This is a genomic window from Robertkochia flava (assembly GCF_020166515.1).
Lineage (GTDB): Bacteria > Bacteroidota > Bacteroidia > Flavobacteriales > Flavobacteriaceae > Robertkochia > Robertkochia flava.
Genome location: NZ_JAINZT010000006.1, coordinates 1 through 115,343 on the forward strand (window position 1 = coordinate 1; position 115,343 = coordinate 115,343).

93 protein-coding genes (1 of these 93 running past the window's edge) are annotated in these 115,343 nt (G+C 44.9%); 54 read left to right on the forward strand and 39 right to left on the reverse strand.

All coding sequences use genetic code 11. The features are described 5' to 3' along the window. Positions 1-281: 281 nt before the first annotated feature. Positions 282-671 (forward strand): hypothetical protein, encoded by a 390-nt coding sequence (locus tag K7R11_RS09150; protein WP_224490242.1) that lies wholly within the window; start codon positions 282-284, stop codon positions 669-671. 62 nt (positions 672-733) lie between these two features. Here the strand turns inward: K7R11_RS09150 and leuB are convergent, their stop codons facing one another. Genes leuB through K7R11_RS09170 form a run of 4 tightly spaced genes read right to left on the reverse strand, consistent with a single transcriptional unit; the run spans position 734 to position 5,054 of the window. After that, positions 734-1,852 carry a 3-isopropylmalate dehydrogenase gene (gene leuB, locus K7R11_RS09155; protein WP_224490243.1) on the reverse strand — a complete coding sequence of 373 codons (1,119 nt, stop codon included), beginning with the start codon at positions 1,850-1,852 and terminating at the stop codon, positions 734-736. Positions 1,853-1,862: 10 nt separating this feature from the next. Continuing rightward, positions 1,863-2,453 (reverse strand): 3-isopropylmalate dehydratase small subunit, encoded by a 591-nt coding sequence (gene leuD / locus K7R11_RS09160; protein WP_224490244.1) that lies wholly within the window; start codon positions 2,451-2,453, stop codon positions 1,863-1,865. An 11-nt stretch (positions 2,454-2,464) separates the two neighbouring features. Then, complete coding sequence (gene leuC / locus K7R11_RS09165) at positions 2,465-3,874, reverse strand: 3-isopropylmalate dehydratase large subunit (RefSeq protein ID WP_224490245.1); 1,410 nt, start codon at positions 3,872-3,874, stop codon at positions 2,465-2,467. Positions 3,875-3,881: 7 nt separating this feature from the next. Further along, a complete protein-coding gene (locus K7R11_RS09170; RefSeq protein WP_224490246.1) occupies positions 3,882-5,054 on the reverse strand; it encodes a 2-isopropylmalate synthase in 1,173 nt (390 codons plus the stop codon). A gap of 154 nt (positions 5,055-5,208) precedes the next feature. Between K7R11_RS09170 and K7R11_RS09175 the strand changes: the two genes are divergently transcribed. Then, complete coding sequence (locus tag K7R11_RS09175) at positions 5,209-6,753, forward strand: hypothetical protein (RefSeq protein WP_224490247.1); 1,545 nt, start codon at positions 5,209-5,211, stop codon at positions 6,751-6,753. Position 6,754: 1 nt separating this feature from the next. Next, complete coding sequence (locus K7R11_RS09180; protein WP_224490248.1) at positions 6,755-7,645, forward strand: DMT family transporter; 891 nt, start codon at positions 6,755-6,757, stop codon at positions 7,643-7,645. 13 nt (positions 7,646-7,658) lie between these two features. On the opposite strand, the gene K7R11_RS09185 is transcribed toward K7R11_RS09180, so the two are convergent. From K7R11_RS09185 to panB, 3 genes are all read right to left on the reverse strand, one after another. After that, positions 7,659-8,150 (reverse strand): DUF4252 domain-containing protein, encoded by a 492-nt coding sequence (locus K7R11_RS09185; RefSeq protein WP_224490249.1) that lies wholly within the window; start codon positions 8,148-8,150, stop codon positions 7,659-7,661. Positions 8,151-9,249: 1,099 nt separating this feature from the next. Beyond that, positions 9,250-9,948, reverse strand: a complete 699-nt coding sequence (locus K7R11_RS09190; protein ID WP_224490250.1) for an RluA family pseudouridine synthase — start codon at positions 9,946-9,948, stop codon at positions 9,250-9,252. 3 nt (positions 9,949-9,951) lie between these two features. Continuing rightward, on the reverse strand, positions 9,952-10,770 hold the full coding sequence (gene panB / locus K7R11_RS09195) for a 3-methyl-2-oxobutanoate hydroxymethyltransferase (protein ID WP_224490251.1): 819 nt from the start codon (positions 10,768-10,770) through the stop codon (positions 9,952-9,954). A gap of 543 nt (positions 10,771-11,313) precedes the next feature. Between panB and K7R11_RS09200 the strand changes: the two genes are divergently transcribed. After that, the gene (locus K7R11_RS09200; RefSeq protein ID WP_224490252.1) at positions 11,314-11,778 is read left to right on the forward strand and encodes a Cif family virulence factor; all 465 of its coding nucleotides are present in this window, start codon (positions 11,314-11,316) and stop codon (positions 11,776-11,778) included. Positions 11,779-11,876: 98 nt separating this feature from the next. Next, the gene (locus tag K7R11_RS09205) at positions 11,877-12,224 is read left to right on the forward strand and encodes a four helix bundle protein (RefSeq protein ID WP_224490253.1); all 348 of its coding nucleotides are present in this window, start codon (positions 11,877-11,879) and stop codon (positions 12,222-12,224) included. 67 nt (positions 12,225-12,291) lie between these two features. On the opposite strand, the gene K7R11_RS09210 is transcribed toward K7R11_RS09205, so the two are convergent. Further along, complete coding sequence (locus K7R11_RS09210; protein ID WP_224490254.1) at positions 12,292-13,716, reverse strand: L-serine ammonia-lyase; 1,425 nt, start codon at positions 13,714-13,716, stop codon at positions 12,292-12,294. A gap of 1,419 nt (positions 13,717-15,135) precedes the next feature. Between K7R11_RS09210 and K7R11_RS09215 the strand changes: the two genes are divergently transcribed. The 3 genes from K7R11_RS09215 to K7R11_RS09225 are packed head-to-tail and all read left to right on the forward strand — an operon-like array spanning position 15,136 to position 18,507. After that, on the forward strand, positions 15,136-16,146 hold the full coding sequence (locus K7R11_RS09215; RefSeq protein WP_224490255.1) for a dipeptide epimerase: 1,011 nt from the start codon (positions 15,136-15,138) through the stop codon (positions 16,144-16,146). Beyond that, positions 16,146-17,201, forward strand: a complete 1,056-nt coding sequence (locus tag K7R11_RS09220; protein WP_224490256.1) for an aminotransferase class I/II-fold pyridoxal phosphate-dependent enzyme — start codon at positions 16,146-16,148, stop codon at positions 17,199-17,201. The genes K7R11_RS09215 and K7R11_RS09220 overlap by 1 nt, the downstream gene beginning before the upstream one ends. 10 nt (positions 17,202-17,211) lie before the next feature. Continuing rightward, complete coding sequence (locus K7R11_RS09225) at positions 17,212-18,507, forward strand: C40 family peptidase (protein WP_224490257.1); 1,296 nt, start codon at positions 17,212-17,214, stop codon at positions 18,505-18,507. Positions 18,508-19,182: 675 nt separating this feature from the next. On the opposite strand, the gene K7R11_RS09230 is transcribed toward K7R11_RS09225, so the two are convergent. Next, entirely contained in the window at positions 19,183-19,836 is a 654-nt protein-coding gene (locus K7R11_RS09230) for a UpxY family transcription antiterminator (protein WP_224490258.1), read from the reverse strand. A gap of 849 nt (positions 19,837-20,685) precedes the next feature. On the opposite strand from K7R11_RS09230, the gene K7R11_RS09235 reads away from it, so the two are divergent. Next, positions 20,686-21,468 carry a polysaccharide biosynthesis/export family protein gene (locus K7R11_RS09235; protein ID WP_224490259.1) on the forward strand — a complete coding sequence of 261 codons (783 nt, stop codon included), beginning with the start codon at positions 20,686-20,688 and terminating at the stop codon, positions 21,466-21,468. 9 nt (positions 21,469-21,477) lie between these two features. Then, a complete protein-coding gene (locus K7R11_RS09240) occupies positions 21,478-23,847 on the forward strand; it encodes a GumC family protein (RefSeq protein WP_224490260.1) in 2,370 nt (789 codons plus the stop codon). A gap of 1,075 nt (positions 23,848-24,922) precedes the next feature. Here the strand turns inward: K7R11_RS09240 and K7R11_RS09245 are convergent. Then, positions 24,923-25,657: a tyrosine-protein phosphatase gene (locus K7R11_RS09245; RefSeq protein ID WP_224490261.1), complete on the reverse strand. Its 735-nt coding sequence runs from the start codon at positions 25,655-25,657 to the stop codon at positions 24,923-24,925. Between the two features lie 112 nt (positions 25,658-25,769). Here K7R11_RS09245 and K7R11_RS09250 point away from each other — a divergent pair, with 112 nt between their 5' ends. Next, positions 25,770-27,095 carry a capsule assembly Wzi family protein gene (locus tag K7R11_RS09250; RefSeq protein ID WP_224490262.1) on the forward strand — a complete coding sequence of 442 codons (1,326 nt, stop codon included), beginning with the start codon at positions 25,770-25,772 and terminating at the stop codon, positions 27,093-27,095. A gap of 13 nt (positions 27,096-27,108) precedes the next feature. Here K7R11_RS09250 and K7R11_RS09255 read toward each other — a convergent pair whose 3' ends face one another. Beyond that, positions 27,109-27,468 carry a four helix bundle protein gene (locus tag K7R11_RS09255; RefSeq protein ID WP_224490263.1) on the reverse strand — a complete coding sequence of 120 codons (360 nt, stop codon included), beginning with the start codon at positions 27,466-27,468 and terminating at the stop codon, positions 27,109-27,111. An 870-nt stretch (positions 27,469-28,338) separates the two neighbouring features. Between K7R11_RS09255 and rfbB the strand changes: the two genes are divergently transcribed. The 20 genes from rfbB to K7R11_RS09355 all read left to right on the forward strand — a co-directional run bounded on the left by rfbB (position 28,339) and on the right by K7R11_RS09355 (position 48,831). Next, entirely contained in the window at positions 28,339-29,400 is a 1,062-nt protein-coding gene (rfbB, locus tag K7R11_RS09260) for a dTDP-glucose 4,6-dehydratase (RefSeq protein WP_224490264.1), read from the forward strand. Between the two features lie 102 nt (positions 29,401-29,502). Next, positions 29,503-30,372, forward strand: a complete 870-nt coding sequence (rfbA, locus tag K7R11_RS09265) for a glucose-1-phosphate thymidylyltransferase RfbA (RefSeq protein ID WP_224490265.1) — start codon at positions 29,503-29,505, stop codon at positions 30,370-30,372. Then, entirely contained in the window at positions 30,372-31,847 is a 1,476-nt protein-coding gene (locus K7R11_RS09270) for a lipopolysaccharide biosynthesis protein (RefSeq protein ID WP_224490266.1), read from the forward strand. The genes rfbA and K7R11_RS09270 overlap by 1 nt, the downstream gene beginning before the upstream one ends. Next, the gene (locus K7R11_RS09275) at positions 31,807-32,889 is read left to right on the forward strand and encodes a DegT/DnrJ/EryC1/StrS family aminotransferase (RefSeq protein ID WP_224490267.1); all 1,083 of its coding nucleotides are present in this window, start codon (positions 31,807-31,809) and stop codon (positions 32,887-32,889) included. Before K7R11_RS09270 ends, K7R11_RS09275 begins: the two co-directional genes overlap by 41 nt. 9 nt (positions 32,890-32,898) lie before the next feature. Then, positions 32,899-33,159, forward strand: a complete 261-nt coding sequence (locus K7R11_RS09280; protein WP_224490268.1) for a PglD-related sugar-binding protein — start codon at positions 32,899-32,901, stop codon at positions 33,157-33,159. An 87-nt stretch (positions 33,160-33,246) separates the two neighbouring features. Next, positions 33,247-33,531, forward strand: a complete 285-nt coding sequence (locus tag K7R11_RS09285; protein ID WP_224490269.1) for a DapH/DapD/GlmU-related protein — start codon at positions 33,247-33,249, stop codon at positions 33,529-33,531. 89 nt (positions 33,532-33,620) lie between these two features. Further along, entirely contained in the window at positions 33,621-34,604 is a 984-nt protein-coding gene (locus K7R11_RS09290) for a glycosyltransferase family 4 protein (RefSeq protein ID WP_224490270.1), read from the forward strand. Then, entirely contained in the window at positions 34,597-35,595 is a 999-nt protein-coding gene (locus K7R11_RS09295; protein WP_224490271.1) for a glycosyltransferase family 2 protein, read from the forward strand. The genes K7R11_RS09290 and K7R11_RS09295 overlap by 8 nt, the downstream gene beginning before the upstream one ends. After that, positions 35,592-36,524, forward strand: a complete 933-nt coding sequence (locus K7R11_RS09300) for an ATP-grasp fold amidoligase family protein (RefSeq protein WP_224490272.1) — start codon at positions 35,592-35,594, stop codon at positions 36,522-36,524. Before K7R11_RS09295 ends, K7R11_RS09300 begins: the two co-directional genes overlap by 4 nt. After that, on the forward strand, positions 36,511-37,671 hold the full coding sequence (locus tag K7R11_RS09305; RefSeq protein WP_224490273.1) for a glycosyltransferase: 1,161 nt from the start codon (positions 36,511-36,513) through the stop codon (positions 37,669-37,671). Before K7R11_RS09300 ends, K7R11_RS09305 begins: the two co-directional genes overlap by 14 nt. 172 nt (positions 37,672-37,843) lie before the next feature. Next, positions 37,844-38,977 (forward strand): CapA family protein, encoded by a 1,134-nt coding sequence (locus tag K7R11_RS09310; RefSeq protein ID WP_224490274.1) that lies wholly within the window; start codon positions 37,844-37,846, stop codon positions 38,975-38,977. 11 nt (positions 38,978-38,988) lie between these two features. Beyond that, positions 38,989-40,059, forward strand: a complete 1,071-nt coding sequence (locus tag K7R11_RS09315) for an EpsG family protein (RefSeq protein WP_224490275.1) — start codon at positions 38,989-38,991, stop codon at positions 40,057-40,059. A 3-nt stretch (positions 40,060-40,062) separates the two neighbouring features. Beyond that, on the forward strand, positions 40,063-40,935 hold the full coding sequence (locus K7R11_RS09320; protein WP_224490276.1) for a glycosyltransferase family 2 protein: 873 nt from the start codon (positions 40,063-40,065) through the stop codon (positions 40,933-40,935). A gap of 13 nt (positions 40,936-40,948) precedes the next feature. Continuing rightward, entirely contained in the window at positions 40,949-42,142 is a 1,194-nt protein-coding gene (locus tag K7R11_RS09325) for a glycosyltransferase (RefSeq protein WP_224490277.1), read from the forward strand. Between the two features lie 9 nt (positions 42,143-42,151). Further along, positions 42,152-42,775 (forward strand): acetyltransferase, encoded by a 624-nt coding sequence (locus tag K7R11_RS09330; RefSeq protein ID WP_224490278.1) that lies wholly within the window; start codon positions 42,152-42,154, stop codon positions 42,773-42,775. Positions 42,776-42,908: 133 nt separating this feature from the next. Beyond that, positions 42,909-44,054, forward strand: a complete 1,146-nt coding sequence (locus K7R11_RS09335) for a LegC family aminotransferase (protein ID WP_224490279.1) — start codon at positions 42,909-42,911, stop codon at positions 44,052-44,054. Next, entirely contained in the window at positions 44,055-45,266 is a 1,212-nt protein-coding gene (locus tag K7R11_RS09340) for a polysaccharide biosynthesis protein (RefSeq protein ID WP_224490280.1), read from the forward strand. Positions 45,267-45,271: 5 nt separating this feature from the next. Further along, on the forward strand, positions 45,272-45,979 hold the full coding sequence (locus K7R11_RS09345) for a sugar transferase (RefSeq protein ID WP_224490281.1): 708 nt from the start codon (positions 45,272-45,274) through the stop codon (positions 45,977-45,979). Between the two features lie 236 nt (positions 45,980-46,215). Next, entirely contained in the window at positions 46,216-47,325 is a 1,110-nt protein-coding gene (locus K7R11_RS09350) for an NAD-dependent epimerase (protein ID WP_224490282.1), read from the forward strand. Between the two features lie 222 nt (positions 47,326-47,547). After that, positions 47,548-48,831: a nucleotide sugar dehydrogenase gene (locus tag K7R11_RS09355; protein ID WP_224490283.1), complete on the forward strand. Its 1,284-nt coding sequence runs from the start codon at positions 47,548-47,550 to the stop codon at positions 48,829-48,831. A gap of 160 nt (positions 48,832-48,991) precedes the next feature. On the opposite strand, the gene K7R11_RS09360 is transcribed toward K7R11_RS09355, so the two are convergent. Beyond that, positions 48,992-49,273 (reverse strand): four helix bundle protein, encoded by a 282-nt coding sequence (locus K7R11_RS09360; RefSeq protein WP_224490284.1) that lies wholly within the window; start codon positions 49,271-49,273, stop codon positions 48,992-48,994. Positions 49,274-49,470: 197 nt separating this feature from the next. On the opposite strand from K7R11_RS09360, the gene K7R11_RS09365 reads away from it, so the two are divergent. Further along, entirely contained in the window at positions 49,471-50,466 is a 996-nt protein-coding gene (locus K7R11_RS09365) for an SDR family oxidoreductase (RefSeq protein ID WP_224490285.1), read from the forward strand. Positions 50,467-50,629: 163 nt separating this feature from the next. Here the strand turns inward: K7R11_RS09365 and K7R11_RS09370 are convergent, their stop codons facing one another. Then, entirely contained in the window at positions 50,630-50,992 is a 363-nt protein-coding gene (locus tag K7R11_RS09370) for a four helix bundle protein (protein ID WP_224490286.1), read from the reverse strand. Positions 50,993-51,200: 208 nt separating this feature from the next. Between K7R11_RS09370 and K7R11_RS09375 the strand changes: the two genes are divergently transcribed. After that, positions 51,201-52,424, forward strand: coding sequence for an MraY family glycosyltransferase (locus tag K7R11_RS09375; protein ID WP_224490287.1), 1,224 nt, complete (start codon positions 51,201-51,203; stop codon positions 52,422-52,424). A 339-nt stretch (positions 52,425-52,763) separates the two neighbouring features. On the opposite strand, the gene K7R11_RS09380 is transcribed toward K7R11_RS09375, so the two are convergent. The 7 genes from K7R11_RS09380 to K7R11_RS09410 all read right to left on the reverse strand — a co-directional run bounded on the left by K7R11_RS09380 (position 52,764) and on the right by K7R11_RS09410 (position 63,551). Beyond that, positions 52,764-53,942: a nuclease-related domain-containing protein gene (locus K7R11_RS09380; RefSeq protein WP_224490288.1), complete on the reverse strand. Its 1,179-nt coding sequence runs from the start codon at positions 53,940-53,942 to the stop codon at positions 52,764-52,766. 840 nt (positions 53,943-54,782) lie between these two features. Continuing rightward, on the reverse strand, positions 54,783-55,646 hold the full coding sequence (locus K7R11_RS09385) for a hypothetical protein (protein ID WP_224490289.1): 864 nt from the start codon (positions 55,644-55,646) through the stop codon (positions 54,783-54,785). A gap of 9 nt (positions 55,647-55,655) precedes the next feature. After that, positions 55,656-57,104, reverse strand: a complete 1,449-nt coding sequence (locus tag K7R11_RS09390) for an MBOAT family O-acyltransferase (protein ID WP_224490290.1) — start codon at positions 57,102-57,104, stop codon at positions 55,656-55,658. 331 nt (positions 57,105-57,435) lie between these two features. Continuing rightward, complete coding sequence (locus K7R11_RS09395) at positions 57,436-58,527, reverse strand: hypothetical protein (RefSeq protein WP_224490291.1); 1,092 nt, start codon at positions 58,525-58,527, stop codon at positions 57,436-57,438. A 391-nt stretch (positions 58,528-58,918) separates the two neighbouring features. Beyond that, a complete protein-coding gene (locus K7R11_RS09400) occupies positions 58,919-60,574 on the reverse strand; it encodes a hypothetical protein (protein WP_224490292.1) in 1,656 nt (551 codons plus the stop codon). Between the two features lie 1,004 nt (positions 60,575-61,578). Then, complete coding sequence (locus tag K7R11_RS09405; protein ID WP_224490293.1) at positions 61,579-62,214, reverse strand: hypothetical protein; 636 nt, start codon at positions 62,212-62,214, stop codon at positions 61,579-61,581. Positions 62,215-63,023: 809 nt separating this feature from the next. Continuing rightward, positions 63,024-63,551: an NADPH-dependent FMN reductase gene (locus K7R11_RS09410; RefSeq protein WP_224490294.1), complete on the reverse strand. Its 528-nt coding sequence runs from the start codon at positions 63,549-63,551 to the stop codon at positions 63,024-63,026. A gap of 859 nt (positions 63,552-64,410) precedes the next feature. Between K7R11_RS09410 and lpdA (K7R11_RS09415) the strand changes: the two genes are divergently transcribed. Beyond that, the gene (gene lpdA / locus K7R11_RS09415; protein ID WP_224490295.1) at positions 64,411-65,817 is read left to right on the forward strand and encodes a dihydrolipoyl dehydrogenase; all 1,407 of its coding nucleotides are present in this window, start codon (positions 64,411-64,413) and stop codon (positions 65,815-65,817) included. Positions 65,818-65,991: 174 nt separating this feature from the next. Here the strand turns inward: lpdA (K7R11_RS09415) and K7R11_RS09420 are convergent, their stop codons facing one another. Then, positions 65,992-66,402: an endonuclease domain-containing protein gene (locus K7R11_RS09420; protein WP_224490296.1), complete on the reverse strand. Its 411-nt coding sequence runs from the start codon at positions 66,400-66,402 to the stop codon at positions 65,992-65,994. A gap of 132 nt (positions 66,403-66,534) precedes the next feature. Then, positions 66,535-66,918: a four helix bundle protein gene (locus K7R11_RS09425; protein ID WP_224490297.1), complete on the reverse strand. Its 384-nt coding sequence runs from the start codon at positions 66,916-66,918 to the stop codon at positions 66,535-66,537. Positions 66,919-68,095: 1,177 nt separating this feature from the next. Here K7R11_RS09425 and lpdA (K7R11_RS09430) point away from each other — a divergent pair. After that, positions 68,096-69,487 carry a dihydrolipoyl dehydrogenase gene (gene lpdA, locus K7R11_RS09430; RefSeq protein ID WP_224490298.1) on the forward strand — a complete coding sequence of 464 codons (1,392 nt, stop codon included), beginning with the start codon at positions 68,096-68,098 and terminating at the stop codon, positions 69,485-69,487. A 1,232-nt stretch (positions 69,488-70,719) separates the two neighbouring features. On the opposite strand, the gene K7R11_RS09435 is transcribed toward lpdA (K7R11_RS09430), so the two are convergent. After that, a complete protein-coding gene (locus K7R11_RS09435; protein ID WP_224490299.1) occupies positions 70,720-71,220 on the reverse strand; it encodes a nicotinate-nucleotide adenylyltransferase in 501 nt (166 codons plus the stop codon). 274 nt (positions 71,221-71,494) lie between these two features. On the opposite strand from K7R11_RS09435, the gene K7R11_RS09440 reads away from it, so the two are divergent. The 3 genes from K7R11_RS09440 to menD all read left to right on the forward strand — a co-directional run bounded on the left by K7R11_RS09440 (position 71,495) and on the right by menD (position 74,837). Next, positions 71,495-71,917, forward strand: a complete 423-nt coding sequence (locus K7R11_RS09440) for a PaaI family thioesterase (RefSeq protein WP_224490300.1) — start codon at positions 71,495-71,497, stop codon at positions 71,915-71,917. Further along, entirely contained in the window at positions 71,914-72,966 is a 1,053-nt protein-coding gene (locus K7R11_RS09445; protein ID WP_224490301.1) for a chorismate-binding protein, read from the forward strand. Before K7R11_RS09440 ends, K7R11_RS09445 begins: the two co-directional genes overlap by 4 nt. Positions 72,967-73,052: 86 nt before the next feature. Then, complete coding sequence (menD, locus tag K7R11_RS09450; RefSeq protein ID WP_224490302.1) at positions 73,053-74,837, forward strand: 2-succinyl-5-enolpyruvyl-6-hydroxy-3-cyclohexene-1-carboxylate synthase; 1,785 nt, start codon at positions 73,053-73,055, stop codon at positions 74,835-74,837. Between the two features lie 76 nt (positions 74,838-74,913). Here the strand turns inward: menD and K7R11_RS09455 are convergent, their stop codons facing one another. Continuing rightward, positions 74,914-78,228 carry a S41 family peptidase gene (locus K7R11_RS09455; RefSeq protein ID WP_224490303.1) on the reverse strand — a complete coding sequence of 1,105 codons (3,315 nt, stop codon included), beginning with the start codon at positions 78,226-78,228 and terminating at the stop codon, positions 74,914-74,916. 40 nt (positions 78,229-78,268) lie between these two features. Between K7R11_RS09455 and K7R11_RS09460 the strand changes: the two genes are divergently transcribed. Next, the gene (locus K7R11_RS09460) at positions 78,269-78,442 is read left to right on the forward strand and encodes a hypothetical protein (RefSeq protein ID WP_224490304.1); all 174 of its coding nucleotides are present in this window, start codon (positions 78,269-78,271) and stop codon (positions 78,440-78,442) included. A gap of 384 nt (positions 78,443-78,826) precedes the next feature. Here the strand turns inward: K7R11_RS09460 and K7R11_RS09465 are convergent, their stop codons facing one another. Continuing rightward, complete coding sequence (locus K7R11_RS09465; protein WP_224490305.1) at positions 78,827-81,244, reverse strand: glucosidase family protein; 2,418 nt, start codon at positions 81,242-81,244, stop codon at positions 78,827-78,829. 151 nt (positions 81,245-81,395) lie between these two features. Between K7R11_RS09465 and K7R11_RS09470 the strand changes: the two genes are divergently transcribed. The 10 genes from K7R11_RS09470 (at position 81,396) to K7R11_RS09515 (ending at position 92,609) form a co-directional block, all read left to right on the forward strand. Next, positions 81,396-82,226, forward strand: coding sequence for a CvfB family protein (locus K7R11_RS09470; protein ID WP_224490306.1), 831 nt, complete (start codon positions 81,396-81,398; stop codon positions 82,224-82,226). A 58-nt stretch (positions 82,227-82,284) separates the two neighbouring features. Then, a complete protein-coding gene (locus tag K7R11_RS09475; RefSeq protein ID WP_224490826.1) occupies positions 82,285-83,136 on the forward strand; it encodes a 1,4-dihydroxy-2-naphthoyl-CoA synthase in 852 nt (283 codons plus the stop codon). A gap of 25 nt (positions 83,137-83,161) precedes the next feature. Continuing rightward, positions 83,162-83,779, forward strand: a complete 618-nt coding sequence (locus tag K7R11_RS09480) for an SPOR domain-containing protein (protein ID WP_224490307.1) — start codon at positions 83,162-83,164, stop codon at positions 83,777-83,779. Continuing rightward, the gene (gene menA, locus K7R11_RS09485) at positions 83,772-84,680 is read left to right on the forward strand and encodes a 1,4-dihydroxy-2-naphthoate octaprenyltransferase (RefSeq protein WP_224490308.1); all 909 of its coding nucleotides are present in this window, start codon (positions 83,772-83,774) and stop codon (positions 84,678-84,680) included. The genes K7R11_RS09480 and menA overlap by 8 nt, the downstream gene beginning before the upstream one ends. A gap of 32 nt (positions 84,681-84,712) precedes the next feature. Next, positions 84,713-85,456 carry a LytR/AlgR family response regulator transcription factor gene (locus K7R11_RS09490; protein WP_224490309.1) on the forward strand — a complete coding sequence of 248 codons (744 nt, stop codon included), beginning with the start codon at positions 84,713-84,715 and terminating at the stop codon, positions 85,454-85,456. A gap of 1,165 nt (positions 85,457-86,621) precedes the next feature. Continuing rightward, positions 86,622-88,589: a sensor histidine kinase gene (locus K7R11_RS09495; protein WP_224490310.1), complete on the forward strand. Its 1,968-nt coding sequence runs from the start codon at positions 86,622-86,624 to the stop codon at positions 88,587-88,589. Between the two features lie 40 nt (positions 88,590-88,629). Next, positions 88,630-89,307, forward strand: a complete 678-nt coding sequence (locus K7R11_RS09500; RefSeq protein WP_224490311.1) for a metal-dependent hydrolase — start codon at positions 88,630-88,632, stop codon at positions 89,305-89,307. Further along, complete coding sequence (locus K7R11_RS09505) at positions 89,308-90,372, forward strand: o-succinylbenzoate synthase (protein ID WP_224490312.1); 1,065 nt, start codon at positions 89,308-89,310, stop codon at positions 90,370-90,372. It abuts the gene before it with no gap. A gap of 166 nt (positions 90,373-90,538) precedes the next feature. Then, positions 90,539-91,462: a CPBP family intramembrane glutamic endopeptidase gene (locus K7R11_RS09510; protein ID WP_224490313.1), complete on the forward strand. Its 924-nt coding sequence runs from the start codon at positions 90,539-90,541 to the stop codon at positions 91,460-91,462. Positions 91,463-91,508: 46 nt separating this feature from the next. Next, positions 91,509-92,609 (forward strand): AMP-binding protein, encoded by a 1,101-nt coding sequence (locus tag K7R11_RS09515; protein ID WP_224490314.1) that lies wholly within the window; start codon positions 91,509-91,511, stop codon positions 92,607-92,609. A gap of 533 nt (positions 92,610-93,142) precedes the next feature. Here K7R11_RS09515 and K7R11_RS09520 read toward each other — a convergent pair. Further along, a complete protein-coding gene (locus K7R11_RS09520) occupies positions 93,143-93,565 on the reverse strand; it encodes a DoxX family protein (protein WP_224490315.1) in 423 nt (140 codons plus the stop codon). A 112-nt stretch (positions 93,566-93,677) separates the two neighbouring features. Here K7R11_RS09520 and K7R11_RS09525 point away from each other — a divergent pair, with 112 nt between their 5' ends. After that, positions 93,678-95,018 carry a M24 family metallopeptidase gene (locus K7R11_RS09525; RefSeq protein WP_224490316.1) on the forward strand — a complete coding sequence of 447 codons (1,341 nt, stop codon included), beginning with the start codon at positions 93,678-93,680 and terminating at the stop codon, positions 95,016-95,018. 131 nt (positions 95,019-95,149) lie between these two features. Then, positions 95,150-95,668: a GNAT family N-acetyltransferase gene (locus K7R11_RS09530; RefSeq protein WP_224490317.1), complete on the forward strand. Its 519-nt coding sequence runs from the start codon at positions 95,150-95,152 to the stop codon at positions 95,666-95,668. Between the two features lie 302 nt (positions 95,669-95,970). Here K7R11_RS09530 and K7R11_RS09535 read toward each other — a convergent pair whose 3' ends face one another. Then, a complete protein-coding gene (locus K7R11_RS09535) occupies positions 95,971-97,599 on the reverse strand; it encodes an acyl-CoA carboxylase subunit beta (protein ID WP_224490827.1) in 1,629 nt (542 codons plus the stop codon). 213 nt (positions 97,600-97,812) lie between these two features. On the opposite strand from K7R11_RS09535, the gene K7R11_RS09540 reads away from it, so the two are divergent. Further along, positions 97,813-97,995 (forward strand): CAL67264 family membrane protein, encoded by a 183-nt coding sequence (locus K7R11_RS09540; RefSeq protein ID WP_224490318.1) that lies wholly within the window; start codon positions 97,813-97,815, stop codon positions 97,993-97,995. Between the two features lie 30 nt (positions 97,996-98,025). Beyond that, positions 98,026-99,720: an energy-dependent translational throttle protein EttA gene (gene ettA / locus K7R11_RS09545; RefSeq protein ID WP_224490319.1), complete on the forward strand. Its 1,695-nt coding sequence runs from the start codon at positions 98,026-98,028 to the stop codon at positions 99,718-99,720. A gap of 299 nt (positions 99,721-100,019) precedes the next feature. Here the strand turns inward: ettA and K7R11_RS09550 are convergent, their stop codons facing one another. The 4 genes from K7R11_RS09550 to K7R11_RS09565 form a co-directional block, all read right to left on the reverse strand. Beyond that, entirely contained in the window at positions 100,020-100,772 is a 753-nt protein-coding gene (locus tag K7R11_RS09550) for an MBL fold metallo-hydrolase (protein WP_224490320.1), read from the reverse strand. Positions 100,773-100,876: 104 nt separating this feature from the next. Then, positions 100,877-101,029 (reverse strand): hypothetical protein, encoded by a 153-nt coding sequence (locus K7R11_RS09555; RefSeq protein ID WP_224490321.1) that lies wholly within the window; start codon positions 101,027-101,029, stop codon positions 100,877-100,879. A 110-nt stretch (positions 101,030-101,139) separates the two neighbouring features. Continuing rightward, on the reverse strand, positions 101,140-101,625 hold the full coding sequence (locus K7R11_RS09560) for a GNAT family N-acetyltransferase (protein ID WP_224490322.1): 486 nt from the start codon (positions 101,623-101,625) through the stop codon (positions 101,140-101,142). Continuing rightward, positions 101,625-102,641 (reverse strand): formimidoylglutamase, encoded by a 1,017-nt coding sequence (locus K7R11_RS09565; protein ID WP_224490323.1) that lies wholly within the window; start codon positions 102,639-102,641, stop codon positions 101,625-101,627. The genes K7R11_RS09560 and K7R11_RS09565 overlap by 1 nt, the downstream gene beginning before the upstream one ends. Positions 102,642-102,770: 129 nt before the next feature. Between K7R11_RS09565 and K7R11_RS09570 the strand changes: the two genes are divergently transcribed. Beyond that, positions 102,771-103,679: a hypothetical protein gene (locus K7R11_RS09570; protein WP_224490324.1), complete on the forward strand. Its 909-nt coding sequence runs from the start codon at positions 102,771-102,773 to the stop codon at positions 103,677-103,679. A 63-nt stretch (positions 103,680-103,742) separates the two neighbouring features. Here K7R11_RS09570 and K7R11_RS09575 read toward each other — a convergent pair whose 3' ends face one another. From K7R11_RS09575 to K7R11_RS09610, 8 genes are all read right to left on the reverse strand, one after another. Then, positions 103,743-105,083: a GntP family permease gene (locus K7R11_RS09575; RefSeq protein WP_224490325.1), complete on the reverse strand. Its 1,341-nt coding sequence runs from the start codon at positions 105,081-105,083 to the stop codon at positions 103,743-103,745. A gap of 8 nt (positions 105,084-105,091) precedes the next feature. After that, positions 105,092-106,987, reverse strand: a complete 1,896-nt coding sequence (gene gndA, locus K7R11_RS09580; RefSeq protein WP_224490326.1) for an NADP-dependent phosphogluconate dehydrogenase — start codon at positions 106,985-106,987, stop codon at positions 105,092-105,094. Positions 106,988-108,025: 1,038 nt separating this feature from the next. After that, positions 108,026-108,877: a pirin family protein gene (locus K7R11_RS09585; protein ID WP_224490327.1), complete on the reverse strand. Its 852-nt coding sequence runs from the start codon at positions 108,875-108,877 to the stop codon at positions 108,026-108,028. A gap of 791 nt (positions 108,878-109,668) precedes the next feature. Next, the gene (gene miaA / locus K7R11_RS09590) at positions 109,669-110,589 is read right to left on the reverse strand and encodes a tRNA (adenosine(37)-N6)-dimethylallyltransferase MiaA (RefSeq protein WP_224490328.1); all 921 of its coding nucleotides are present in this window, start codon (positions 110,587-110,589) and stop codon (positions 109,669-109,671) included. Next, positions 110,582-111,421: an ion transporter gene (locus K7R11_RS09595; protein ID WP_224490329.1), complete on the reverse strand. Its 840-nt coding sequence runs from the start codon at positions 111,419-111,421 to the stop codon at positions 110,582-110,584. The genes miaA and K7R11_RS09595 overlap by 8 nt, the downstream gene beginning before the upstream one ends. Further along, the gene (locus K7R11_RS09600; RefSeq protein ID WP_224490330.1) at positions 111,405-113,300 is read right to left on the reverse strand and encodes a DUF3857 domain-containing protein; all 1,896 of its coding nucleotides are present in this window, start codon (positions 113,298-113,300) and stop codon (positions 111,405-111,407) included. Before K7R11_RS09600 ends, K7R11_RS09595 begins: the two co-directional genes overlap by 17 nt. A gap of 144 nt (positions 113,301-113,444) precedes the next feature. After that, a complete protein-coding gene (locus K7R11_RS09605; protein WP_224490331.1) occupies positions 113,445-114,806 on the reverse strand; it encodes an exonuclease domain-containing protein in 1,362 nt (453 codons plus the stop codon). A gap of 10 nt (positions 114,807-114,816) precedes the next feature. Then, positions 114,817-115,343, reverse strand: partial view of a YggS family pyridoxal phosphate-dependent enzyme gene (locus K7R11_RS09610; protein ID WP_224490332.1) — the 3' portion only. The gene runs 145 nt beyond the window's last position; 527 of the gene's 672 nt are visible here — the last part of the coding sequence; its start codon lies beyond the right edge, outside the window — the gene reads right to left on this strand; it ends in the stop codon at positions 114,817-114,819.

Below are 115,343 nucleotides of genomic sequence, written 5' to 3' on the forward strand. Positions count from 1 at the left end.
CTTTCGAATTCACTGACCAATTGTTTTTTAAAATCCTCCGAATAATGACGGCTCTTACGGATCTTTCCAAGACTTGCTTTCATAGTTTTCCACGTTTAAGTGGTCAACCTATATCAGGGACGTACAATCATTCATCATTCATCATTCATCATTCACCATTTACCATTCACCATTCCCACATCCCCACATCCCTACATCCCCACATCCCTACATCCCTACATCCCTATATCCCCCGTATCCCCAATTTTCCTATATTTGATCTCAACTAAACAATTCCTACTATGAAAAAATACTGGAAGGTCCTCCTCATTGTTATCCTCCTCGGAGGTACTGCATATATGTGGAGTACAGACATGACCCGTTTCTCCTCAACTGAAGTGTTGGACGGGTATAACGAAAAAGAGGCTGAAGAACAGTTTGAACAGGTAAAGGAAAAATTTCCTGAGATGCCGGCAACGCAGACGTCTGCCGGGGTAAATCCGCCTCACGGGCAACCGGGACACCGCTGTGATATCCCTGTGGGCAGTTCTCTCGACGCTCCTGTGAGAAGTACTACGCCTGCTGCATCAGGACTGATGAATACCAATACATCCACCGCGACCCTGAATCCACCACACGGACAGCCAGGGCATCGTTGTGACCTTGCCGTGGGAGCACCCCTTCCGCAGTAATAAAAAGAAACCCCGGCAGAGCCGGGGTTCAAACAAACACTAAAAATGGATCAAAATTCAACTTAGATTATAGTTGATCTTCCAAACTCAACGTTCTCCCGGTTAAAGCAGATATTCTCTCCTGCATTTGACAGCAGTTCGGCAATCTGATCTCCTACCTCCCGGGTTCCGAACCGGGATTCCGGATTGAGATCCGGGGTAACGATGTTTCTTGCTATGGCGATCTCCACGGCGCAGTCCAGCGCATGAGCCTCTTCCTGAAGTCCGAGGTGCTCCAGCAGCATAACTGCAGACAGAATGGATGCAATAGGGTTAGCGATATTCAGGCCTTTTCCCTGCGGAAAAGAACCGTGTATGGGTTCAAACAAGGCGTACTTATCTCCAACAGAGGCGGAAGCCAGTAGTCCGATAGATCCACCGATCACACTCCCTTCATCAGAAATGATATCCCCGAACATATTCTCGGTGAGGATCACATCGAATTGGGACGGATTCAGGATCATCTGCATGGCAGCATTGTCTACAAAAAGAAAATCCAGGGCCACCTCCGGGTAGCTCGTGCCAACACGGGTAACCACCTTACGCCACAGGCGGGAGGTTTCCAGCACATTGGCCTTGTCGATCAGGGTGAGCTTGTTGTTTCGGTTTCTCGCCGCCTTAAAAGCGTGATGTGCGATGCGTTCGATCTCCATCTCTGAATACTCGCAGAGATCAGAGGCTACCGTACCTTCTTTGTTCAGTTTCTTCTCCCCGAAATAAATACCTCCGGTAAGCTCCCTGTAAATGGTAAAGTTGGTATTCTTAATGCGTTCCGGACGCAGGGGCGAACGGTCGATCAGGGTAGGATAGGCCTTCACTGGACGTATGTTGGTGTATAGTCCGAGGGACTTCCTCAGTTTGAGCAACCCTTGTTCCGGACGCACTTTGGCGCTCGGGTCATTGTCGTACTTCGGGTCTCCGATAGCGCCGAAAAGCACCGCGTCGCTCGCCTTGCAAATATCAAGGGTAGCCTCCGGCAACGGGTCGCCGGTCTGGTCTATGGCGACGGCTCCTACCGGAGCTTCGGTAAATTCAAAACTGTGGTCGAATATATCTGCAACCGTCTCCAGGCATTTAATGGCCTGGGCAGTGACTTCGGGGCCTATTCCGTCTCCGGGTAATACCGCGATCTTAAATTTCATAGTATCTCAATTAAAAGGTACGTTCTTGTTCGTAGGCTTCAATAGCCGCTTTCTTACTCAATAAATAATCGATATCGTCATAGCCGTTCACCAGGCACATTTTCTTATACGGGTCGATCTCAAAATCTTCCAGGTAACTGGTGCCGTCCAGGCTGATGTACTGTTCCTCAAGGTTCACCTCAATGGTGGTTTCCGGATCTTTCCGGCATTCCTGCATCAGCTTGTTCAGAAAGGATTCGCTGATCTGTACAGGCAGCAATCCGTTGTTCAGGGCATTGCCCTTAAAGATGTCGGCAAAATAGCTCGACACCACCACTTTGATCCCGTAATCGGCCAGGGCCCAGGCAGCGTGCTCCCGGGAGCTTCCGCACCCGAAATTGTTCCCGGCAAGAAGGATCTTCCCTTCATAATCCGGGTTGTTCAGGATAAAATCCCTGTTAGGGGTTCCATCCGGCTGGTACCGCCAGTCGCGAAAGAGGTTCTCTCCGAATCCCTGCTTATTGGTCGCCTTTAAAAAGCGGGCAGGAATGATCTGGTCGGTGTCAATGTTTTCTATGGGTAAGGGCAGAGCCCTGGATAATAATCTTCTGAATTTTTCCATTTTAAATGCGCTTACATGATCAGTGCTGCAGCATCCAGCACCTCTTCATCCTTAGTAATATCAGTGAGTTTTCCGTGAATGGCCGTTGCTGCTGCTACGAGCGGACTGGCCAGGATGGTTCTGGAGCCAGGGCCCTGACGGCCTTCAAAGTTCCTGTTGGAGGTCGATACACAGTACTCTCCGGCAGGGATCTTGTCCTCATTCATTCCGAGACAGGCCGAACAACCGCTCTGACGGATCTCGAACCCGGCCTCCTCAAAGATGTCCTGCAGGCCTTCTGCCACGATCTGTTTGGCGACCTGCTGAGATCCCGGAACAATTAATGCATTTACGTTGGCGGCCTTCCTTTTCCCTTTGATATAGGCGGCTGCAACCCGGAAATCTTCAATTCGCGAATTGGTACAACTTCCTATAAACACATAGTTAATGGTTTTGTCCAGCAGTTTTTCTCCTTTTTCAAAGCCCATGTAGGAAAGGGCCTTTTCGAAGGAATCGCTGTTTTGCTGAGGGATCTCATCAAAGATCCGGATCCCCATTCCGGGATTGGTACCATAGGTAACCATGGGGGCTATGGATTCGCCCTGGAATTCGTATTCCATATCAAATTCGGCCCCTTTGTCCGTTTTAAGGGTTTCCCAGTAGGCTACCTTCTTGTCGAATTCCTCTCCTTTCGGAGCGAACTCACGTCCCTTTACATATTCAAATGTGGTTTCATCCGGAGCGATCATTCCGCCACGGGCACCCATTTCGATACTCATATTACACACCGTCATCCGGCCTTCCATGCTCATACTTTCGAAAACCTCCCCGGCATATTCCACGAAGTACCCGGTTCCGGAGTTGGTCCCCAGCTGGGCAATGATATACAGGATCACATCCTTAGGCAGTACGCCCTTGCGCAGTTTACCATTTACGGTAATACGCATGGTTTTGGGTTTTGACAGCAATAAACACTGACTGGCAAATACCTGGGCCACTTGGCTGGTTCCTATTCCGAAGGCAATAGTTCCGAAAGCTCCGTGGGTAGAGGTATGGCTGTCGCCGCAAACCATGGTCATTCCGGGTTGGGTGATCCCCAGCTCCGGCGCCATTACGTGAACGATTCCCTGGTAGGGATGGCCAAGCCCGTATAAGGTTACCCCGTGTTTCTCGCAGTTCGAGGTTAGCATATCCACCTGCTTTTTAGACAGTTGGTCTTTGATGGGCAGGTGCTGGTTTTGTGTAGGTACGTTATGGTCGGCCGTAGCCACGATCTGGTCCTTACGGAAAAGAGGAATGTTCCTTTCTTCCAGTTCGGCAAAGGCTTGCGGACTCGTTACCTCATGAATGAGGTGCTTGTCTATATAAAGGATCTGGGGTCCGTTTTCAATAGTTTCCACCACATGGGCATCCCAGACCTTATCAAATAATGTCTTTTTCATAAATCGATCAGGCGCTGGCCTGTACGCGTATTTTACTTTGTTCTACAATTTGATGGATATCGTCATCATTCACTTCTTTCTTCTTATCCGCCACATGGAGAAACTGCTCGTATACAGCATCCAGTTGCAGTTTGGTAAGTTCATATCCTACCAGCTTGGCACGGTAGGCAAGGGCCGCTCTTCCGCTTCTAGCAGTAAGTACGATGGCAGAGGCATTTACCCCAACGGCTGCCGGATCGATGATCTCATAGGTCTCGCGATTCTTGATCACGCCATCCTGGTGGATCCCGGAGCTGTGGGCAAAGGCATTGCTGCCTACGATAGCTTTATTGGGTTGTACCGGCATTCCCATACTCTCAGAAACCATCTGGCTGGTAGAGTAGAGGAGTTTGGTGTTGATATCGGTAATCAGCCCCAGGTCGGGGTGTTGCTTCATGATCATGACCACTTCTTCCAGGGAAGTATTACCGGCACGTTCGCCAATCCCGTTAATGGTACATTCGATCTGCCGCGCTCCGTTAAGGGCCCCGGCAATAGAATTGGCAGTAGCCATACCCAGGTCGTTATGACAGTGACAGCTAAGGATCGCTTTTTCGATCCCCCTCACGTTTTCCCTGAGGTATTTGATCTTGTTACCGTATTCCTCCGGAAGGCAATACCCGGTGGTGTCCGGAATATTCAGAACGGTAGCCCCGGCTTTGATCGCTGCCTCGCAAACCCTGGCCAGGAACTCGTTGTCTGTTCTACCGGCATCTTCCGCATAGAACTCCACGTCTTCCACAAAGGATTTGGCATAGCTTACCGCAGCCACAGCCCGCTCGATGATCTCTTCCCGGGTGGCGTTAAACTTGTATTTGATATGTGAATCTGAGGTCCCGATCCCGGTGTGAATCCTGGGGTATCTTGCAGATTTGAGTGCCTCGGCAGCGACTTCAATATCCTTTTTCACCGCGCGGGTTAACCCGCATACCCTGGCATTCTCCACTACCTTACCGATCTCCTGTACCGATTTGAAATCTCCCGGACTGGATATCGGAAATCCGGCCTCAATGACATCCACCCCGAGCTCGTCGAGTCGCCTGGCGATCACAATTTTTTGGGCAGTATCCAGCTTACATCCAGGAACTTGCTCCCCGTCGCGAAGTGTGGTGTCGAAGATTTGGACTTTTTCGTTATTCATTTTATAATTTTACTTTAATTTCATTGCTTGTATCTCGAAAGTATCAGCTTTTGGATGTATCCTAAAGTTGGAAATGGAGATATTACAATGTTGAACAGGAAATTAAGCGCTGTAAACCCTTGTTAAATAAGGATTTGCGGGTTATTTTATTACAATGACAAGTAGCTCTAACGATAGTCTTTTCATCCTTATAAAGTCGCTTTCCAAGTCGGAAAAGCGACAGTTTAAACTCTATGTGAATCGCCTGGGGGTAAATGCCGATGCCAAGTTTCTGGCCTTATTTAACCTGCTGGATAAGATGTCAACCTATAACGAGAAGGAGATCCTCACCAGCGGGATCGTTAAAAAGCAACAGCTCTCCAATCTTAAGGCGCATCTTTACAAGCAGATCCTGGTGAGTTTACGCCTGAACCCGGTTAACCAGAACATTCGTATCCAGATCCGGGAGCAGCTCGATTTTGCGACCATCTTATATATGAAAGGGCTGTATAAGCAGAGCCTTAAGATTCTGGATAAGGCCAAGGCTATGGCTATCAGCAACCAGGAAAAGGTGATCGCCTACGAGATCGTGGAGTTGGAAAAGGTGATCGAAACCCAGTACATCACCCGTAGTATAAGCGGACGGGCAGATGAGCTGGCAGTACAGGCCAAGGAACTGAGTCAGCAGAACGTGATCACCAGTAAACTATCGAACCTCTCCCTGCAGCTTTATGGGATCATGCTCAAGTTTGGGTATGTGAAGAATGATGAGGAGTACAGGATGATCAGTGAATACTTTACCTCCCATTTGCCGGAATATGACCAGTCTAAGCTGGGGTTTCGCGAAAAACTATGGCTGTATAAGGCCTACCTCTGGTACAGTTTCCTAACCCAGGATTTTCTTTCCTGCTTTAAATACGCCAAGAAATGGGTGGATCTCTTCTATGAGAATCCTTCCATGATCTACCTGAACCCGGTATTCTTCCTGAAGGGGAACAACTACCTCCTGGAAACCATGTACTACGTGAAATCGCGTACCGGTTTTAAGGAAAGCCTGCAGCGACTGCAGGAAACCATTGAAGACAAGAAGTTTCCCGATAACGACAACCTCAAGGTGCTGGCCTTTATGTATATGAACAGCAACAAGCTCAACCTGCATTTCCTGGAGGGGAGTTTTGAGGAAGGACTCACCCTGGAAAAACCCATCATGGAGGGAATCAAAAAGTATGGGAACATGATCGACGAACACCACATCATGGTGTTCTACTACAAGCTGGCCTGTATGTATTTTGGGGCGGGAGACAATAAAAAATGTATCGATTACCTCAAAAAGATCATCGATAACAAGAACCTCACCATGCGGGAAGACCTCATGTGTTTTGCCCGCGTGCTTAACCTCGTGGCCCATTACGATGCAGGAATGGATTACCACCTCGAGATACAGCTTAGAAACACCTATAAGTTCCTGCTCAAAATGAACGACCTTCACGAGGTGCAAAAAGAAATGATCCGTTTTATGAGAAGCCTTGGAGATATTTACCCGAGCGAGCTGAAGGCGGAATTCAAAAAATTGCATAGCCGACTGAAGAAATTCGAGAATCATCCCTACGAGAAAAGGGCATTCCTTTACCTGGATATCATTTCCTGGCTGGAAAGCAAGATCGAGAATCGCCCCATCGGGGAGATCATCCGGGAAAAAGCTGCGGTACTGATCCGATAATATGCAGCAAACCGACACCAAAAACCTCTGGCCGTATCTCCAGCTTAATTTTGCCGTGCTTTGCATCAGCAGCAGCGGGGTTCTGGGCAGGTATATCCCGCTGGATCCGGAGCTCACCATCTGGTACAGGGCGCTTCTGGCTACCCTGGTGATCGGCGGATTCTCCTGGTTCCGGGGGTACGATTTTAGAATACCTAGCTCCAGGGACCGGGGTATTGTCCTGCTTGGCGGACTCTTTTTCGGGATTCACTGGGTCACCTATTTTTACGCCCTGCAATTGTCGTCTGTAGCCGTAGGAATGCTGTCTATTTATACCTACCCGGTAATGACCAGTTTACTGGAGCCGCTTATCCTGAAAACCCCGTTTAAAAAGGTGCATCTCTTCCTGGGACTTCTGGTGATTGGGGGGATCTGGTTCCTGGTTCCGGAATTCGATCTGGACAACCGCTATTTCCTGGCAGTGCTCTTCGGGTTGTGTTCGGCCTTCTTTTATGCGCTGCGCAATATCATCCTGAAACCCCAGGTGAAGAAATACAACGGATCGGTGCTGATGACCTGGCAACTGATCGTGATGTCGGTGGTGCTTTTGCCGGTGATCGGGAAGGCCTCGGTAACCACCTTTTCAGAGAATTTCCTGCCGCTCCTTGCCCTGGCTGTGATCACCACCTCGGTGGGGCATACGCTTTTATTGATGAGTTTCCGCTATTTTTCGGTTACTGCGGCCAGTATTATGAGCAGTGTTCAGCCGGTGTATGGTATCCTGCTGGGCATGCTTTTCCTGGGAGAGATTCCCGGGGCAAACACCCTGGTTGGCGGACTGGTGATCATTATTGCGGTGATCACGGAGGCCCTGGTGAGTGTAAGGGGCCGCAAGCAGGGAACTGCGACCTGACAAGTACTTCTGATTATTGTTCCCTGAGCAGGTGCTTGATATCGTCAATCTCCTCGGTGTCTGAAAGCTTCTGGATGACCTTAGGGTCAAAGTTTCCCTTGAAATACAACAGCAGACTGTTGTTGTACCCCTGGTCAAACCAGACCAGCTCGGTGATCCTGTTCCCGTTTTCCTTTACACTAAAAAGGCTTTTGGTAAGGTCTTCGCCGGTACGGCGATATACATCGGTATACCCGGTGGCGGTAATACGATCGATCTCCATGCCCACCCGGGTGTTGTAGGCAGGGTCTTTGGCGGGCAGGCTCATAAACCGCACGTCTTCCACATTATCCAGAAGGTGCCGCATTTCGGGGGTGCTGTTCTTCAGCACTTCCAGAACAAAATTCGGTACTTCAACGGCCGTTACCCCGGGATCATTCCGGTGCATATCGTAAAAATTGTTGATGTTCATCGCCCCGCAGGAGAGGAGAAGAAGGGCGAGGAGGAGGGACGCAAGCGTTTTCATATGGTTAGTGGTTAGTCGTTAGTCGTTAGTCGTTAGTCGGGAGTCGTTAGTCGGGAGTCGTTAGTGGTTAGTTGATAGTGGTTAGTCGGGAGTCGTTAGTGGGGAGTAGGGATCATGTTTGTGTTTGATATTCATAGTGTTAAGTTATGAAAAAGGAGGGTAAAATTTAAAACTGCTGATTGTAATCTCTTTTATGTAGCTGAATTGTATCATTTAGTTAACCTGTACCAGCCCCCTTCAGTCTGACTATGCCGCCTTCCGGGCACCCTGCCAGCTTGCATTGGGAAGGCAGGCTGTCTTGCGGAATCCAGATGACCGATGAATACAAAATATATAGTCTGCTTGCCTGCCTTGGTCAGGGCGCGGAGTGGCAAGACTGCGCCTTGATTCCGGGTGGGTTAACAGGAAATTCTGGGTTCTTATGGAATTAAAGTTTATGACATTTCTCTTGTCCCCGCCCTAAAGGGAGGAGAAATGTCAAATATATGCTATGATATTATGATACTATTTTCCAATTAAAGGACCTCTTCTTTCCTTTTGAGGGTAAAGTGGCACAGGTACAGTCGGAGCGGAAGGGATATTTAATGTAATTATGCTGACAGTTTAGGCTGTTTATCATAGTTGGGTAGTCCTTATGATAACTATTTATCTACAATTTATAATTCACAATCTATAATTCACAATCTATAATTCATAATCCATAATTCCGTACCTCGTACCCCTGCCTGCCGGCAGGCAGGCTCGTACCCTGTATTAGGTTACTACAGTTCAATTGGCGAATGGGCAAATAGGTAAATGGGTAAATGGGTAAAGGGGTAAAGGGGTAAACCTGCCTGCCGACAGGATTTCCTCCCGAGAGGGATGGCAGGGTCGTTAAGTTGTTAAGCTAGTAGTAATTCAACCATCTATAATCCATAATCCATAATTCCGTACCTCGTACCCTCGTACCCTCGTACCCTGTAATAGGTATCTACAGCTCAATTGGCGAATAGGCAAATGGGTGAATAGGCAAATGGGTGAATGGGTAAAGGGGTAAAGTTGTTAGGCTTATGGGAATTCAACCATCTATAATCTATAATTCACAATCTATAATCTATAATCACCTACAGGCTTTCCAAACCGCATCATCGCCTGGCGTGGGGGCGGTTATGACCAATTTGGTGTTCTTTACAGGATGGATGAGTTCCAGTTGCCTGGCGTGGAGGTGGATGCTCGCATCCTTATTGCTTCTCGGGGCGCCGTATTTCAGGTCACCTTTTATCGGGCTGCCGATGGCAGAAAGCTGGGAGCGGATCTGGTGGTGCCTTCCGGTTTCCAGGTCGATCTCCAGGCAGGTATAGCGATCCAGGGATTTCATAACGCGGTAGGAGAGGATGGCCTTTTTGCTGTCGGGTACCTCTTTGAGATGGGCGTAGGACTTGTTTTGTTTGGGATTCCTTTTGAGCCAGTGCACCAGCCGGTCTTCCGTCTTGGGCGGAGCGGGTTGCACCACGGCCCAGTAGGTCTTCAGGGTTTGTTTTTCCTTAAAAAGCTTGTTGAGTCTTGGCAGGGCCTTGGAGGTTTTGGCAAACAACACCACCCCGCTGGTAGGACGGTCCAGGCGGTGTACCACCCCGAGGTAGACGTTCCCGGGTTTGTTGTATTTGGCCTTGATGTATTCCTTGACCACCTCAGACAATGGGGTGTCTCCGGTTTTATCGCCCTGTACGATATCCCCCGGTCTTTTATTCACGACGATCAGGTGGTTGTCCTCATAGAGCACCTCCAGGTTTTTTGCCGTTGAGACCTGTTTATTCACAGCTTAGTACGATTCTTCTTCGTTAGGGAAGTCCTTCGACTTTACGTCTTTCACATATTGTCCGATGGCACCGGTCATTTCCTCATAAAGGTGCATATACCTTCTCAGGAATCGGGGATTGAACTCGTGGGTCATCCCCAGCAGATCGTGGAGTACGAGTACCTGTCCGTCGACCCCCGGTCCGGCTCCGATGCCGATCACGGGAATACTGACGCTTTCTGCCACCTCTTTGGCCAGGTGTGCAGGGATCTTTTCAAGGACGATGGCAAAACACCCGGAACGCTCCAGCATTTTGGCATCGGCCTTAAGTTTTTCGGCCTCTTCATCCTCTTTGGCGCGAACTGTATAGGTTCCGAATTTATAAATGGATTGGGGGGTAAGCCCCAGGTGCCCCATTACCGGAATTCCGGCGTGCAGGATACGTTTTATGGAGTCTTTGATCTCTTTTCCGCCCTCGAGTTTTACTGCATGGGCGCCGCTTTCCTTCATGATACGGATCGCAGAACGAAGTGCTTCCTTGGGATCGCTCTGGTAGCTTCCAAAGGGAAGGTCAACCACCACCAGGGCGCGATCGATCCCGCGCACCACAGCAGAGGCGTGATAGATCATCTGGTCCAGGGTAATTGGCAGGGTGGTTTCGTGTCCGGCCATCACATTACTGGCAGAATCCCCCACCAGGATCACATCGACCCCGGCTCCGTCCACGATGCGGGCCATGGTGTAATCATAGGCCGTAAGCATGGAGATCTTTTCCCCGTTATTTTTCATGTCCTGGATGGACTTTACAGTAACGCGCTTGTATTCTTTTTTGGCAACAGACATGCAGTGAATTTTTTGAAGGTATAAAAGTAGGATTTTCCCGTTAATTAAACGAATGGGGGGAATTGAAAAAGAAAGCTGATGTATGATGAATTATAGATTATAGATGATAAATTATAGATGGTTACAGTCGCTACTAGATTCTGGACTTAACACCCCTCCCTGCTGGCAGGTAAATTTGCTCCTTCGCTCCTTTGCTCCTTCGCCATTTGCAGATACTGTGCTGTAGGGAAAAAAAAGTATCGGGGATGAAATTATAAGCCAGGTTGTCTTTGCGAGTCAGGGCTTTGACCTGACGTGGCAATCTCCTTAATAAGGGTACGTGACAAAGGATTATAGATTATGGATGATAGATTATAGATGAACGTAATTGCAAAAAGCTTCGCGACTTTACACCCCTTCCTGCCGGCAGGTAAATATGCTCCTTAAATTTTAGAAAGATATTACTGAACACTGTTCACTGATCACCGGGAACTGAGAACCGAGAACTGGGAACCGAGAACTTCAACCAAAATAATTCTTACTTTTAAAACAAAACCAACATCAATGAAATACACACTCCTTACTACCACCTTCTTGCTTTTTTGTGGATTTACACAAGCCCAGGACACCCCCGAGGAAATGGTGAAGCAAACCATCATCGAATTCTTCGAAGCCTTTCATAAAAAGGACACGGCTGTCCTTCGTACCATGGCCATGGATGCCACCCCCATGGAGACCATAGGGAAGGACCAGGAAGGGAATACCGTCCTCCGAAAAAGCACTTATAATGATTTTCTAAACCGAATGGCCGGGATGCCCGAAGACATGCAGTTCCGGGAAGAGCTTACCGACTATATGATCCGCGTGGATGGCGACATGGCCAACGCCTGGACACCCTATCGCTTCTGGATCGACGGGGAACTCAGTCACTGCGGCGTGAATAATTTCCAGCTTATCAAACAAGGTGATGGCTGGAAGATCTTTTTTGTGGTGGATACCAGACGTAAAGGCGATTGCTTTCACGAATGATAAATTATCAATTATAGATTATCGATAATTAATCTAATCCAGGTTTTAATAATATAGTATATTTTCTATATTTTTATAAGGTATAACTAAAATGTACTATGAATTTAATCAAGGAAAAGAGTTATGCTTTTGCTCTCGAGATTGTCAAGTACTATAAGTATTTGACCAATGATAAGAAGGAATATGTAATGAGTAAGCAACTCTTGAAGAGCGGCACGGCTATCGGAGCAAACTACAGGGAAGCCGAGCATGCAGAATCAAAGGCAGACTTTATTCATAAATTATCGATAGCCCAAAAGGAGAGTAATGAAACCATGTATTGGATAGATCTTTTGAATAAATCCGGTTACCTGAATGATGAGGATTCGGAGATATTAAGAAAGGAGATCAAGTCCATTGCCAAGATCATTACCCGCATAATTCTAACCACAAAGGCGAAAAGCTAGATTATTGTATGCAAGCAATCAATCAATAATCTATAATTGATAATCTATAATCATTTATCAGACTGCCCTAGCAGTCTGATAAATACACTCCAACCGCAAGTCCGCCTTCGGAGGTTTCTTTGTATTTCGAGTTCATGTCCTTGGCGGTTTCCCACATGGTGTTCACGACCTTATCCAGAGGGACTTTGGCGTGAGAAGGGTCTGATTCCATGGCGAGTTCTGCGGCATTGATGGCCTTGATGGCTCCCATGGAATTCCGTTCGATACACGGTATTTGCACGAGTCCGCCGATGGGATCACAGGTGAGCCCCAGGTGGTGTTCCATGGCGATCTCAGAAGCCATGAGTACCTGCTCCGGGGTACCGCCCATAAGCTCGGTAAGGGCTCCGGCAGCCATGGCAGAAGATACGCCGATCTCGGCCTGGCATCCGCCCATGGCGGCAGAGATGGTGGCTCCTTTTTTAAAGATGCTTCCGATCTCGCTGGCTACGAGGAGGAATTTTTTGATGTGTTCAAAATCGGCCTCGTGATTCTCGATCACCAGGTAATACATAAGTACGGAGGGGATCACCCCTGCACTACCGTTGGTAGGTGCGGTAACCACTCGTCCCAGGGAGGCATTCACCTCGTTTACGCTCAGCGCAAAACAGGATACCCACTTGAGGATCTGGCGGAATTTCACTTCCGTCTTTCGGATGGCTGCGATCCAGTCATGCGGATTGCTGTAGATCACGTCTCCCTTTAACCGCTGGTGCATCTCGTAAGCCCGTCGCTTCACATTGAGTCCGCCGGGCAGAATACCTTCGGTATGACATCCGGTGTACATGGATTCCAGCATGGTGTTCCAGATGCGCTGCAGTTCCTTGTCGATCTCCTCATCGCTGCGCAGCGACCGCTCGTTGGTAAGCACGAGATCTGAAATGTTCAGGCCGGTTTCCTTGCAGGCGGCCAGCAGCTCATTCCCGTTCTGAACCGGATGAGGAAAGGTTTTAAAGATCTGCAGGTTCTCCTTGGCGTGTTCCCGCTCTTCCTTTACCACGAATCCGCCCCCTATGGAATAGTAGGTCTCCGAAGTGGATTCCCCGTTGGGGAAGAACCCTTCAAAGGTGAGTCCGTTAGCGTGAAAGGGGAGGAAGTCCCTGTGAAAAACGATGTCTTCCTTTTCGCAGAAGGGAAGTTCCAGTTCCCCGTTAAGCTGTACGCGTTTGTTTTCCTTGATATCCGCGATCAGGGTTTCGATGTTTTCTACCGGGAAATACTCCGGGTCGCAACCTGAAAGCCCGAGAAGGATGGCCGTATCGGTGGCGTGTCCTTTTCCGGTAAGGGAAAGGGAGCCATACACATGGGCTCTGATCTTAACCAGCTTATCAAAACTGCCTTCTTCCTTAAGTTCACCGATCCAGCGCTCTGCTGCTCTCCACGGCCCGAGGGTATGGGAGCTGCTGGGTCCGATGCCAATCTTCAACATGTCGAAAACACTGATACACTCCATAGTGCGAAAACGTTTTAGGGTGGCCGCAAATATAGTTTTTTGTTGTTATAAATTGGGAATGGGAAAGGTTATTTTAAGGTATGTAGGTACGTAGGTATGTAGGTATGTAGGTACGGGGGTACGGGGGTACGGGGGTACGGGGGTACGGGGGTACGGAGGTACGGGGGTAGTTCATTATGAATTATGAATGATGAATTTTGAATCAATACGTCTTTGCGAGTTGGCCGTCAGGCCAACGTGGCAATCTCCTCAATGAGGGTACGTAGGTACGGGGGTACGAGATAAGGGATTATAGATTATAAATTATAGATGAATGCAAATGCAGCAAACTTCGCGACTTTACATTTTAGCTCCTTTGCTCCCCTGCCTAACGGCAGGTAAATTCGCTCCTTTGCTCCTTTGCCATTGACAGATAATGGGGTGCAGTGCTAAATAGATTTTCGGGAATAAAATTATAAACCCGGTTGTCTTTGCGAGTCAGGGCTTCGCACTGACGTGGCAATCTCCTTATACCAGGCACTAAGTGTCTTCGCAAGGGATCCCGATACTTTGGGAGACCGTGGCGATCTCTTTAATAAAAGTACGGCTACATATCACTTCTAAGAGGCTGCAGTTAACCTTCAAACACCCCATCCGCCCTGCGGGTACCTTCGCTTCTGAGGGAAAGGGGAATTTCTCTTAATTTTAAGCAGCTGATGAGTTAAATTGTATTATGATCCGGCATTTCTCCACCCTTTAGGGAGGGGAGAAGAGAAATGCTCTGATCTTGCCTGCCTGAAAGAGTACGAAAGCGCTAGGTAGGGGATTATAGATTATCAATTATAAATTATAGATGAATGCAAGTTCAATAGGCTTCGTGACTTTACATTTTAGCTCCCATCCCTACGGGCAGGTAAATTCGCTCCTTCCCCCATTAACAGATAATGAGGTGCAGTGCTAAATAGATTTTCGGGAATAAAATTATAAGCCCGGTCGTCTTTGCGAGTCAGTGCTTCGCACTGACGTGGCAATCTCCTTATACCAGGCACTAAGTGTCTTCGCAAGGGATCCCGATACTTTGGGAGACCGTGGCGATCTTTTTAATAAAAGTACGGCTACATATCACTTCTAAGAGGCTGCATAGAACACTCAAACACCCCATCCGCCCTGCAGGCACCCTCTCCTGAGAGGGGAAGCGGTATTTCTTTTAATTGTAAGCAGCTGATTAGTTAAATCCTATTATGATCCGGCATTTCTCCACCCTTTAGGGAGGGGAAAAGAGAAATGCCATGAAATAGATGGCGTCTAAGCCCGTCCCTCGTCCCTCATCACTCGTCCCTCAAAAAAACAGCATAAACCAGCATTTATTCGAAATAAAAACAGCAAAAACCTTCGGAGTCTTTTTCAAAAATTTATATCTTCATCCCATAAATAACCACTATGCAACTCACCTTAAAAAAATATGTGCTGGAGCTGGAATTCACCTTTTCCATCTCTCGTGAATCCCATGATTTTCAGGATTCCCTTATCGTCACTTTAACGCAGGATGGAAAGACAGGGTACGGGGAGGCCACCTCCAATCCGTATTACAACATAACCGTTGAATCCATGATGGAGGAGATCGAGGCTGTTCGCGCGGAGATCGAAGCCTGGGATATGAAGGATCCCGCAGCATTTCATGCGTTTCTAACCGAAAAGGGACTCAGTAATTTTGCCATCTGCGCCCTGGACCTAGCAGCCAATGACCTTTGGGGGAAACTGATGGGGAAACCCCTCTATGAACTCTGGGGGACCACGACCGATTCCTATCCCAGGTCCAACTACACCATCGGGATTGATACGGTGCCCAAAATGGTGGAAAAGATGCAGAAAAAGCCCTGGCCTTTATACAAGATCAAACTTGGGACCGACCGGGATGTGGAGATCGTTACCGAACTCCGCAAACATACGGATGCGGTATTCCGGATCGATGCCAATTGCGCATGGACAGCCGAGCAGGCACTTGAGTACGCTCCTAAGCTAAAAGAGCTGGGAGTGGAATTCCTCGAGCAGCCCCTGAAGGCGGACGACCTGGAAGGTTATAAAAAGCTGATGGAAGGATCGGTGCTTCCTGTGATCGCTGATGAGAGCTGTATTGTGGAAGCCGATGTGGAAAAATGTGCCGGGTATTTTCACGGCATCAATATAAAACTTACTAAGTGCGGCGGACTCACCCCGGCCCTGCGAATGATCGCCAAAGCCCGGGAGTTGGACCTGCAGGTCATGGTGGGCTGTATGACGGAATCTACCGTGGGTATTTCGGCTATTGCCCAGCTCATCCCCCAGCTGGATTATGTGGATATGGACGGAGCGCTTTTACTTAAAAAAGATATCGCCACCGGTGTGCATATTAATCCGGATGCCTCCGTGGTATTCCCGGAAGAACCCGGTAGCGGCGTAAACCTGTTGTAATGGCCCTGGAGATCGATCATTTTCCCGGAAGGATGATCCGGAACGGGGAGGGGAAGTATCTCTATTTCGGGGGTACGGCCTATCTCGGGCTGCAGACCCATCCTGAATTCCTCGAACGCTTTCAGAAGAACCTGGAAGTGCATGGTACTACCTATGCTGCTTCCCGTCACGCCAATGTGCAGCTGCATCCCTTTGGTGCAGGCGAGCAATGGCTGGCCGGGATCGCAGGGGCAGAGAACGCCTTGTATGTGTCCTCCGGATTTGCAGCCTGTCAGCTGGCCCGGAAATATTTCGGGAGCCAGGGTGATCCCTTATTTTTTGCACCCCATACCCATGCGGCTTTGCTGGTACCAGGAGATAGGATTCACCGGGACCTGGAAGAGCTGCGCAATGCTATTTTGGAAACCCTGGAAACCCAGCCGGATTTAACCCCGGTGCTGTTCTTTGATACCGTAGATTTTGCGGGCACCAAACCCCTGCAATTTGAATGGCTGAGCTCCCTGCCCCTGGAAAAAATGATCCTGGTGGCCGATGATTCTCATGCCATCGGTATCACCGGAGAACAGGGGGGAGGTAGTTATCGCACCTTGTCGGATATGCAGCCGAAGAAGCTGCTGGTATGTGGTTCCATGGGAAAAGGATTTGGTATCGGGGGTGGCTTTTTGCTGGGATCCCGGGAAGACATTAAGAAAATAAGCCAGGACCCCTGGTTTGGGGGGAGCGGACCCGGTACGGCAGCCGGATTGGAAACCCTGGTGCAGTCGGAAGAACTGCTGGAAGAACGCAGGGAATTGCTGGAGCGAAATACCGAACTGTTTGTAAAGGAGTGTGAGTACCTCGACCGCTTCGCCTGGAGTGAAGGATATCCCTGCTTTTCGATTTCAGACGATGCCCTGCCCGGTTACCTGAAAGAACGCGGGGTCGTGATCACCAATTTCCATTATCCCAATGCCGATTCGCCCCTGATGTGCCGCATCGTGATCTCTGCATTTCACGAGGAAAATGATATATTGCAGCTCACACAAACCCTTAATGAATACTTTAAAAAATATTAAAGCCCCGGAGATGTTTAAAAACACAAATTCCAATTTCCAATTTCCAAATTTTCAGATTCTGTTTAATTTATTGTCCATACTTCGTACCCCTGCCTGGCGACAGGATTTCCTCCCGAGAGGGATGGCAGGTTCGTACCTCCGTACCTCCTTACCTTCACTGGTGCTCGTACTGGCTTTAGCTTCCTGTTCTCAGAAAAATACATCTGATAAGGAAGTCGAGGCGCTACTTAGCGATCTGCAGCAGACCTATGCTCCGGATAAGCGCATCGCCCGTTTTCACCTGGAGCTGGAGAAACAAGAGACCGACTGGGTATTGAAAGGACAAAGCGACCAGAAATCGGCCATGGCCATACTGCAGGATTCTCTTGCGGCCATGGGCCTTGAGGTAACCGACAGCGTGCAGCACCTGCCGGCCCCGGAACTGGGGGCAGACACCCTGGGGGTGGTGCGGCTTTCTGTTGCCAATATCCGGTCGAATCCCGGGCATTCCCAGGAACTGGCCACCCAGGCCACTATGGGAACCGTGGTGAAGGTGCTCATGAAGAAAGGGGGGTGGCACCTGGTGCAAACTCCGGACAAATACATTGCCTGGGCAGATGACGGGGCTCTGGAGATCATGAATAAGGAAGCACTCGAAGCCTGGAAGGCCATGTCTAAGGTGGTCTATACCGAGCCTTACGGGCGATCATTAACCTCCACAGAGGCCGATGCGGCCATCGTATCCGACCTGGTGGTAGGAGATATCCTGGCCCTGAACGGAGAGGAAGGCGATTACTACCGGGTAGGCTATCCCGACGGCAGGGAGGCGTTTATCCCGAAATCGGCTGCACGACCCTACTCAGACTGGATGGAAACCATGGCCACCTCAGAAACTTCCCTGGTAGATACGGCAGAAACCCTGATGGGACTTCCGTACCTGTGGGGAGGAACCTCCGCCAAGGGGGTGGATTGCAGCGGATTTACAAAGACGGTGTATTTCCTGAACGGGATCGTACTGCCGCGGGACGCCTCCCAACAGGTGCACAGCGGCATGCTGGTGGATGAGGAAGGAGACTTTTCTAAACTGCAGCCCGGGGATCTGCTTTTCTTCGGAAGCCTGAGGGAAGACGGCAGTGAAAAAGTAACCCACGTAGGCATGTGGATCGGCAATAACGAATTCATCCACTCCTCCGGCGATGTCCACATTTCCAGCATGGACCCCGAAGCCGACAACTACGACGAATTCAATAAGAATCGGTATTTCAGGGCGAAGAGGGTTTTAGGACATTTGACGCCTGATGTCCGTGAGGTAGCAGAGGTGTATTGATTGATGTTTGAAAGGTACGCGGGTACGGAGGTACGGACCTGCCATCCCTCTCGGGAGGAAATCCTGCCGGCAGGCAGGGGTACGAAGTAGAGGATTATAGATTATCGATGATAAATTATAGATGAATACAAGTACAATGATCTTCGTTCCTTCATCATTGACAGATGCTAAGGTGCAGGGCTAAAAGGAGTGTCGGGGGATGAAATTATAAGCCGGGTTGTCTTTGCGAGTTGGCCTCTAGGCCGACGTGGCAATCTCCTTATTATGGGTACGTAGGTACAGAGGTACGTAGGTACAAAGAATTTAAAAGGAAATGCTGTCTTCGCGAAACCTGTATCGCAGGTTGTGGCGATCTGCTTATTAAGGGTACGAAGTTACGAGGATAAAGGTGATGGTAAATATTATCTGCACGTCATTGCGAGGCGGGTGCAACCCGACGTGGCAATCTGCTTAATCTAGCAAATAGGCGAATAGGCGAATAGGCGAATAGGCAAATAGGTGAATAGGCTGGTAGGCGAAGAACGCAAGGAAGGCAAAGTCGTGAATTGGTGAAGATCAAAACCTTTGATACATTACTTAGTTCACGGTTTACGATTCACCATTCACCATTCATAATCCATAATCTACCATCCATAATCCATAATCGATAATCTACCATCCATAATCTATAATCATCTACCCCTGAACCTCTGACGGATGCAGCACCACCAGGCAATTCAATTTTGGCAGGCGGATCTTTATTTTATTATTTCGGGTTTCTTCAACGATGGCCTCCTGGCCTTTAAAGGCTCCGGAGTTGATCTTTACCTCCTGTCCGGGGCTCAGGTCCAGTAAGCGGGCTTCGTCGTATACCTTTCCGTCCAGCCATTCCCTTAGTAAAAGGATCTCCTCTTTGCGAACCACTGCGGGTTTACCCAGCCAGAAAAGAAAGCGCACCACGCCGGGGACCTCAAAAACAGCATTCCTCCGGTTTTCTTCCATCTTCACAAATACATAGGAGTTGAACAACGGACGCTTTACCTTTTTTTTACGGTCACTCCATTGCCGCACTTCGGTCACGATCGGGCAATACACCTCAATACCGGCTTCCTCCAGCTGACTGGCTACCTTTTTCTCCCATCTCGGGCGGGTACAGAGCACCATCCATTGCATAGGTTGTGAAATTTTGTATTGGGTGCAAAGATAATAATTCCTTATACTGTTTACTGTTACCTGGTCTTCCTCTTTACCCACCTTGGATTTCCCTGAAGGGAGGAGAAGGCCTTCAACATTTCTGTTGTTTCCTCCCAAAAGGGAAGGCAGCCGTAACCAATAACTTTTGTCGGCCAATTGGTAAACAGGTTGGTTAGTGAATAGGGTCATTGAGCGAAGGAGCGAAGAAGCAAAGTAGTAAAGCAGTAAAGTCGTAAAGTTGTGAAGATAAAGCAACCCATGTATCCATCTATAATTTATCATCTATAATTTATAATCCACAATCCATAATCCCATATCCCGCACCATTTGTCGGCGAAAATTTAAACAGGTAGATAAGTAAAAAGGGTTAAGTCGAGAAGTCGTAAAGTTGAAGAAACCCATGTATCCATCTATAATTTATCATCCATAATTTATAATCCATAATCCATAATCCCTCACCTAGTACCCGCATTAAGGAGATTGCCACGCTGGCCCGAAGGCCAACTCGCAATGATGTCCTGTTAATCGATACCATCGCTTTAACCTTCGTAACTTCGTACCCGGAGAAACTCAGAAACCATCACTTCCATCACTTCCATCACTTCCATCACTTCCATCACTTTCATCACTCACATCACTTCCATCACTTTCATCACTTTCATATTTTCTATCCTTTTAACAACTAACAATTCAAAATTCAAAATTCACAATTCACAATTCCTACCTGTGGTAGGCAGGCCACAACTCCTACCTGCGTTAGGCATGGACAACTCATAACTAATAACTAACAACTAATAACTACCTTCCCTTCATCCCCAAAAACCGACATTTCACCGATTTAACGTTTCTGTCAGATGCTCTTGTAACCGTCTGATAATGAGAGTTAAAACCTCGCACCCCTGCCTGCATACAGGCAGGTTCGTACTATCGTGTCCTCATTAATTACGCCTGCCCGCATTCCAATCTCCCGGTCATTAATTATATTTGTGCCCAAATTCGAATTAAATGCACCAATTTTACCGTCTGCAGAACTTGCTGGTTCTCGGGGTTTTACTGCTTGCAGTAAGTTCCTGTGTCACCAAGAAGGATCTTCTTTATGTCCAAAACATTGAAAACACAACTTTAGGGGATGTCGCAGATTCTTACGCATCGGCTATTCAGCCCGGCGATCTGCTTCAGATCACGGTAACTGCCCAGGATATGAAGGCAGTACAACCTTTCAATCCGTTCATGAACCCGAACGGGGGTGGAAACATGATGGGCGGTAATGGAAACCGGGGCGGTATGACCTACCAGGTGGATGAGTACGGGGATATCGATTTCCCGATGTTGGGCACGGTTGCTGTTGCCGGTTACAAAAGGGCAGCGCTAACCGATCTGCTGGAAGAAAAAATTGGGGAGTATGTGGTAGAACCTACGGTGCTTGTCAGGGTGACGAACAACCAGGTAACGGTACTTGGGGAAGTAGGTAATCCCGGGAGCCATATCTTCGAGGGAGAACGTATAACGTTGTTTCAGGCGCTTGGAGCTGCGGGAGATCTAACGCCCAGCAGCAAAAGAGAGAATATCCGGATCATCCGGGAGCAGAACGGCAAGCGGGAAACCTTTACCGTGGATCTGACCAAGGCCGATTTCATTAATTCCCCGAATTACTTTCTAAAGCAGAACGACATTGTATATGTAGAGCCCAACAGGTTCAAGATCAACCAGACCAACCGTTCCATATTCGGATTCCTGACCGGGGTATCAGGATTCCTGATCGGACTGGGATTATTATTTACCAATTAACAGACTACTATGCAGGATTTTCAGGTAACAGAAGCAGAAGAACAGGAGGTTTCCATCAAGGAAATGGTGGGCAGATATCTGAGGTACTGGCCGTGGATGGTATTAGGAGTGGTTTTAGCCGTTACAACGGCGTTCATATATCTCAGGTACACGGTTCCTACCTACAGTACTTCGGCGAGGATCATTATTTCAGACAGCAATAACGGCGGAGCGTCCAGTGAAGTGGCGGCCTTACAGAACCTCGGAGTGCTCAATAACCTGAATACCTCCAGTATAGAGAATGAGGTGGAGATCCTCCAGTCGGAACGACTTCTCAAGCCTGTGGTAGAGAACCTGGGTCTTAATGTGGAGTATTATCGGGAAGGCCGTATCAAAAGACTTGAGGTATATGGGGAACAACCCTTTAAGGTAAAGGTATTAAGCTATAATACTGCTGTCGGTCTGCCTGCTTCCGATCTTACTTTTACCCTGCTCGATGCTGAGACAGTAAGTATAGCAGATGATAAAGGGATTCATGATTATGCGCTCGGAGAGGTGATCGACCTGGAGTTTGCAGAGATCATGGTGGTTCCAAATTTTGATGAAGAGGTGCTTCCGGAATCGCGGAAGAGTGATTTCCAGGTACATTTTTTTACCATAGATGAGGTAGCCATGCGTTTGGCGCAAGAGGTAAAGGTGATGCCTTCAAAAAAGGGGAGTACAGTGATGGAGATCTCTCTGGTGCACCCCATTACTAAAAAAGCGGAGGCTATTGTCAATGAACTTATCGAACAATACAACAAGGATGCGATCGCCGATAACAACCTGATCGCAAAGAACACCTCTGATTTCATTGAAAGTCGACTGAAGATCATCGCCGGCGAACTGGATTCTGTAGAAACAGATAAAGTAGACTTTAAAGTAAGTAACAGACTGGTGGATGTGGAAGGTCAGGCTTCCGGGATCTCGGCCGCCTCCCAGGAAGTCATGAAGGCGCAGCTGGATCTCAATACCCGGATTTCTGTGATTCATAGCCTGGTGAGTTACCTCGGGGAGCGTGATAATGCGAAACTGCTTCCGGTGAACCTCGGAGAGAGTGGTTCCAGCGCTCTGGTAGAACAATACAATACCCTGGTCATGGAGCGCAATGAACTGAGAAAGCATACCACGGAAAAGAACCCGGTGTTAAAGACCATGGATGCCCAGATCGATGAATTACGCGGTACGGTTTTGGAAAGTCTTCGCACCGAGATCAAAACCCTGGAGATCGCCTTACAGGACCTCAAAAGCAGGGAGCGACTGGTAGATGCGAAGATGGCTGCGGCTCCGGTAAAGGAAAAGCAGTTCAGGGATATAGAACGTCAGCAGAGTATAAAAGAAGCATTGTATTTATTCCTGCTGGAGAAAAGAGAGGAAGCTTCCATTTCCATGGCGATCAATGAACCCAAGGCTAAGGTGGTGAACTATGCCCGCAGCAGTATAAAACCGGTTTCGCCCAAAAAAGAGCAGATCCTTGGCGGGGCCTTTGTATTAGGGCTCATTTTCCCTCTCCTTATCGTGTATGTCCGCGAGTTACTGAACGATAAGATCCAAACCCGAAAGGATATCGAAAGCAGGGTGGCTAATGTCCCGATTGTTGGAGAATTGCCAAGTGTGGACGATAAGGAGGAGCAATTTATCGCGAATGACGGACGATCGATCCTGGCGGAATCCTTCCGTATTCTCAGGACCAACCTGCAATACATGTTTATTGACCGGGAAGAAGGTGCGGGAGCAAAGACCATCCTGGTAACCTCCACCACCAAGGGGGAAGGAAAGTCCCTTACCGCAGCCAACCTGGCGATCTCCCTGGCAGGTACCGGAAAGAAGGTGGTGCTGATCGGGGCCGACCTCAGGAATCCGCAGCTAGGACGTTATTTTGAACACGATCGCAATCAGACCGGACTGTCGAATTATCTGTTTAAGGAGAGTATTGACCTCAGGGATATTGTAAGCGCTTCAGAAGTTAACGGACTCGACCTGATCACCTCAGGAAGTATCCCGCCCAACCCGGCAGAGCTCCTTTTAAGCAAGCGCACCGGGGAACTTTTCGATACGCTGAAACAGGAGTACGACTATATCGTGATCGATACCGCACCCTTATTACTGGTAACCGATACCTTCCTGATCAACAAATACGCAGATGTTGTATTGTACGTGATGCGCTCGGGGTATACCGAGATCAGGTTTACCGATTTCATCAAAGATACCCTGAAGACCAAAAAGCTTGAAAAAGTAGCCCTCGTACTCAATGACGTTAGTATGGCCGATTTCGGGTATGGTAATAAGTACGGGTATAGCTATTATGGTCGGGAAAGAGAGACGTTTTTTGGGAAGATTAAAAAACGATTGTCGGCTTAAAATATATTTTGCATTGATTTTAAAAAACTCCCAAATGGGAGTTTTTTGTTTTTGCCTTTTCATTAATTTTTCGCCTTACTTTTTTGCATTGCCCAACCCCGTTAGGGCTCACGAACTTGTCTAGAACGATAACCAGGAGTGAGTAAAAAAGTAACAAAAAAGTCTAGTCCTGGTTCTTCGGCCATCCGCCATTGTCTCGTTAGCTAAGCCAGCTGAACTCACCACGCCTACTGCGTGGCTCAGACAGCACCTGGCTAATTACGCTAACTTCACCAAGCGGGTCCCTGCCTACCTGGCGGTAAGGCAGGCAGGCTGGCCTGCCAGAACCTGCGGACGGTATTAACTTATATAAAAATGGTAAGAGCTGTTAATTATGGTTATCGAGTAATTATTAAAAACTTCAGTTTCCTCTCTTTTCCCCAACCCTAAAGGGAGGAGAGGAAGCTTAGCTTTCATAAACTATGATGCTTCTCTTTTTGGTGCAGGTGTAGGATGCCTTAAAAAGGGCTTTACTAATCATTAATTTTAATTGAAAATTCAAGTCATAAATAATCCCTTTCTTTCTCCCGCCCTTTAGGGAGGGGAAATGGAGAAGGAAAGGGATTGAATATAGTTCTCACGGAAAAAATAACCTGGTTAGTTGAGCTATAGGAAAGGCAGATTTTAAAATTGGGTGCTACATTAAAAAAACCGTCATAGCCTATGGCAGGCGAGCCTGCCTGCCTCCGATAGGTAGTCAGGGATTCACTTTTTGAAAAACCACATGAACCAAGAAAAATTTCAAGATTTTCCTCATTTCCCCTCCCTAAAGGGCGGAGGAAAAGCTTGAAATTTTAACTATGCCGTTTAAAATTTAATTCGGTCAGGCAAGTTGCGTAGAATGCATATTATCTCAATTTAGGTGTTTATTCTATAGGAATTCTGTTGATCAGAAAATATGCTGAATGTTTTTATGATAAGGCGCCCGGGAATGGTAGCATAACCTTAGAATCCTAATGTCGAAATAATCGCATTCTTTCTCTCGCCCTTTAGGGTGGGGAAAAAGAGAAAGAATGTGATTAAAGGAGATTTGAATTTACCCAAAAAGCTCATTAGTTCTCCCAATCACCACCTCAAGCTGTTTGGCAAATTTATTATTTACCTTAAAATCAAGCAACCGTTGTAAATGTCGTTCATGATGTGCATCCGTCCCCATAACATCCGCGAACCCTTTCTCTACCAAAAACTCCGCCTTTTGCTGTATACTTTTCCCGTAATACCCCGTTAAAGACAAGGCATTAACCTGCAACAAACACCCCCGGTCTTTCAGGCGTTTGTATTGTTCCGGTTTGGAGAGGTAGCTATACCGCTCGGGGTGGGCGAGTACAGGGGTATACCCGGCATTGGTCATTTCAAACAAGAGCTGTTTCAGGTTCAGGGGGGCGGCCAGGAATCCGGTTTCGATCAGCACCATATCGTTGTATAAAGGAAGAAGTTCTCCGGTCTTTAACAGGTGTTCGAACTGTCCGTCGGTCATATGCTCGGCAGCGGCTTCCAGGTGCAGCTCATAGCCCTTAACTTTAGTTTCCTGCTGTAAATCGTTTAAGGCGGTACCGATCTTTGAAGCATTCAAATTGAAATGGTCTTCCATGATATGGGGGGTGCAGATCACCTTTTGATACCCCAGTTCCAAATAGTTTTCCGTCATTTTCAAAGACATTTCCATGTCTGTTGCCCCGTCATCCAGGCCGGGAAGGAGGTGGCAGTGGATGTCTACGGCATTGTGCGTCAGATCTTTATAGTATATTTTCGAAGAAAACAGGGATAGCATGTAATAAATTATGTGGATTTATATATCTTGGAGCGCAAAATTTTGCCCGGATTTTACCGTTTACTGCTGTGAAAGTAAACATTATTACTGAATTAAAAACAGAACTTAACCTATGAAACATTTATGGGGTGTTATGGCCACCTGCCTCGTGGCCTGCACACTACTCAATGCACAATCCACCCAATGGTCTGGCAGCCTGGAAGGCTTCGGGATGTACGGCAGTGACGATACCCTGCCCTTCTGGGCCTATGCCAATACCTTTGGCCGGGTAGAACAGGGAAGCAATTACTATGCACTGGGAACGGTAAAGGCCAAACGGGAGTTTGCCCGCTGGGGATTTCTCGAGGTTGGGGCCGGGATACTGGCCAATAACGGGGGCGATCCCAATGTGAGAGCCGACCATTACTACGCCAAATACGAGAACTACTGGTTCGGCATCGTAGCCGGAAAGGAGCAGCCCGACCTGGAGTATAACGGACTCTCGGCGGCCGATCCTTCATACATGTTCTCCAACAATGCGCGTCCGCTGCCGGGGGTAAAGATCTATACGCCTCGTCCGTTGCTGTTAGGTAATAACGAGGTCTGGCAGCTGGAAGCCGACTGGGGGGAGTATATCCTGGATGACGACAGAACCATAGGCAATGCCCGGGTGCACACCAAGCAGGTGAACCTGATCTACAACCACGATGAGCGCAACCAGCTGCAGGCCGGATTCCAGCACGTGGCCCTGTGGGACGGCGCCTGGCCGTTTAAGGGCACCTTCTTTGACGGAATGGCCGACTATGCCACCATCTGGGCCGGGGCCATGGACCGCGAACAGAGTAAGAATACGGCCAATGGGGTGATGGGCGACTGGAACCAGATGGCCACCTACCGCTTCAAATACAAAAGAACGAACAGGAACTTCGATATTGAACTCTTCTGGGACCATATGGCCGAACTTGGCCCAGGCCTGCGTATGGCCAACTTTCCGGACGGCCGCTGGGGGTTCTATGTCCAGAACAAAAGGGATGTTCCCCTCTGGGATAATTTTCTTTACGAATTCTATTATACCCGCAACCAGAGCGACCGGGAAGGGGAGAACGAGAACTACTTTAATCACGGGGTATACACCTCGGGGTGGACCTACCACAACCGGGTGATCGGGGTGCCTTTCTTTATTGAGGGGGAAAATGGTATCATCTCCAACCGTTTTATCGTCCACCATTTCGGGTTGCAAGGCGTTATCGGAACGGTGCCTTATAAAGGAAAATTGAGCTACAGAAGAAACTACGGTCTCAAGGATCAGTCTTATACAGGCTCCAAGGTTATCGTATCCGGACTGCTGGAGGTGTTTATAGACAACAAGGTTCTGCCCTTTACCTTGTTTGCTGCAGGAGATTACAGCCAGGAGAACAGGAATGCGGCTTTGGGAGTATCGGTGCGTAAGGAGTTTTAGCAGTGCATAGTTATTAGTTATTAGTGTTTAGTTTTTTCTTGGAAGACCTGATGATGCTGGTAATTATTTTTAGCAACTCAGTAGCTTTGAATATTAGACACGTTGAATGTTCCTGGTCTACCTTACCCGAATCTCTGCAAAGTTCCAGCCAATAAATAGTTTCATTGCATTCTTTTTGGGCTATAGCGAGCTTATGTATGAAATCTGCACGTGATTCGGCATATTGAGCCTCCCTGTATAATGCACAGATCGCTGTTCCGGATTTTAGCAATTGCTTACTAAGGATATATTCACGTTTCAATTGTAACGTATCACAGCAACCGACGATCAATATGGAAAATTCGTAGCTTTTAATTTTAAGAGGTTCTTTCATTTTTATGTTATAGTATATTTTCTATAAAAATAACTAATAACTAAACACTAATCACTAAAAACTTTAAGACGACCGCTAACCGCTAACCGAAAACCGCAAACCGCAAACCGATAACCGATAACCGAAAACCGAAAACCGCAAACCGATAACCGATAACCGAAAACCGAAAACCGAAAACTGAAAACCGATAACCGCAAACCGCAAACCGATAACCGAAAACCGAAAACCGCAAACCTCAAAACCAAATAAGGAAACCCGTAACCTCTCCCGAAATCAACAGTTTTCCCTTGTTAAAGTTGATAACTTCATTTTGTTTAGCTTAGGCCACCGTAAATATTCTATTATATTTGCCGATTCGAAAACGACCCTTTTGCCCGGTCATCAAGAGTTGATTTTAGCGGTTTTATCCCGATCACTCCCAGCCCAGGCAAACCCGTATTCAACATAAAGATGAGTGGCTTATCGGCTATAGTACTTCAATCTATAATCCATAATCCATCATCTATAATTATAAAGGGTTTTGAACCCTGACACAAGGTCCCAAGTCTTGTTTTTAGTGCACAGTTGCAAACAGAAGCTTAATAGCAGATAAGTTAACTAACAACTAACAACTAATCACTAAAAACTAACAACTATAATTGGGAGTGAGTGCGGCGAAGCCGTGCCACGCAGGATGTGTGGCAAATGATGTAAGTGATACAAATGATGCAAATGCTGTAGGAATAGCTGGTAAACTGTATAATTATTAATTTCACTTACATCACTTACATCACTTACATCACTTACATCACTTACATCACTTACATCACTTACATCACTTACATCACTTACATCACTTACATCACTTACATCACTTACATCACTTAAAGAATGTCAGACAACTCAAGAACCATTTTAATTACCGGAGGAGCCGGTTTCATAGGAAGCCATGTTGTACGCTTGTTCGTTAATGCCTATCCTGAATACCAGATCTTTAATCTTGATGCCCTCACCTATGCGGGGAATCTGGAAAACCTTAAGGATATTGAAGGGAAGCCTAATTATACTTTTTTTCACGGTGATATTACCGATATAGAATTCATTAATACTTTCTTTCGGGAGCATCGATTTGAAGGAATTATTCATTTGGCGGCCGAATCCCATGTAGACCGATCGATCACCGATCCGCTGGCCTTTGCCAGAACCAATATTCTGGGTACCATGAATCTCCTAAATGCATTCAAGGAGCTTTGGCAAAATAATTGGGAAGGAAAGCGTTTCTACCATATCAGTACAGATGAAGTTTATGGTACCCTGGGAGAAGACGGGCTCTTTACAGAGACCACCCCTTACGACCCAAATTCACCTTATTCAGCTTCCAAGGCCAGTAGTGATCATTTTGTAAGGGCCTATGGGGAAACGTATGGGATGCCGGTGGTGATCTCTAATTGCTCGAACAATTATGGGCCCAACCATTTTCCTGAAAAGTTGATCCCACTTTTTATCAATAACATTATAGAAGATAAACCGTTACCCGTATACGGAGACGGAAATTATACCCGCGACTGGTTATACGTGATCGATCATGCCCGGGCGATCGACCTGGTGTTCCATGATGGAGGCAATGGGGAGACCTACAATATCGGTGGCTTTAACGAATGGAAGAATATCGACCTGGTAAAATTGCTTTGCAGGTTGATGGATAAAAAACTTGGTAGGGAAGAAGGTGTATCAGAAAAACTGATCACCTATGTTAAAGACCGTCCGGGTCATGACCTGCGCTATGCCATAGACGCCTCCAAGATCAATAAAGAGCTAGGTTGGAAACCTTCTGTGACCTTTGAGGAAGGTCTCGCCAAAACCATCGACTGGTATTTTGACAATCAGGAATGGCTCAAAAATGTAACCTCCGGGGCTTACCAAGACTATTATAAATTACAGTACCAGGACTAGTTTCAGCGTAATCAATCCAACTATCCGCGTAATCCAAATCATATCCGCGAAATCTATCAAAAAATCCGTGCAATCCGCATTAATCCTTAAATCCGTGTTTACATGAAGGGAATCATCCTCGCCGGAGGTTCCGGCACTCGTTTGCATCCTTTGACACAAGTTGTATCAAAGCAATTACTACCGGTTTATGATAAGCCGATGATCTATTATCCGTTATCGGTGTTGATGCTGGCAGGTATTAGAGAGATACTAATTATTTCAACCCCTCAGGATCTACCTAATTTTGAGCGGTTGTTAGGGGATGGCAGTCGGTTTGGGATTAGCTTGAGTTATGCAGAGCAACCATCTCCCGACGGGCTTGCACAGGCTTTTATTATTGGAGAAGAATTTATTGGTGGTGACGATGTATGTCTTGTTTTAGGGGATAATATATTCTACGGGGCCGGTTTGCAAAAGCTTTTGGTAAATGCTGTTAATACGGTACAGCAAGAAAACCAAGCGGTAGTGTTCGGAAACTATGTTAATGATCCAGAGCGTTATGGTGTAGCTCAGTTTGATGAAAATAAAAAGGTGATCTCTATTGAAGAGAAACCCCAAATTCCAAAATCAAATTACGCGGTTGTTGGTTTGTATTTCTATCCCAATAGCGTTGTGGAGATCGCTAAGCAGGTTGAGCCAAGTGAACGTGGAGAATTAGAGATCACCTCTGTGAATCAGACTTATCTTGAAAGACAAGATCTGAAAATGGAAGTCTTAAGTAGAGGATTCGCCTGGCTGGATACAGGAACCCATGAAGCGCTTACAGAGGCCACTGAGTTTGTTAAGGCAGTTGAAAAACGGACTGGTCTTAAAATTGCTTGTTTGGAGGAGATAGCTCTAAACTATAGGTGGATCGAAAAAGATTTTTTGATAGAATCTGTTAGAGATCTTAAGGGTGATTATTTTGAGTATTTGAAAAAGATCACAGGCTAATGTCTTTAAAGAAGAAAGCACTTTCCGGTGTTTTTTGGACTACCTTGCAGCAGTTTGGTACTCAGGGAGTAGGTTTCATTGTATCAGTGATCCTGGCAAGATTACTTATGCCATCAGAGTTTGGTCTTATTGCAATGTTAGGCATTTTTATGGGGCTTGGTACTGCATTGGTGAATGGAGGAATGACACAATCCTTAATAAGGACTCAAAATCCCGATGAGGATGATTTTTCTACAGTATTTTATTTTAACCTGGCAGGAAGCCTTATTATTTATGGGATTATTTTTTTTACGGCACCTTTAATTGCAGCGTTCTATGACCAGGAGCTTTTAACAAATCTTGTGAGGGTATATGCTGTGACCATTATAATAAACGCTTTTGGTGCAGTCCAGTTAACCCGTTTAACCAAAATAATGGACTTTAAAACACAGCTTAAAGTATCCTTGCCTTCCACAATTTTGAGTGGTATTACCGGTATATCTATGGCATATTTTGGTTTTGGTGTATGGAGTCTGGTGGGTGCGGCAATTGTACAAGCAACAGCAGGTACAATTCAATTATGGTATTGGTCTAAATGGACACCTTTATGGCGTTTTAGTAAGGCAAAGTTTGGGCTTCATTTTCACTATGGGGTTCAATTGATGTTATCCGGCTTATTGGATATTTTATTTACAAATGTCTATACTATTGTCATAGGGAAATTTTTCGCTCCTGCCCAGGTTGGGTTTTATAACCGGGCTAATACCTTGCAGATGCTGCCTGTAGGGAATGTGAGTTCAATAGTTACTAAGGTTTCATTTCCCTTATTTTCGTCAATTCAGGACGAAGATAAACGTCTAAAAAGCGTTTATAAAAGAATTATGAAATTAGTGATCTTTTTAATCACACCAATACTAATTATAATGGCGGTAACAGCCGAACCGTTATTCCGCTTTCTTTTTACCGAAAAATGGTTGCCTGCAGTGCCCTATTTTCAGATTTTATGTGTCAATGGGATTCTATTTCCTATTCATTCATATAATTTACAGATACTGAAAGTTAAAGGGAGGAGTGATCTGTTTTTAAGACTGGAGGTTATTAAAAAAGTTATTATAGCTGTAGTGCTAGTAATATCCTTTCAATTTGGAATTTATGGACTGTTATACGGAAGTGTGATTTCTTCAATTTTATGCTTTTTTATCAATACGCATTATAGCGGGAAGTTTCTAAGTTATTCGGCTTGGGAGCAAACCAAGGACTTACTTCCTATAATCACTTTGAGTTTAGTGATGGGCGCTATAGTTTATTTGTTGGATGAATTTTTCCTGGTTGATTTATCTGGAGATGTAGTGCGTCTGTTTGTAAGTGGAATATTTGGAGTATTGATCTATACCATTTTAGGGTATTTGTTGAGATTTGAATCTTTATTTGAAATTATAAATATTGTAAAGAATAATGATACCGGTAACAAAGCCATTTTTGCCACCAGAAGGTGACTATCTTAAGTTGATACAAGGCATATGGAAGCGTCAGTGGCTTACCAATATGGGACCTTTGGCCAGTGAGCTGGAAATGAAGCTGAAAGATTATTTGGGAATTGACCATCTGCTTTTTGTGACCAATGGTACTGTGGCATTGCAAATGGCGATAAAGGCGCTTGAAATAACAGGTGAGATTATTACTACTCCATTTTCTTTTGTGGCAACTACGTCTAGTATTGTTTGGGAAGGTTGTACCCCGGTTTTTGTGGATATTGATGCCCAAACTTTAAATATCGACGCCTCAAAAATTGAAGAGGCCATTACAGAAAATACCCAGGCGATTCTTGCGACCCATGTTTATGGAAACCCCTGTGATGTGATAGCCATTGAAAGGATCGCAAAAAGGCACAATCTAAAAGTGATCTACGATGGGGCGCATGCCTTTGGGGTAAAAGTAAATGGAAGATCAATATTTGAATATGGTGATGTTTCTACCTGTTCCCTACATGCAACCAAGTTATATCATTCCATTGAAGGCGGATTGATTGTAACCAAATGCCCTGATCTATTAAAGAAGATGGCATCCATCCGTAATTTTGGTATCTCAGGTTTCGATTCCTTCAATGAACTGGGTATTAACGGCAAAAATTCTGAGTTTCATGCCGCTATGGGATTAGTGAATCTTGAATATGTAAATGATATTCAGGAACGCCGAAATGCTATTACTAATAGATATAAGGAGCAATTAGGCAATTTTAAAGCCTATATGCCATTATGGCATAAGGATGCTTCTCAAAATTATGCATATTTCCCATTGGTATTGGAAAGTGAAGATCTGTTATTGAAGATCAAATCCGGCTTAGACGGCAACGAAATTTTTACGCGCCGTTACTTTTACCCTTCTTTGGCCAATGCCTTGCCTTATCTAGAACCTAAGGAATATAAAATTACAGATGATGTGTCCAGGCGTGTACTTTGTTTGCCTTTATATCATGATCTGACTTTAGAGGAAGTGGACCTGATATGTCGTTTAATGTTAAGAATTCAAAATAATTAATAAAAAGATATGCTAGATATTGGAGCGAAGGGTTTTGCTAAAGAGCTGATAGAGATATTGTTACAATATTCTAATCAGGGTGAGATATTTTTTTATGATGATGTAAATGAATATGAAAAGCCCTATTTATTTGACAAATTTAGAATCCTAACTACTCTTGATGAAGCAGAAGATCTGTTTAAAAAAGGTGATAAAAGATTTGTCTTAGGAGTAGGTAATCCCAATATAAGAAAGTTGCTTGCTGATAAATTCACCGAAATCGGGGGTTAATTAACTAATATTATAAGTAACCATGCCGTTATTGGGAGATATGATAATCAAATCAGCGACGGTTCAATAATTACCCCTGGAGTCATATTGACAAATGATATAAAATTAGGCAAAGGCTGCCTTATCAATTTAAATGTTACGATAGGGCATGATTGTATTCTTTCCGACTATGTGGAGCTTTGTCCGAACGTTAATATATCGGGGCATTGTAAAATAGGTGCTAATGTTTTTATTGGGACATCTGCAACTGTAATTCCTGGTGTTAAAATTGGGGATAATGCGATTATTGCTGCAGGCTCTGTAGTAACGAAAGATGTTCCTGGTAACTGTATGGTAGCTGGAATTCCTGCTGTAATCAAAAAACAATGGTAGAACTGATGGCAAGATCAGTGAAGTTTTTTATTGTGGCGATTACATACTTGTAATGAAGGGCTTAAACAAAGATAAATTTTAACTATTTAATGAAACCATCTATTCTTATAATAGCTGATTTTCCTGGATGGGCTTACTTTGAGATTCAACAATTTTTAAAAAAGAATCTTTCATATAAATATGATATCTATTGTGATTTTTTGGTTTTTAATACCAAGGTTAAATCAAAGAATCCATTAAGAAGATTTAAAAACTATTTAGGTAAGAGGAAATATTCGGAGCTGAAAAAGGATTATAAATATGATATAGTTCTTGAATTGGGCTTTTATTTTGAAAAGCATATGAAGATTAATTGGGAGTCAAGGTATAGAATAAAAGGTATTTATACAGATGGATTCCCACCATCAAATTCAAATTTTCAAGGAAAACCAGAAGAATTTATTAATGAATTTTGTGCTAATACAGATCTTTTGGTTTGTGGGTCTAGGCAAATAAAAGATTTTTATTCACAAATTTTTCCTAGAGTGTTTTATGCCAATGGCTTAATAGATGATAATTTCTTTATTCGAAGGAAAGCATATAATAGAAAGAAGTTTGTAATTGGTTGGACCGGAAACCCGCAAAGAGAATTTAAAGGATATTATTCTCATGTTTTAAAGGTTGCAGAAATATTGAAACTACAACATTCTGATATTGAATTAAAGTCTAGGTTTTCAGGGCCAATGGAAACTTTACCAGATTTTTATGAAGATGTAGATGTGGTTTTAATAGCATCTGATGCTGATGCCGGGCCTTCAATGTTTGGAGAGGCTTCATTGATGGGTGTTCCAAGTGTATCTACCAATATAGGCTGGCCTAGCCAGGTTATAAAAAATGGTGTGAATGGTTTTATAGTTGAGAAAGAGGTGGATGAGATGGTAGAAAAAATAGAACTTTTATACAACAATAGGAGCTTATTAGAAGATATGTCTAATCGAATTAGAACAGATTATCAAATTGAATTTAACACGGAGGATATGGTTTCTAGGTGGGATAATATTTTTAAGACTGTTTTAGAAATAGGAAATGAATAAAATCAAGCTATCAGTAACTTTAGCTGCTTTTAACGTCCAAGACTTTATTCAAGAAAGTATAGGTAGTATTTTAAATCAAACATTTAAGGATTTTGAACTTATCTGTATTGATGATGCTTCAGACGACTTAACATCTCAGGTTTTAAAAGAATATGCTGAAGATGATAACAGGATTAAACTTATTCTTAAAAAGGAAAATCAAGGCTTGGCTGTTGCAAGAAACGAGTCTCTTGAGTTAGCAACAGGAAAATACATCTTGTTTTTAGACGGCGATGATATATACGATAATACACTTTTTGAAAAAGCTGTTCATTTAGCGGAAAGGGAGAGAAGTGATATGGTTCTTTGGGATTATGTTACTTTTTACAAAAAAGAAGAAATATTCAATTTAAAAACTATTCCTTCTGATCTCCTAAAATTAGATGCCAGTAACAAAGTTGCTCTTTTAAATCGGCCAGCGTTTACCTGGGTTAAACTTCTACGAACAGAAAAATTAAGAGAGCTTAAAATTGATTTTCCAAAAGGATTAACCAGACAAGATATTCCTGTGCATTGGCGTTTGATAACTGAATTAGAAAAAATCTCAATTTTGCCAGAGCGATTATCCTTTTACCGTCAACAACCTGGAGCCACTACTGCAAAAAAGGACTCCAAATTATTTGATCTGGTTTATATAATGGATATTGTTGAGGGGAAATTAAAAGATCAAGGAAATTTCTCTAAGTATAAGCGTGAATTTTATACCCAGCAATTGAATTTTTTTCATGGCATGTTTGATAATATAAAGGATGACTACAAACAAAAAGCGTTAGTACTAATTAAAGAGCGGTTGAGTACTGACCATTTAAAATTTTTGAAATCCACAAAATTAGTTCGACCACAAACTAAATATTTCTTAGAATCTATAAGTGGAAAACCGTTTGCTAGTTTACAATACGCTTCTTGGAAATTTGCCAGGAAAATTTATCGGACCATAAATTCGAATTTATGAGAGCCTATTTGGTAGATCTTAAAAATAATATTCCCTTTTTATATTATTTGTGGAATTTACAACAATGGAAAAAGGGAATTAAAAGTTTAAATAATTTCACAGATGAAGATTGTATTCTAAAGCTGTATTCATCTTTCAGCGGTAAAACTCCCAATCTTAGTAAGCCCGTTACTTTTAGTGAAAAACTACAATGGCTAAAATTAAATTATCACAATCCTATGATGACAGTATGTGCCGATAAATATGAGGTGCGTAGTTATTTATCTGACAAGGGATATGAGGATATTTTAGGAGAAATAATAGGGGTCTATGACAAAGTAGAAGAAATACAATTGGACTCATTGCCAGAAAAATTTGTTATCAAGGCAACCCATGGGAGCGGATGGAATTTAATATGTACAGATAAGTCTAAAATTAATTGGTTTTGGTGGCGAAAAATCTTCAAGATTTGGTTAAAGAATAATATTTTTTGGCCAGGGAGAGAGTGGCCATATAAAAATATGAAACCCAGGTTAATTGCTGAAAAATATTTAACTGATAAAAGTGGCCAATTAATGGATTATAAATTTTTCTGTTTTAATGGTAAAGCACATTTTATCCAGGCCAATAAAGGAAGGGGGTCTATAGATCATGCACAGAATTTCTATGATTTGGAATGGAATATTCAACCTTTTGGAAAAGATTTAAAGCCTAGACCGGATATTGAAATAGAAGCCCCGGAAAATTTAGTTCGAATGATTCAAATTGCTGAAGATCTGGCTGGGGATTTCCCTTTTGTAAGAGTAGATTTTTATGAGGTAGAGGATAAAATTATTTTTGGGGAAATGACGTTTTATCCTAAAAGTGGGTTGCCTGATTTTAATCCTATCGAATATGATACTATACTAGGTGAAAAATTAAAACTTCCAAAATTACATGGGGATGCTTAAAGTGTTGCATGTATCCGGTACTATGAACCGTGGTGGTGCTGAGGTTATGATAATGGATGTTTTCAAACAGTTAAGTGAAGATATTAAGTTTGATTTTCTAATAAATTACAATAAAAGTACAGGAATATTAGAAGGTGATTTTGATAATGATATTAAAGCACTAGGAGGAAATATTTATCAGATTCCGACGCAATGGGAAATAGGGCCATTAAAATATTTTTCAGAATTTAAAAAGGTAATTGACAAAGCCAAGCCTGATATTGTTCATATTCATATGAATAGTAAGTCTGGTATTATAGCCTGGGCCGCGAAAAAAGCTGGAATTAAGTGCGTTATTACACATGCCCATGCAGATATTAAGTTTAGAGGTAACTTTGCTTACCGATTTATATCTAATATTGAGATGAAGTTTCAAAAGATCCTAATACAAAAGTATTCTGATCAATTTTGGGGATGTTCCGAACAAGCAAATGATAGTTTATTTGGCATAAGTAAAGATAAAAACAAATCTTCAAGGATTATCAAAAACGCTATCGATTCACAATCATTTTTGGAAGTCGATCAAGGTGAAGTGAAAAAATTGAAGTTGTCCTATGACCTAAGTGAAGAAACCTTAGTTCTTGGAAATGTTGGTAGGATAGTGCCTCATAAAAATTTATTATTCATCATTGAAATACTAAATGAACTAAATAAGAGGAATGTCAATTTTAAATTTGTATATGCCGGAAGAGCAGATGATAAGGATTATCTAGAAAGTGTCAATAATAAAATTAAGGACATCGGCATAGATGATAAGGTAATCTACCTGGGATTGAGGAATGATATCCCTGTAGTGATGAATAGTTTTGATATTTTTTTAGGACCTGCGCTAAGGGAAGGTTTTGGACTTGTAGCTGTCGAGGCTCAGGCAGCCGGTGTCCCAGCTCTATTATATAAAGGTTTTCCTCAAGATGTAGATATGAACATAGGTCTTGTGAATTTCATTGATTCCTTTAATGTTCATAAATGGGTGGATTTAATTTTGTTAAACAAAAGCAGAAAGAGCGATGATAAAGATTCGATAATTAAAAGCATCAAGGAGAACGGTTTTGATAGTTTTTCAAATTCGCAAATTATTGAATCTTATTATAAAAAATGTGTTAAATAGGATTTGTTCATTGAGGTATTGACTCTTAAGTAGGCCAGAATCTATTTAACGCTATATATCAATTATTAAGTGCAAATTTTATTCCATATCAGTCTTTTAACCAACCTGATTTTTTTGCTAGGAGATGCACTAATTATAGAATAGCAAAGATTTAGGCTTAGTAACAATAACCATGAAGTGTGAAATTGTAATTTGTGGGGATATCTGTCCAACTAAGGATACATTAAGATATTTTGAGGCTGGACGCCCGGAACCACTTTTTAATGACTTACTCTCTGTTTTTGAAAATGCTGATCTGGTGCTGGGTAATCTAGAGTTTGTGTTAACTGATAACCCCAAACCAATTGTAAAAGCAGGTCCAATTCTTCATGGTTCTACAAAATGTATTGATGTTTTAAAGAGTTCAGGGTTTAATTTATTGAGTTTAGCAAACAATCATATTAAAGATTGTGGAGAAGAGGGTGTAAAATCCACTCTTGAAGCTTGCCGTGAAGTCAATATTGATACACTTGGGGCAGGAGCTAATTTAGAGGAAGCGAAGAAACCTTATTTGAAAGAAATAAATGGTTTTAAAATTGGCATTTTGTCCTTCGCAGAACAAGAGTTTAATTGTGCTTCTGAAAATGAATATGGGGCTAATTTCTTCGATCCTTATGAGGATTTAGATCTTATCGAAGATGTTAAAAGGGAAGTAGATTACCTTGTTATATTGTATCATGGAGGTGTAGAGTATTATGAATATCCCAGTCCTCAACTTCAAAAAAAGTGCAGGAGATTTGTAGATAAGGGGGCCGATTTTGTAACATGTCAACACAGTCATTGTATCGGAACTATAGAAAATTATCAAGATAAAAGTATACTTTATGGCCAGGGTAATACTGTTTTTGGTTTTCGGGAAGGTGATGATTCGTGGAATCAGGGTTTAGTTGTTAAACTAAACCTTGTAAGGGATGAAATAGGTATAACTAATAACATCAATCTGATTCCAATCCAGGCTGCAAATAAAGGAATACGACTTATAGATAAGGATAATTCAAAAAAACTTCTCAAAGCTTTATTTCTACGTTCCTCTACATTGTCTGATAAGGAATTTATCCAAACATCATGGGAGCATTTCTGTGGAAAGAAAAAACACCTCTACATACCATGGTTGTTTGGATTTAACCGGTATTTAATTCATTTAAATCGAATTTCACAAAATTCTATAGTAAATCTTCTTTTTGGTAAAAAACAAAAGGCAGTTTCTCATAACATCATTCGATGTGAGGCTCATAACGAGGTAATTCAAGAACTGTTAAAGGACTAGTAAACGATTCGATGCTACTACCGTATTATGTATTATTATTAGTTGTTGTTTGGGTTTTAAATAGCTCATTATCAAAAAAAAAGAGTTTAAGCTTTTTTTCTTTTCCTTTTATTTTTTCAGGTATTCTATTAGTTCTTTTTGCGGGATTGAGGTCGAGTGAAGTTGGTACCGATACAAATAACTACGTAGGGATATACAATAATTTCAGCTATTACACTGATTCTATTTTTGAAATAGAAAGTACTATTGAAATTGGGTATTGGATTTTGCAGAAAGTGGCTTTATTCTTTTCTTCAGAGTACTATGCATTACTAATCGCGATTGCCTTTCTCTCGGTATTCCCAATGTTGTATGTACTTAAAAAGTTTTCGAAGAATGTTACATTATCCGTATTCATTTACATTACTATTGCCAGTTACCTGGTATTTTTTAATGCAGGTAGGCAAGGTATTGCGATTGGAATTTCTTCTCTTTCGTTGATTTTCCTTCTAAAAAGAAATATGATTGCATATTTTATGTGTATCGCTTTTGCATCATTGTTTCATAACACAGCTTTAATCATGCTTCCTTTTTACTTCATTTTAAACAGGGAAGTGAAATTGAAAAATATCTTGATTTATCTATTCTTAGGGGGGGGAAGTATCTCTTTTCTTGGTTATTTATTGTCAGTTTTTAGCACAGATGTTGAGGCAAGGTACGCTGTTTACGAAAATAGAGGGGCCACCGGCGGGTATCTTTTGGCATTATTTTTCAATTTGACTACGGTTATATTATTCAATTTCAGAAAAAGAATTACAAAAGAGAACCTGAATCGTTATGACATTTATTTAAATTATAGTTTGTTTGTTTCCATAATTTATTTGTTGGTTGTTTTTACGGGAATCGATGTGAATTTTATGAGATTGTCAAATTATTTTATGCTGGGCTACATATTGATTTGGCCTTTAGTTTTTGAAGATGTTAAATACTTTAAAAATCACGCAATAAAATTAATGTTTGTGTTAGTACATCTGTTGTTTTATGGAATTTATCTATACAAAATGTCTAATCTTGTCCCCTACAGCTTAAATCCTAATTTATAAAATATGGCCATTTCCATAGCAATACCATTTTACGACGCTGAAGAATTCTTACTTGACGCTATTCGGTCAGTATTTGCTCAAACTTTTCAGGATTGGGAGTTGATCTTAATAGACGATGGATCTACAGATGGATCTTTAGAGTTAGCAAGATCTATAAAGGATCCCAGAGTAAAAGTAATTTCTGACGGAGAAAATAAGCGCCTGGCAGCCAGATTAAATGAAGTGGCCAAAATTGCTAAATACGATATTATAGCAAGAATGGATGCTGACGATCTGATGTTACCTAAAAGAATAGAAACTCAATTTGAAATTCTCAAAAATAACCCTGAGTTGGATATTGTTACCACTGGAGTTTTTTCAGTAGCGAATAACTTATCTCTAAAAGGCGCAAGAGGAGAGAGTTTTGAAAATCCTTCATTCAGAGATATTATAACAAAAAAAGTGAATGTCATTCATGCAGCAATGCTTGTGAAAAAATCCTGGTATCAACGTAACTGTTATGATGAAAGTTTAAAAATTGCACAGGATTATGATTTATGGGTAAGAAGTGCGTTGAAAGAGGATTTTAAAATTAAATCAATAAAGGATTCATTGTATATCTATCGGGAAGAAGGTAATGTTTCTTTAGATAAATTATTGCGTGCCTATAAGAACGAAAGGAAAATGTTGTTTAGATACATTTCTCCATTGTCATTGTTTTTAATTTTTAAATCTTATTTAAAAACGATTTATGTCATTTACAAAAATAAAAGAGGAGGATTGCATGAGTTATTAAAAAGGCGAAATAAGACTGAAATAGATCTTAAACAAAGAGAGCTATATTCTGAGGCTTTAAAAGAGATCAAACTTACCAGGATTCCCGGCCTGGATAATTAAAAAATACATTTTAGTGAAGCATACTGACTCAGCAAGTTTCAAGTTATTACATGTCTTTTCTTCTCCGATGTCTCCTTATTATTTTATGGAAGGGCAATTGCAGTATATGATGTCGAGAGGAGTAGAAGCACATATTGTAATACCAAAGGATACGTTCTACTTACCAAAAATTAAGGAAAGAGATGAGAATGTTAAGATTCATCATATTCCTTTGGAAAGAAAGATATATCCATTTAGGGATTTTCAGAGCCTGATCAGTTTAATTTTAATTATTGTAAAAATTAAACCCGATATTATTCACTTACATACACCCAAGGCTTCTTTTTTAGGAGCATTAGCAAGCAGATTGTTATTTAGAAAAAACATCATTTATCACATGCATGGTCTTATTTCATCAAGAGGAAACAAGATCGATAAAGGTTTAATGTTTTATCTTGAAAAGTTAACGTGTAAATTATCTCATAAGGTACTTGCTGTTAGTCCAAGTCTTCAAAGGTTAGCAATTGAGAATTCCATTTGTAGTGCATCTAAAATTAAGGTGATTGGCAAAGGTTCAATAAATGGTATTGATACTAATGAACGATTTAATCCAGAGAATGTAGTTTCTACCCAATTTTCATATTTACGTGATTCAGGAAAATTTGTAATAGGGTTTATTGGCCGTTTGAATGAGGATAAAGGAATCACGGACTTTTTGGATGTCGTTTCCTCTCTATCTACATCTAATAATATTTTAGGAGTTATAGTAGGTCCTAACGAAATGGGGGGGGAATATGAAAACCTCGTAAAATCTTATAAAACCTTGTCTTCTGATAATCTGTTATTGCTGGATGAAATTACACATCCCGAAAAGATTTTAAAAAGTTTTGATGTTCTATTATTTCCATCCAGAAGGGAAGGTTTTGGGTTGGTAGCAGCAGAAGCAAGTTCTATGGAGGTTCCTGTTGTTGCATACAAAATTACAGGAATCATGGATGTTATCGAAGACGGCGTAACAGGTAAGCTTGTAGATTATATGGATACGGTAGGATTAGTTAACGCTATTCAGAGCTATATCGATAAACCTGAAGAAAAAGTTTTACATGGAGCACAGGGACGTATAAGAATTCAAAAACTTTATACTAGGGAACAGTTGTGGCATGAGCTATTTGCAATGTACAATACTCTTATAACAGATATTAATTCAGCCCATGTTGTAAGTTCTTAAAATAAAGTAATGAAGAAACTAGTTGATGATTTAAAAAATATAATTATAGGGTATAGCGGCCATGCTTATGGAGTGATCGAAGCAGCAATGCATACCCGAAACTGTTTTACCGGGTATTGCGACCTGAATGAAGCAAAAGCCAATCCATACGCTTTAAACTTTGAAGGACTCGAAACTAAAGAAGTACTTGATGCGAATAATTGGTTTATTGGGATTGGAGACAACCTCAAAAGGGAAAAACTGTATTACCAATTTAAAGATTGTGGTCAGCTTATAAATGTTCTTTCGCGAAGTGCTCATATTTCCTCCAGTGCAACTTTAAGTAAGGGAATCTTCGTTGGACCTAACACTATAGTTCATTCGCTAGCAAAAATAGGGATTGGGGTTATCATTAATTCAGGTTCAATCGTAGAGCACGAATGCACAATAGGAGCCTTTTCTCATATTGCTCCTGGTGCTGTATTGCTCGGTGATGTTACTATTGGTAAACGTTGCCTGATAGGTGCTAATGCTGCTATAAAACCCGGTGTTTCTATCTGTGATGATGTGATTATTGGGATGGGAGCGGTTGTTACACAAGATATTAATAAGCCAGGAGTATATATCGGATCTCCGGCGATTCTTAAACCATAAAAAGGTGTAAGTTGTCATACTTCGCTAAAGCTTCGTATGATAAAAGTTAGTGGTGCCTGCCTGCCATTACCTCAAGGTAGGCAGGACTTGTTAGTTATGTCTCACCACATTCACAATTCACAATTGAAATAATATGATTCCCTTATCAATCCCTGAACTCAACGGCAACGAATGGACCTATGTCAAGGAATGCCTGGACACCGGATGGATCTCTTCTGCCGGGGCTTATGTAACCAAATTCGAAGATATGGTTGCGGAGTACTGTTGTGCCAAATACGGCATCGCCTGTATGAACGGTACAGTTGGCCTGCATGTCGCCCAGATCGTTTCCGGGGTTACTGCAGACGACCATGTGATCGCACCTAATATTACCTTTATTGCTACCCTGAATGCTATTAAGTATACCGGGGCCCAGCCAATCCTGATCGATGTGGATCCGGGGAGTTGGCAGATGGATCTGGAGCTGCTCGAAGAATTTCTCGCAGAGGGATGCGAGATGCGGGAAGAGGGAGGCGAGACTTTTACCTTTAATAAGAAGACCGGGAAGCGAATTAAAGCGATCATGCCGGTGCACGTGCTGGGGAATATGGGTGATATGGATCGCCTTATAACCATAGCAGAAAAGTACCATCTGGATATCATCGAAGATACCACGGAGGCCCTTGGGTCAACCTTTAAAGGGCAGCATGCCGGGACCTTTGGCAAGCTGGGGGTATTTTCCTTTAACGGGAACAAGATCATCTCCACCGGGGGTGGTGGAGTCATTGTTACCGATGATGAGGAACTGGCCAAACGCGCCAAACACCTTACCACCCAGGCTAAGACTTCTGCCATGGAATATATTCATGACGAGATCGGTTATAACTACCGCCTGGTGAATGTGCTGGCTGCTATCGGAGTGGCCCAAATGGAACAATTTCCCGAGATCCTGAAAAAGAAACACACCATGGATGCCTTTTACAGGGAGCAACTTAAGGGCGTCGGAGATATTCAATTCCAGGAAGTCACGTCTGGGGTTGAAGCTAACGGCTGGCTGTTTACCTTTAAAACGTCTCGCATGCGGGAGCTGTTGGATTATTTGAATGCCAATGGGGTGCAATCGCGTCCGTTCTGGATGCCTATGAATCAGCTGTCCATGTTTACTGAAGAGATCTATATCACCAAAGAAGACCATTCGAATTCGGTGTACGAGCAGTGCATCTCCATCCCCAGCTCGGCAGGGATCACCCAACAACAACTGGAAACCGTAGTACAAACCATAAAGCAATTTTACGAGTAAATGAATCTGATCGATGTACCCCAGTTTATAAAAACTTATATCACCCATAGGGAGGAGAGCCTTTTTCTTCCTGACCAGGATATATACAAGAATTCCCTTAGCGAACGCATCAAAGGTCGTTCGGTCCTGGTGATCGGTGGTGCCGGAACCATTGGTTCTTCCTACATCCGTGCCATTCTGAAATTTGAACCGGCCAGCCTGTACGTGGTGGATACCAACGAGAACGGACTTACCGAACTGACGCGTCAGCTGCGCAGCGATGCCAATACCATTGTTCCTGAAGATTACAAGACCTATCCCATGAACTTCGGGGATCCTGTTTTTGAAAAAATGTTCCGGGATCACGGTTCCTTCGACATCGTTGCCAATTTTGCGGCCCACAAGCATGTGCGTTCCGAAAAGGATAAGTACTCCATCGAGGCCATGCTCGATAACAATGTATTTAAGGCCAAGCAATTCCTCGATCTGTTATTGGAATTCCCACCTAAACATTTCTTCTGCGTTTCTACCGACAAGGCGGCCAACCCGGTGAATGTGATGGGGGCCTCCAAGAAACTGATGGAAGAGGTGATCATGGCCTATAGCGAACGCATCCCGATCACCACGGCCCGTTTTGCCAATGTGGCCTTTTCAAATGGTTCGCTCCTCGCCGGGTATATCGAGCGGTTGTTTAAGAAACAACCGATATCCTGTCCTTCAGACGTCAAGCGTTTCTTCGTTTCTCCAGACGAAAGCGGGGAGATCTGCCTGCTGGCCTGTATGCTGGGCGAGAGCGGGGAGATCTTCTTCCCCAAGCTGGAAGAAGAGGAGATGGTGTATTTTAAGGACATCACCCTGGATTTCTTTAAAGCTTCGAACCTGGAGATCCGGGAATGTAAGAATGAAGAGGAAGCCAAAGCCCTGGCCCGAAATCTTAAAGAAACTGAGCCTTATCCGGTGTATTTCTTTGATACTGATACCTCGGGAGAAAAGCTCTATGAGGAGTTCTTTACCGATACCGATTTGGTAGATAAGGATACCTATGCAAGTATGGGGGTGATCAAGAACGCCAGGAAACTCCCCATGGAGACCATAGATACTACCCTGAACGAACTGCAGGCGCTGCTCACCTCCGGAGCCTATGACAAGGCGGCTATCGTGAACACCCTGAAAAAATATTTGCCCGATTTTGAACATATCGAGACCGGAAAAAGTCTTGACCAGAAAATGTAATGCCTATGTATGCTGTATTTAAAAGATGCTGCGATATCGCAGTTTCCGGGATCCTGTTGCTGATCCTTTCGCCCTTATTGATCCCCATCATGATCGGGCTCAAACTCACCGGAGAGGGGTATATCTGGTACTTCCAGGAACGGGTAGGATTTAAGAACAGAAAATTTCATATCTATAAGTTCGCGACCATGCTGAAGGACAGCCCTAACATGGCCGGCGGGATCATTACTACCAAAAAGGACCCCCGGATCACCCCCATGGGCGGATTTTTGCGCAAGAGCAAGATCAACGAATTGCCCCAGCTCATCAATATCTTTAAAGGGGATATGAGCGTGGTGGGTCCGCGGCCGGTAATGGCCAAAAGCTTTGCGGCCTACCCGGAAGCGGTACAGGAGGTGATCTACAACGTGCCCCCCGGGCTTACCGGGATCGGTTCCATCATCTTCCGCGATGAGGAAGAGCTGATCACCAAAGTAAAGGAGAACGGAGGCGATGTATGGGATTTCTATACCAATCAGATCTATCCCTATAAAGGACAGGTAGAGCAATGGTACCAGTCCAATCGCGGCTTCCTCACCGATCTGAAGATCATCTTTATTACTGCCTGGGTGATCGTTTTTCCAAATAGCCAGTTAGTGTATCGCGCTTTTAAGGGGCTTCCCGAGCGTGGGCTTGTTCTGGATAAGAAAGAGGAAGCGGTGGAAGTGATGTAAGTGATGTAAGTGATGCAAGTGATGCAAGTGATAGAAGTGATGTAAGAAGTAAAAAGGGATAAGAGAGAAGTGATGTAGGTGATGGAAGTGATACTGGATGTAAGTGATAGTAATGATGTTGGTGATACAAGTGACTAAAATTTCACTCACAACTCACAACTCACAACTCACCACTCACCACTCACAATTCCTACCTTTTGTAGGCACGTACTACATACAATGAATAGAAGAACATAATGAAAAGAATATTAGTTACCGGGGCTGCCGGATTTATTGGTTTTCATCTCTCGAAGAAACTTATACAACTGGGATATGAGGTGGTTGGTCTGGATAATATCAATGATTATTACGATGTCGATCTTAAATATGGCAGATTGAATGAACTGGGTATTGGAAGGGATTCTGCTGGTACATGGAATACCATTTCGACTTCTGATTCCCATGAAAATTTCAGGTTTATACGGATGAACCTGGAAGACAGGGAAGCATTTCCTGAACTTTTCAACGCGGAGAAATTTGATGTTGTTGTCAATTTAGCTGCCCAGGCCGGAGTGCGCTATAGCCTGGAAAACCCTGAGTCGTACATCGATAGTAATTTAGTAGGCTTTTTAAATATCCTCGAATGCTGCAGGCATCATGATATTGAGCATTTACTCTATGCCAGCAGCAGCAGTGTCTATGGAGAAAACAAAAAGGTGCCCTTTTCTGAGGAAGACCGGGTAGACCACCCTGTGAGTTTGTATGCCGCCACCAAGCGCAGTAATGAATTGATGGCACATACCTATTGTCATCTTTACGGCATGAAAGCCACCGGACTTCGATTTTTTACCGTGTATGGTCCCTGGGGACGACCGGATATGGCTCCCATGCTGTTTGCATCGGCCATCCTGAAAGGAGAAGCCATAAAAGTATTCAATGAAGGGAATATGCGGAGGGATTTTACCTTTATTGACGACATCATCCAGGGTATGGTCCTGCTTCTGGAAAATAAAAAGAAAGCAGATGTCAACTATTCCATTATAAATATTGGCAAGGGTTCCCCGGAATCCCTTTCAGAATTTATCGCATTGATCGAAAAATCATTGGGAATAAAGGCTGAGAAGAATCTGATGCCCATGCAACCGGGGGATGTGCCACAGACTTGGGCAGATACCTCTGCCCTCCAATCCCAGGGATATTCCGGTATAACCAAACTTGAAGAAGGCATCCCTGTTTTTGTGAAATGGTACCTGGAGTGGAATAAAGAACAGGGGAAACGGTTAAGTAGTCATATAAGTAATGGAAGTGACGTTAATGATGAAAGTGATGTAAGCAGGGATAGGTTATACGGGAGAAGTGATAGGTGATGGAAGTGATGGAAGTGATGGAAGCGATACTGGATGTAAGTGATAGTAATGATGTTGGTGATACAAGTGACTAAAATTTCACTCACCACTCACCACTCACCACTCACCACTCACAATTTATCTTTCTGTAAATCGACTATTAATGCGGTAAGTCGTTATTTATTAACGGGTTGCGTCAAAATAAAATAACTTTCTATTCTAAATAATTATTACCAACTACAAATGAATCATAAGATCTGTGTTATCGGCCTTGGATATGTGGGCCTTCCCCTGGCAAGACTTTTCGCAACCAAATATGCCACTGTTGGCTTTGATATCAATACCAAAAGGGTGGAGGAGCTTCGGAAGGGGCACGACCATACCCTGGAAGTGGAAGACGAACTACTACAGGAAGTGCTGGTGAACCAAAGTCCTGAAGCCGGAACGCCCGGACTTTATTGTACAGACCACCTGGAGGATATTAAAGGCTGCAACGTTTACGTGGTAACCGTACCCACTCCGGTGGATAAACACCACCGTCCGATATTAACTCCACTTTATAAGAGTAGTGAAACCGTAGGTAAGGTCCTCAAAAAGGGAGATATCGTGGTCTATGAAAGTACGGTATATCCCGGCGTTACCGAGGATGAATGTGTACCCGTGCTGGAAAAGGTGAGCGGACTCAAATTCAACGAAGATTTCTTCGTGGGCTATTCCCCCGAGCGGATCAACCCGGGCGACAAGGAACACACCGTAGAAAAAATATTGAAGGTAACCTCAGGTTCTACCCCGGAAATCGGCAAGATCGTGGACGACCTGTATAAAAGCGTGATCACCGCCGGGACCCACCTGGCGCCCACCATCAAGGTGGCAGAAGCCGCCAAGGTGATCGAGAACAGTCAGCGGGACATCAACATCGCCTTCGTGAACGAACTGGCCAAGATCTTTAACCTGATGAATATCGACACCCATGCCGTACTGGAAGCTGCAGGTACCAAATGGAATTTCCTTCCTTTTAAACCGGGACTCGTTGGGGGGCACTGTATCGGGGTAGACCCATATTACCTGGCGCAAAAAGCCCAGGAAGTGGGCTATCACCCGGAGATCCTCCTGGCCGGACGCCGCCTGAACGACTCCATGGGGAAATTCGTGGCCAGCGAGGTGGTCAAGCAAATGCTGAAACGCGATATCCATGTAAATCATGCCAAAGTACTCGTCCTGGGAATTACCTTTAAGGAAAACTGCCCTGATGTTCGAAACACCCGCGCCATAGATGTGGTTCGCGAACTGCAGGAATACGATATGGAAACCGTTGTATACGACCCCTGGGCCAAAGGGGAGGAGGTTAAACACGAATACGGACTGGAGATCGTAAGCGAACTCCCCGATGATCACTTTGATGCCATCGTTCTTACCGTAGCCCATAAGGAATTCATGAACCTCGACATGAGCAAGCTTAAGAACGGGAATACTCTGGTGTATGATGTGAAGGGGGTTTTAGGGGGTGCTGCTGATGCAAGACTTTAAGAAGTTGATGGAGTTGATGGAGTTGATGGAGTTGATGAAGTAGATGAGGTTTGTGAAGTTGATGGGGTTGATAGCGTTTTAAACTATATTATTTAACTCTGGAGGAAAGATATTTTTTTAGGTTATACAGCATTGACCGGATGAGTTTTATGTCATGTTCCTACATCTCACTTGTATCTCCTAACTTCAGACCGTTAACCAGGATCAGCTGAGTTTCGAGTTCGTTTAAAGAACCGTTTGCAATATTTATATAGCGAATGTATTCTTTAAATGAATCACGTCCCGCTCCTTCAGCAATGTTGGAAGGAATTGAAATAACAGCCCGGTTAATCTGATTACCGAGGGTGTACCTTTCTTCCGAGGGAAATTGGCGAGTAATAGCATAGGTTTTATAAACCAGTTCAATGCTCTTTTTCCAAACTTCAAGATCGGAGTGTTTCATGATGTCGTGGGTTAAAGATACTACGAGTATAGAAAAAATTCTATACAAAATAATGATAAAGTTGTTGGAGTTAATAAGGTTGATGGAGAATAAGGTTGATGGAGTTGATGAAGTTTTAATTTTGTTACTTTCATAAACCCCATAAACCCCATAAACCCCATAAACCCCATAAACCGTGCAAATTGAAATTCTTAAAAATGAACATAGATAAATTCAAATCATTAAAGTCTAAGAAAGTATTAGTAACCGGTGGTGCAGGTTTTATCGGCTCTAACCTCTGCGAAGTGCTATTGGAGATCGGGGCGAAGGTGACCTGCCTGGATAATTTTGCGACGGGGCATCGACATAATATTGAACCGTTTTTAGAGAATAAGAATTTTACCCTGATCGAAGGGGATATCCGCGACCTGGAAACCTGCAGAAAGGCCTGTGAAGGGCAGGATTTTGTGCTGCACCAGGCTGCATTAGGTTCGGTACCCAGGTCACTGAAAGATCCTATCACCTCAAATGAAGTGAATGTGAGCGGATTTCTGAACATGCTGGTTGCCGCCCGGGATACCGGGGTGAAGCGGTTTGTGTATGCAGCAAGTTCGTCTACCTATGGGGATTCGGAAGCCCTGCCTAAGGTGGAGGAGAAGATCGGGAAACCTTTGTCTCCCTACGCCATTACCAAATATGTGAACGAGCTTTATGCCGATAATTTCCATAAGAGCTACGGTTTAAACACGATTGGCCTGCGGTATTTTAACGTCTTCGGGCGTCGGCAGGATCCTAACGGGGCCTATGCCGCAGTGATCCCGCTTTTTGTAAAACAACTGAGAAATCACGAGTCGCCCGTGATCAATGGCGACGGCACCTTTTCCCGCGATTTCACCTATATCGACAATGTCCTGCAGATGAACCTGCTGAGCATCACCACTGATAATGAGGAAGCACTCAACCAGGTGTACAATACCGCCGTAGGCGACCGTACCACCCTGTTACAACTCGTAGATCTGCTCCGTGAGCACCTGGCTTCATATGATCCTGCAATTGCAGATGTAAAATCTGTTCATGGTCCGAACCGTAAGGGCGATATCCCGCATTCCCTGGCCTCTGTAGATAAAGCCAGAACACTATTAGGCTATGAGCCCACCCATGCCATTGCCGACGGGATAAAAGAGGCGGTGGGGTGGTATGTAAAGCACCTTTAATGATGGAAGTTTATCAAGTGATGGAAGTGATGTGAATGATGTAAGTGATACAAATGATGGAAGTGATGTAAGTGATGTAGGTGATGTAAGTGATTTAGGTGATGATAGTGATGTAAATGATGTTAACTATTTCCTGATGGGTCTCTTTACTAAGAGTATGATTTTAAATCTTTTGCGCCTTTCGATTTCTCTTAGCGGTCAATATGGTTTTGCTGATAAGTTTCATTAACACGGTAGCTTCTTCCTTTAACTGTTTTTGAAATTCCTCATCATAGTCATTTGATCGCTGAAGTATATCAAGCCAATAGATTGTTTCATTGCATTCCTTCTGAGAAATACACATTTTGTGAATAAAATCAGCCCTTGACTCTGCATAGGCTGCTTCCCTGTAATTTGCTCCAATGGCAGTGCCGGATTTCAATAATTGCTTACTGATGATGTATTCTTTTTGCTCAGTCGCTAACCCCTTACAAAATTTTACAATGTTTAAGGAGAACTCGAAACTTTTTATTTCTAGGTGATTCATAGTACCAGTATTTGTTATTTTTAAATATATAGAAAATTTACGACATATAACATGAATACAGAATTCTATTATCGATATCATTATTGAATATCATCACTTACATCATTTCCATCACTTGCATCAGTAACAACAACTCTTTCATTACGGCTTCCCGTAACCTTGATTAACAGAAAATTAACTACCTTCGCCTTTAGAATTTAGTATTCCCATGCTGTACCTCTATTTATGCTTAAGCTTCCTTGGTGGCTTCTCTTTAGCCTACCTGCTTATCCCGAAGATCATCGGGATCGTGCAGTATAAAAAACTGTTTGATGATCCGAACGACCGGTCGTCTCATAAAGAGGTAACACCCACCCTCGGTGGGGTTGCGTTTTTCCTGGTACTTATCTTCGGACTCTTTTTTATTCGTCAATGGGATAACGCAGATGTGGCCTTTCACTTTGTTCCGGCCCTGACCATCCTGTTTATCATGGGACTCAAGGACGATCTGCTGGCCATCGCGCCTACGACCAAACTTTTAGGCCAGATCGCCGCTATAGCGCTCATGCTCTATCACCCTACCTTTGAGCTTCAAAGCCTCAACGGATTCCTGGGGATATACGAGATTCCGCTGGCGTTGAAATACGCTTTTTCAGGATTTACGATGATCGTGATCATCAATGCCTTTAACCTGATCGACGGGATCGACGGACTGGCAGGGATGCTGGGATCGGTGATCCTTTCTGTGTTTGCCGCTTTATTTCATTTTGCTGGATATCCCTTTTATTCCCTGCTCAGCGTATGCCTTGCAGGAGGATTGGCCGCTTTCCTGATCTTTAACCTATCGCATACCCGCAAGATCTTTATGGGGGATACCGGATCGATGATCGTCGGATTTATCATGGCTATATTTACTGTTAAACTCCTGGCCCTGCGCAGTACTAACGAACTGGAACTGCCGTTCAAGCCCGAGGTATTGCCCATTATCGCCCTGAGCATTCTTATCGTCCCCCTTTTCGATACCGGACGCGTTTTCGTGATGCGGATCATGAATGGAAAATCGCCTTTTGATCCCGACCGGAACCATCTCCATCATATCCTGATCGACAAGCTCCACCTGAGTCACCGTCGCGCCAGTTTTATCATGGCTCTGTTCTCTTTCTGTTTTGTAGGGATCATGATGTTCCTCGGAGCCACCTTTGACAATTACCTCATCATGGGAGGGATCTTTCTGTTGTCGGTCGGCGTTCTGTTATTTACCACCTACCGCCTCTCCCGCGGATTTGACAGCCTGAAAAAACGGATGTTTATCCGCAAGCGGTTCAAGGCCGTTCAAAAAGCGAATAACCGGAAAGAGCCCCCGCTTATTGTTTTTCCTAAATCGGTGCCCGGGTATCGTGTATCAAAACCACAATCCAAATCCCGAAAGAAAGAGGAAGAGGTTCCTTCTTGATATGGGCTTTTCGTCTACTCAATAGAGCTTCTCATGAGTTTTTTCTTCATTTTGCCTTAAAGCAACGACAAAGCTCTCATGAGTAACTCTAATACAATTAAGAATAATCGAATAAACGAAGCAAAAAATCAAATTCTGCCCATTCGGCGATTTACTAGTTCCCAATGCCTAAATAAAATGAACTCACCATGTTCAAGGTTTAGCTCTGACAGCTCTCTTTTATTCAAAGATGTTTTTTTGGTGTAGTGAAATTGTGAGGTCTTCGCTCCCTATGCTTTGGGGGATGGTGAAGAATAAAAATACATTAATGCCACCTCTCAACATTTTTGTGGCTGTTTATTACCACCAAGAACTGCTTGAGGAAGAATACAGGTCATTGATGGTTTTTACTTGAGAAATATTTGATTGAAAGTCATTTTCAGTAGAAGAATTATCGGATTTTCTATCATTGGATTTAATCAAATAATCGGAGATTTGTTTCACTTCATGATCATCCAGTACTTTATCGAATATGGTAATGAAGCGATTTACTTCCTTCAGAGTCTTTATATGAACATGTTTGAATTTACCCAATGGCTTATGATTGACCATAATCACGATATTATGGACGGGTATTTCTTTACGTCCCCAATGATGTGAGTCAAGATAAAAGTCACTGTATCTGGAGTTCCCATTTAGTTGTACCCAAAGGGCAAAACCAGTTCTTTTCACTTGTTGTACCGGAGAACGCAAATCTAGATTTTCTATTGACTTTTTGCTCCAATTTTTGGTTTCAATATTGAAAACTCCAGCATTAGTTATAAGAATGTGATCTGCCTGAATACTATAAATATGGTCCACTTCTTTTCTGTTGTACAAAGGAGGATTAAACTGCTTATAATAATCGTTGATCAAAGTATTGTTCCCGGTAAGTGTTCTAAGTTTATGAACTACTTTATTTTCTCCTACAGCTCCAGCTATTACTGGTTTTAACTCCTCTATGACTTGCCTAATGTGATCTAGCTTTCGGATTTTTAATTCTTTTTGTTCGTCAATGAAGGACTCCATATTTAATTTAAAATCCTCAACCTTCTGTTGTATTCTTTTTAGTTTCTTCGAAGTATCTGCGGTTGCTATTTGAATCCGGTAATCAATGTTTTGCTCAAAGTTAGTAATTCGGGTTTCCAGGATCTTTTCCCAATACCAATTGATAAGCCCTGTCAGTGCGCTTTTATTTTGTTTAGACTTTGCAACATCGTGCTTATTTTTTAGTCGATGAAGCTTGGTAAGAAGTTCAAGAGTCTTTTGGCGCGTAACCTCATTTAGCTCGGATTGTATAATCTCTTTTTCAGATATGAGTTTAGCGAGTAATCTTTCATATTTTTCTGTGGCCTGATCTTCGGATGACTGTATTTCAAACTTATATGATTTCATAAAGTTATTTAGGTCGCCGACAGAGTTGAATTGGGTAATACCTCTTTGTTCTAATTGGGATTTGAGTTGTTTTATGGATTCTATTTTACCGTGTACAGTGGTCATTACTTTGCGCAGAATCAGGGATTAAATATGGCATTAACACTCGTAATATCCCGGATTGATTTTTATGCATCCTTTTCATATGGGAATATTACCTCGTTTAGTGGGAATTTATTGTAAAGATATAAAAACCTATATACTGGAGTGTTGAGTGTAACGTTTATGTCTATATTTTCTGTTTTTTAATTCCAATCCGGGTATCGGGTGAATAAGACAAAGGAGCAAAGGCGCAAAGAGGCCAAGGAGCCTGTTTAGAGAAGGGGTAAAGGAGGTAGAGAGGTAAAGGGGTAAAGAGGTAAGGAGGTAAATTCACTACTTCGCTTTTCTCCAATCTCTATTCTCCACTTCCTAAAAGATTGCTTCGCCCTTCGGGTTCGCAAAGACGAGCTAATAATGTAAATCCTTTCTTTAATTCCTTAATCCTAACTCCAACTCCAACTCCAACTCCAACTCCATCTTATCACTAACCTGAAAAGATTGCTTCGCCCTTCGGGTTCGCAAAGACAAGAAGATAATGTATATCTTTTTCACAAATTCCTCACTCAACGCTCCAACTCCAACTCCAACTCCAACTCCAACTCCAACTTACCACTAACCTGAAAAGATTGCTTCGCCCACGGGCTCGCAAAGACAACAGGTTAATATGAATTCTTTTCTTTAGTTTCCCACTAACCACCTACCGTGCTTCGCACTGGCAGGATTTCCTCCCGCCAGGGATGGCAAGCTAACCACCTACCGTGCTTCGCACTGGCAGGATTTCCTCCCGCCAGGGATGGCAAGCTAACCACCTACCGTGCTTCGCACTGGCAGGCAAGCTAACCACTAACCACTAACCACTATTTCTTAAATCTTCAGTCTTGATTTAATGGTGCGTGTAAACTTGGCTGCCCCGTAGAGGTTGAGGTGGGAGTTGCCGATCCAGTCGTTTTCCGGGTCGAGGCCGAATTCAAAATCGGCAGAATTAAAATTGTGGATTTCGATGGGTATCCCGTTATCGAGCACCACTGGGATAGGTCCGACCGGGGTTGAATTTCGCTGTTCTGCCTTGGAAGGCATTTCCAGGACGATAAGCTGGATATCGTAATCAATGCAGAGCTGAGCAATGGCCTGTACCCATGGGGAGGTTTTAAAATTTTCAACTGCCAGGGGAACAGGTTTTTCCGGTGTTTTGGTGGCATCGGGGATTTTCTTTTCCAGCCGTAATTGTCCTTTTACCAATTGGGCGTCCCGGTGGCGGGAGCTGATGACCTTTTTGATGAGTTCCCGGAACAGCCATTTGAATTTGATGAACGGAAGGTCGCGCACCCCATAGGTTTTCCCTTTCATAGTGAAATCGACCACCGGGTGGATCTCATCCCATTTGAAATCGTGGCGAAAGGAGTCGAGGGCGAGGATGACCTTCTCCGGCTTCTTTTCGTATTGCTCCACATATTCCTTGAGCTGTATGTAATTGGTGCGTACTGAGGCCCCACCAATAGCCAGGTTGTAGGAGTTGCAGGATCCTGTGGAGAGCAGCTCTGCATCGATACCGTCGAGAGCAAAACTATTGCCCAGTACCAGGCAATCGTAATCGGGGTTATTGAAGGTGATGCTCTTTACCCTTTTGTTGAAATTCCAGTCGTACTTGATAAAAACCAGAACCGTGAGGAAATTGAGCACCAGAAAAGCTGCCAAAAATCCGATAATCTGGAGAAGATATTTTTTCATAAACTCTTATTAAAACTGAAAATAGATAAAGTCGGCCGTAGCCCCTTCAAAGATCAGGGTAAGGCTGAATATGCTAAGGTTTACCGCCCAGACCTTTGCCGGGGAAGGGGTTTCGAGCTGTAGCCCGTATTCCTTGTCGCGGTGCATCCATTCCATAAAAAGCATGATCGCGATAAAGGTGAACAGGAATAATACCTGGTAATTGTCCATAAAAATATTGAAACGCAAACCGCTGTTTCCGGCACTGAAAAGACGGCCCAGATAGGAAAACGCATGACCCAGGTTCTCAGCCCGGAAAAAGATCCAGGCCAGGACGGTAAGGGCGAAGGTAATTCCCATAAACAGAACCTCCCTGAGGGAGGGGAATAATTTGTCTTTGGCCACCACCTCAATATGGTTCCTGTTGGCATTGGAAAGCATCAATGGCAGGAAGTAGATGGCATTTAGTGCCCCCCAGACGATAAAGGTCCAGTTGGCGCCATGCCAGAAACCGCTGACGATAAAAATGATGAAGACATTGCGGATATTCATCCATTTTCCACCCCGGCTGCCACCCAGCGGGATGTAGAGGTAATCTCTGAACCAGGTGGAAAGAGAGATGTGCCACCGGCGCCAGAACTCGGCTATATCCCTGGAAAAATAGGGGTAGGCAAAATTCTTCATCAGGTCGAACCCGAACAGCCTTGCCGTTCCTATGGCTATATCGGAGTAGCCGGAAAAATCCCCATAGATCTGGAAGGTGAAGAACAAGGCTCCCAGGAGCAGTGAAAATGAGGAATACTGGTCTGAGTTTTCGAAGATCATGTTGGCATAGACCGCGCAGTTGTCGGCAATGACCATCTTTTTAAACAGTCCCCAGATGATCTGCTGGGAACCATCCATGGCCTTGGCGTAGTCGAAATGCCTTTTCTTATAGAATTGCGGCAGGAGGTTCTTTGCCCGTTCGATCGGGCCGGCCACCAATTGTGGAAAAAAGCTGACAAAGGCGCTGAAGGCTATGAAGTCTTTGGTGGGTTTTAGCTGTCCCCGGTACACATCAATGGTGTAGCTCAGGGTCTGGAAGGTATAGAAACTGATCCCAACCGGAAGGATGATCTGCAGGGAACTGGCTCTGATCTCGCTGCCGAAGAGGGAAAAGGCCTGCACAAAATTATCCAGAAAGAAATTATAGTATTTAAAAAAGCCCAGGATCCCCAGGTTAATAGCCACACTGGCAAAGAGCAGCCCTTTGCGTACCCTGAAATTGAACTGTTTTTTAAGGAGCAGTCCGATGGTAAAATCGGCCAGCGAACTGATCAGGATAAGGGAAAGAAAACGCCAGTCCCAGTACCCGTAAAAGAAATAACTCGCTGCGGTGAGAAAAAGATTCTGGTATTGGAGATTTCTGTTAAGAAGAAACCAATAGATAAAAAATACCACCGGAAGGAATACGGCGAAGTCTACCGAATTGAATAACATAGACGCTGGGTTATAGGGTTAGAGGAAAATTAGAATATTCCCCGATGGAGAAAAACTTTATTCGTTTAACTATTAAAAATCAGCGATTTAGGATGGTTTCAAAAGACAGGCCGCACAGCGGTTGCTCAAAGGATTGAACCCTGTTCAGCTTATGGTTTCCAACAGATATCTTAAGGCGTTATCTAACCTGGAAAAAGAGGGGGACACCGGTTTAAGAATTACAAGTGATTTTACTTTCGGCAGGAAATAAAGTCAGTCCTTAGAGATAAAAATCATTTCCTTCTCCTGTTACCGTGATGGAAAAGGGATCTATTACAACATCGCCTTTATATTAAAACTGCCGTACCGGAATTACCGGTTGCAATGAGGTTTTACTGTACATATCGTCTGTTTGACAAATGTCAAATGAGGTGACAAAACATTCATATACGGTATTGTCTTTTGAAAGAACAATCTTTGACCTGAGCTCATCATTCAGGTTAGACCAGGTGATGCCATATACCACTTCAGGAATTTTTTTGTAGAACAGTGAAGTTTCAAAGGAGGTCCAATACTGATCTCCTGTACTGTAACCATCGGCAATTTCAGGATCGTTATTATGAGCGAGGTTGATGCATAAGATCGCATTTTCGACCCCAGAGGCCAGGTACCAGTCGCTGAATCCGTTATATTCCAGGTCGTAGCAAACCCTGGCGGCATAGACCCCTTCTCCATAGGCTTTTACGATCTTTTCGGTATTTATTTCCCCGTCCCGTGACATATCATCATAGAAAACCCTTTCAAAATTAGCGCCTTCCGGCATCCACGGATATGGGGTTTCCAGTGCTTCTGTGGCCGCAATAAGACCGTGGACCTCCCCTGAGATATACCGGTCATCACCCGGCTGAAAGATATAAAAGACATATCCGCCCTGGTAGAACTCCCCGATCTGAGGGGTATGACATCCCTGCTCATTGACTTCCCGACCGGCGGGCGTGTCCGGACACTGATCTGTGGCATCGTTCACCCCATCGTCATCGCTGTCGAGCTGGGAGGCAGCACACCCCTGGTTGTTCACCTCTTCTCCTGGGGGCGTATCCGGACACGTATCTGCAGCGTCGGATATTCCATCCTGATCACTGTCTTTCTGGGAGGGAGCGCATCCGTTCTCGTCCGCTTCTTCAGCTCCGGGTGTTTCCGGGCATTGATCCTGATCGTTACTTATACCATCTCCGTCATCATCAGGAGGGGTATCGCTGCCACCGGAATCATTAGTGTCATCGTTTGTATTATCATTGGAATCCCCCGCATCATCAGCATTGTTATCATTTTGTCCCGGAAGAGCTCTGGGGTCATTCAGGTTTTGATCCATTTCCAGTTCACTGCCACAGGCGGACACCTCAAGTAACAGGAGTAGTATCATCATGCATTTTAATCCTTTCATAGTACCGTTGTTTAGCATTTGGGTGCCGGAATGGGCAAGGGTTAAAATAATTAAAAATCAACACCGAGTGTGTTAAATATCAGCGATTTACATGATTAAGGGCTAAGCGGGTATTTTTGCCGGGTGAACTGTTCCCTTAAAGGATGGAGCTGGAGCTGAGATAAGGAAAGAAAGCAGGGAATGGCCTGTCATTTTTCCTGCGAATCCCTTTATGTAAGCACTGAAATCTGAAAAAGATTCTCATTGATCAAAGGATACCCGGATGCGGGTATCAAGCAGTATGTCCTAACGTTTGACCTCAGATACTTTAATAGGTTGGCGAGGCTTAGCTTTAGCCCTTTTTCCGGCCCCGGGCTGATATGAATTATTACAGCAGCCCGGTGGTGGGAGACTAATTGCATTCAAGTTTGTATTCAGCCTGTATGTCCTTATTCCAATCGGGCGGGATAGCGGAAAGCTGGTCCGGGTTTACCCGGATGCAATACAGATGGGGATTGTCCCTGAGGTCTGTTTTAGATAAGGCGGGATTGTTGGACACATCAAGTGTCTCCAGTGCTCCGGTATCGAGATAGAGTTCTTCCAGCAGGGGTAGTCCGGACAGATCGATCTGGGTGAATCCTCCGTTAAACCCTGCTCTGAGTATTATGATCCGGGGGGTGTTCTCAAAGGTAAGGGAATTGATATACCCGGTATGTGCGCTGAATACTTTTAACTGCGTATTGTTTCTGAGCTGTATATTTTGCAGGTTAGAGGTGAAGAAGATAATTTCTTCCAGCAACGCATTATCGGCAATGAGAAGGCTGTGTGTTGTAGAAGCCGCAAAAGTGAATTCATCCCCCTTAATACCTGTTAATAAAGGGTTTCCGGCAATCTCATCGGGAAGCTGACAATTTATGATAAGTGTTTTCAGTTTATTTAAGCCGCTGATTTTATACCCATTAGCTACCTTAATCTCATGGAGACTCAGGTGTTCCAGATTTTGCTGGTTTATTAAATCCAGGTCGTCAAGCCATATTCCGTCGAGACTCAGCTGCTTCAGGGAAAGGAAGTCTTCTATGCCTGTGAGACTTTTAATCCCGTACTCGTTTCCGTTACCAAAGCTTGTTCTATTCCCCCTTAAAGTAAGTCCCTCCAGGGATGCTATATTCTCTGTTAACACATAATCATCCGGAACATCATCGTAGCCCATGTCAATCAGACTTTGCTCGAATCCGTCGTCCGGGACATAGGTCCTGGCTTCTTCCACGCAACCCTGCGGGTTAACTTCGGACCCTGCCGGGGTGTCAGCACACTGGTCTTCGGCATCGTTCACCCCGTCTCCGTCACTGTCTTTCTGGGAATCGGAACACCCGCTCTCATCCACCGCCTCTCCGGAAGGGGTGTTTTCGCATTGGTCGGCATCATCATAGATACCATCTCCATCCGTGTCGGTTTGTGAGGCACTGCACCCCTGTTCATTCACGGTTTCTCCTGAGGGGGTGTCCGGGCATTGGTCTTCTGTATCACTGATTCCGTCTGCGTCACTGTCTTTCTGGGAATCGGAGCACCCGCTCTCATCCGCTGCCTCTCCTGAAGGGGTGTTTTCGCATTGGTCGGTATCGTCATAGATGCCATCTCCATCGGTGTCGGTTTGTGAAGTACTGCATCCCTGTTCATTCACGGTTTCTCCTGAGGGGGTCTCCGGACACTGGTCGGTTTCATTCAGGACGCCGTCCCCGTCATCGTCACTGGAGTTGTCGTTACCGGAATCATCGTCACCGGAATCATCGTCACCGGAATCATCGTCACCGGAATCATCGTCACCGGAGTCGTCATCACTGGAGTCGTCATCACCGGAGTCGTCGTCACTGGAGTCGTCATCACTGGAGTCGTCGTCACTGGAGTCGTCATCACTGGAGTCGTCATCGTCGGAATTGCCATCATTCTGTCCGGACACGTTGCGGGGGTCATCGAGATTCTGGTCCATTTCCACATCGCTGCCGCAGGCGGTAATCAGAAGGATCAATAGCAGAAGGAGGTGTCGAAGTACCCAGGTATAGTTTTTCATCTTTATCGGTATTGGTCTTTTGAAGGATGTTGTGGGTGTAAATTATTGAATTTCAGATTTATAGGGTTTCACAAATTCGTCATTAATGAATTGATAATCTTAGGGTTAAAGGGTTGATTTAAGCAATTTAACCTGTTGGTTTGGGTACGCCTGCCGTCCTACTGGGAGGAATTATGAATGATGAATTATGAATTATGAATGGTGAATTAGCGGGATGGGTAACCTGACGCTTTTCGTCATTGCGAGGCAGGTGGTGAAGTAATATTTTTAAGGGATGTAGGGATATGGGGAGGTAGGTGGAGGTGTTTGTGAATGGTGAATTATGAATGGTGAATGGTGAATGATGAATTATGAATGGTGAGTTGTGAATGATGAATTATGGATGATGAATTATGAATGATGAATTCACGGGATGGGTAACCTGACGGATGTCGTCATTGCGAGCCAGGTGGTGAAGTAATCTTTTTAAGGGATGTAGGGATGTAGGGATGTGGGGATATAGGGAGGAAGTTGGATGTGTTTATGAATGGTGAGTTGTGAATGATGAATGATGAATGATGAATTTGGGGAAGGGTGGCCTAAAGGGTGTCGTCATTGCGAGGGAGGGCTTTACCCTGACGTGGCAATCTTTTAAAAAAGACCAATTCTTTATACTTCTTTTATTTTGGCAATGGATACTTAGAATATCCTATCCGCCCTGCGGGTACGTTTCTCTTAGAGGGGAAGAGGATTTATCTATTGAGAAGTGGTCTGGTACCTGGTTGTCGTAAAGGGGTAAATTTACCTGCCGGTAGGCAGGGGAGCTAAGGAGCAGAGAAGCGAGGGAGTAAAGGAGTGAAGGAATGAAGGGGTAAAGGGGTAAAGGAGTGAATATACCTGCCCATAGGGCAGGGCAGAAAAAGGAGGGCGGCGCAACCCTGAGTACCTTCAGTCAGGGTCGCGATGCCTATCCTATTTGAAACTCCTTCATCTATAATTTATCATCTATAATCTATAATCCCTCTTTACCCGTTATTTCCAGGGCAGCCACTTTCGTTAACGGACTGGTTAGGGGGCGTGTTGGGACAGCGGTCGTCTGCATCGCTTACCCCATCGTTATCACTGTCTTTCTGGGAATCGGCACATCCGTTTTCGTCGGTAGCACTGTCTTCGGGAGTATCAGGGCAAAGGTCGATCTCATCGGGAACCCCGTCATTATCTGTATCGCCTTCCTGTTCGCTGGCTCCGAAACTCTGTGCATTCTGCTCGGCCGTGCTGGTGGTTTGCTCCCCGTTCGGATTGCCGGAAGGGTTATTCCCACTGTTCTCATTTTGCTGCGCATTGCCCGGATCGTTTTGACCGGGATTACCGGTATTTCCGGAATTGTTATTGTCATTTCCGGATCCGTTACTGTTATTGTTGTTCCGCGGATTATCGTCGTCGTCTGAGGTATCCTCATCTGATTCTTCCGTGGTATTGCTGAGCGTGCTCACCCCGACAGGTTCGGCGTTCTCCTCTTCTTCCTGCCCTGTTTGGGTTTCATCCTCCACCTGGTCGGTCAGGGTCTCATTGTTGAAGTTCACATTCTGGTCATCGTCATTGCTACAGGCCGACAGCGTTATCCATGCGAATACCATCAGCCAACATCTACTACTTCTCATAATTTCTAAGTTAATTGGGTTAGATCAATACAAGTAGCAGGATTTTAAAAAGGTACAAAATGAGCCTGCTTACACTGTTAAGTCTGTCCTATTTGTTTGTTAATTAACGTTTTAGGGAGGTGGGGAGATGGTGAGGCAGGGAGGTAAGGAGGTAAGGAGGTAAGGAGGTAAGGAGGTAAGGAGGTTGAGAGTAGAGAATAGGGAGTAGGGAATGGAAAATGGTGAGTTGTGAATGATGAATTATGAATGGTGAATTCGCGGGATGGGTAACCTGACGCTTTTCGTCATTGCGAGCCAGGTGGCGAAGCAATCTTTTTTAGGGATGTGGGGATGTGGGGATATGGGGAGGTAGGTGGAGGTGTTTGTGAATGATGAATTATGAATGGTGAATTATGAATGGTGAATTCACGGGATGGGTAACCTGACGCTTTTCGTCATTGCGAGCCAGTTGGCGAAGCAATCTTTTTAAGGGAAGTAGGGAAGTAGGGATGTGGGGAGGTAGGTGGATGTGTTTATGAATGGTGAGATGTGAATGATGAATTATGAATGGTGAATTCGCGGGATGGGTAACCTGACGCTTTTCGTCATTGCGAAGGACCGAAAATTTAAAATACAGTAAGTGGCTGTTTTTAGTGAAGGAGTAAAGGGGTAAAGGGGTAAAGTGGTAAAGGGGTAAAGGAATGAAGTGGTAAACCTGCCTGATATCCATCGATAATTTATCATCTATAATCTATCATTTCAGTTTCCGATAGATTCCCGTACCCATGTACCCCCGTACCTACGTACCTTCATACCCTCGTACCCTGCAATCACCCCATAAACTCTTCCAGTTTTTCACCGTGTTCCTTTTTAAGGGCTTCATCAAGGATCACCTTCTGATCTGTATCAAAGGTCTGATTGAAGGAGGGGAGGGAAAAGGTTTGTTCAATGTTACCACCGAATCGGGTAAGGGCGGTCTCTGCGTAGTTCCGGGAGCTCTGCGCCCCTCCGCGTCCGGGGGAAGTGCTCATCAGAAATACCTTTTTTCCCAGCATGAATTCCCGGTCGAATCGCGAGAGCCAGTCGATCAGGTTCTTGAAATAGGCGGAGGGGCCGCCGTTGTGCTCGTTCACCGAAAGGATGATGCGATCGGCAGAGCGGATCTCCTGGTGGAATTCCTTCAGGGAGTTCTTGAATCCGTCGTTCTTTTCGGCATCGGCACTGTACATGGGAAAAGGCATCCCCGACATATCGTACAGCTGGATGTCCTGATCCTCCAGCAGGGAGACCGTGTATTTAACGAGTTGGAAATTGATGGAGGTGGAGGAATTGCTCCCGGCGAAGGCGAGGATTTTCATGTGGTTAATTTTTTATTGTTCTAATATAACGATGCTATTGGAGTTAGGCAAGAAGAAGGGAGTTGTGAATGGTGAAAAGGGAATTATCAATTATAGATTATAGATGATGAATTAGGGAGATGGGTAACCTAAATGCTGCCGTCATTGCGAGCCCGGGGGCGAAGCGATCTTTTTAAGGGATGTAGGGATGTAGGGAGGTAGGGATGTAGAGAGTAGAGAGTGGAGAGTAGTGAAGGAGTAAAGGGATTATAGATTATAAATTATAGATGATTGAATCCCTTTATGCTTAACAACTTTTCTCCTTTGCCTATTCACCTATTTGCCTATTTGCCAATTTACCTCTAAGCTCACCTGCTTTCATTGCGTGCCTGGGGGCGTAACAATCTTTTTAAGGGATGTAGGGAGAAGAGAATAGAGAATAGTGAAGAAGTTAAGTGATTATGGATTATAGATGGATGAATCGCAATATACTTAACAACCCTGCCTGCCGGCAGGCAGGTTTACCACTTCACCTATTCACCTATTCACCTATTTGCCAATATACCTATTCGCTTACCCGCCTCGCAATAACGTCCGGTGGTTCTTTACCACTAACCTGAACTTCGTACCTCTGTACCCACGTACCCACATACCCACATACCCACATACCCCCTAACAGAAGTTATATTCATCATAGTGTTACATATTTTTTAATTTCCATCTATAATCTATAATCTATAATCTATAATCTATCATCTATAATCCATAATCCATAATCCATAATCCATAATCAATCCCCCTATTCCCGACTCCCTATTAACTACTAACTAATTTTTGTACTTTTGATGCTCGTAAAACAAAAACGATCTAATATCCATATATGAAAACCTACGATGTAGCCGTAATCGGCTCCGGACCCGGAGGGTATGTGGCAGCCATTCGCTGCGCCCAGCTGGGAATGAAGACTGCAATCATTGAGAAATACGATACCCTTGGAGGAACCTGCCTGAATGTGGGCTGTATCCCTTCAAAGGCCCTGTTGGATTCTTCCCACCACTATGAGGATGCGGTAAAGCATTTTGAAGAGCACGGGATCGAAATTCCCGGGGAGGTGAAGGTAAACCTGGAAAAAATGATCGCCCGTAAAAACGGGGTAGTGGATCAGACCACCAAAGGGATCAACTTCCTGATGGATAAGAATAAGATTGATGTGTATCACGGACTCGGATCGTTTGCCGATGCCACCCATATCGATATCGCTAAAAATGACGGGGAGAAAGAACAGATCGAAGCGAAAAAGACGATCATCGCCACGGGATCAAAACCTTCCAGTCTTCCCTTTATCGAACTCGATAAGGAACGTGTGATCACCTCTACCGAAGCCCTTTCCCTGAAAGAGGTTCCCGAACACATGATCGTGATCGGAGGCGGGGTAATCGGACTGGAACTCGGACAGGTGTACAGTCGCCTTGGAGCCAAGGTTTCTGTAGTGGAATATATGGACCGCATTATTCCAACCATGGATGCAGCGCTTTCCAAGGAACTCACCAAGGTGTTTAAGAAGGCCGGGATCAAGTTCTATACCTCTCACAAGGTGAAAGAAGTTACCCGAGACGGGAAGAAGGTGACCGTAAAAGCAGACGATAAAAAGGGAAAAGAAGTGGTACTCGAAGGCGATTATGTGCTGGTTTCAGTAGGTCGCCGTCCGTATACCGACGGACTCAACCTGGAAGCTGCAGGGGTGAAGATGAACGACCGCGGACAGGTGGAAGTGAACGATCACCTGCAAACCAACGTTTCCAACATCTACGCTATCGGAGATGTGATCAAAGGGGCTATGCTGGCCCATAAGGCTGAGGAAGAAGGGGTAATGGTTGCTGAGATCATGGCAGGTCAGAAACCGCATATCGACTACAACCTGATTCCGGGAGTGGTATATACCTGGCCGGAAGTGGCTTCTGTTGGGAAAACCGAAGAAGAACTGAAGGATGCAGGAGTAAAATATAAAAGCGGACAATTCCCGATGCGTGCCCTTGGACGTTCAAGAGCGTCTATGGATACAGACGGATTCGTGAAGATCCTTGCCGACGCCGAAACCGATGAGGTGCTTGGAGTTCATATGATCGGAGCGCGTACTGCCGACCTGATCGCGGAGGCTGTAACCGCAATGGAGTTCCGCGCCAGTGCCGAGGATATCTCCAGAATGAGTCATGCCCACCCCACCTATGCGGAGGCAGTGAAAGAAGCTGCATTGGCCGCCACGGAGGATCGTGCACTGCATATCTAATGACCTGAGATCCTGTTTAGAGGATGATAATATGAAAAGCCGCTTCCATTATGGAGGCGGTTTTTTTTGGGGGGTACAGAGGTTACAAGGGTTACAGAGGTTACAAGGGTTACGGAAGATGGATAAAGACGATGGTGAAATTATGCACTTCATGGTTTTCCTCTTTTCCCCGCCCTAAAGGGAGGAGGAAAAACCAGGTTTTATCAATGTAATTAGGATAGCCTTTACTTTCTCTGCATTATTCAGGACCATGCGATTTGTAAACCTAATGACTTTAAGGTCATAGGATTCAAGATAGGTAGTTCTTTCCCGGTCAGCAAGAATCTGTTCATTTGAACTATGGTATGGCCCGTCAACTTCAATTACCATTTTTAAACTATGGGAATAAAAGTCCAAAATGTAAATACCCAAAGGATGCTGGCATCTGAAGTTATAGGAATCAAAAGGTGGACTGTCCAGGATCGCTTTTAAGCATTTTTCAGCCTTAGTTAGATTTTTTCTTAGTTGCTGAGCTTTGAGAAATGTTTCTGGTTTAGCTCCCTTCGACATACTCAGATCGTGATAAGGTTGTTCTGTTTTTTTCATTTACTGAGGTTCTTGGAAAATCCATTTCCACCCTTTAGGGAGGGGAAATGAAATGGATTTTCTTTAGTATGCTTTTAATTAATTTAGAGTTGGATTATTTCTCTTCCCGCTTCACCCATCTCGTATGTACCTTCACGAAATATCATTAAACCTCGTCTTCTCAATGGTCCGTTTAACCAGGAATATCTGAAGCCTCAGGGGTTTGATCTGGTTGTCGATGATTTTACGCGGTGTTTGTAGTCCGAGGTCGGAAAGGATGCCGAGCTGTGCTTTTAAGGCATAGAGATACGAATTGGCCTGGTCGAGGTAGTAAATGAACTCTGCTTCTGAGGTGGCCTTTTTACTGCCTTTTGCCAGGGAGGCCGGGACTTCAACAACGGTTTTCTTTATTAAGGCGCATAAATGGAATTCTTCTGGGGAAGGAAGGATGGAGAGCAGTCTGTAAACCGATTGTACCAGCTCGATGCTGGGTTTCCAGACGGGGAGGTCCCTGTGATTTTTGTAATTGTGGATCATAAAGGGAGGGATTTGTTGTTAGATTGTTCTAATAAATATAGTAAATATTCTATATACAGAGTTGGTTTTGTAATAATTTTTTGATGTAAGTAGCTGATTAAGTGGGTTTTTGGTCTTTCGGTTGGCTTTTGCAAGCGGGGTAATGAACCGGTATCCCGAAAACGACTGACCATTTTTACTGCAGTGCATTCGGATGGGAGGTAGGGGATTTTTGATGATAGATGATAGATTATAAATTATAGATGGTTGAATCGCTATTAGCTTAACAATTTTTCTACTATGCCTATTCACTTATTCACCTATTTACCCATTTACCTATTTACCCATTTACCTATTAGCTCCCCTGCTGTAATTGCGAGCCCGGGGGCGAAGCCATCTTTTTAAGGGATGTAGGGATGTAGGGATGTGGGGAGGTAGGGAGTAGGGAGAAGAGAATAGAGAGTAGTGAAGGAGTTAAGGGATTATGGATTATAAATTATAGATGGTTGAATCGCAATATGCTTAACAACCCTGCCTGCCGGCAGGTTTATTACTTTGCCTATTCACCTATTCACCTATTCACCTATTCGCCCATTTACCTATTTGCCAATTTACCTATTAGGCCCCCCGCTTTCATTGAGAGCCCTGGGACGAAGCAATCTTTTTAAGGGATGTAGGGATGTGGGGAGGTAGGGAGTAGGGAGAAGAAAATAGAGAATAGAGAGTAGTGAAGGAGTTAAGGGATTATGGAGTATAAATTATAGATGGTTGAATCGCAATATGCTTAACAACTTTATTACTTTGCCTATTTGCCTATTCGCCTATTTACCCATTTACCTATTTACCCATTTACCTATTTGCTCACCTGCTTCCTGGGATGAAACAATATCTTAAAGAGCGTAGAGAATGGAGAGTAGTTCAGGGGGAAATGGAAAACAGATAAATTTCCTTAATACTACTGAGAATACTGTATTGTATTAGTTGTTAGTTTCTATTTGTTGGTAATTTCTTTTTATCCAACTCAAACTCAAACTCAAACTCAAACTCCCGACCTACCGTGCTGCGCACAGGCAGGCAAGCTCCCGACTCACCACTAACAACTAACAACTAACAATTAACAACCAAAACTCCCTTAGCATCTTCCCCAAATAATCACTAAATTCGTACCCGCAAAAAACTGACAATTAAATTTTACGATATGAGTAAATATGACGTAATCGTTTTAGGAAGCGGACCCGGAGGCTATGTAACCGCTATCAGGGCTTCGCAACTCGGATTCAAGACCGCCGTGGTAGAGAAGGAAAGCCTCGGGGGCGTATGTTTAAACTGGGGGTGTATACCTACCAAAGCATTACTGAAATCGGCCCAGGTATTTGAGTACCTGAAGCACGCCGACGATTACGGACTCACCGTAAAAAGTTATGACAAGGACTTTGACAAGGTGGTGAAACGCAGCCGTGGGGTTGCCGATGGAATGAGCAAGGGGGTTCAGTTCCTGATGAAAAAGAATAAGATCGATGTTTTGGAAGGATTCGGGAAACTGAAGCCAGGAAAGAAGCTCGATGTAAAAGGTGCAGACGGAAAAACCACCGAATACAGCGCAGACCATATTATTATTGCCACCGGAGCACGTTCCCGTGAGCTTCCCAGCCTTCCGCAGGACGGGAAAAAGGTGATCGGGTACCGCGAGGCCATGACCCTTCCCAAGCAACCTAAAAAGATGATCGTTGTAGGTAGCGGGGCTATCGGGATGGAGTTCGCTTACTTCTACAACTCCATGGGTACAGAGGTAACCGTGGTGGAATTCATGCCTAATGTGGTTCCAGTGGAAGATGAAGAAATTTCAAAACAACTGGAGCGCAGCTTTAAGAAATCTGGTATCAAGGTGATGACCTCTGCAGAGGTAACCAAGGTGGATACCTCCGGTTCGGGCGTTAAAGCTACCGTTAAGACCAAAAAAGGAGAAGAGATTATTGAGGCCGATATCGTGCTTAGTGCAGTGGGGATCAAAACCAATATTGAGGGAATCGGACTGGAAGACGTAGGTATTGCTACCGACAGGGATAAGATCCTGGTAAACGATTTCTATCAGACCAACATTCCCGGATACTACGCCATTGGTGACGTTACTCCCGGACAGGCCCTGGCCCACGTAGCATCGGCTGAAGGGATCCTTTGTGTGGAGAAGATCAAAGGCATGCACGTAGAGCCTATCGATTATAACAACATCCCTGGATGTACCTATTGTATGCCGGAAATTGCCTCTGTAGGATATACCGAAAAGGCGGCTAAGGAAGCCGGATATGATATTAAAGTAGGGAAATTCCCATTCTCAGCCAGTGGTAAGGCCAAGGCCGGAGGAAATGCTGACGGGTTCGTAAAGGTGATCTTCGATGCCAAATACGGCGAGTGGCTCGGTTGCCATATGATCGGAGCCGGGGTTACCGATATGATCGCTGAAGCTGTTGTAGCCAGAAAACTGGAAACCACAGGACACGAGATCCTGAAGGCAGTACACCCACACCCAACCATGAGTGAGGCCGTAATGGAAGCCGTTGCTGCCGCTTACGATGAGGTGATCCACTTGTAGTCCGGTAAGCCTGTAAATACTAAAGTATCAGCAAGGATAATCCGCTGGATAAACCCTCCGCATATAAAATAAATAGAATCCACTTCTTCCTTTTGGGAGGGGTGGTTTTTTTCTTTAGGGTACGGGGGTACGAGGTAGGGGATTATAGATTATTGATTATAGATTATAGATGGTTGAATCGCTTTAGACTTAATAACTTTACCTATTTACCTACCTGACTGCCGTCATTGCGAGGAGGCCTTCGGGCGACGTGGCAATCTCTTGAACAAGTGTAGGAGTTAAGGGATTATTGATGATAGATTATAGATGGATGCCGGGGCTGCTTCATCTTTACAACTTCACAACTTCACAATTTCACAACTTTACGTCTTTACGCCTTTGCCTATTCACCTATTTGCCTATTTACCCACATTCGGGGAAAGGGATTATAGATGGTTGAATCGCTTTAGACTTAATAACTTTACCCATTTACCTATTTACCTAATTACCTATTTACCTATTTACCTATTCACCTATTCGCTCACCTGCTGCCATTGCGGGCCCGGGGCGAAGGAATCTGTTAGTTTGGTGACGGGTTACGGGGTTACGGAGTTACGAGGTAGGGGATTATAGATTATTGATTATAGATTATAGATGGTTGAATCGCTTTAGACTTAATAACTTCACCTATTTACCTACCTGACTGCCGTCATTGCGAGGAGGCCTTCGGGCGACGTGGCAATCTCTTGAACAAGTGTAGGAGTTAAGGGATTATTGATGATAGATTATATATGGATGCCGGGGCTGCTTCATCTTTACAACTTCACGACTTTACGTCTTTACGCCTTTGCCTATTCACCTATTTGCCTATTTACCCACATTCGGGGAAAGGGATTATAGATGCTTGAATCGCTTTAGACTTAATAACTTTACCCATTTACCCATTTACCCATTTACCTATTCACCTATTCACCTATTAGCCACCTGCTGCCATTGCGGGCCCGGGGCGAAGGAATCTGTTAGTTTAGTGACGGGTTACGGGTTACGAAGGTACGAGGTAGGGGATTATGGATTATTGATGATAGATTATAGATGGTTGAATCGTTTTAGACTTAATAACTTTACCTATTTACCTATTTACCCATTTACCTATCCACCTATTCGCTCACCTGTTACCATAAAAAAACCCGGGAGGTTATCCCGGGATCTTTGTTTACAAGGTGGTTGTTCATAAACCCTTGTTCAACGTAAACTTACATAAAATTACCGTCCTGGTCAACTTTTACTTTCACAACCTGGTCGCCGTTCATCAGGGTGATCTTATACCCCTTATGATTCATGCCCTTCTTGTCGTGGTAGGTCACCTTGAAGGCATTTTCGGTCATCACCCAGTTGGGAAAGCGCTCTACAACAGCGTCTCTAACCGCGTCTGGTAATCTCGTGTTCTCGAATTTTTCAATGGTACGTACGATGTTTCCGTCTTTGTCATATGCGGCAACGATCTTGCCGTCCGGAATGTAAAAGGAAACCGTATAAGTATCGTATGAATCATCGTATATATCGGAATGCTTTATGTCGTAATTGGCAACTTTCTGCTCCAGCATCTTTACCGGAACTGCGGCCTGCTGATTGTCTACAGACTGCAGATATTTATAGTTTACAGGCGTTACGACCACTTCAGATAACTCTATATCCTGTGCCATCAAAGGGACGGTCACTCCCAGCATCATTAAACCTAGCAATAACTTTTTCATCGTTGTATATTTAATTGGTTAACAGTCTTTTAAATTATTAAAATCATTCCGATGAAATCCTGACCGCCGTCATTATTCGATTGATTATGTGAAAGTTGGATGATTCGTTGCAGGATTGTTATGATAGTATTTGTAAGGTTATTTTGTATACCGTTTGAAAGATAGGCTTTACACATTTTTGGCAGATGCGTTTGCGCTTTTCCCGGAAAGATTTCGGGATGGGAAAACATCCTTTTACTTTGATTTGTATTTTTACAGCTAAATCTCCTGTACAATGGCAGACAAAGAAAAGATGCTTGCGCGATGTAACGCGATTACCAAAAACACCCTGATGGAAACCCTGAATATTACCTATACCGATATTGGGGAGGATTATCTGACCGCCAGGATGCCGGTGGATGAAAAAGTGCATCAACCCGACGGGGTACTCCACGGTGGGGCTACTGTAGCCCTTGCCGAAAGTGTGGGGAGTGCCGCATCCCTCATTTTTCTGGATAATGAGAAGGTTTTTATAAGAGGGGTCGAGATCGCTGCCAATCACGTGAGCTCTGTACGATCGGGCTACGTCTATGCCACCGCCCGGTTTCTGCATAAAGGCCGAACCACCCAACTTTGGGATATTAAGGTAACAGACGGAGATGGAAAACTGGTTTCGTCCTGTAAACTCACTACCATATCTCTTCCCAAAACCAAATGACAACATTGACCACAGCCAAACTTTTTGATACCCTGACCTCCGTCTGGAAGGAAGACAGACCTTTTGTGGTCTATACTTTTCCGGGGCAAAATGAGGTTCATGCCTGTGTTCAGCATACCAAAGCGGTGATTCCTTCGGGAAGCCTTGACCGTAAGGGATTTGTTTTTGAACCTTTTCACGAAGGTCATCCCGGCGTTTTGATCCCCTCTGATGAAGAATATACTGCACTATATGATCCGGAATCTCCTGAATTAAAACCGGTAGCTGTTCTTAAGGAAGATCGTCCCGAAGGGCATATCAATTTAATCCGAAGGGCTCTTGAAGCTTTAAGAACGGGTGTCCTGGAGAAGGTGGTGCTTTCCAGGCGCATCACCTTACCCGATCCAGGGAAGGCTCCCTTTGAAGTTTTTCAAAACTTACTGCAGGGGTACCCCGGGGCTTTTCGTTATCTGTGGCATCATCCCGGGGTGGGGACCTGGCTGGGTGCTACTCCCGAGACGCTTTTAAGGGTGAGAAACGGGGAGGTGCAAACCATGTCTCTTGCCGGGACACAACCCTACAAGGGAACATTGGAGGTGGAATGGGGAGCGAAAGAAAAGGAGGAACAGGCCATGGTAACCCGTTCCATTCTTGAAAATATGGCGCCTCATGTTGCCGAAGTGACTGCCGGAAATACCAGTACGGTTAAGGCGGGGAACCTGCTGCACCTGCTGACTCCGATAAGAGCCACGCTTCGTGCCGGGGAATCTCCCCTGGTAAATATTGTAAAGGTTCTGCATCCAACTCCGGCCGTATGCGGTTTACCGCGGGAGACTGCCAAAGCATTTATTCTGGATCACGAAGGGTACGACCGCAAGTATTATACAGGTTACCTGGGTCCGGTAGATCCCGGATATCGCACTGATCTGTTCGTCAACCTTCGCTGTATGGAGATGAGCGGAATGCAGTATCATCTCTATGTAGGGGGAGGAATTACCCGCGACTCCGATCCTCAGGCAGAATGGGAGGAGACCGTGAATAAAAGTGCCACCATGCGTTCGGTGCTTTAGCCTTCCCGGGCGAATATTATTTTTGGGTTTTGGATGACCTAATGAGTACTTTTGTGGTAGTAACACCGAACTAGCTTAAGATTTTGATGAAATATCCTGAAATACCATTGGCCCAGACCATCGTGTTCCTGTGCAAGGCCAAAGGCATCCAAAATATAGTGATCTCTCCCGGGAGCAGAAATGCACCCCTCACCATAGGGTTTACCTCCGATCCGTATTTTAACACCTATAGTATCGTCGATGAGCGCAGTGCGGCCTTCTTTGCCATGGGAATGGCGGCACAACAACAGCAACCGGTGGCTGTGGTGTGTACTTCCGGTTCTGCACTTCTCAATTACTCTCCCGCCGTCTCTGAAGCTTTTTACAGTGATGTGCCCCTGGTGGTGATCTCTGCCGACAGGCCACCGTACCGAATCGATATCGGGGATGGGCAAACCATAAGACAGGACAATATCTTCGAGCGACATATCCTGTATTCGGCCAACCTGAAACAGGACCTGCGGGAGGATGATAATCCGCTGCAGCGTGACCAGGACAGTATTCCGCCGCTGATGCAACTTGCTCATAAGGACCTCACGCTTCAAAACGGGGTACAAGCCTATAATGAAGAAGAGATCAACAAGGCCCTGAACACGGCCATTGAGAAAATGGGTCCTGTACATCTTAATGCCCCTTTCGAGGAACCCTTGTATAACAGGCTGGAAAGACCTACCGTAGCACCTGATGTAAATGAGATTACTCCGGTGACCACTATGGTGACTGACCGGGATATGGAAGAGATGGCAGGCATCTGGAATAAGGCAAAGCGGAAGATCGTAATGGTAGGGGTTTTGAAACCGGGTTCCCTGGAGCAAAGACTGCTGGAACAACTGGTAAATGATGATTCTGTAGTGCTCCTTACCGAAACCACCTCAAATTTACATACTTCGAGGGCTTTTCCCTTTATTGACAAATTAATAGCACCCCTGGAAAAGATGGAAGATGCATCCAGGTACTGGGAAGAGTTGCAACCTGAAGTGCTCCTCACCTTTGGGGGCATGGTGGTCTCCAAAAAGGTAAAGGCTTTCCTAAGGAAGTACCAGCCAAAGCACCACTGGCACGTGGATGTGAAAAAGGCGTTTGACACGTTTTTCTGCCTGGAAAAACATATTAAACTGGACATTGGAGTCTTTTTGGAGCGTTTTGCAATGGAAATACATCCGGTGGATAGTGCCTATTACCCCTATTGGGATGCCATAAGAAAAGATCGTTCCCAGCGGCACGAAAACTATTTCAGGGGGCTGTCCTTCAGCGATCTGAAAGCCTATGAAACCGTACTGAAAACCATTCCCACGCCTTTTAACGTGCACCTGAGCAACAGTTCCACCATACGTTACGCCCAGTTGTTTACCCTGGACCCGGAGCTTCAAATATTTTGTAACCGGGGTACCAGTGGGATAGACGGGAGTACCAGTACGGCGGTGGGCGCGGCCTTTAAGAATGAAGTACCCACCCTTCTGATCACCGGGGATCTTTCCTTTTTCTACGACAGCAACGGACTCTGGAACAATTACCTGAAAAATGATTTCAGGATCATCCTTATCAATAATGCAGGGGGAGGGATATTTCGCATTCTTCCCGGAGACAAACAGGATCCGGATTTTGAAACCTACTTTGAAACCACCCATAACCTGCACGCAGAGGGTATCTGTGACACTTTCGGGCTGGAATACCACAGGGCAATGAGTGATGAGGAACTGAAGGCCCAACTAACCACTTTTTATAAGGAAGGAGACCGACCAAAATTACTCGAAGTGTTTACTCCAAGGACACTCAACGATAAAGTGCTTCAGGAATACTTCAGGTATCTTTCCCAAACGGAGCCGTCCTAAAAATTCACCGGGCAGAAAGTAGCCTGAAAGAAATAAAAAAAGATCGCCTGTTTTAAGGGCGATCTTTTTTTCAGGGTTAATTGTTTCTGAAGGATTTATCCGGGAATGCCGGAACTTCCGGTACTTCCCTCGGATCTTCGCTTATCTTTTTTAAGAGGAGGTCTATGGCCGCCTGCAGCTGGGCGTCTTCTCCCTTAAAGGTGGCATGGGGCATATTGACGACTTCAATATCAGGCACAAATCCGTGTCCTTCGATCAGCCATTCTCCCTCTTCGCCATAGACTCCATTCATCGGGGCCCGGGCGATCCCGTTATCGGATAGCCTGTTCACCGAACTCAGCCAGATCTCACCACCCCAGGTTCTGGTCCCGATACTGGTTCCCAGTCCGAGCCGTTTGAATCCTTCGGCAAAGGCTTCCCCGTCTGAGGCGGTGAGTTCATCCACCAGGATCACTATATGGCCCCGGAAGGCATATTGCATATTCCAGTAGGGTTTTCCGGAACGGGATTTCCAGTACATCCATGCCTTGCGCAACAGCTTTTCAAGGATGAAGCTTTCAATATTCCCTCCGCGGTTATGACGCACATCTATAATGAGTCCCGGACGGTTAAAAACAGGGTAAAATTCGCGGTACCATTGATGGAGGTCATTCGGTCCCATCGCTCTCAGGTGCACATATCCCACCTGTTCATCGGTCGTTGCCTCCACGATCTTCCTGCGTGAATATTCCCAATCGCGGTATTTGAGGTCCATATCATTGCCTATGGGTGTCAGGATCTTATTCACCTCTCCTTTTGCGGTTTTAAAGGTGATCCTTGTTTGTTTCCCGCCCTGGTTACGCAACAGGGCACCGATATGGGTAACACTTAGCACAGGGGTGCCGTTAATAGCGGTAATGATATCGCCCTCCTCAATTTGGAGATAGGGATCGTCCAGGGGAGACCTCTCATCCGGATAATCCGGGTCGGCCTGGTAGATGTGTTCGATCCTGTATCCGCCTGAGGCATCATCTCTTTTAAATCGAGCACCCAGGCTGGCTACATCGATGTCATTTTTATCTTCGCGGGTATCTCCTCCGCGAACACTGGTATGGAGCGCCGCAAGCTCTCCTACATAACGCCCAATCAGATCCGACAGTTCTTCCCGGGTGGTGATCCTGTCTAATAGCGGATAGTACCGGTCGTACATCGCTTTCCAGTTTACCCCATGCATTCCGGGATCGTAGAAATAGTCGCGCTCCATACGCCAGGCGTCGTTAAAGATCTGTTTCCAGTCTTCCCTAGGAGAAACCGGAAATTTCCATCCGGAAAGGTCTATACCTTTTTCTTCAAGATCTAGAGCCTTGCCGTGAGAAGCCGGAATGGCATAGAAATTCTGTTTTTTCTGTACGATGATCTTCTTACCATTGCCGCTTAGTTCAAAGCGATTAATATCGTCCATAACTGTTTGCATCTCTGTCTTTTCATCAGAGATCTTTACCGAAACCAGGTGGGTTTTCGCATCCACACCCGTTTCTGCAGTCGTAAAGAACAGGGTGTTATCGTTAACCCTTAGGTTGCGGTAATTTCCCGGTTTTACAGGAATCTCAGTAAGTCGCTCCCTGATGCCTTCCAGGTCTATGGTGACGGTTACAGCGGAGGCTTCGGTTTCTTTTTTGGATGGTTTTCCCTTTTTATCATCCTCGGCAGGCGGTACTTCCTGTGTAAAAAGCTCATCCTTTGGCCTGAAAGGCGACCGGGTGCCGGCCTGTAAGGGGATGAGGTAGAGTTTTTCGGCAGCGTCAAAATAAGGTTCCGGCTGACGGGGCCCCCAGGGAGCTCCTACCAGGCTCTGGAAATTACGGTCGGAGATAAGGTAGAGGAATTTACCATCGGGGCTCCACTGCGGACTGAAGGAATTGGCCCTGTCGGTGGTCACAGCCGTGGTAGTGCCCTTATCCAGGTTATAGAGCATGATCTGAAGCATGGTGTTCTCTGCACTTTGTACAAAGCTGATCCATCTGGAATCCGGAGACCAGGAGTAATCGCCAATGCCTTCGTTATTGGTGGAGATCACCTTTACTTTTCCGGTGTTAACGTCCAGCAGGTTCATATTGTTTTCCAGGTCATGGAAAGCGATGTATTTCCCGTCAGGCGAATTCACGCCACCAAAGCGAAGTACGCTACCGTTGGCTGAAACCTGTTTTTTGTCTTTTATCCCCTGGGGATCTATTCTGACAAATTCAAATTCGCCACTTTCATCAGAGAGGGCATATACCGACTTCCCGTTGGCTGAGAAAAATGCGTCCCTGTAACGTACACCTTCTTTAGGAGCGAAATTGACAAACCTTCCCGTCTTTACCGGGGCTACGAACAATCGTCCGCGGGCCGTAAGCACTATATGTTCACCTTCCGGATCGGTGTTTACCGAAGTAAGGTAGTCGGTAGGGTTGGTAACCCATTTTTCCCTGAGTTGATCCAGGTCGGAGGGTAACCATATATCCAGTTTTTTCGAATTCCCCGTGTTGAGGTCCAGTATCCGGATATCGGCCCCATGATGGTACACGATCCTGTTATCATAAAGGTCTGCTGTACGAATATCGTAGGTTTTGTGTTGGGTGTGCTGTATCATATCGCCACCCTCCGTATTCATAGACCAGATGTTCATGATGCCATCTCTGTCGGTAATAAAGTATACCCTTCCGTTGTGATACATGGGATTGAAACTTTCTCCGGGATGGTCGTTGGTGAGCTTAACGGCCTCTTCTGCTCCTTCTGTGAATTTCCATATCTGCCTTGCAGTACCGCCTTTATATCGTTTGGTCACATTTCTGTGGTCTCTCGGACTCACGAAATATACCGTATTGGTTTGTGTGTCGATATCGGCTTCACTGGCCTGAGCTAGTGGGATAAGACTTTCTGTATGGGTTTTGGTGTTGTGTTTTACTACCTGCAGATCCGGAAGGGTGGCATATGCCGTGGTATGATAAAGTACCTCCTCGTTATTGATCCAGGAGGTTGGGACCGCTCCTTCATTTTCGTAGGTAAGCCGTACAGGCACTCCCCCGGACAGGGGCATCATGTACAGTTCCTCCGGCCCTTCATAACTGGCGGTGAAAACCAGTTGGGTTCCATCGGGTGAGATCACGGGGTAGGCCTCAGATTCGTGATGGGTGGTAAGCCGAATGGCTTGTCCGCCCTGGTCGGAAACCTTCCACAGGTCGCCTTCTGCACTGAAAATAATGGTGTTTTCATGCAGGGTCGGAAAACGGTAATACCCCTGGAATCCCTGGCTGTATGCAGTTTTCCCTAAGCAAAGTAACAAGGCGAACAGGGTGAGGCGAAACAGGGCCTTTTGATGAACGGGAACAGGAGAATGTACTGTTCCCGGGTGGTTTTTTATGTGTTTCATGAAAAATGTTATTACAGGATTTTAGTATAAAACTATGAATATGTTTTATACGCAGGAAGCCAATCCGGGAGGACTTATTAACGAGTTATTCAAGGGTGTAGGAGGTACGGGGGTAAGGGGGTACGGACCTGCCTGCGGCAGGCAGGGGTACGGAGGTAAGGGGGGTAAGCGGGCACAGGGGTACGGGGGTAAGGGGGTACGGAAATTAAGATGATTGATTATAGATTATGAATTAGAGATGAGGGAGTTTCGGCAAAGAAGGAATTATTAAATTCCCTATTCTTTAGCGACCCTGGTTTAACGGAACGCAGGACTGCGCCCTCGCCTCCTTTACTCCTTTAGAGCTCCGATGTTACCAGGCACGGAAGATTAAATTATCAAATTGATACAAGCATACCGGGCACATTTCATGAACCTTTTTAATTCTTTCTAATATGATTTATCAAGGAAAGACATCGCCATCCCCTTCAGGGGAGGTGCCCGAAGGGCGGAGGGGTTGGCCCGACGATTATCTTATTGATTTTTTACTGTTGGAATGGAAGGAGTGATCGGCTTATCAACCAGCACATTAATTTAAAAAGCTGCCGCCCTACCTTTTTTACAGTTTCTCATGAACAATAGTAATAACCGTAGCATTGACTTTTATGCGATTCTCTGAGGTTTTCAGGATCCAGTGATCGCTATCTTCTGTAATTTCAAAGGAACCTTCCTCCAGGGAGGGTTTTTCGAAGCGCGACTTCGGCAGGATCACCTCCGTTTTCCAATTGTTCAGGGAATGTGATATCGTATAGGACAGCTCACTATCTTCTATGGCATAGTCGAGGTTTACCTCCCCGTTTCCAACCGCAACGTTGGTGAGGCCGGCTTGCTTCCATTCGGAAGGCATTTGCGGGCGGATGATGAGTGTTTCCAAAGCGGCCCTGGGCTGCACGCCGAAGAACTGTCCGATTATGGGTACAGCGAAACTGTAGATGTTCCAGGCCTGGGTCATCATCCCGTAATCGGGAGATACTTCGTATATACTCCCCGGAAGGGCATACCCAAAGGTTCGTGTCATGCGTTTAAGGTAGTCCAGAGCTGCATCGGGCCTGCCGTAATTATTTTCTGCGATGGCCTGAACTCCGGTGGGCAGGGTCATTACCGCCCCTGTATAGGAAAAGACCTTGCTGCCTTTAAAGGAGGCTGAATCTGAACCTGCAGTTTCATCCCGGTCAATACCGGTCACGAAAACGCCAAAGGGATTCACGAAGTTTTCGGCGGTTTTAAGGGCTTTCAGCGCCTTTTCTTTGGGGGCTATCCCGGTTTCCATGGGGGTATTTACCACCCAGTTATGGTGTACCACAAAAGGACGGGGCATGGAGGAAGGATTATCCAGGATCTGCTGTTTTGTGTTCTCCAATTCTTCCACGGCCCAGGGTTTATTCAGGGTGTCGGCGCGGATGATGGCATCCTCGATAAGTTTCAGGGCCTGGGCGTCGGTCCCTATGAAATCGGCATAGGAGTTGAAGGGCTCCGACCAGAACCTTCGGTTGATCGCTTCCTTGAGCTTCCCGGCTTTATCAGCATAGGCTTTGGAAAGGCTGTCCTGTTCCAGGGCAGCGGCAAGGTAGGAGGCATCATCATACCCTTTCTGGGTGTATACGGCCACATCGATCATTTCGCTGTCCAGTCCGTGAATCTCCATCATTCCGAATCCGTCCGGAAATCCGTTTCCATCTTTATCCTTTTCATTTTCCAGCCATTGCAGCCCTTTTTTTACAGTGGGGAAATACCGTGCTGCAAAGTCGCGATCTCCGCTCCAGTCGTAAATGGTTCGGATGAGGCTGGCAAACTGGGGGGTTTCGTTAATATTTCCCCGGTTAAAGACCGCTCCGTTGGTGGAAACTTCATGCACGATACGGCCGTTTCCGTTGGTGGCCATGGAAATGCTGTCAAGCAGGCGTATGGTGTTATACACCACATCGCGTTGCCCTGTCATCATATACCCCTGGAGGGCATATTCACTGTCTACCCCGAACCACCAGGGGTAATCTGGGATACCTGCACCGATACCGGTACCAATACCCGGTACCTTGCGCACCAGCCAGTCGCAATTGTATTTCAGCCACCGGAATGCCTCTTCCAGGTCTTTGTCTGGAATGGTTAATGCAGATCGGTTGGCGATCTGATCGTATCTTGCTGCCTTCTGATTAAGGAACTGAGGCCAGTTGTCTTTTAAGGAATTCAGGGTGTTCATGGCCCGGGTTTCCGATTGGATGCTCCCGGTGATATAGAATCTCAATGGAATTTGCTCTCCGGGTTCCAGGGCCAAAGTGAACAGGTAGCTTGCAGCTGTTCCACTGCCTTTATAAGGTGTTTCCGAAGAGACCATCTCATCGGCAGGCAGGGAAGACCGGACAAGGGCATACCAGGAGTTATTCTTATCACTGAAGATGCAAAGCGCCTTATCTTTTTGTATCGTTACCGTATCCCGGGCATCCTGCATGCCTGTTTGTTCTCCCAGCCAGGTGGGTCTCAGGTCACTGTATACCGTGAATTCGGCCTGCAGGGATTGGGGTGTATCTGAGGTATTGGTCAGGATGTATTCCACCACAATACCTTCCATATCATCGGGAATAAACTGCGATCGGCTAACATTAAGCTGCTGGGCTTCCAGTTGAAATTCATGCCTGTTGGCATAAGGAAGGTTCAGGAACATCTGCGCATCGTCGAGCCTGGTATTTTGATTGTCAGCACTGATCCGGAGGTCAAATCCGTCGAGAAGTTTTATCGGGTGATCCCATACCCCGCCCATTTCTCCGGGCAGATGCCATCCCAATTCGGGAAAATCCCCATTTTGATGGCCAACCATATAAAGGCGGTTTCCCGCAGTGACAAAGGGAGAATTCAGGTAGTCTTTCTTGCCGGGAATACTTTCAGCATTAGACATCATCGTGGCCATTGTCGGGGTATACTTTTCGGTATTACAGCTAAGACAAAGCCAGCAAAGGGTGAGTGCAGTAATCAGGTTTTTCATAATGGAAGGTTGTAAGGTTAAAGTTAAGGATTAAGTTGGAAATGGAAGTAACCGGGCTATGGGAACACCATGGAAAGCAGAATTGCTGCCGGCCTGTTTTTATTCGGTGACTTCTTCTGAATATGGAAGGGTTTTTATTTATTTTTGCTGTATGATAAAATTAGGCGATTACAATACCCTTCATATTTTAAGGCATACTTCGGTGGGGCTTTTCCTGGGGGATGAGGATGGAAATGAGATCTTACTACCCAATAAATACGTTCCGGAGACCTATGAAATAGGGGATACCATGAACGTTTTCTGTTACCTGGATCACGAGGAGCGCCCGGTATCGGTAACCCTGAAACCGAAGATCACCATAAATTCCTTTGCCTTGCTGCAGGTGGCCGATGTGAATGATATCGGAGCATTTATGGACTGGGGGATGGAGAAGCACCTTTTTGTTCCTTTTAAGGAACAGGCCCGAAAAATGCAAGAAGGCAAGTGGTATATCGTGTATATGTACGAAGACGAGAAGACCGGCCGACTGGTGGCCAGCAGTAAGACCGATCGTTTTCTTGACAACAGGAAACCGGATGTTTCCCGGTTCGATACTGTAGAACTCATGGTGTATCGCTATACCGACCTCGGAGTGGAAATGATCGTGAACGGGAAGTACAAGGGGTTGGTCTATAAGGATGAGATCTATAAAAAGCTTCATCTTGGAGAACAATTAACCGGTGTGGTTAAAAAGGTAAGGGAAGACAATAAGATCGACCTTTCCCTGGAACAGCTCGGATTTAAAAATTTGGAGCCCAGTGCACAAAAGGTCATGGAGGTGCTTGAGGAAAACCACGGATTTCTGGCGCTGCACGATAAAAGTGAACCCGAAGTGATCCGGGAGCAACTGGAGATGAGCAAGAAATCCTTTAAAAGGGCCATAGGGGTCTTATACAAGCAAAAGAGCATTCGTATAGAAGAGGATGGGATCTACCTGATGTAGTTTCCCAAATACCAGATTTGAATCAGAATTTTATAAATTGAAAAACAAAATACAGGCCATGAGCGAGTTGTCTAGTCCGGAATGGAAAACAGTAAAGGAATACGAGGATATCACCTATAGAAAATGCGACGGGGTTGCCCGGATCGCTTTTAATCGTCCTGACGTTCGAAATGCCTTCCGTCCGAAAACAGTTGGAGAATTATTTGAAGCGTTCCTGGACGCCCGTGAAGACACATCTATAGGGGTGGTATTGCTGTCTGCAGAAGGCCCCTCATCCAAAGACGGAAAATATTCATTTTGCAGCGGAGGCGACCAGAATGCAAGGGGACACCAGGGATATGTGGATGACGAGGGAATGCCCCGACTGAACATTCTTGAAGTGCAGCGTCTTATTCGCTTTATGCCGAAAGTTGTTATCGCGGTTGTACCGGGATGGGCAGTTGGCGGCGGACACAGTTTGCATGTAACCTGCGACCTTACGTTGGCGAGTAAAGAGCATGCCATATTCAAACAAACCGATGCCGACGTAACCAGTTTTGACGGCGGGTACGGATCTGCCTACCTCGCTAAAATGGTTGGACAGAAAAGAGCCAGGGAGATCTTTTTCCTCGGGAGAAATTACTCGGCACAGGAGGCCTTTGATATGGGTATGGTCAATGCAGTAGTGCCTCATGCCGACCTGGAACAAACCGCCTGGGAGTGGGCTCAGGAGATCCTTCAAAAATCGCCTACCTCTATCAAAATGCTCAAATTTGCATTTAATCTTACAGACGACGGAATGGTAGGTCAGCAGGTGTTTGCCGGGGAGGCCACACGACTGGCATATATGACCGAAGAAGCAAAAGAAGGAAGAAATGCGTTTTTAGAAAAAAGAAAGCCTAACTTTAAAGACATTAAATGGATCCCGTAATATAAACCAATAACAACCAATACTTATGCCTTTTGTTGAAGAGAAACACCTTGTAGACATTCACCGGCATTTGGAGGAGAAGGAGATATCTGAGGAGCGACTTGCCCGTGAGCTGAGAAAACAGCGTTTACTGAATAAGAAATACAGAAAGACCAATGTGCGATTGCTCTGGTCTTTGGTCTCGGCCGCCATGGTAGTCCTGGTGATCGTAGTGACCTATCTTTTAAAACCTTCCATCTTTGTCGACCAGGAGCGGTTAAGTTCCGAAAACAAGGTATTACTCGATAAGGGGCAGCTGGCAGAGTTGCAGGGTACGCTGGAAGGAAAGTCTGAAGAGATCGAGAACCTGAAGCACATCCTGCAAACCCTGGATTACCGGGCGCTGGATGATGAGGTGGTGTATACCGTGCAGGTAGCCGCCCTGGTAAATGAAAATGTGGACCTGGTTTCTGAAGATCTTCTTAATATGAATATTTACAAGGATCTTCCCTATAATAAATTTGCACTTGGCAGCTTCGCCAATCTGAAAGACGCCCAAAAGTTGAGGAAGGCCCTTGTAAAACTGGGCTTTAAGGATGCTTTTGTAGCGTCATACAGAAACGGGAAGCGCATTAAAATTGAAGACCCCGAATTAAATGAATAACATCAGGGCATTTGTTTCTGCCGCACGCTTACGTACCTTACCGCTTTCTGTATCCGGCATCATAGCCGGAACTGCCATGGCCTCCAGCCAGGGGGCATTCGATTATACCATATTTATCCTGGCCTTGCTTACCACCATCGGGTTGCAGGTGCTTTCTAATTTTGCCAATGATTATGGGGATGGCGTAAAGGGAACCGATAATGCAGAAAGGGTAGGGCCTCAAAGGGCCTTGCAAAGCGGGGCGATTACCCCGGAAGCTATGAAAAGGGCAGTGGTACTCACTGCACTGGTCACCCTGGTATCTGCAGTGGTGCTTATCTACATAGCTTTTGGGAAGGATAAGTTCCTGTACTCTCTCTTCTTTTTTGTACTTGGCCTGGCGGCTGTAGTGGCTGCCATTAAGTATACCGTTGGGGATTCTGCATACGGATACCGGGGACTCGGAGATCTTTTTGTATTTGTGTTTTTTGGATTGGTGAGCGTTGTGGGAAGCTATTTTCTATATGTACAGCAATTGTCTTTAACCGTCTGGCTTCCGGCATTCAGCATCGGCTTACTCAGCGTGGGGGTGCTTAATCTGAATAACATCCGGGATCGTAAAAGCGACGAGCGCTCCGGAAAAATAACCCTGGCGGTTAAACTCGGATCTCAAAAAGCGCGGATATACCAAAATCTTCTCATTGTTTTGGCTATGATTTTTGCTCTCATATACCTAATCGTTAATTTCAATGGCTGGGTGAACCTCTTATGGGTGTTATCTTTCCTTCCGCTGGCTTTTCACCTGAAGCGTTTTAACAGTATAAAAGTGGATGAACTGGTAGATCCGGAACTTAAGAAGCTGGCTATCAGTACGTTTGTATTCTCTGTCATGTTTTTTATAAGTTTTAATATTTTTTTGTAGTTTTATTAGCACAAACTAACGCAACTAGTATCTTGGACGAACTTATTAAAATTCTCATTGTAGAAGACAATGTGATCATCGCAGATGATATGCAATCTATGCTCGAGGAGATAGGTTATAACATTGTCGCTAACGTTATCGATTACGAAAGTGCTATCGAAGCATTGGAGAATAACGAAGTAGATCTTGCCCTTCTCGATGTGATCCTTGCCACGGAAAGAACAGGGATTGATGTGGGTAAATATATACGCGAGAACAAGAATATCCCTTTTATTTTTGTGACTTCCAACTCAGACAAGGCCACCGTGGAAAATGCAAAATCGGTAAAGCCTAACGGTTACCTGGTTAAGCCATTTGAGCAGCAGGACCTGTTTACTTCTATAGAGATCGCCCTTTCCAATTTTAACGAGCAGGTTGCAGAAGCTGCCACCAGGGCAGAGCAGGCCAGTGAGAATAATTCGATTCTCCGGAATTCGATTTTCGTAAAAAAGAATCAGCATTATCACCGTATCGCCTTTGATGATATTCATTATGTAAAGGCCGATAACGTTTACCTGGAAGTGCATACCAAAGATAAAAGCTACCTGGTGCGTTCTGCTATGAAGGATTATATTGAGAAACTTCCGTCGCATCAGTTTTACAGGGCGCATAAGTCGTATATCGTCAATCTCGACCATATTGAGGCCATTAATACCCGGGATATCGTGATCAATGGAGAGACCATTCCGATCTCAAAGGATTTCAGGGATTTTGTGCTGTCCAATATGAACTCCTAAGGGGCTGCCACAGGAAAATTCCGTTTTACCACAAATAGTAGTCACCTGGCAACAATAATTTCATCAAAGATAATGCACTGTATATATTAGCAGTGTTGTTAGTTTGATGCTGATTACACCGCCCTAAATGTTATCAGTATAGTATACCCCAATAGATCCAACTTCATAACCTGCAAGAATGGATTTAAGAGAAAGAGTTCTGACCAGCGTCAGAACTCTTTTTTGTTTTAGAGACAGAGTAGGGCAGGTAGGGAAATGACGAAAGGGGAATTGTAAATTATAGATTATGAATTATAGATTATAAATTAAAGATAGGGTGGTATATACTGCGACCTATACATATTTATGCTATCAATATTTTTAAGATCCATTCACAATTCACAACTCCCGACTCCCGACTAACCACTCACAATTCAAAATTCACAACTCCCGACCTACCGTGCTTCGTACAGGCAGGATCTCCTCCCGTAAGGGATGGCAAGCTCCCGACTCCCGACTCCCGATTCCCGACTAACCACTCACAATTCACAATTCACCTCTCCCGACCTACCGTGCTTCGTACAGGCAGGATCTCCTCCTGTAAGGGATGGCAAGCTCCCGTCTCCCGTCTCCCGACTCCCGATTCCCGATTCCCGACTAACCACTCACAATTCATTGAACATCCCCCTCCCTACACACTTTCATCTGCTCACCACAATTTGGATCACATTCACAACATACATTTTCTATTAAGGTAATTCTGACATACTTTAGAGGTGTTGATACATTAGAGTTGATTATTAGTATAACAACTTGTTTTTCATAATGATGCCCTAAACGAGTTTTAAGTCGCCCCTTAAAACTCGTTTTTTTATGTAATGATTTGAGGTTTAGCGCATTGCGATCTGAGGTTTATTAGGGGTAGTTTTGTAGTTGACATTTCTTACTTTTTTTCCTTAATTCCCGTACTTTTATATTTGATGAACAGGGCATAAATTCACAACAGGATGCTACTGTTATACAACAAAAGTTTATTTGTTGGGATGAAATCAGCTATGTTTACCCTGCTGTTGAGATGTTCATTGTTTTTACAGGCAGACACAGCCTGCCTGCAATAGTCAAAGAAAGCCTAAATACGAGTTTTAGGCTTTTTTTAGGTAACAACGGCTCATTTATTGATAAGACATTGAGAACCCATTTCCTCCATACAAAACCACTACTGGTACTCCTCGGGATAACGTTGTTAACCCTGGGGAGACTTCATGCCGTTACCCAGGATCCGCCTGCCGATGCTTATACCACCTTTTTGAACCTGGAAGATACAGAAGAGCGCTTTGATTACTTTTTCAACAAGCGCCAAAAGTACCAGGGAATCTCGGCCTACAGGTGGAAGGAGAAGTTGGAAGATATTATAAGTAAGATCAATATTGCAGACGATCCGCTATCCCGGCCCTATTATGAGACCATGCTTTGCCAGGTGTATTTTGACCTGGGGGCTTTTGAAAAAGGGGCCTATCTGGCCGATAAACTTTTAGCAGATGAAGCCAACCTGGATCTCGAGGTGAAACGAAGGCTGTTAAAAGTAGCTGACGGGATTTATGCAGAGATGCAACTGTACGAGAAACAGCTGGAGGTGCGAAAGGCCCAGGAACGACTCGGAGAAAAAACAGAATTGTATACGGTATATGAGAAAATGGGACTGCACCGTCACGCCCTTACCGATTATGAGATCAGGTATCCGCTGGATTCTGTTAAGACCGAAGGAAATTTTGCCCTGGCTGCCTACCACAGGAAAAGGGCCGATTTTAAACGGCAGGATGGACGGTTAAACCTTACCGCTATTAAAGAATACGAGACGGCCTTAGCCCTGATCGATGAGTATATAAACATCCAGGGGATCAGTTCTGAAGAAGAATTCAGGGAGGCCATCTTTCTTCGCGGTCAGATCCTTGGTGGGATAGGGAAGTGTATGCTAAATCTCGGAAAATACCGGGGAGCCATTACCTACCTGGAACAGGGGGTGTCTTCCGGCCGGAATTACGAGCGCGGTAAATTTCCTTATTACACTGCGGAATACTGGACCGATCTGGCAGAGTGTTATCTGAAGGAGAGAGACCTGGAAATTGCCGGCAAGTACCTGGATAGTGTGGGTGGAATAGGAACGGTATCACCTTCAAATAAGTTCCGATATTACCATCTCAGGGCCGATCATCTTCTCGGGTTGGGAGAAGTGGAAAAGGCTGCGGTGTATCTCAGACGCTACTCGAATGGGAGGGATTCCCTGGAAAAGTCGGTAATGGATAAACAACTACTCGGACAGTATGCGGCCTTTGATATGGACCAGCAAACCAAAAGAAAACTGGAGCGGCAGCGTATTGACCTGGAGCATAATAAGAATGAGATCCTTGAACGGGAAAAGATCATTTACCTTAGTATCGTAGCGCTTTTATTCAGTTTGCTTTGCGTGGTGGCACTTATTGTAGCTTATATGAAAAGCGTTCGCAACAAGAAGCTCATTGAAGAACAGAAACAGTTTATTGAGGACTCCCTGGTGGAGAAGGATTCCCTGTTAAAAGAGATCCACCACAGGGTGAAGAACAACCTTCAGATGGTTTCCAGTCTGCTGAACCTGCAATCCAAGAACACCAGGAGCAGGGCAGCTATCAATGCCCTGGAGGAAGGGCAGCGTAGGGTAAAGGCCATGGCCCTGATCCATCAGAAATTATATCAGAACGACGATCTTTCTGTTATTGAAATGCAGGAATACATAGAATCGCTCGTAGCCAGTATTCATTCGGTATTTAAAAAGGAAGGTTATCAAACCAACATTCATATTGCTGCTGAAAAGACCAAGTTGGATGTAGATCGCGCTATTCCCATTGGCCTGATCCTGAATGAACTCGTGTCTAATTCCTTTAAGTACGCTTTTGCCGAAAATAAAGAAGGGAACATTTATATCACCCTTCAAAATAAAGGCGAAGAATACGCCTTTGAATACAAGGATGATGGCAAGGGACTGCCTGACGATTTTGAGCAGACTTCCATAGGGTCTATGGGGCTTCGTTTAATCAGGCGTCTGGCCAATCAGTTGCGTTCAAATCTTCAGATAGACACCGAGGCTTCCGGAGCCCGATTCTGGTTTAATTTTGGTTAAATTTTACTACTTTTAACCTGAACCAATTTAGAGATATCGTATGAAGATCACCTTTTACGGTCATGCCTCTCTTGGCATCGAAGTAAACGGGGTACACCTGGTGGTGGATCCCTTTATTTCAGGAAATGAGAAGGCCGCATCTGTAGCTATTGACGAGATTAAAGCAGATTATATACTTGTAACTCATGCCCACCAGGATCATATCCTGGATGTGGAGCGTATTGCTAAAAATACCGGTGCTGTAGTGGTTTCTAATTTTGAGATCGCCTCCCATTTCGGAAATAAAGGTCTGGAAATGCACCCGATGAATCACGGGGGAAACTGGGATTTTGAATTTGGTAAACTAAAATATGTGAATGCCATTCACACCTCTTCCTTTCCTGATGGTTCCTATGGCGGACAGCCCGGTGGATTCGTGATCGAAGGGGAGCACAAGAATATCTATATCGCCGGGGATACTGCCCTTACCTGGGATATGAAGCTTATTCCGATACAGACCAAACTTGACCTGGCCATTCTGCCAATTGGAGATAATTTCACCATGGGGGTTGATGATGCCATTATAGCCGCTAACTTTCTCGAATGCGATAAGGTTCTAGGGTATCATTACGATACTTTCGGATATATTGAGATCAACCATGAGGAAGCCAAACGTAAATTTTATGAGAGTAACAAAGATCTGATGTTACTGGAGATCGGTGAAAGTTTAGAATTATAAATGGAAGGCAGATACCTGAGGTATGTCCTCAATTTCAAACGTCCCAGCGGAACTTCCAGGGGAGTGCTCACTACTAAGGAAACCTGGTTTCTGATACTCGAAGAAGGCGGTAAAACCGGAATAGGCGAGTGTGGGATCCTACGTACCCTCAGTGTGGATGATCGGCCGGATTATGAAGAAAAACTATACTGGCTTTGCAACAATCTTCACCGGGACCCTGAGGAGATCTACCGGGAATTAACCGAATTTCCCTCCATACAGTTTGGTTGGGAACAAGCCTTATTATCATTAAGGTCGAATGATCCTTTTTTGTTGTTTCCATCCGATTTCACAAAGGGTACATCTTCGATTGCCATTAACGGATTGATCTGGATGGGCAACCCTGATTTTATGCAGGAGCAGATCGAAGAAAAACTCAACCAGGGTTTTGATTGTATTAAAATGAAGATCGGGGCCATAGATTTTGATTCGGAGATCGCCTTGCTAAGGACCCTTAGGAAACGATATTCCAGGGATGTCATACAGCTTCGGGTAGACGCCAACGGGGCTTTTTCTAACCAGGAGGCCCTCCAAAAACTGGAGGTCTTAAGTTCCCTGGACCTGCACTCGATAGAGCAACCCATCAAGGCCGGACAACCGGAAGCGATGGCTGACTTGTGCCGGTATACACCTTTACCCATAGCCCTGGATGAAGAGCTTATAGGCGTATTTTCTGCCAGCGAAAGGGGAGAGCTGCTCAACCATATCCGCCCACAGTATATTATTCTTAAGCCCAGTCTTGTTGGAGGCTTTAAAGCCTGTGATGAGTGGATCGACCTGGCCGGAGAAGTTAATGCAGGCTGGTGGATCACCAGTGCCCTGGAAAGTAACATAGGCCTCAATGCCATTGCGCAGTATACATACACCCTTCACAATCCGATGCCTCAGGGCTTGGGGACAGGAAGTCTGTTTACCAACAATATCCAGGCTCCTTTGGAAGTCGGGAACGGGATGCTTAAATATAATGTAAGCAGCAAGTGGGAATTGCCCGAGGCATTTCATATCAAAGGAGGCAAGGCCCATTAACCGGGAAATGATAAACATGAGATCCCGGGGATTCCTATTAATTTTACAACTAACAACTAACAACTAACAACTAACAACTAACAACTAACAACTAACGACTAACTACTAACGATTAACTACTAACGACTAAAGATTAACAACTAACGACCCAAAATCCTTATTAACGATGTATATAGAACAAGCATATAAAGGGAAACCTGAACTTTGGAAATACCTTATTATTCCCGGACTTTTCCTGGGGTATATGGCCCTGAATTTTATCGTTCTGCTCTTTTTGCCGGAAGGGGAAATAGAACAGATGATGGCCAAAATGATCGAGCAGGAGGGAGAGATCAATTTTTTAATACAGATGCTGCTGCCTTTTGCCTTTGCCCTGGGGATGCTATTGGTTTGGGTGAAATATATTCACAAGCAATCGATCACGGCCCTGACCACTTCCCGGAAAAAGATCGACTGGGGAAGGATATTTTTCGCTTTTTTCCTTTGGGGAGCGGTGACCACCATACTGGTGTTCGTCGATTATGGTTTAAAGCCGGAGCATTATAAATGGAATTTTGATCTGATGATGTTTTTACAGCTGGCCCTGGTTGGTATTTTGCTGATCCCTCTGCAAACCAGCTTTGAAGAATATTTCTTCAGAGGATACCTGATGCAGGGGATAGGAATTTATTCGGGAAACAGATGGTTACCACTGGTGGTTACATCCCTGTTCTTTGGATTACTGCACCTGGGGAATCCCGAAGTGGGGAAACTGGGCTATGGCATTATGTTGTATTACATCGGTACTGGTTTCTTCCTGGGTGTGTTAACCCTGATGGATGAAGGTTTAGAGCTGGCCATCGGGTTCCACGCTGCCAATAATTTGTTTACCGCCTTGCTTGTTACCGCGAACTGGACCGCCTTTCAAACTCCTTCGGTATTAAGGGATATTGCAGAACCCTCTATAGGATTCGATGTTGTGGTTCCGGTTTTCATCGTTTTCCCTGCTTTATTATGGATTTTTGGGAAGCGATATGGATGGACGAACTGGTCTGAAAGATTGACGGGTAAAGTCGCTAAGGAAGAAGCGGTTGTTGCTGTAGATCAATAATACTTTTCCCCTTTGTTACCATAGGAATAAAAAGTAATTTTACATTATGAATCCCACGTACGATAAAATACACCTGAAGTTTAAGCTCAATGGAAATCCTTTCAGCAGGGAAGATCTGCAGGAGGTGGCTTATAGCTTCGTCAAAGAAGGGAAACCCTTCGAAAAGTCTGTTGGTAACTTTTTAATGGATTGGCTGGATCATCATGATTTCATTGAGGTCACTACCTCAGGATCTACTTCCCGCCCAAAACGGGTAAAGGTCGATAAGCAATATATGGTTAATTCAGCTCTGGCTTCCGGAGACTTTTTTGGACTTAATCCCGGAGATACTGCGCTGCATGCGTTGCCTGCCGACTTTATAGCGGGAAAAATGATGCTGGTAAGGGCTATGATACTCGGCCTGGAGATCGATCTGGTAGAGCCGGGTTCAAAACCGCTGAAAAAAACAGAAGAATCCTACGACTTTTCGGCGCTCACACCCATGCAGCTCTATAATTCTCTGGATGATCTCGATCGTATTAAAAAGCTGATAGTAGGAGGAGCACCCGTAAGCAGGGAGCTTATCGAAAGTATTCAGGACAAGCGAACGATGGTATATGAAACCTACGGGATGACGGAAACCGTTACCCATATCGCAGCCCGTCAACTCAATAATTTTAAGAATGCGAAAGAAGTGGAGCAGTCCTATTTCAGGGTGCTTCCGAACATTTCCATTAAAACCGATCAGCGGGGATGCCTGGTGATCGATGCCCCTCACATTACCGATGAGACCGTGGTAACCAATGACCTGGTAAGTATTGTAGATAACAACCAGTTCGAATGGCTGGGCCGGTACGATAATATGATCAACTCCGGAGGTGTAAAGCTTATCCCGGAACTTATCGAAGAGAAGTTTGCCCAATCCCTGAGCAACCGTTTTTTCGTTTGCGGGATGAAGGATAAGGAGCTGGGAGAGAAGCTCGTTATGGTAATTGAAGATGACCCGGCTAAGGAAGATGATTACTGGGATACCCTGAAAAAGGTAAAAGGCCTCGGAAAATATGAAATGCCAAAATCGCTCCTTTTTACCGATCGGTTCGAAGAAACAGAAAACGGTAAGGTGATCCGGCATGCTACCCTTGAAAAGGTGCAGGTAGGGAGTCGTTAGTCGGGGGAGTAGTTAGTCGGGAGTCGTGAGTGGGGAGACGTTAGTGGTTAGTTGTGAATCGTGAACTTACCTGTTTGAATGCATTAGTCGGATTTGATTTTAGGACGGAAACCGTATTATACATGTATTCAGTAACGAAAATCAGTTTATGGGACACCGAATATTGCACCTGTCTTTTCCAACCTAAGAATTTTTATCTGTGCTTACACATATGGTCATAAGGAACCGGGATCAGGGCCGGTTAGAGGATTCACCTTCGAGCCTGGAACATGCCAAATCTGTATTTTAGACATTACCCTGCCTGCAAGTTTACAGGGCTGTCTTTCAAAAAGTGAAGAAAGCGGATATCGTGAATTTTTAAATTTCGGGGATTCTATTCACTCCATACCTCTTTAATGATCCATCATTTCAAGGCCTGACGTTTCTCTACTGCCAACTCACTACTAACGACCTACCGTGCTTCGCACAGGCAGGATTTCCTCCCGTATGGGATGGCAAGCTCCCGACTCACTACTAACGACTCACCAAAAAGTTTACTGCTGCATCTTGAAGTAATAGTCGGCAGAGTGTTTTCCGCTTCCGTAGAAAAGAAAGAATAGACAAAGCACCAGGGCAACCAGGGAAAGGATCAGGTTCGCGGTATGCATCTCTCCCACAAAATTGATAGCTACTGCGCCAATGAGGATTGGTAATTGGGCTGCAGCAGACCACCTCGTTAGTAAGCCAAAGGCGATGAGGATGCCTCCTACCATATGAGCGGGAGCCACGTAATGTATCATCATCATAGATCCCATCCATCCCTGGAAGGGTTCAATCAGATCGATCAGGTATTGACTGTTTGCAATGAACTTTGTGCCTTTTAAGAAAAGAAATACACCCAGGGCAATTCGCAACAGGTCGAGCGGATAATAAGTGTGCGCATTGGCCCACTTATTGAGGTTTTTTACAGTTTCCATAATCAGTTTGTTTATAGTCTTAATTTACTAAAAATCAATGACTTATAAAATAGGTGCGCCAGGGTTTCTGAATCTCTCAGATATGCAGTATTTTTCTGAAAAAATTAGTAAAATGATACGAGTTTTGATCCTTTGTTTTTTCGTTGGCATGCACTGTGGTTTCGGGCAACAAATATTGCCGGAACGGGAACGGGCAAGAGTGGTCGATGAGATCCTTGCAGAACGCCTGAATCACCTGTTACCCGAACTGATGGACAGGTCGGGTATTGATATGTGGGTGGTGATCTCCAGGGAATATAACGAGGATCCCGTACTCCGGACCATGTTGCCTGCCACCTGGCTCAATGCCAGAAGAAGAACCATTTTGCTGTTTTACCGCGATCGGGAAAAGGATACCCTCGAGAAACTGGCGGTAGCCCGTTATGATTTCGGAGCCAATATCAAAGGGGCCTGGGATAAGGAGCAGCAACCCGACCAATGGGCAAGGCTGGTGGAACTTATTAAAGAGCGGGATCCGCAGAAAATAGCTCTCAACTTTTCAGAGCATTTCAACATTGCCGACGGATTGGTACATACCGATCTGGAGGAGTTTAAGTCTTATCTGGAACCGGAATTGGAGGAGCGGATCGTATCCGCCGAGCCCCTGGCTGTTGGGTGGATCGAAACTCGTACACCCCGGGAAATGATGATCTATGAACAATTAGTGGAGATCACCCACAATATTATTGCAGAAGCTTTCTCTGAAAAGGTGATCACCCCGGGAGTTACCACGACCACCGATGTGGAGTGGTGGATGCGGGACAAGGTCACTCAGCTCGGATTGGAAACCTGGTTTCATCCAACGGTGGATGTGCAGCGAAATAATGAAGGCCTTACGGGGCACCTGTATTCATTTTCAGATCGGCCGGATCAGGAGATCATTCAGCCCGGAGACCTCCTCCACTGCGATTTTGGAATCACTTACCTGAGGCTGAATACAGACTGCCAGGAACTGGCCTATGTATTGAAACCCGGAGAAACGGATGCTCCGGATTTTCTCCTTGACGCCCTGGAGGAAGGGAACAGGGTCCAGGATATTTTAACGGATCAATTTAAGACAGGAAGACGGGGTAACGAGATCCTCCTCTCTGCTTTAAAGCAAGGCAAGGCGGAGGGGTTGCATCCGGCCATCTATACCCATCCCCTGGGTAGTTATGGGCATTCTGCAGGCCCTACCATAGGGATGTGGGACAGCCAGGGAGGAGTGCCCGGCGATGGCGATTATACGCTTTTTCCCAATACAGTTTACGCGATCGAACTGAATACCACCGTGCATATCGAAGAATGGAACCGGGATATCCGGGTGATGTTGGAAGAAGCCGGATTTTGGGGAGATAATGGGTTCAGGTATGTCAAAGGCAGACAGACCGACCTGTTGCTTATTCCCCGTGTAAAAGATCATTTAGGAGAATAAAGGGGCTGAAAACAGAAGGGATGTAGCGCCTGCCTTTTTGCCGGTTTCAGCATAGTTTGTAATGGCATCCCGGAGTATTAGGAACTCAAAAGCAGCCTCATTTTTTAATGTTCCATTGAAATTGCTAAGTCATGGATATTCACATAAGGCCATTTAAGAGATCAGATATCGGGAGCCTGGCAAAACATGCCAATAATCCGAAAATAGCCCGTTTCCTTTCCGATCAGTTTACCTATCCGTATTCCGAGGAGGATGCTGCTGCTTTCATTGAACAGGCCTTAAGTCGCAATCCATTACGCAGTTTTGCGATTACCATCAATAACGAAGTGATCGGCGGAATAGGGATTCATCCCCAGGAGGACATTCACCGGAAAAATGCCGAGATCGGGTATTGGGTGGCAGAACCATACTGGGGTAAAGGTATCATGACTAAAGCGATATCATGGATGCTGGAATACGGATTCGCAACCTTTGATATCGAACGGATCTTCGCCAAAACCTTTTTTGAGAATCAGGCCTCCCAGAAAGTGCTGCTTAAAAATGGATTCAAAAAGGAAGCACATTTTAAAAAAACCGTCTTTAAGAATGGTGTCCTGCACGATGAATTCGTTTTCGGGATCCGAAGGGAGGAGGTGGGGTCACGGGAGTAGGGAGTTTGAGTTTGAGTTTGAGTTGGAGTGGGGAGTTGTGAGTCGTTAGTCGTTAGTCGTGAGTTGGGAGTCGTGAGTAGGGAGTTTGAGTTGGAGTTGGAGTTGGAGTGGGGAGTTGTGAGTCGTTAGTCGTGAGAAGGGAGTTTTTAGGGCATAGCTTGAGCTAGCTGGCTGTATTTGACGGTTAAAAAATCCTGTAAATTACTCTTACCATCCTTCATTATCTGCCAGATATCTTCCTGAAATCTTCCATGGTAGCCTTTAAAAATACCCCTGCAAAGAGGTTGCAGGGGCGAATGACATCAGGTTTGGATCACGCCCAGGTTAAAGTCTTTTTCTATCGGGGCGTGATTCGCAGCTTCAATACCCATGGAAATCCATTTTCGGGTTTCTGCAGGGTCGATGATCGCATCCGTCCACAGGCGTGCGGCGGCATAATAAGGCGATACCTGCTCATCATATCGCGATTTTATTTTATTAAAGAGTTCCTGTTCTTTTTCTTTGGTGATGGTTTCACCCTTCTTTTTCATTGCCGCCGTTTCGATTTGCAGCAGTACTTTTGCGGCCTGGGAACCTCCCATAACAGCCAGTTCTGCACTTGGCCAGGCACATATAAGGCGCGGATCATACGCTTTTCCGCACATGGCGTAATTCCCGGCCCCGTATGAGTTTCCAATGACAATCGTGAATTTGGGAACTACGGAATTACTCACCGCATTCACCATTTTTGCTCCGTCTTTGATAATGCCTCCGTGCTCTGATTTACTGCCTACCATAAAACCGGTAACGTCCTGAAGAAATACCAGGGGTATTTTCTTTTGGTTGCAATTGGCAATGAATCTGGTGGCTTTATCTGCAGAATCTGAATAGATAACCCCTCCGAACTGCATCTCACCCTTTTTGGTTTTCACCACCTTTCTCTGGTTGGCTACGATACCTACAGCCCATCCGTTGATTCGGGCATAACCGGTAATAATGGTTTGTCCGTAGCCCTCCTTATACGCTTCAAATTCCGAGTTATCCACAAGGCGTTGGATAATCTCCATCATATTATACTGATCGCCCCTGGATTTTGGAAGTATGCCATAGATCTCGGCAGGGTCTGCCTTAGGTTTGGCGGGTTTGGACCGGTTAAATCCGGCCTTTTCAAAATCCCCGATCTTATCCATGATATTCCTGATCTTTTGCAGGGCATCCTTATCGTCCTTGGCTTTATAATCGGTAACCCCGCTGATCTCGCTGTGGGTGGTGGCCCCGCCCAGGGTCTCATTATCGATATTTTCTCCGATCGCGGCTTTAACCAGGTAGCTTCCTGCGAGGAAAATACTTCCGGTCTTATCCACGATCAGCGCTTCATCACTCATGATAGGGAGGTAGGCCCCTCCGGCCACGCAACTGCCCATAACAGCAGCGATCTGGGTGATTCCCATACTACTCATAATGGCATTGTTTCTGAAAATACGGCCGAAATGCTCTTTGTCGGGAAAGATCTCATCCTGCATGGGGAGGTAGACCCCGGCACTGTCCACCAGGTAGATGATGGGAAGGCGGTTTTCCATGGCGATCTCCTGGGCTCTCAGGTTTTTCTTGCCTGTGATGGGAAACCATGCTCCGGCCTTTACTGTTGCATCGTTGGCCACTACAACACATTGCTTTCCACTTACATACCCGATCACTACTACCACACCTCCGGACGGGCAGCCACCGTGTTCTTCATACATCCCATCTCCGGCAAATGCCCCGATCTCCAGGTGTTCCGAATTCTTGTCCAGTAACAGGCTGATGCGTTCACGGGCCGTTAGTTTTCCCTGGTCGTGTAATTTGGCAATGCGCTTTTCGCCCCCGCCTTTTTCAACCTTGGCCAATTTTTGTTTTAATGCAGAAACCAGTAATTTATTGTGATCTTCGTTTTTGTTGAAGTTGATATCCATCATGCAATTTTTGAGTTGGTATTATTTGATCCGGGCCCGAAGCAGGGATGATCTCCGGACGGCCATGGTACCGGGCCGTGATCGGACCCTGTAAACACCTAGCTAAAATACAAAATCAATAGGGATTTAATTCCGCATAAATTTCCTTAATTTTAACGATATTTGCCCGCTTTAGGTATCAAAAACTAACAGAATCAAATACAGAACAAGAAAATGAGTATGAATAAAAATACAGTATTGGCTTGGGCCACCTGGATCATGATTTTTGTGGGGCTCGGACTCATTGCTATGGGAGCATTTAAATATCAGGAAGTAGCCGGATGGGGATTTGCCGCAGTAGGAGTAGGTTTCTTTTCGATTGCATGGGTGTTCAATGCACTCAAAGGAAGAGTATAAGTGGTATTGTTTTAAAAATTAAAAGAACGTATGTCAGACGATAAAAAAGTGATCTTTTCGATGTCGGGGGTGTCCAAAACCTATTCCGGCGCTAACAAGCCGGTATTGAAAAATATTTACCTGAGTTTCTTTTACGGAGCGAAGATCGGGATCCTCGGTTTGAACGGATCCGGAAAGTCGACCTTGCTGAAGATCATTGCAGGGATCGATAAGAATTACCAGGGCGATGTGGTATTTGCACCCGGGTATTCCGTAGGGTACCTGGAGCAGGAACCACAGCTGGATGAAGAAAAGACCGTACTTGAGATAGTAAAGGAAGGTGTTGCAGAAACTGTGGCCATTCTGGACGAGTACAATAAGATCAATGATATGTTTGGTTTGCCTGAGGTCTATGAGGATGCAGATAAAATGCAGAAACTGATGGATAAGCAGGCCGAGCTCCAGGATAAAATCGATGCGGTCAATGCCTGGGAACTGGACAATAAACTGGAGGTGGCCATGGATGCCCTGCGTACCCCGGAACCGGATACCCCGATAAAGGTGTTGTCGGGAGGAGAGCGCAGAAGGGTAGCCTTGTGCCGACTCTTGCTGAAGGAACCGGATGTGCTTTTACTGGATGAACCTACCAACCACCTGGATGCCGAATCTGTGCTCTGGCTGGAGCAGCATTTGCAGCAATATAAGGGAACGGTAATTGCCGTAACACACGACCGCTATTTCCTGGATAATGTTGCGGGATGGATCCTGGAACTGGACAGGGGAGAAGGTATTCCGTGGAAAGGAAACTATTCTTCCTGGCTGGATCAAAAGGCAAAGCGTCTTGCACAGGAACAGAAACAGGCCTCTAAAAGACAGAAAACCCTGGAGCGCGAGCTGGAATGGGTGCGAATGGCTCCTAAAGGGAGACAGGCCAAGCAAAAGGCACGTTTGAATAATTACGACAAATTACTCAATGAAGATCAAAAGCAACTCGATGAAAAACTGGAGATCTATATCCCGAACGGTCCGCGTCTCGGAACCAATGTGATCGAGGCGAGTGGGGTTGCCAAAGCTTTTGGCGACAAATTGCTCTATGAAAACCTGAACTTTAAATTGCCACAGGCGGGAATCGTAGGTATTATTGGTCCCAATGGAGCTGGGAAGACCACCATTTTCCGGATGATCATGGGAGAAGAAGAGCCCGATAAAGGAGAATTCAAGGTGGGAGATACCGTGAAGATCGCCTATGTAGACCAGTCGCATAAAGATATTGACCAGGAGAAGACCATTTGGGAAAATTTCTCTGAAGGTCAGGAACTGATCATGATGGGTGGGCGGCAGGTAAATTCGAGAGCCTACCTGAGCAGGTTTAATTTCTCAGGAAGTGAGCAGAACAAAAAGGTATCGGCCCTCTCCGGGGGAGAGCGTAACCGACTCCACCTGGCCATGACCCTGAAAGAAGAAGGAAACGTTCTGCTTCTGGATGAGCCTACCAATGACCTGGATGTGAATACCCTCCGGGCGCTGGAAGAAGGACTGGAGAATTTCGCAGGGTGTGCCGTGGTGATCTCCCACGACCGATGGTTCCTGGACAGGATCTGTACACACATTCTTGCTTTTGAAGGAAATAGTGAGGTGTATTTCTTTGAAGGTTCTTTCTCAGATTATGAAGAGAACAAACGTAAACGTTTGGGAGAAGATGTTACTCCGAAACGTATTAAGTATAAAAAGCTGATTAGGGACTAGAGAGTAGAGAGTAGAAGGGCAGGTTTGTGCACCGTTGCAGTGTATTTGCTTGTAACCTTTATACCTCTTGAGGTAAACCTCTCTTCCTGACCGGGAAACCCGGAACGGTGAAAGTGCTCTCCCTGTATAGCATCAAAAAAGCGGATCTGTAACAGATCCGCTTTTTTATTTTCCCTATACCTTTTAAAGGTATATCTTTTAGAATTCTTCGCTCTTATCCTGAATCATTCACCATTCATTCACAATTCCTGCCTACCCAGCGGTACGAAAGGATTTCCTCCCGAAAGGGATGGCAGGTATCATTCCGTATACCAATTTCGGAGTCTTACCTCGGTATCTTTGTTTTCTGCTTCTACCAACGCCTTAAATTTCTCCGTATCGCTTATTTCCGGGCGGCCCCGGTAGTGGTATGGGTAAACAATATGCGGTTTGAAGTCGTTCACTGCACTTGCTGCCTGTTCCACGGTCATGGTATAGGGCATGTTCATGCATATAAAAGCAACGTCGATGTTTTCGAGGTTGCGCATTTCGGGAATGTCTTCGGTGTCTCCACTAATGTAAATGCGTTGATCGCCAAGCGTTAGAATGTATCCATTACCTCTGCCTTTAGGATGCCGGCTCTCTTCGGTTTCCGGTAGGTTGTACATCGGAATGGTTTCGATGCCAATGCCGTTTACAGTAGTCTTTTCCCCATTTCCGATTACTGAGGTTGCCCGTGCAGGGTTATCGGGTAACAAATCGTGTACTGCCTGAGGAACCACAAAATGGGCGTCCTGAACAGGCAGGGCATTCAGGGTTTCCTCGTTATAGTGATCCCCGTGAATATCTGTGATAAGAACCAGGGTGGGAGCAGCAATTTCCGAAAATCGTTCCGCGCCACCATACGGGTCTACATATATGGTCTGGTCTTTCCAGGTGATGGCCAAGGTTCCGTGTACAATAGGTTGGATCGTTATATCTCCTATAACATCGGCAGCATTTTCCTGGGCAACTATAGGTTGCAAAGAAAGAAGAAAGAGAAAAGACAATAGTAAACCAAGGTGTGTTTTCATAACTTTTTTGTTTTTAAAGTTACGAAAAACCCTTCATCTTATCAATTAGTGTATGGGGGATGGTGAATCCCTTTAAGTAATAAGAAGTTGATTTTGAGGAAAATTCAGGATCGGTCCGCTTTTAAGCGATTGTTCTCCGCTTTCAGCTTTAAATTCCTGTAAAGCGCTACAATAAGCAAGGCGAGACAGATTACGAATCCCGAGGTTGCAACAGAAGTAAGACGTGCAACATTAACTTCCTGGATTAAGGTTGTCATGGTAATGCTAATTTATAGGTTAACAATTTGGGTTTGCGACTGCTAATATAGAAAAAAAAGTAGAGTTTGTACTTTTTAACGTTTTAACTGCCTGATTTTGTAGACGAAAATTACTTTATATTAGAAATTATTTTCTCCATTTTAATACTGCTTCTTTGGTAAGGGGCGTCTTTTTCCAATGGAATTTCTCTGAAACCGAACTTTTGGTAGATATGCAGGGCATTTTTTAGTTTCACGCTGGAATATAAAATAATCTTTTCCCAGGATTCCGATCGGGCCAGGTCCATGCAATGTTCCATGAGCAGGTGTCCGATATGCTGACCTCTGAAATTTTTATCAACTGCCATTTTTCCCAGTTCGAAAACTTTTTCCGAGACCCTGAGCAGGGCATAGCACCCTACAACCTCCTCATTTTGTATTGCAAAATAGATATAGCCGCCTTTTTGTATAATGTGTTCCTCGCAGGAATTCAGGATAACCATATCGTGATCTTCAACGTAGAAGTATTCTTCCAGCCAGGCCTTATTCAGGGCTATGAAGTGTGGCTGGTAACGCTTTTGATAAGGTACGATCTCAATATCGCTGTTTGCCGTCATTACTTCCTTATAAAATCAGACACCAGGTAGGCAAGGGCTTTCCCTGTTAGAGCCATTTCTTTGGGGTTATCCGGATCGGGTGCTGCCTCACACAGGTGGAGGTAGGTCGCGTTCTTTGATCTCGATGCATTAAACACCATCTGTCTTACGGTTTCCAGGCTTAGTCCGCAAGGGCTATGCGCACTGCTGGGCATATAGGCAATGGCGTCCATATCGACTTCAAGACCGAATTTTCCGCCTTTGACAAAATTTATAGACTCATTGATCTCGAACTCCAGGCCCTTTTCCCTTCTTATAAACAGCTCCTCGAAGGTGTTGTAGGCAATGCGGTCCTCCTGGTCTATCTTTTTAAAGATTTTTTTGGAAGTATAATTTTCATGAATGCCGAACATGAAATATTTATCCAAAAAGCCTTCATAATAGGCCCAGCTAAACCCATTGCCACTATGCCTTGATTCTCTTTTTCTAAAGTCGGTATGGGCATCGATATTGAGTACATTGATGCCTAATCCAAGCGCAAGGGAACTTCCTTTAATGTTGCCGTATGCATTATTGTGCCCTCCACCAATGATAATAGGTTTCTTACCTGAAGAAACGATCTTTCTTACCAAGTCTGTAACTTCCTTATCGATGCCTTCGGTGATACTTCTGCACTTTAAAATCCGTTCTTCGCCGGATAGCCCTTCAATGCTTTTAAGGGAGTCAGAAAAATCGAGATGTCCAAGTACAAGTACTTTGGACCCTTTGGTAAATGCGTTGTGCTGCATATTGAGAATGGCCTTCAATGCGGCTTCCCACGCATATCTGGTTCCCGGCTGCCCGTGATTCCCCATAACCCCGATATCCTCAGGAATACCAAAAAGCACGAACCTGGCTCCGGAAGCCTGTAACTGTTCCTCCAGATCTCCCCCGGAGTTAAGCACCTCCGTTTTCTCTCCAAACTTGGTTTCTCCGGCCCGGATTTTGGTCAGGGAATGAATTTTTTTTAAATCGTAAGTGATTAATTTTGAAGGCATTATATAAAAATAATTCTTAAATGAGTGCGAAAATAATCTAAAATAAATTTCTGTGCGTATATATAGCGGTGGGTAATTTATAAAAAAGAAAGACTATATTAACGCCCCAATAAATTTAAAAACTAAATTATGACTGACACAAAAAGTAATAACGGATTAAAAGTGATCGCCGGTTTACTGGCCGCTGCACTTATTGCTACTGTCTTTTATACAGTGAGTTTGTATAATGACAAGAAAGAAACCACCGCTAAACTGGTATCGGAAAAAAATCTTGTAATTGAAGACCTGAACAATCTGAAATCAGATTACGACCGTGCCATTTCTGAAAGCGAATCTGCAAATGCACAGCTGGTGGATGCCAGAAATAAGATCTCTGCGTATATTGATTCTGTTAAGACCATGAAGGCAGATATCAGTGCCCTTTCCCGTTACAGACGCCAGGTTCGTCAGCTTACCAAAGAGCGTGAATACCTGCTTGCTCAGAACGATTCCTTAAGATCGTCTAATGCATTACTGGCTATGGAAGTAGACAGTACTAAGGTAGCCCTGGAAGAGCAATCTATGTTTACGGATTCCCTGCTTGTTCAGAACACCCAACTGGCTAAGGTTGTTGAAACCGGATCTGCTTTAGGATTAAGTAAATTTACTGTTGAGGCCGTAAAAGAGCGTAACAGTGGAAAACTGGTAACCGTTAATAATAACAGACGTGCCGATAAGATCAGAATTTGCTATACCGTACTGGCTAACAGAATTGCCAAGCCAGGAGCAAAGCAATTCTACATCCAGGTTACTGATCCATCCGGTCAGATCCTTGGAGAGCGCGCTGTAGCCGCCATCCAGCCTGAAGAAGAAGGACAGGAAGGAAACAGCATTACCTACAGTAAGGCTTCAAGCTTCTACTATGAGAACACTGCTCTTGATGTTTGTGATTTCCTGAACAAACCAGGAGAAGCAGACTTTGCTGAAGGAAGTTATAATGTAGTAGTATTTGATGAGAAGCTGAGAGAACTAGGGTCAGCCCAGTTCGAACTAAAATAATTGATCAGATACCCACTTTTCAGATCATAATGACATCAGCCCGTTTTACGGGCTGATGTTTTTTTATACCCATAGGGAAATGAAACCGACAGATGCCAGCCCGGTGAGCGCCAGTAAGGTGGTCATCATCGTCCACGATCGGAAGGTTTGTTTCTCATCCAATCCGAGATACTGACTTACCAGCCAGAATCCGCTGTCGTTCAAATGCGAAAAGATCGAGGCGCCCGAGGCTACTGCTATAACCATGCAGGCCATTTCCAGGGAAGAGAATGCTGTGTCAATAACCGGTGCCACCAACCCTGCGGCAGTAATCATAGCAACAGTTGCCGAGCCCTGTACGATACGCACCAGAGCGGCCATTATAAATGCAAAAAGCAGGATGGGTACGCCTAAGTCTGAGAGGGAATTGGCGAGAATTTCACCCGCACCCGTGTCTATCAGTACCTGCTTGAACACTCCACCCGCACCGGTGATGAGAATGATGATCCCCGCCGGAGCGAGAGATTTATTGCTGATCTTCTGAAGGTCCTTTCGGCTTACTCCTTTTCGTATGCCCAGAAAGTACCACGCCAACAGGTTGGCTATGATCAAAGCCGAAAACGGATGACCTATTAATGCGAACAAGGATGCCACGCCCGTATTTTCCATTCCGCTAACCTCACTATTCAGGAGGGTGTTGCAGAGGATAAGTACGATGGGAACGGCAATAAGCCATAATACCAGGCTGAAGCCTGAACTAAGGGTACTTTCGGAGGACTGATCTTGTACTGCCTCTGGTACAGGTGCATAAATGCGGTTGCCAATAAATTTACCGAAAAACAATCCACTTACCAGGGTAGTAGGGATTCCGGCAAGGATACCGATCATGATCACACTCCCCAGGTCGGCTCCAATTATATCGGCTACGGCTATGGGTCCGGGAGTAGGAGGTATAAATGCATGGGTTACCGCCAGTCCTGATAAAAGCGGGATTGCATAGAACAAAAGAGAACGCCCGGTTCGTTTTTGCAACGCATAAAGCATGGGCACCATCAGAATAAATCCGACCTCAAAAAATACCGGAATGGCAATAATAAATCCTGTTATGGACAAAGCCAGGGGGGCTTTGCGTATACCAAACCGTTCCAATAGGTGCGATGCAATGACCCTCGCTCCTCCGGAATGCTCCAGTATGGCTCCGAAAATAGCTCCAAGCCCGACAACCGTGGCCACATATCCCAGTGTTCCCCCCATCCCGCTTTGAACTGTTCCTATGATCCGGTCGGGTCCCATCCCGGCGATCAATCCAACTACTATGCTGCTGATCAGTAAGGATAGGAAGGCATGGATCCGCAATTTGAGGATAAGAAAAAGCAGCAGTGCGATTCCGGTAACAACGGCGGTAAGAATTAAGTGTTCGTTCATCATAAGGTTTATTCCCATTGGGTGTGATAAAAATCGGAGGAAGGATCCTCACGCTTCTGGTATTTATGAGCACCGAAATAATCCCGTTGTGCCTGGATCAGGTTTGCCGGACTGTTTGCCTCGGTGATCCCGTTCAGGTAGTTCAGGGCAGCGCTTAGTGCAGGGGTGGCAACATTACCTTTTATTGCGGCAATAATAACGGTTTGCAGGGCTGATCTGCAGGAGGCGGCGGTTTCAATAGTTTCTTCCTGCAGCATGATTTCCGGTTGATCTTTGAGGGTGGCAGACAGGGTTTCCATAAGAACAGACCTTATTATACAACCCTGCGTCCAGATCCGGGCTACCTCATGCAGGGCATAGGAATACGATTCTTCTGATATTCCGGCCTGCAGCAGTTCAAATCCCTGGACATGATTCATGAAACGGGCGAGGGTATAGGCCTGTTTCAGAATTTCGGGTTCCAGGGAGATGGGTTCCTGCGGAGGTGTGAAGCTTTGGTTAAGTCGGACGCGTTTCTCCTTGAAAAAGGATACATAACGCGCAAACAGCGATGCGGTTATCATAGAAACAGGAGTTCCGGTTTTAGCCCCTGCCACAGAAGCCCAGCTGCCTGTGCCTTTGTTGCCAGCTTTGTCGAGAATGGCATCCAGAAGAAGTTCTCCGTTCTCGTAATAATTCAGAATATCGCAGGTGATGGAAAGCAGGTAGCTTTCCAAAGGACCCCCGTTGAATGCTGAGAATACCTCATGCATCTTTTCGCTGGAGTATTCCCCGCGCTTCATCAGGTGATAGAGTTCGGCCAGCAGCTGCATTTCAGCATATTCTATACCATTATGAACCATCTTTACAAAATGCCCTGAACCATCTTTGCCCAAATAGGAGCAGCAAGGGGCACCATTTTTATCTTTCGCGGCCAGTAGCCACAGGTAAGGCGAGGCGATCAGGTATCCCTCGGGATGCCCCCCCGGCATAAGGGAGGGACCGGTAAGGGCGCCTTTCTCACCTCCCGAAATACCGCAACCAAGAAACCAGATGCCGGCTTCCTGCAATTCCCGGCTCAGTCGTTGGGTGTCTTTATAATGTGAATTTCCCCCATCGATGATCACATCCCCGGGATCAAGAAGCGCTTTGAGTTGACCGACAACCTGGTTGACAGCTACTCCTGAGGGAACCATAAGCAGGATCTTTCTCGGCTTCGACAGGGAAGAGGTGAACTCTTGAAGGTCGTTAAACCCTTTCGCCTCCTTTAATTCCGGGTAGGTCTTAATTCGTTTCTCGGCCAGGGCTTCTTCTCCTTCAGCCTCGCGGTTGTACAGTGCCAGCCTGATGTGTTTTGTCGCAAGATTTCTGCTGATACTGCACCCCATGACCCCCATGCCGATCACTCCGAATTCTGCTTTAACGGTAAGGTCTTCAAGAATGCTGTTGCAGATATCTTCAGGATCGCTTTCAATGGAATATACCAGGGCTTCCACGGGTTTTTCCAGGGTAAGGAATTGAGAGGTTAGCAGATCCGGAGGCATGAAATGCCCGGAACGGGAGTGTATCCGCTCCCTGATGGTGGATATGTCCCCGTCGAGATGAATGAATTTTACATGGTGCTCTATGCCTTTATCAAGGATACGTCGGTAATTATCTTTAAGGGCAGAACAAGCCAGGATGCAGCTTTCCTCTTTGTCTATATGGGTTTCGATCAATTCGTGCAAACGCTCGAGCCAGGGTTTTCTGTCTTCATCGTTCAGGGGTACCCCATGCTTCATTTTACGTAGGTTGGCCTCGGGATGATAGGCATCGGCATCTATAAAGGTAATACCGGTGGCACGCGAAAGCAGGTGCCCAATAGTGGATTTACCCGATCCTGAGACCCCCATTATGATCAGGGCAAGCGGTCTTGGTGTTTTCATGTAAAGAAGGTTGGTTGATTAAATATAGGAATTTTTAACCGGGTGGTTGCAGAGGAGTATGGGGTAAGGGATTATAGATGATTGATGATAAATTATAGATGGATACCAGGGATGTTTCAACTTCCCGACTCTAACACCCTGCCCGCCGTACAGCCAAGAAAGGAGGTGTACGGGGCATATATTCTGAAATAGATCGTCTTTGCGAGTCCCGTCTTGCGGGACGTGGCAATCTCCCTGATAAAGGTACCGGGTACGAGGAAAGGGATTATAGATGATTGATGGTAAATTATAGATGGATACCAGGGATGTTTCAACTTCTCGACTCTAACACCCTGCCTGCCGTACAGCCAAAAATGCAGGGGTACGGAGCACCTACTCCGAAACAGTTCGTCTTTGCGAGTCCCGTCTTGCGGGACGTGGCAATCTCCCTAATAAAGGTACGGTGGTACAAGCCTGCCTGTCGCCAGGTTGGGATCAAAAAAAAGTTCCGGGGGGCACCGGAACTTTATTTGTTATCCACGTAGTAGGTTAGTATTTGGATTTGGTTTTTGTTGTGAATTCCTGACATCAATTTGGGGCTCTGACATCAGCAACAAACTAACAACACTACTAATATAGAACAGGAAGAAAGGATTTAAAATTTTATGTTGTCAGAATAATCCTTATTGTTGTAAAGTGTTGTTTTAGAGTTATTTGGTTGTTTTTTGGGTTGCAGGTTACAGGTTATGGGCTACATCTGGAATCCTTTCCGGGAGAAAACCCTGATGTCCCGTCAGAAAGGCAGGAATTGTGAATGGTGAATTGTAAATGATGAATTGTGGAAAAGGTAGCTCAGGTTTGTCGTCTTTGCGAGTCCCGTCTTGCGGGACGTGGCAATCTCCCAAATAAAGGTACGGGGTACGGGGTACAAGGAAATGGATTATAGATTATTGATGATAAATTATAGATGCAGTAGACGCATTCGGTTTTAAAATTTACCGACTCCCAACTCACCACTCACCACTAACGACTCACGACTCACCACTAACCACTCAAAACTCACTCCTCCCATCGGCCCATTTTTCCTTCCCGGAAATCCTGGTAGGCCTGGGCGATCTCTTCCTCTGTATTCATCACAAAGGGACCGTGGGCAACCATAGGTTCGTTTAAAGGGTGGGCGTGACCGAGAATAATTATACTATCCCTTTGAGCTTCCAGGCTTAGTTTTGAGCCCTCATTTTCAAATTCTGCAAGGTGAAATTCCGGAATTTCCTTATCGTTTACATCAATAAGCCCTTTTACCACATAAAAGAAAATATTTCGTTCTCCCGGAATGTCCATATTTAGGGTGCTCCCTTTCTGCATCCGTATTGTACTGAGAAAGATATCGGTGAGGGTATTCACACTTCCTTTCCTTCCGTCCCAGTCTCCGGCTATCAGATCAGCTTCGATACCCGGGGCCGGTTGTATTTTCGCCAATTCGTCTGATTGCAATCCCTTGTAGGAAGGGGTAGTCATTTTGTGTTTGGCTGGCAGGTTTACCCATAGCTGAAGAATTTCCAGATCACCGCCTTCACGGATAAACTCATCGGATGATAACTCAGCGTGAATGAGTCCACTTCCGGCGGTCATCCATTGGATGCCTCCTCCGTTGATGACGCTCTTAGCCCCCGAACTGTCCTTATGGGCAATATCGCCCGAAATGATAAAGGTTACTGTCTCTATACCCCGGTGTGGATGCGGACCGAAAGGCAATCCGTTGTTATTTGGTGGGAAAAACTGGGGCCCATGGTGATTCAAAAAAATAAAGGGGTCTATCTGATCCAGTTGCCGGCTCGGGATAGGGGAATAGGTACTTAATCCACCCATTGGCCGGGACTCGGCCTTTATGATCCTGCTAATACTTCTCATGGTTTTTATTTCAAATTTAAGAAAGGAAAATTAAAGGAGAGGTTGAGGGGGAATGGTTAATGATGAATTGTAAATTATGAATTGTGGAAAAGGTAGCTCAGGTCTGTCGTCTTTGCGAGTCCCGTCTTGCGGGGCGTGGCAATCTCCCTGATAAAGGTACGAGGTAAGGGATTATGGATTATAGATGATAAATTATAGATGGATACCAGGGATGCTTTAAGTTCTCGACTCTACAAGCCCGCCTGCCGCAAGTTAGGGATCAAAAAAAAAGTTCCGGGGGGCACCGGAACTTTTTTTATGGTTATCCACGTAGTAGGTTAGTATTTGGATTTGGTTTTTGTTGTGAATTCCTGACATCAATTTGGGGCTCTGACATCAGCAACAAACTAACAACACTACTAATATAGAACAGGAGGGAAGGATTTAAAATTTTATGTTGTCAGAATAATCTTTATTGTTGTAAAGTGTTGTTTTAGAGTCATTTGATGGTCGATGGGGCGAGCCTTCCTGTCGTGCCGCCAGGTAGGCAGGGGTACGAAGCACCTACTCCGAAACAGTTCGTCTTTGCGAGTCCCGTCTTGCGGGACGTGGCAATCTCCCTAATAAAGGTACGGGGTACGGGGTACAAGGAAATGGATTATAGATTATTGATGATAAATTATAGATGATAAATTATAAATGCAGTAGACGCATTCGGTTTTAAAATTTACCGACTCCCAACTAAACACTCACGACTCCCGACTCACCACTCACCACTCACCACTAACGACTCCCGACTCCCGACTCACCACTCACGATTCACCACCCCCAACTTCCTTTTTAATAAACGCAAAGACATCCTGTGGATCTGCATCGTAATCGAACCAGGTGATCTCCGGGTCTTTTCTGTACCAGGTCAACTGCCGCTTGGCAAACCTTCGGGTATTTTTTTTGATCTCTTCCACGGCATGATCGAGGCTCACATGGCCATCCAGATGGTCGAATATTTCCTTGTATCCCACGGTTTGCAGGGCATTCAGGTCCTTGTAGGGGTAGAGTTGTTTCGCTTCTTCCAGCAGTCCGGCCTCCATCATTTTATCAACTCTGTCGTTGATCCTTTTATAGATCAATTCCCTGCTGGCATTCAATCCGATTTTAAGGGTGGTAAAAGGACGATCAGGTTTTGGCTGATTCAGAAAGGAAGAATACGGTTTTCCGCTTGCTATACAGATCTCAAGGGCTCTGATGAGGCGATGCGGATTATGGATGTCTACTTTTTCGTAATACACAGGATCTTTTTCCAGGAGTAACTGCTGAAGGGATTGTATTCCCTTTTCCCGGAATTGGGTGTTAAGGGCTTCCCTTACCGAAGCATCAACCTCCGGGAAGGCATCTATGCCTTTGATCAGCGCATCGGCATAGAGCCCGCTGCCGCCGGCCATGATCACATAGTCGTGCTTTTTAAAGAGGTGCTCAAGACACCCCAGCGCATCCTTTTCAAAATCGCCTACCGTATAGGGATCGTGGATGCTGATATGCTGGATAAAATGATGTTTTGCAGCCTGCAATTCCTCTGCATCCGGTACTGCGGTACCTATGGTCATTTCCTTAAAAAATTGCCGGGAATCGCTGGATATGATCTCTGTATTCAGGTGTTGGGCAAGGGCTATGGCCATAGCGGTTTTTCCAATGGCCGTAGGGCCTGACACGGTAATGAGGTGCTTTTTACTCATTCAGCAAAGATCCGCATTTATGGCAAAAATGGGCATCTCCCAGGTGATTTTCTTCCAGGCAATGCGGACATACCTGGGTATTGTCATGGACATAATCTTCCAGTTGCGATTGTTTCGCGAACTCGGAGGTCACTATTCCCGTGGGGACCGCTATGATCCCATAACCCAGGATCATAATAACGGCGGCAATTCCCTGTCCCAGGTTTGTTTGTGGTGCAATATCACCGTATCCCACAGTGGTCAGGGTCACAATGGTCCAATAAATACTTCGCGGGATGCTGGTAAATCCGGCATCTTCCCCTTCAATCAGATACATGATCGTTCCGAATATCACCGAAAGGATAAGTACTACATATATGAATACCGCGATCTTGATCCTGCTCGCCTTAAGGGCACGCCCCAGTTGAGAGGCCTCTCCAAGGTAGCGCATCAGTTTCAGGATCCGGAAAACACGAAGGAGTCTCAGAGCCCGAACAGCTAGAAGCACCTGTGTTCCAGCAAAAAAGTAGGAGATGTACAAAGGGATGGTAGAAATGAGATCTATTATACCGTAGAAACTGAAAATGTATTTAGTGGGTTTTTTAATGCTGATGATACGCGCAATATATTCTATGGTAAACAGAATGGTTACTACCCACTCAGCTTTCAGCAGAATATCGTGGTATTTGGCATCGATAGATTTAACGCTCTCCAGCATGACCAGGATCACACTGATAATAATAACAATGAATAACCCTATATCAAAGGCTTTACCCATAGGGGTATCTGCCTCGTAGATGATCTCGTGAAGTTTGAATTTCCAGCTGGACCTGGCGTCACTTTTTTCCGGCATTTTCGGATATAAATTTTGAAAGCTTAACTAAAGTTATGGGATTCTTGTTTTGTAACCTTACAAATTCGTTGAAAAATTCTTTCAATGCCGCGTATTGAGTTGGCGGGATTATCGGTTTATATATTTTCATCTGAAGCACTACCATCACATTTTCATCTAATTCCCTGATGTTGTAGATCAATTCTCCCGATGAATCGGGAAGCTCCAGGTGGAGATCCGCTGCTTTGTCTTCCAGCATAAATTCATCTCCCGTTTCAATAAAAATGGTGTATTCGATATTAAAAGGGTGACCGAAGTCTACCGGGTAGGTTCGCGATTGCTGGGTAAAAGGACTTTTTTTGTAGGACTCGAGGATAAATGGATTAACAAAAAGACGATCTTCTTTTACGTCTGTATTCATGTCGATCTCAAAACTTTCGGTTAATCGTTCATCAGAAGACGGAAGTCCCTGGTTTTCATAATGGGTTAATGAAAAGTCACCCCTGGCTTCCAGCATCTTTTCAATGTCCGCTAAATAGGTTCCCTCTGAGGTGTTTCGTATTTCTTTTCTTTTTTCTGAAGCATAATATCCTGAAGAGATCTTGCGAACCCTTGCCTTTCCGGCTCCCGGGTCTAAGGAGGCCTGAAAAATCTGCCTGCTGTAGGCTTCCGGTTGCAAAAGTGGGATCCAGGATCCGCCATCCTTGAAATCCAGCAGCCTTCCGTACTGATTGAGCATTTCGAAGCGAATCATCCCAAAGGTAAATTCCTTTTCAGACAGGTCCAGCAGATAGGAACGCTCTTCCAGATCCAGTTTAACGATCAGGGCATTAAAATCTGAGATAGCAGGTATCTGTTGGGAGGGAACTCCGTTATCCCGGGTAGATACCAACACGGGAAATGCCTTTAATCCGGCTGCATGAAGCGCATTGAGTAAGATCAGGTTCAGTTCTGTACTGCTGCCTTCCCTGCTTTCAAAGGCATCCTTAACATCGATCTCTCCGAACAGTTGGTCTTTTTCATTCCAGAAAAGCTGTTTCTGCAGGTGGTAAAATAGCTTTTGGGCCGTTTCCAGATTTGTAGGGGTATTCATTAGGTGTTCAGGCAAAGCATTCCGGAAGTACCGCCCCTTTTGAGATTCCCGTCCGATATCATCTGTTCTGAGTTCCTTTTCCACCGTTTCCCAACTTTTTGTGTAATGTTCCTTTTTTCCGGTGAAATTTTCAAAAGTGGTGAGCTCGTATCGAAGTGCGGAAAGGTAATTGGGCTTGGCCGTCATGTATTCTTCTTCTCTGAAAGCCGGAATATTATCCATGATATACTCACTTACTACGCAATCTGCAGTGCCCAAACCACGGAAATAAAAACAATTATGAATGATCTTGTCATTTTGATGGTCCAGTTTTAAGGTGCCGTTTAACTTGATGTGATATTTGTAGTTCGCAGGAATATTGGTATGAAACTCACTATGTAGCTTGGGAATCTCTCCCTGAAATTCCCAGGATTGAAAATTATACAGGAAAGGCGATTTTACTTCATAGGTGTAATCAATAACACTGCCGGTCTGTACATTGGGAACGGTAAACCTAACGAGAGTAACCGTTTCGCTGACATCCTGATAATAAATGTCCTTTTGGTCAAGCATACCTCCGCTTCTGTCCGGATTAATTGCGATAGCCCTTACTTCCTTCAGAATTTCCCTGCTGTTGTCTGAGGCCGATTTGACCAGAGGGATCTCCACATTGGCGTACGTAAGCCCGTTCTTATTCAGGATCTTAATCCGGGTTGTTTTTTTGAAAAACAGGGCCGGTCTGCCCAATTGATCTTTCCTGATCTCAGCCTCGCCCTTTTCATATAAAACCAGGGCATTGGCTGTTGTATCCTGCGGATATTCCTTCATTAAGAGTAAATTCGGTGAAATTTTCCCAAAGGTAATTTCCCACTGAGCACAAGACATCTGATAACAAAAAATGACGATCAGACCAAATAAGGTAAGTGGTTTGTTCATGAAGAGGAGGTTGGTTAAGGTGTTCTAAGTCGGTTTTCAAAAAGTATAGATCCTGAATTTATTCTTTTTCCGTAGAAATTTTTCTACAATATGGCGATTAAATGGATCATTTGAAAGCGGACTGATCAAAGATTTGATCACCTCATAGGATTGGATCTGGTAATTGAGATTTACAAATGCATATCCCTTAAGGACTCCATCTTCAATTAAGAGGGCACTTTTTTCTTCAATGGTTCTGCCTTTGCCGGTAACGATCAGGTTTTTATGCGCCAGGGTAGCACTTTCCAATGCTTTTTCCACTCGCTCATTGTACGCTTCGGGGGTCTCCTTACTGATGCATGCGCCGTGGCAGGTACCTTCTTCATAGGCTGAGCACTGTTTTCGGGCTTCACTCAGGCCGGTTAGTTTAAGGCACAATTCATTCTTCTTACTGAAATCTGCCAGGAAGGTTCTGGCTTCCGGCCAGCTGTTAAAGCTGGTAACATAACTTTTTTGTCCCTTGTATTGAACAATTTTCAAGGCTAGATAGCCCTGGGGGGTCTTTTCCTTTTTCAGGATTAGTTTAAAGGGTTTACGACGATCTTTTCTGTTGTACCTGGGCCGGTTCTGTATGATTTCTTCATTTTCTTTGAGCGCGGCGATCATCTCTTCCCCGGTTTCCTCATAGGTTACTGCCCGCATTTCTTTTTGCAGACTCCGGTATTTTTTGCCCGCAGAGGTAAATTTTTTGTTGATACTGGCTTTGAGGTTCTTGCTTTCTTCTATGTAGATCACCTCTCCCTTATCGTCGTGCATATAATACAGGCCTGTACTGGATGGCATATCCTCTACGATATCCAGCAGTCTTTGACTCAGGATGCCCGTGCTGGCCGAACGTACGGTATTCTTCAGTATTTCCTTATTGTGGTCCTTGTTGAGCAGGATCCGGAACAGTTTCAGCGTAGCCTGTGCATCTCCGTTGGCCCGGTGCCTGTCGCTTACTGGTATTCCTAGCGATCGAACCAGTTTTCCAAGGCTGTAGGAGGGCTGCTCGGGGATAAGACGCTGTGAAAGCTCTACTGTGCAAAGGGATTCCCTTTGAAAATCGTACCCTAATCGACGGAACTCGGTTTGCAGAATTCGGTAATCGAACTGGGCATTATGGGCTACAAGTATGCAGCCGTCCGTGATCTCCACGATGCGCTTGGCCACTTCGAAGAATTTCGGAGCGCTCTTTAGCATCGTATTGTTGATGCCGGTAAGTTTTACCACAAAGGGTTGGATCTCTTTTTCAGGATTAACCAGGCTGATAAACTGGTCGGTGATTTCATGTCCGTTAAAGCGATAAATAGCGATCTCGGTGATCCCCTCTTCGTTATACTTCCCGCCGGTTGTTTCTATATCAAGAATTGCGTACAATACTTCCGTTTTAGTTATAATTGCGTTCCCCGAAAATACTGCTGCCAATTCGAACCATGGTACTTCCGCAGGAAATTGCGGTTTTGTAATCGCCACTCATCCCCATGGAGAGGATTTCCATTTCAAGATGAGGCCATTGATCCTGACGTTCCTTAAGAGCCTCAAACAACTCTTTAAGAAAGGTGAATTCCTCTTTTACCCGATCGGTATTATCGGTAAAGGTGGCCATGCCCATAAGGCCTTTGATCCGGACGTGTTTCATGTTCCGGAAACTCTCTGAAGCGAGTAATTCTTCCAGTTCCTGTTCGTCAAGACCAAATTTGGTCTCTTCCTTAGCAATATGCATTTGCAGCAGGCAATCTATAGTCCGGTCATGTTTTTTGCCTTGCTTCTCAATTTCCTTCAAAAGCTTCAGGCTGTCAACCCCATGAATGAGATGGACAAAGGGAGCCATGTATTTTACCTTATTACGCTGTACATGACCAATCATGTGCCACCGGATGTCTTTCGGTAATTCGTCATACTTAGCGGTCATTT

Coding starts and splice junctions, on each gene's coding strand:
- K7R11_RS09405 (WP_224490293.1), bottom strand. CDS start 62,214: ATGAGAAGTAGTAGATGTTGGCTGATGGTATTCGCATGGATAACGCTG.
- K7R11_RS09555 (WP_224490321.1), bottom strand. CDS start 101,029: ATGACAACCTTAATCCAGGAAGTTAATGTTGCACGTCTTACTTCTGTT.
- leuB (WP_224490243.1), bottom strand. CDS start 1,852: ATGAAATTTAAGATCGCGGTATTACCCGGAGACGGAATAGGCCCCGAA.
- menD (WP_224490302.1), top strand. CDS start 73,053: ATGAAATATCCTGAAATACCATTGGCCCAGACCATCGTGTTCCTGTGC.
- K7R11_RS09225 (WP_224490257.1), top strand. CDS start 17,212: ATGTTTAAAAACACAAATTCCAATTTCCAATTTCCAAATTTTCAGATT.
- K7R11_RS09385 (WP_224490289.1), bottom strand. CDS start 55,646: ATGAAAAAATATCTTCTCCAGATTATCGGATTTTTGGCAGCTTTTCTG.
- K7R11_RS09355 (WP_224490283.1), top strand. CDS start 47,548: ATGAATCATAAGATCTGTGTTATCGGCCTTGGATATGTGGGCCTTCCC.
- K7R11_RS09525 (WP_224490316.1), top strand. CDS start 93,678: ATGATACGAGTTTTGATCCTTTGTTTTTTCGTTGGCATGCACTGTGGT.
- K7R11_RS09370 (WP_224490286.1), bottom strand. CDS start 50,992: ATGAATCACCTAGAAATAAAAAGTTTCGAGTTCTCCTTAAACATTGTA.
- K7R11_RS09210 (WP_224490254.1), bottom strand. CDS start 13,716: ATGGAGTGTATCAGTGTTTTCGACATGTTGAAGATTGGCATCGGACCC.
- K7R11_RS09205 (WP_224490253.1), top strand. CDS start 11,877: ATGAATTTAATCAAGGAAAAGAGTTATGCTTTTGCTCTCGAGATTGTC.
- K7R11_RS09295 (WP_224490271.1), top strand. CDS start 34,597: ATGAATAAAATCAAGCTATCAGTAACTTTAGCTGCTTTTAACGTCCAA.
- K7R11_RS09595 (WP_224490329.1), bottom strand. CDS start 111,421: ATGCCGGAAAAAAGTGACGCCAGGTCCAGCTGGAAATTCAAACTTCAC.
- K7R11_RS09380 (WP_224490288.1), bottom strand. CDS start 53,942: ATGACCACTGTACACGGTAAAATAGAATCCATAAAACAACTCAAATCC.
- K7R11_RS09395 (WP_224490291.1), bottom strand. CDS start 58,527: ATGAAAGGATTAAAATGCATGATGATACTACTCCTGTTACTTGAGGTG.
- K7R11_RS09150 (WP_224490242.1), top strand. CDS start 282: ATGAAAAAATACTGGAAGGTCCTCCTCATTGTTATCCTCCTCGGAGGT.
- K7R11_RS09280 (WP_224490268.1), top strand. CDS start 32,899: ATGCTAGATATTGGAGCGAAGGGTTTTGCTAAAGAGCTGATAGAGATA.
- rfbB (WP_224490264.1), top strand. CDS start 28,339: ATGTCAGACAACTCAAGAACCATTTTAATTACCGGAGGAGCCGGTTTC.
- K7R11_RS09175 (WP_224490247.1), top strand. CDS start 5,209: ATGACAAGTAGCTCTAACGATAGTCTTTTCATCCTTATAAAGTCGCTT.
- K7R11_RS09400 (WP_224490292.1), bottom strand. CDS start 60,574: ATGAAAAACTATACCTGGGTACTTCGACACCTCCTTCTGCTATTGATC.
- K7R11_RS09575 (WP_224490325.1), bottom strand. CDS start 105,083: ATGAACGAACACTTAATTCTTACCGCCGTTGTTACCGGAATCGCACTG.
- K7R11_RS09375 (WP_224490287.1), top strand. CDS start 51,201: ATGCTGTACCTCTATTTATGCTTAAGCTTCCTTGGTGGCTTCTCTTTA.
- K7R11_RS09420 (WP_224490296.1), bottom strand. CDS start 66,402: ATGAAAAAAACAGAACAACCTTATCACGATCTGAGTATGTCGAAGGGA.
- menA (WP_224490308.1), top strand. CDS start 83,772: ATGAATAACATCAGGGCATTTGTTTCTGCCGCACGCTTACGTACCTTA.
- K7R11_RS09340 (WP_224490280.1), top strand. CDS start 44,055: ATGAATCTGATCGATGTACCCCAGTTTATAAAAACTTATATCACCCAT.
- K7R11_RS09250 (WP_224490262.1), top strand. CDS start 25,770: ATGAAACATTTATGGGGTGTTATGGCCACCTGCCTCGTGGCCTGCACA.
- K7R11_RS09170 (WP_224490246.1), bottom strand. CDS start 5,054: ATGAATAACGAAAAAGTCCAAATCTTCGACACCACACTTCGCGACGGG.
- lpdA (WP_224490298.1), top strand. CDS start 68,096: ATGAGTAAATATGACGTAATCGTTTTAGGAAGCGGACCCGGAGGCTAT.
- rfbA (WP_224490265.1), top strand. CDS start 29,503: ATGAAGGGAATCATCCTCGCCGGAGGTTCCGGCACTCGTTTGCATCCT.
- K7R11_RS09445 (WP_224490301.1), top strand. CDS start 71,914: ATGACAACATTGACCACAGCCAAACTTTTTGATACCCTGACCTCCGTC.
- K7R11_RS09305 (WP_224490273.1), top strand. CDS start 36,511: ATGGGGATGCTTAAAGTGTTGCATGTATCCGGTACTATGAACCGTGGT.
- K7R11_RS09275 (WP_224490267.1), top strand. CDS start 31,807: ATGATACCGGTAACAAAGCCATTTTTGCCACCAGAAGGTGACTATCTT.
- K7R11_RS09215 (WP_224490255.1), top strand. CDS start 15,136: ATGCAACTCACCTTAAAAAAATATGTGCTGGAGCTGGAATTCACCTTT.
- K7R11_RS09550 (WP_224490320.1), bottom strand. CDS start 100,772: ATGAAAACACACCTTGGTTTACTATTGTCTTTTCTCTTTCTTCTTTCT.
- K7R11_RS09520 (WP_224490315.1), bottom strand. CDS start 93,565: ATGGAAACTGTAAAAAACCTCAATAAGTGGGCCAATGCGCACACTTAT.
- K7R11_RS09470 (WP_224490306.1), top strand. CDS start 81,396: ATGATAAAATTAGGCGATTACAATACCCTTCATATTTTAAGGCATACT.
- K7R11_RS09245 (WP_224490261.1), bottom strand. CDS start 25,657: ATGCTATCCCTGTTTTCTTCGAAAATATACTATAAAGATCTGACGCAC.
- K7R11_RS09560 (WP_224490322.1), bottom strand. CDS start 101,625: ATGACGGCAAACAGCGATATTGAGATCGTACCTTATCAAAAGCGTTAC.
- K7R11_RS09530 (WP_224490317.1), top strand. CDS start 95,150: ATGGATATTCACATAAGGCCATTTAAGAGATCAGATATCGGGAGCCTG.
- K7R11_RS09255 (WP_224490263.1), bottom strand. CDS start 27,468: ATGAAAGAACCTCTTAAAATTAAAAGCTACGAATTTTCCATATTGATC.
- K7R11_RS09345 (WP_224490281.1), top strand. CDS start 45,272: ATGTATGCTGTATTTAAAAGATGCTGCGATATCGCAGTTTCCGGGATC.
- K7R11_RS09570 (WP_224490324.1), top strand. CDS start 102,771: ATGACTGACACAAAAAGTAATAACGGATTAAAAGTGATCGCCGGTTTA.
- leuC (WP_224490245.1), bottom strand. CDS start 3,874: ATGAAAAAGACATTATTTGATAAGGTCTGGGATGCCCATGTGGTGGAA.
- gndA (WP_224490326.1), bottom strand. CDS start 106,987: ATGAAAACACCAAGACCGCTTGCCCTGATCATAATGGGGGTCTCAGGA.
- K7R11_RS09290 (WP_224490270.1), top strand. CDS start 33,621: ATGAAACCATCTATTCTTATAATAGCTGATTTTCCTGGATGGGCTTAC.
- K7R11_RS09185 (WP_224490249.1), bottom strand. CDS start 8,150: ATGAAAACGCTTGCGTCCCTCCTCCTCGCCCTTCTTCTCCTCTCCTGC.
- K7R11_RS09510 (WP_224490313.1), top strand. CDS start 90,539: ATGTATATAGAACAAGCATATAAAGGGAAACCTGAACTTTGGAAATAC.
- K7R11_RS09535 (WP_224490827.1), bottom strand. CDS start 97,599: ATGGATATCAACTTCAACAAAAACGAAGATCACAATAAATTACTGGTT.
- K7R11_RS09425 (WP_224490297.1), bottom strand. CDS start 66,918: ATGATCCACAATTACAAAAATCACAGGGACCTCCCCGTCTGGAAACCC.
- K7R11_RS09540 (WP_224490318.1), top strand. CDS start 97,813: ATGAGTATGAATAAAAATACAGTATTGGCTTGGGCCACCTGGATCATG.
- K7R11_RS09310 (WP_224490274.1), top strand. CDS start 37,844: ATGAAGTGTGAAATTGTAATTTGTGGGGATATCTGTCCAACTAAGGAT.
- leuD (WP_224490244.1), bottom strand. CDS start 2,453: ATGGAAAAATTCAGAAGATTATTATCCAGGGCTCTGCCCTTACCCATA.
- ettA (WP_224490319.1), top strand. CDS start 98,026: ATGTCAGACGATAAAAAAGTGATCTTTTCGATGTCGGGGGTGTCCAAA.
- K7R11_RS09565 (WP_224490323.1), bottom strand. CDS start 102,641: ATGCCTTCAAAATTAATCACTTACGATTTAAAAAAAATTCATTCCCTG.
- K7R11_RS09480 (WP_224490307.1), top strand. CDS start 83,162: ATGCCTTTTGTTGAAGAGAAACACCTTGTAGACATTCACCGGCATTTG.
- K7R11_RS09410 (WP_224490294.1), bottom strand. CDS start 63,551: ATGAAAATCCTCGCCTTCGCCGGGAGCAATTCCTCCACCTCCATCAAT.
- K7R11_RS09475 (WP_224490826.1), top strand. CDS start 82,285: ATGAGCGAGTTGTCTAGTCCGGAATGGAAAACAGTAAAGGAATACGAG.
- K7R11_RS09460 (WP_224490304.1), top strand. CDS start 78,269: ATGTTTTATACGCAGGAAGCCAATCCGGGAGGACTTATTAACGAGTTA.
- K7R11_RS09360 (WP_224490284.1), bottom strand. CDS start 49,273: ATGAAACACTCCGATCTTGAAGTTTGGAAAAAGAGCATTGAACTGGTT.
- K7R11_RS09350 (WP_224490282.1), top strand. CDS start 46,216: ATGAAAAGAATATTAGTTACCGGGGCTGCCGGATTTATTGGTTTTCAT.
- K7R11_RS09300 (WP_224490272.1), top strand. CDS start 35,592: ATGAGAGCCTATTTGGTAGATCTTAAAAATAATATTCCCTTTTTATAT.
- K7R11_RS09365 (WP_224490285.1), top strand. CDS start 49,471: ATGAACATAGATAAATTCAAATCATTAAAGTCTAAGAAAGTATTAGTA.
- K7R11_RS09390 (WP_224490290.1), bottom strand. CDS start 57,104: ATGTTATTCAATTCGGTAGACTTCGCCGTATTCCTTCCGGTGGTATTT.
- K7R11_RS09240 (WP_224490260.1), top strand. CDS start 21,478: ATGCAGGATTTTCAGGTAACAGAAGCAGAAGAACAGGAGGTTTCCATC.
- K7R11_RS09330 (WP_224490278.1), top strand. CDS start 42,152: ATGAAGAAACTAGTTGATGATTTAAAAAATATAATTATAGGGTATAGC.
- K7R11_RS09270 (WP_224490266.1), top strand. CDS start 30,372: ATGTCTTTAAAGAAGAAAGCACTTTCCGGTGTTTTTTGGACTACCTTG.
- K7R11_RS09465 (WP_224490305.1), bottom strand. CDS start 81,244: ATGAAAAACCTGATTACTGCACTCACCCTTTGCTGGCTTTGTCTTAGC.
- K7R11_RS09585 (WP_224490327.1), bottom strand. CDS start 108,877: ATGAGAAGTATTAGCAGGATCATAAAGGCCGAGTCCCGGCCAATGGGT.
- K7R11_RS09455 (WP_224490303.1), bottom strand. CDS start 78,228: ATGAAACACATAAAAAACCACCCGGGAACAGTACATTCTCCTGTTCCC.
- K7R11_RS09515 (WP_224490314.1), top strand. CDS start 91,509: ATGAATCCCACGTACGATAAAATACACCTGAAGTTTAAGCTCAATGGA.
- K7R11_RS09600 (WP_224490330.1), bottom strand. CDS start 113,300: ATGAAGGAATATCCGCAGGATACAACAGCCAATGCCCTGGTTTTATAT.
- K7R11_RS09320 (WP_224490276.1), top strand. CDS start 40,063: ATGGCCATTTCCATAGCAATACCATTTTACGACGCTGAAGAATTCTTA.
- lpdA (WP_224490295.1), top strand. CDS start 64,411: ATGAAAACCTACGATGTAGCCGTAATCGGCTCCGGACCCGGAGGGTAT.
- K7R11_RS09200 (WP_224490252.1), top strand. CDS start 11,314: ATGAAATACACACTCCTTACTACCACCTTCTTGCTTTTTTGTGGATTT.
- K7R11_RS09500 (WP_224490311.1), top strand. CDS start 88,630: ATGAAGATCACCTTTTACGGTCATGCCTCTCTTGGCATCGAAGTAAAC.
- K7R11_RS09440 (WP_224490300.1), top strand. CDS start 71,495: ATGGCAGACAAAGAAAAGATGCTTGCGCGATGTAACGCGATTACCAAA.
- K7R11_RS09505 (WP_224490312.1), top strand. CDS start 89,308: ATGGAAGGCAGATACCTGAGGTATGTCCTCAATTTCAAACGTCCCAGC.
- K7R11_RS09235 (WP_224490259.1), top strand. CDS start 20,686: ATGCACCAATTTTACCGTCTGCAGAACTTGCTGGTTCTCGGGGTTTTA.
- K7R11_RS09220 (WP_224490256.1), top strand. CDS start 16,146: ATGGCCCTGGAGATCGATCATTTTCCCGGAAGGATGATCCGGAACGGG.
- K7R11_RS09435 (WP_224490299.1), bottom strand. CDS start 71,220: ATGAAAAAGTTATTGCTAGGTTTAATGATGCTGGGAGTGACCGTCCCT.
- miaA (WP_224490328.1), bottom strand. CDS start 110,589: ATGAGTAAAAAGCACCTCATTACCGTGTCAGGCCCTACGGCCATTGGA.
- K7R11_RS09335 (WP_224490279.1), top strand. CDS start 42,909: ATGATTCCCTTATCAATCCCTGAACTCAACGGCAACGAATGGACCTAT.
- panB (WP_224490251.1), bottom strand. CDS start 10,770: ATGTCTGTTGCCAAAAAAGAATACAAGCGCGTTACTGTAAAGTCCATC.
- K7R11_RS09180 (WP_224490248.1), top strand. CDS start 6,755: ATGCAGCAAACCGACACCAAAAACCTCTGGCCGTATCTCCAGCTTAAT.
- K7R11_RS09315 (WP_224490275.1), top strand. CDS start 38,989: ATGCTACTACCGTATTATGTATTATTATTAGTTGTTGTTTGGGTTTTA.